We start from the raw sequence: 109850 nt of genomic DNA, 5'->3' as shown, positions 1-109850 counted from the left end.
CGATACGGTGATCTGTCACCCGCACCGGACCTGCGGCATCTGCCTGTCGTGCCGGTACGGCGACGACATGCACTGCGAACACAGCCTCTTTCCCGGCCTGGGCCTGGACGGTGGCTTTGCCGAATACTTTCTGACCTCGGAACGCAGCCTGATCAAGCTGAACCCCAACGTGACGCCGCTGGACGTGGCCCCGATGGCCGATGCGGGCATCACCGCCTACCGCGCGGCGAAGAAGGCGGCGAAAAGCCTGCGGCCAGGCGCCTATTGCGTGATCGTCGGCGTGGGCGGCCTTGGCCATATCGCGCTGCAGTGTCTGCACGAAATCTCGGGCTGCCGGATCATCGCGGTCGACCGCGAACCGGCCGCGCGCCAGCTCTGCAAGGAACTTGGTGCCGATTTCGTGCTGGATGGCGGGCCGAACATCGTCGAGGAGATCAAAGAGATCACCGGCGGCGGCGCGCAGGTGGTGATGGATTTCGTCGGCGAGCTTGGCGTGGAAAACCTGTGCTGGAAGATGGTCCGGCCGGGCGGAGAGCTGATCATGATCGGCTATGGCGGCAAGATCGAGGTGCCGACCGCGCATCTGGTGATCAACGAGATCAACATCGGCGGCAGCCTGGTCGGCAACTACACCGAACTGGTCGAGCTGATGGAGCTGAACGCCGACGGCAAGGTCAAGATGCACTACGCCCAGTACAGTCTGGACGACATCAACGTGGCGCTGGACGACTTCAAGAACCGCCGCTTCGCCGGGCGCGGGGTCATCGTGCCCTGAGCGTCGCGCGCCACGGGGGAGACATCATCGCGCATGGGGGAGTGAGACATGGGCACCGAGACCAAGACTGCCGAGCCGGCGGCCACCACCGGCCCCTGCTACCGCCTGATCTACCGCAGCCACAGCCTTTTGCCTGCAAAGGACGATGCCGCGCTGGCCGAGATCCTGAAGATCGCGCGGCTGAAGAATGCAGGCCTCGGGATCACCGGGGCGCTCATGCTTTACGATGACTGGTTCGCCCAGGTGCTGGAAGGGCCGCAAGCGGCCGTCGAGACGCTGTATGCCCGGATCAAGGCCGATCCCCGGCATGACGCGATCCGCCTGACCGAGGCGGGGCCGGTCCCGAAGCGCCAGTTTGAAAAATGGGCGATGGCAGTGGTGGCCGAGCATCATGAGCCCGACATTCCGATGGTCGCCACCACCGGCGGGTTGGCTCAGGGTGCGCCCTGGCGCGTCTCCTTGGAGCAGGAAGCCATCCTGACCCGCCTGCGCGACCTGACGCGGGGCTATGGGCGAAGCTCGTAGCCGCTGAGAGCGCACGTCTCGCTATTGGACGGGCCAGTTGTATCCCGTCCCAAATTCGGGGTGTGGGTACCGCGATCGGCCGGCCCGGTTGTCCGGGCCGGCCGCAGGCGTTGGTGATTGCAGAAGATCCCGGCGGGGTCAGCCGTCGAAGTCGACCGTCTCCATGATCTTCACCGCGGCGGGACGCTGGGCCGCGATTTCGGCCAGGGTCTTGGCGTCCGGGGTGAACTCGCCCCAGGAGGCGACAAGGGCCGAACGTTCGACGCCGGTTTTGACCGGGTATTCGTGGTTCGTCTCGGCATAGATCTTCTGGGCGGCATCGCCGGACAGCCATTCCATGAACTTCAGCGCGTTTTCACGGTTGGGCGCGGCTTTGGTCATCGCCACGCCCGAGATGTTCAGGTGCGTTCCACCGGCCTCGAAGGTCGGGAAGACGATGTTCACCGATTCCGCGGCCGGAACCTGCTCGGGGTCCGCCAGCATCTGGCCCATGTAGTAGGTGTTGCCGATGGCGATGTCGCATTCGCCGGCCGCGATCGCCTTGACCTGGTCGCGGTCGCCGCCGTCGGGCTTGCGGGCAAGGTTGGCCTTCACGCCCTCGGCCCAGGTGGTGGCATAGGCCTCGTCGTGGTGGGCGATGATCGCGCCCAGAAGGGCGACGTTGTAGTCGTGCAGTCCCGAGCGCGAGCAGATGCGGCCCTTCCACTTGTCCGAGGCGAGGTCCTCGTAGGTGGTGACTTCGCTCGCTGCGACGCGGTCCTTGGAGGCATAGATGATGCGGGCGCGGGCGGTCAGGCCGAACCACTTGTCCTCGGGATCGCGAAGCTCGGCGGGGATGTTGGCTTCCAGCACATCGGACTGCACAGGCTGGACCACGTCGGCCTCGACGATCTGCATAAGGCGGGCGATGTCCACGGTCAGAACCAGGTCGGCGGGCGAGCGGTCGCCCTCGGCCACCAGACGCTCGGCCATGCCCTTGTCGACGAAGGCCACGTTGACGGCGATCCCGGTCTCGGCGGTGAAGGCGTCGACGAGGGGCTGGATCAGTTCCGGCTGACGGTGCGAGTAGACGTTGATTTCCTGGGCCAGTGCGGGAACCGAGCAGGCGAGAAGGGCGAGGGTCGAGAGGCGCAGCATTGCTGACTCCTTAATCGGGTTTACCCTGGTGCTTAAATCCGACTATTTTACTTTGGTCAAGAGGTTGAGTGAAACACTCGGACATTTTTGTCGCCAGCGCCTTGCCCCCGGTGGCTGTGACGGAGCCTCCGGCGGGGATATTTGGGCAAAGATGAAAGGCTAGAGTTGCGCCTTGTCTTCGGCCTTGGCGCGGTTCCACAGGGCGTCCATCTCGGCAAGGTCGCTGTCGGCGGGAGTGCGGCCGGTTTCGGCCAGCCAGTCCTCGATCCGGGCGAAGCGGCGGGTGAATTTCTGGTTGGCGGCGCGGAGCGCGGCTTCGGGATCGACCTTAAGGTGGCGGGCGAGGTTGGCGATGACGAAGAGGAGGTCACCGATTTCCTCGGTGACTTCGGTCTGGGTGAGGGTGTCGCGCGCCTCGACCACCTCGCGGGCTTCCTCGACCAGCTTGTCCAGCACCTCACCGGTCGAGGGCCAGTCGAACCCGACGCGGGCGGCGCGGTTCTGCAGTTTCAACGCGCGGGTGAGGGCGGGGAGGGACTGGGCGATGCCGTCGAGGGTTCTGGCGGGACCGCGTTCGGCGGCCTTCTGCGCCTCCCAGTCGCGGGTCTGCTGTTCGGGCGTCTTGTCGCGGGATTGGTCTCCGAAGACGTGCGGGTGGCGGGCGATCATCTTGTCGGAGATGGTTTCGACGACATCGGAGAAGGAGAAGTGTCCGGCCTCGGACGCCATCTGGGCGTGGTATACGGTCTGGAAGAGAAGGTCGCCGAGTTCGCTTTTCAGGTCGGGCCAGGCCTTGCGGTCGATGGCATCGGCGACCTCGAAGGCCTCCTCCAGCGTGTAGGGGGCGATGGTGGCGAAGGTCTGCTCGATGTCCCAGGGGCAGCCCGTGTCAGGGTCGCGCAGCGCGGCCATGATGGCGAGAAGGCGGTCGATGCCGAAGGGGGGGAGGTCGGAAACGGACGTCATGGGGCCTCGCGCATGGATGCGCGGCCAGAGTAGGGCGGGCGCGGCGGCGATGGTAGCCCCCGCGGGCCGGGATGCATGACGTGAAACATGGACGGGGCGGCTGGCAAGTCAGGCGGTCGTGATCCGCCACGACCGCTTCCCCAATTGCGGCGGCCTTGGTTTTCGGATTTGATCAAAGACATCTCAACCCGCCCGCGAGGATCGCCGACATGCCCGTTCTGAACCGTATCGCCTCATACTCCGAGGAAATGAAGGGCTGGCGGCGGTATCTGCACCAGCATCCGGAGCTGGCCTTCGAATGCCACCAGACCGCCGCCTGGATCGTGGAGCGGCTGCGCGAGATGGGGGTGGACGAGATCCATGAGGGGATCGCGAAGACCGGGATCGTGGCACTGATCAAGGGGCGGGCCGAGGGGCCGGTGATCGGGTTGCGCGCGGACATGGACGCGCTGCCGATCGAGGAGCTGACCGGCGCGCCTTACGCCAGCACGGTGCCGGGCAAGATGCATGCCTGCGGGCATGACGGGCATGTGACCATGCTTCTGGGCGCGGCGAAATATCTGGCCGAGACGCGGAACTTCGCGGGCAGCGTGGCGCTGATCTTTCAGCCGGCCGAGGAGGATGGCGGCGGCGGGCAGGTCATGGTGCAGGAAGGCATCATGGACCGCTTCGGGATCGGGCAGGTCTACGGCATCCACAACGCTCCGAACGTGCCTTTCGGGCATTTCCACACGACGCCCGGGCCGCTGATGGCCTCGGTCGATACTGCGGTCGTGAAGGTCACCGGCAAGGGCGGGCATGGGGCCACGCCGCATGAATGCGTCGATCCGGTGGTGGCGATCGTCGGCATGGTGCAGGCGGTGCAGACCATCATCCCGCGCAACATCTATGCGCTGGACGAAGCGGTGATCTCGGTCACCATGATCCACACCGGCACCGCGTCGAACATCATCCCCGAAGAGGGGTTCTTTGCGGCCACCATCCGCTGCTTCAAGCCGGATGTGCGGGCGCTGTTGAAGAAGCGGTTCCACGAGATCGTCGAGGGGCACGCGACGGCTTACGGGGTCAAGGCGGACATCAACTACGACTGGGGCTATCCCGCCACGATTAACCACGAGGAAGAGGCGGATTTCGCGGCCGAGGTTGCCCGGGAAGTGTCGGGTGACGAGGCGGTGGATGCGCGGGCGGCCCGTGAGATGGGGTCTGAGGATTTCAGCTACATGCTGGAGGCGCGGCCGGGGGCCTATCTGTTCCTGGGGACCGGGCCGGGGGCGGGGCTGCATCATGCGGCTTTCGACTTCAACGACGAGGCGGCCCCGGTGGGTGCCAGCTTCTTTGCGCGGCTGGTCGAGCGGGCTCAGCCTCTGGCCTGACGGACAAGCGGGATCAGGGCAAAGCCGATCTGGCCGGCAAGACCAAGCGCCCCGGCGGGCGTGGTCATGGCGGTCAGGAACTGCGCGGGCGTCTGGCCAAAGGCGAGGGCGGTGGCAAGCTCCAGGGCCATCAGAAGCGCGAAGGCCAGAAGTGCCAGGGCAGGACGCTTGTCCCGCAGCGGCCAGCGCGCAAGGACCAGGCCTGCCACGACCCAGGACAGCGCGAGGACCAGCGGCACCTCCAGCGCCACGGCGGCGAGGGGACCAAGCGCCGGGGCCACGAAGGTGACCCTTAGGGCGCCCAGCACGAAGGCCACGGCGAAGACCGGGATGACGTAGGCAAGACCAGCCTTGACGAGTGCGGACATCTGCGCGCCTTCTGGAGCCGGTTTCGGGGTCACCGGGGTGCCCTTTTCGCAGGAAAGGAGTTCGTTTTGAAGCTGCCTGTCGTTCTTGCGGCCATGCTTCTGGCTGGCCCCGCCTTTGCCGACGACTACCTCGGCTTCCAGTCGCCCACCGGCAACATCCATTGCGCGATGTACATCTTCGACGGCACCGCCGAGGCGCGTTGCGATCTGCGGGAGTATGTGCCGACCTACACCCGGCCTCCGGCGGGATGCGATCTGGATTGGGGCATGGCCTTTGCGGTCGGTGCGGCGGGCAAGGGGGTGCTGGCTTGCGTCGGCGATACGGTGCAGGACCCCGGCAATGCCGTCCTGCCCTATGGTGAGGCGGTATCGCTGGGCGGGATCTCTTGCGTGTCGGCAAAGACCGGCATGACCTGCACCAATCCGGATGGGCATGGGTTCAGCGTGGCGAAGGCCAGGCAGAAGCTTTTTTGACAGGTTTGCGCATGGGCCCGGCGGCGGACGCTCCGCGGGGGATATTTCCGCAAAGATGAATGCGAATCGGCAGCGGCGTCGGGGGGCGGCTGTCCCGGTCCTGATGGGGCCCGGATCAACCTTTGGACACCATATCTGGGGGACCCCCAACCATTGGAACCAGGCGGGGGGTGGCCGGGTTTTGATCAAACTGCTAGTCTGGCGTTGTTATCCATTTGTGTCATTCAACGACGGAGACCCGACATGACCGCCCCCCTGGCCCTGGCACGGCCCACCCCGAATTCCCTTTGGGAGATGGACCGGAGCCACGCTCTGCACCCCTGGACGAACTTTGGCCCCTTCGAGCGAGAAGGGTCGCTGGTGATCAGTCGGGGGGAGGGCTGTTACCTTTGGGATGCCGAGGGGCGGCAGTATCTGGATGCCGTGGGGGGCATGTGGTGCACCAACGTCGGGTTGGGCCGCAAGGAGATGGCGCAGGCGATTGCCGAACAGGTGGAGCGGCTGGCGTTTTCGAACAGTTTTGTCGATGTGACGAACGAACCCTCGGCACGGCTGTCGGCCAAGCTGGCGGAACTGGCCCCCGGCGATCTGAACCGGGTGCATCTGACGACCGGCGGCTCCACGGCGGTGGACACCGCGGTGCGCATGGTCTGGTACTGGCAGACCTGCATGGGGCGGCCCGAGAAGACCGATATCGTGGCGCGGGACCATTCCTATCACGGCTCCACCTACCTGTCGCAATCGGTCGGCAAGCGCCCCGGCGACCGGGTGGAGGAGTTTCGTTACAAGCACGACGGCATCCACCACCTGACCGCGCCGAACCCGTACCGGCGGCCCGAGGGGATGACCGAGGACCAGTTCTGCGACGCGCTGGTGGCGGAATACGAGGCGCTGATCGACCGCGTGGGCGCGGATAGGATCGGCGGGTTCATCGCCGAACCGATCCAGGCGAGCGGCGGGGTGATCGTGCCGCCCCCCGGCTATCTGCGCCGGATGTGGGAAGTGTGCCAGCGCCACGACATCCTGTTCATCGCCGACGAGGTGGTGACGGCCTTCGGGCGGCTGGGGCATTGGTTCGCAAGTGAGGCCGAGTTTGGCGTGGTGCCGGACATGATCACCTGCGCCAAGGGGCTGACCTCGGGCTATCTGCCCCTGGGGGCGCTGATCTTCAGTGACCGGATCTGGGAGGGGATGGCGGCGAAAGGTGAGCGTTGGTTCACGTCCGGCTTCACCTATTCCGGCCATCCGGTGTCCTGTGCGGCGGCTCTGAAATCGATCGAGATCATCGAGCGCGAGGGGCTTTTGGAGAACGCGGCGGTCGTGGGGGATTATTTCGTCGAGCGGTTGCAGGGGCTGGAGGCGCTGCCGCTGGTCGGTCAGGTCCGGGGGCGGCGGCTGATGGTCTGCGTGGAAAACGTCGCCTCGAAACTGACCAAGGAGCCGCTGCCGGACGGGGTGAACGAGAGCAAACGGATCTCGGACGCGGCCGAGGCGATGGGGCTGATGGTGCGGCCCATCGGGCATCTGAACGTGATGTCGCCGCCGCTGACCATCACCGAAGGCCAGGTCGATTTCGTGGCGGAAACTCTGGAAAAGGCGATCCGGCAGGTCACGGACGAGCTGGTGCGGGAAGGGCACAAGATCGGCTGATTTGATCAAACGCTTGACTTGGAAGGGCCGTGCAGGTTTGGTGGCGACACCGGATCCGCGCGTCTCCGCTGAACGACTGCGCCGACTGACCCGAGACCACTCATGGCACTTGAAGACGCGAAGACGCAGGTCGACACTGCGTTCACCCGGAATTCGCACCGGGGCTACTCCTTTGAAAACGCCTTCGGCGGCGCGACCAGCTTTCTGCGGCGGACCTACACCAGGGATCTGACCGGCGTCGATCTGGCGATCACCGGCGTGCCTTTCGACCAGGCGGTCAGCCACCGCGCGGGCACCCGTTTCGGCCCCCGCGCGATCCGCGAGGCGTCGGCACTGATGCCCTATGACCCGCCGCCCGGCTGGGGCACCGACCCGTTGGAGGACCTGTCGGTCATCGACTACGGCGACGTGGCCTTCGACTATGCCAACGTGCCGGAGTTCCCCGAGACGCTGACCAACCACATCCGCACCATCCTGAAAGCCAGGGCAGGGACGGTCACCCTGGGCGGCGACCACTACATCACCTGGCCGATCCTGAAGGCCTATGCCGAGAAATTCGGCCCCTTGGGCGTCATCCACTTTGACGCGCATTCCGACCTTTGGCCCGACGACAATCCGGCACGGATCGATCATGGGACGATGCTTTACAAGGCGGTGAAGGCCGGGGCCGTGGACCCCAAGCGCAGCGTCCAGATCGGCATCCGCACCACGACCGAGGATTACCTCGGCGTCAACGTCATCACCGCCCGCGAGGCGCATGAATGGGGCGTGGACCGGGTGGTCGAGACGGTGAAGGGCATCGTGGGCGACAAACCGACCTACCTGACCTTCGACATCGACGCGCTGGACCCGGCCTTTGCACCGGGGACGGGCACCCCGGTCTGGGGTGGGCTGGCAAGCTGGCAGGTGGCGGCGATGCTGCGCGACCTCGCGGGGATCAACCTTGTCGGTGGGGATGTGGTCGAAGTCTCGCCCCCCTACGACACCACGGGTGCGACGGCGATTGCCGGGGCACATGTGGCTTACGAACTGATCTGCCTGTACCATTGGGCACGGACACAACGGTGAGGAGAGGGCGCATGGCGGTCTGGCTGCTTTGGGGACTGCTGGCGGTTGTCGCGGTCTTTGCGGGTTACGTTCGCCTTGCGCCCTCGGACCCCGGCCATTGGCATGTGGCGCCTGTGGCCGAAGGGCCAGCCGGCGAGGTGGTGGCGGGCGAAGGCTGGGCCAGCCTGCGGCTGGAGACCGGGGCCGCGCGCGATCTTCTGGCGCGGCTGGACGCCATCGCCCTGGCCACGCCCCGGACGACCCGACTTGCGGGCAGCCCGGACGAGGGGCGGATCACCTGGGTCACCCGCAGTGCGCTGTGGGGCTTTCCCGACTTTACCACCGCCGAGGCGCGGGCGGACGGGCTTCACGTCCAGGCCCGCCTGCGCTTCGGGCGGGGGGACATGGGGGTGAATGCGGCGCGACTGCGCGTCTGGCAGGCGGCGCTGGCGCAGGGCTGACCCCAGCCCGCGGCGAAAACCTTGCGCGGGACAGGGCTGCATGCGAAGAGGCGGCACTCAGGTTGGACAAGGTGTCGTTCCTTCATGCTTGGCTCCGATCCGTCCTGGCAATGCGTGCTGATCGCCTGGGGTGACCGCTATCCGGTATGGGACATCAACCGCCTGGTGCGATCGATCCGGTCCGAGGCGCGCGGATTGCAGCGGGTGATCCTGCTGTCGGACCGCCCGCGCGAGGGGCTGGAAGCGGGGGTCGAGGTCAGGGACATTCCGGCCTGGTACATGGCGCCTGCGTTTCGCGGCGGTGGCTGCCACACCAAGCTGTGCCTGTTCGAGCCGGGTGTGGTGCCGGACGATCTGGTGGCGGTCTACGTCGATCTGGACACGCTGGTCTTCGGCGACCTGTCGTGCGTGCTGGACGTGATGCGGACGCCCGGGACGGTCGGACTTCTTCCCGCCTCGATCCTGCCCTTCGGTGCGGTGTCGCGGATGCTGAGGCGCCTGACCGGAGGCAGGACAGCGGCGCGCGGGAATTCCTCGGTCGTGGTGTTTCATCCGGGCCAAGCGGGTTTCATCGCGGCGCGGTTTCGCGAGTTGGTGGCGGCGGGGACGGATCTTCACAAAGGGCCGATGCGGGCCGATGACCGCTTCATCTCGTGGGTGGCGGAAGATCGGGTCCGCACGGTCTCGAACCGCCACGTCGTCAAGTTCCCGGCCGAGTTCATGCAGACCTGGCGTTGGCTGGTGCATCTGCGTGCGGCCCTGCCCTGGGTGCGTAAGCGGCGCGCGGGGCTGGTCGCGGTGACTTTCCCGGGCGTGCAGTTCAAGGGCGAGGAATTGGCGGCGCTGCCCGACGGGGCCGAGATCACCGATCGACGCGGGCGCCGGCTGTTCTGGACCGACCGGGCGGTGGGCGGGATGCGGGGGCTGATCGCCAAGCACTATGCCGACGCATCAGCGGCACCGGACACGCAGGTCGACCCTTGACCCTTGGGGGACTGCCTGCCAAACCCCCGGCATGGTTCCGTTGGACAAACTTGCGCAGATCACCGAACGCTTCGAGTTCCTTGAAGCGCAGCTGAATGCCGGGGCAGCTCCGGCCGAGATCGCCCGCATCAGCCGCGAATATACCGACCTCAAACCCGTGGTGGACGAGATCCGCGCCTATCGCCGGTCGCTGGACGATCTGGCCGAGGCAGAGGCGATGCTGGCCGACCCCGAGATGAAGGCGCTGGCCGAGGAGGAACTGCCCCGGCTGAAGTCGCGCATCCCCGAGATGGAGCAGGCCCTGCAGCTGGCGCTTTTGCCGAAGGACGCCGCCGATGCGCGGCCTGCGATCATCGAGATCCGGCCGGGGACGGGCGGTGACGAGGCGGCGCTTTTCGCGGGCGACCTGGCGCGGATGTATCAGCGCTATGCCGAACGGATGGGCTGGCGGTTCGAGATCATCAGCGAACAGGCGGGAGAGCTTGGCGGGCTGAAGGAATTCTCGGCCCTGATCGAGGGCGAGGGCGTTTACGCCCGGATGAAATACGAATCCGGCGTCCACCGCGTGCAGCGGGTGCCCGAGACCGAGGCGCAGGGGCGGATCCACACGTCGGCGGCGACGGTCGCGGTCTTGCCCGAGGCGGACGAGGTTGAAATCTCCATTCCCGCCAACGACATCCGGATCGACACCATGCGGTCCAGCGGGGCGGGCGGGCAGCACGTCAACACGACGGACTCGGCGGTGCGGATAACCCATATTCCCTCCGGAATCGTGGTGACGTCCTCGGAAAAGTCGCAGCACCGCAACAAGGAGATCGCGATGCAGGTCCTTCGCTCGCGGCTGTACGAGGCCGAGCGCGAGCGTATCCATTCGGCGCGGGCCGCGGACCGGAAGTCCCAGATCGGCTCCGGCGACAGGTCCGAACGGATCCGGACCTACAACTTCCCGCAGGGCCGGATGACCGACCACCGGATCAACCTGACACTTTACGCGTTGCAGCAGATCATGGCGGGCGACCTGACCGAAGTCATCGACGCGCTGGTGTCGCATGACCAGGCGGAACGTCTGGCGGAGATGGAGGGATGATCGCCCAGGATGCTCTGCGCCGTGCCGTTCCGCTGTTGCGGGAGGCCGGAATCGAGGATGCTGCCCGCGATGCGCGGGTGCTTCTGGCCCACGCGCTGGGGATCGGCCATGACCGGCTGACTCTGAAGCTGCAGGACGACATGACGCCGCCGCAGGAGGCTGACTACAACGCCGCCCTCCAATCCCGGATCGCCCGACAGCCGGTGGCGCAGATCACCGGGCGGCGCCTTTTCTGGGGGCTGTCGTTCCGCGTCACGCGCGACACCCTTGATCCGCGGCCGGAAACGGAAACCCTGGTGGCCGAGGCGCTGTCCGAGCCGTTTCTCAAGCTGCTCGACCTGGGGACCGGTACGGGCTGCATCCTTCTGTCCTGCCTGAAGGGCATGCCCTTGGCGCGGGGGCTGGGGACCGACATCTCGGACGCAGCACTTGAGGTCGCGATGGGCAACACCCGCGACCTGGGGCTGGAGGCGCGCGCGCGCTTCCGCAAGTCCGACTGGCTGACCAGCGTGACCGGGGCCTATGACCTGATCGTGTCGAACCCGCCCTATATCGCCGCCGACGAAATGCCGACCCTGGCCCCCGAGGTCCGCGACTGGGAGCCGCACCTCGCGTTAAGCCCCGGCGGCGACGGGCTGGATGCCTACCGCGCCATCACCCGCGGGGCAGGGGCGCGGTTGATGCCGGGGGGCCGCCTTCTGGTCGAGATCGGGCCGACGCAGGGGCCCGCGGTCAGCGCGCTTTTTGCCGAGGCGGGGCTGGAGCAGATCCGGGTCCTGCCCGACATGGACGGGCGCGACCGGGTTGTTGCAGGCGTAAAGCCCGCTGGTGATGCGTGCGGCGCGGCCTGAACCGTGCCGATTCCACCGCAAATCCACAATTATCCCTTGTCACATGGGAAAGCCTGTGGTTATTGACCTCTGTCAGCCGCGGGTTCCCACCTGACGATGACATACTGCCCCGGCCCTGCTGACCCTGATTTGCTGCCCATGAGGGGCGGCGGTCGCAGGCCAAAGCCATCATAAGGACCAGATGCGCTCCTCCAAGAAACGCTCGCGTTCCAGCCAGAACCGCCCGCGCACCCTCGGCAACATCATCAACCGCGTCTTCGACTCCTCGGGTCCCGAGGGCAAGGTCCGTGGTACGCCGCAGCAGATCATCGAGAAGTACCAGATGCTGGCGCGCGACGCCCAGTTGTCGAACGACCGCGTGGCGGCCGAGAACTTCCTGCAGCATGCCGAGCATTACACCCGGATGCTGGCCGAAGCGATGAAGGAAATGGCAGCCGAGCAGGAAGCCCGGCAGCAGCAGTTCCAGCAAAGCGGTGGCCAGCAGGGTGGCCAAGGTGGCCAGCAAGGTGGCCAGCAAGGTGGTCAGCAGGGCGGCCAGCAAGGCGGTCAGCACAATGGCCACCAGGGTGGTCAGCAGAACGGGAACGGCCAGAATGGTCAGCCCCGTGGCGACCGCCAGGATGGCCAGGACCGCCGCGACCGGGGCGAGCGCAACGACCGCGATCGCGGCGACCGCAACGACCGGGGCGAGCGTCGGCAGGACTTCAACCGCGACTTCCGCGAAGAGCGCAGTTTCCCGTCCGAGGAACCGGTGCTTGTGATCGAGCTGGACAGCGACGACAGCGGGCTGATCGAAACCCCGGAATCCTCGGGCAGCCGGACCGAGGTGGAAACACCGCAGGCCATCGCGCCAGATGCCGCTCAGAAAGAAGAACGCGCACGCCGGTCGCGCGGACCGCGCAAGCCAAAGAGCGAAAAGCCCGATGGCGAGCCGCCAAAGGAAGCGGCCGAGTAGACCCGGACCCAGGGCCGCCTTCGGGCGGCCTTTTCGTTTGTCCGGAATGAACAAAGGTCTCCGGGCTTGCGCCCGAAGACCTGCCGAGACCGAGGGTTGCAAGATGGGGACATGACTTGACCCCCGGACCCGGGCCGGACCGCAAGGATGAGTGACCATCCCTGCAGTCCGATGACAGGATCACATGGCCGGCAGCAGGACCGTGTCGATCACGTGGATGACGCCGTTCGACTGCTTGACGTCGGCGATGGTGACGTTGGCGACGTTGCCCTGACCGTCCTTGATCATGATCTTGTCGCCTTCGTACATCGCGGTGAACTCGCAGCCGCCCACGGTCTTGACCGGGTGTGCGCCCTTGTCGTCATCGACCATCTTCATGATCGCATCCGACATCGCGTCCGCCGCGACGACATGGCAGGTCAGGATCTTGGTCAGCTGATCCTTGTTTTCCGGCTTCAGCAGGGTCTCCACGGTGCCCGCGGGCAGCTTGGCAAAGGCTTCGTTGGTCGGCGCGAAGACGGTGAAGGGGCCTTCACCCGACAGCGTCTCGACCAGACCGGCAGCCTGGACGGCGGCGACAAGGGTGGTGTGGTCCTTGGAGTTGACCGCGTTTTCGACGATGTTCTTGTCTTCGTACATCGCAGCGCCGCCCACCATCGGGTTTTCGGCCAGTGCCATGCCGGTCGACAGGGCAAGGATCGCGGTCGCAAGTTTCAAGGCTTTCATCGGTAGCTCCCTTCGGGGTTCGGGCGGGGTCATTCCCGCCTCACATCCGAAGCAACGGAAGCTTTTTGACGAAGTTTCAGCCGGGGGTCCGGCTCGCGTTTTCGTGATCAGGTCTCGCCGATCTCGGCGGTCAGGATCACCGGCCCGGTCGGCGCGCCGGTGGGCGAGCCGCCCTCGGGTTCGATCGACACGGCAAGGACGAAGCCTGCGGGCGGCACCGGGTAGGCGACGACCAGCGGGCGGTCCTGCAAGAGACCCAGCGATACAGGGGCTGCGCCGGGGGCGATGACCCAAAGCTCGTGCACCTGACCCGGGACGGCAGGGACCCCGGCCACGCGGGTGACCTGCAGACTGCCGCCGAAATGCGTGACCGCATAGGCCAGGCGGTTGTCGGCGGTGGCAAGGGTCGCAACCCGGTCGGCCCGGGGCGGGGCCAGGATGGTCACGCTGACCAGGGCCAGCGAGGCGGCGATCAGCCCCCCGGCCAGCCAGCCGAACAGACCCGACCTGCGACGGGGTGCGGCCTTGGGGAAAAGCCGCGCCTCGATCTGCGGCAAAAGCCTTGGGGCAGGGACCTCGTCGAAACCGTCGTTCAGCCCCGCAAGTCGGTTTTCCCAGGCCGTGACCCGCGCAGCAAAGCCCGCGTCGCGCTTGAGCCGCGCCTCGACTTCGCTGCGCTCGGCAAGGTCCAGCACGCCCAGCACATATTCGGCGGCCAGCGCGTCTTCGGCTTCCTGCGGGGTAAGGGGAGTGTCGGTCATGTGTCCAGACACTCCTTCAGCTTCAGAAGACTGCGCCGCAGCCAGGTCCGCATCGTGTTCAAGGGCACCGCATGGCGCGCGGCAAGATCCAGGTAGGACAATCCGTTCAGATAGGCTCCCTTCACCGCCTCGGCCTTGTCGGGCTCGAGCGTGCCGAAGCAATCGGCCATACGGCGTGCCTCGCCCTGGGCCACAAGACGCGTCTCGGCGCGGGGGGCGTTGTCCTGCACGGTATCCAGCCCGTCGTCCGACGTGGCCTCGGGCCGCGCCCGCAGCCGGTCGATGGCAAGGTTGCGCGCGATGGCGATCAGCCAGGTCATGCCCCGGCCCTTCGCCGGATCATAGCGACCGGCGCGCAACCAGACCCGTGTATAGACTTCCTGCAAGGCATCCTCCGCCTCTCCGCGTTCCTTGAGGATACGCAAGAGAACACCCATGAGTTTCGCCGAGCTGTCGCGATAAAGCTGGCGGAACGCATTCCGGTCCGCAGCAGCGCATCTTGCGATCAGGTCGGCGACGGGATCATCCATGCGGCGACGTTAAGGATTTCGGCCGCAGGTGCAAGGGCTTCGCCCGACGACCTAGCCCCTGCGCCGCCTGCGACCGCCGTCGTCTCCGCTGGTCTTTGCGTTGAAGTTGACATCGGGCAGCGTCACCACCGAAAGCAGATGCGGGAAGGGTTCGACCGCGTTCGGGATCGCCGAGGCATTGACGAAATGCTCCTGAAAGCGCGGTTCAATGGCGGTCTCGATCTTGTGGATGTCGCGCACCGTGGCTTCGATCTCGGCCCGCGCGGCCCGGTTCAGAAGCGCGATCCGCGCGCCGGTCCCGGCGGCGTTCCCGGCTGATGAGACCTTGTCCAGGGGCACGTCGGGGATCATCCCCAGCACCATCGCGTGCTTGGGACTGATGTGTGCGCCAAAGGCTCCGGCCAGGATGATCCGGTCCACGGTGTCGACCTCGAACTTGTCCATCAGGAGGCGCGCGCCCGAGTAAAGCGCGGCCTTGGCCATCTGGATTTCCCGGATGTCGCGGTTGGTGACGGTGATCTTCGGGCCACCCTCGGCGCTGCCGTCATGGACGAGGTAGGAGTAGGTCCGCCCGTCCAGAAACAGCCGCTCCGACCCGGTCTGTTCCGGCGATCCGATCAAGCCTTGCGCATCGACGATCCCCGCAATCCGCATCTCGGCCACCATCTCGATGATGCCGGACCCGCAGATGCCGGTGATGCCGGTCGTGGCCGTCGCCGCCGCAAAGGCCGGATCGTCGGACCAGAGGTCGCTGCCGATCACCTTGAAGCGCGGCTCCTTGGTGAGGGGATCGATTTCCACCCGCTCGATGGCGCCCGGTGCCGCGCGCTGGCCACTGGAAATCTGCGCACCCTCGAAGGCCGGGCCGGTGGGCGAGGAACAGGCGAGAACCTTGGTCGTGTTGCCCAGCAGGATTTCCGCATTGGTGCCCACGTCGACCACCAGCATCAGGTCCTCGGACTTGTCCGGCGCTTCCGACAGCGCCACGGCGGCTGCGTCAGCGCCGACATGGCCCGCGATGCAGGGCAGCAGATAGACCCGCGCCGCCGGATGCAGCTGAAGGTCAAGGTCCCGCGCGGTCAGGCGCAGCGCGTTCGAGGTTGCCAGCGCGAAGGGCGCCTGGCCCAGCTCGTAAGGGTCGATCCCGAGAAACAGGTGGTGCATCACCGGGTTGCAGACGAAGACCGAATCCATGATCAACGCGCGCTCGACCTTGGCCTCGTCACAAAGCTGGCCGAAGAGCGTGTTCATCGCCTGCCGCACCGCCGAAGTCATCTCGGCCGCGCCCGAGGGGTTCATCATCGAATAGCTGACCCGGCTCATCAGGTCTTCGCCAAAACGGATCTGCGGGTTCATCAGCCCCGAGGATGCCACCACAGCCCCCGTGCGCAGATCGCACAGGTGCCCCGCGATGGTCGTGGACCCAAGGTCCACCGCCACCCCGTAGATCGAGCCCTCGTAAAGCCCCGGCCAGACCTGCATGATCCGCGGCGTGTCACTTGCGGCCACCTGGTGCAGCGCGACGGTAACCTTCCACTCGCCCTTGCGCAGGGTCGGTTGCAGCGTGGTCAGGATGGGCAGATCGATGGTAACCTCATGGAACCCCCACTGGTCGCGCAACGCGTCCGACAGGCGTTCCAGATCGCCCGAGGGGTCGTGCATGTCCGGCTCGGCCACCTCGACGAAATGCAGGTGGACGGAAGGGTCCATCCGGATCTCCCGCGCCTCGACGCGCTTTCTGACCACCTGCTTGTGGACCTGGCTTTCCGGCGGCACGTCGATGACCACATCGCCCATGACCTTCGCCTGACAGCCAAGACGGCGTCCGTCGATCAGCCCGCGGATGCGCTTGTAGCGATCCTCGACCGCGTTCCATTCCGACAGGGCGTCAGCCTCGACCGTGACCCCGTGCTTGGAGAACTCGCCATATCCCGGCGTGATCTGGCACTTGGAACAGATCCCGCGCCCGCCGCAGACCGAATCAAGGTCCACCCCCAGTTGCCTAGCCGCCGTCAGCACCGGAGTGCCAAGCGCAAAGCGCCCCCGCTTGCCCGAGGGGGTGAAGATCACAAGTGCGTCCTGATCGGATACGGCAGTCATTCAGGCCTCTGCCCCGCAGCGGGGTCTTCATGGGTGAAGTGGTAGGTGATCTGGTCGAAACGGTCGCGGGCGAAGGTGTAGAACCAGCGAAGCGGCCCGGTGGCCTCGGGTACGCCATGCTCGGCCATCGAGGGGATGTAAAGTGCCACGCCGGGCGCCAGCCGATAGGGGACCCCGTCGATCATGACGATGCCCTCGCCCTCAAGCCCGAAGTAGACCTCGGGCTCGGCATGGCGGTGCAGCGCAAAGGTCTCGCCCGGAAGCATTTCCGCCACGCCGCAGACCAGGCCGGCGGTGGGCGTCACATCGGCCGAAATCAGCATCCGCCACGCTAAGCTGCCACGCGCCGGATCATCCCAGCGGGCGGGGGCGCAGTCCTGCGCGTCGATGCGGATGGCAGCCGTGCTGGTCATTCTGCATCGGTTCTAATCCGGGTTCAGCGGGCAGCAATGGTTGAATGCGGCAACTGACAGCGCCATTCCGTCATCGGGCGGTCGGGTCCAGACTGCGGACGGGCATGGACGCCGCCTAACCGCCCGCAGGTCCGCCGCAAAATGCCTTGCACATCCGCGGACAGATTCCCAACGGGGCTGGTTTGCCACCATCAGGCAACCAAGTTGCGGCCCGGGCGCGGCCGCGTTCTTTCCGCGACTGCGTGAGACCCAGATTGCTGCTCACACAGGATTAACCTGCCAGACCCTCCAGTGCCGCCCTGGCCGCGTCGTCGCCGGGAAACATCAGTTCGATCTTGATGTCCGACAGCGCCACCTCCTCGGCCGCGCCGAACTGGGCGTAGGTGGAAAACAGAGCCAACCGCCGTTCGCCCATCCGGTAGACCGTGGGCAGGACCGCCCGGCCCGTCGAGCGGGGCTGGTGTGCGGCGATGTCGGGGTTTGCCAGCAGGGCCGCGACGGCCCGGTCCAGCGCCGCGATCCCGCCCGCGCGTGTGCTTTCCGCCCTCAGCCGCAAGGCGGTGTGGTGGCCGACCTCGACCCAGTTTTCGATCAGCCCCGCAAAGACCGTCGGGTCGGAGAGGGCGTCAAGCAGGCTCGCACCCTCGGTAAACCCTGCCGGGCCGAACAGACGCTGCGCTGGCCCGTTCAGCGCCAGGATCCGCCAAAGCCGGTCCAGGATCAGTGCGGGGTAGGGCGCGTGGCGGTCGATCATCCAGCCCATCGCGGCACGGACCTGGGCCATCTCCTCGGCGCCCAAGGGCAGGACCGGGAATTGCGGGCTGAACCCTGCGGCCGCCAGAAGGCCGTTCTGGTCACCGCGCGGCAGGCCCATCACCTCCGCCAGCCGCAGGACCATCCCGCGTGAGGGGCGCGACCGCCCCGTTTCCAGAAAGGCCAGGTGGCGGGGCGAGACCTCGGCCTCGGAGGCAAGGTCCAACTGGCTGAGCCGCCGGACACGTCGCCACTGACGAAGCGCGGTTGGAAAGTCGTGCATGGGGCCTCCGCTGTTCGATGTCCCAGCTTAGCGCGGCCAAAGCAGCAAGACACTTACCTTGCAGGGAATTGGTTCGCTTCCCCGCACGCGCTTTGCTGGCGCCAGTCAAACCAAGGAGAGCGAAGATGACATCCGAACAGAAAGGCCTGCGCTTTGCCGCAGGTGTCACGATGATCACCGGGGCGGCGCTGGCGCTGGCGGCGCTTCCGGCGCTGAACCTGCCGATGCGGCTTCTGGCCGACATCCTGATCTGGCCGCTGGATCAGGCCCAGACCCTTGGCCTTCCCGAAACGCGGCTGGCCTTCGCCATCGGCGGTGGGGTCATGCTGGGCTGGGGGCTGATGATCTGGCAACTGGCCGGTGAACCGCTGGAGCGCGCGCCGGATGCCGTGCGGGGAATCATTCGCAGCTCCGTGCTGGCCTGGTTCGTAGTGGACAGCACGGGCTCCGTCGCGTCGGGGGCGGCGCTGAACGTGGTGCCGAACCTGGTGTTCCTGGCGCTGTTCCTGGTGCCGATGCGGCGCGGGCGGGCTGCTGTCGTGGCCTAACCCTGGTCCAACCAGGCCAGGATCGCCGCCCTGTCGCCGTCCAGTCGTGGCGCCGGGGGCAGGGCGGCGACCTCGGGCAGGGTGGACATCTTGATCGGGTTGCCGGTGGCGGTGAAGGTCGGACCTCCTGCGTGCGGCATCACCGGCAAGACCATGTTCCGGGCGCGTATCTGCGGGTCGGCCAGCACCTCGACCATGTCCTGCACCCGCGCGGTCGGGAGACCTGCCAGATCCAGCACTTCCAGCCAATGCGCGACGGGCTGGACCAGTGTCACCGTCTCGATCATCCGTTTCATCAAGGCATGGTTCTCGCAGCGCGCGGCGTTCGTGGCAAAACGCGGGTCATCGCCGATGCCCAGGCCCAGGACGTCGCACAGCTTGCCGAACATCGCGTCATTGCCCGCCGCGATCACCACGAAGCCGTCCGACGCGCGGTAGGTGGCGAAGGGGGTGATTGTCGGATGCCGCGCGCCTGTCGGCCCGGGCGCGACGCCGGTGGCGGAAGCAATGGCGACGGCGTGTTCCTGGATCGCAAGCTGGCTGTCCAGCATCGCGACGTCGATGAAAGCGCCCTCGCCGGTCTTTTCGCGCTGGTAAAGCGCCGCAAGCACCCCTTGCGCCAGATACATTCCGGCAACGATGTCGCCGATGCTGGCCCCGACCCGGACCGGAGGGCCACCCGACTCTCCGGTGATCGACATCACCCCGCCGCGGGCCTGCACCACCATGTCATAGGCCGGCTTCATCGCATCGGGCCCGGTCTGCCCGAAACCCGAGACCGAGGCATAGACCAGCCGCGGATGGCGCGCGTGCAGCACCTCCCACCCGTAGCCCAGTCGCGCCATCACGCCGGGGCGGTAGTTCTCCACCAGCACATCGGCGCGCGCCGCCAGCCGCTCGAAGATTGCCCGGTCGGTGTCAGCCTTCAGGTCCAGCGCAATGGACTGCTTGCCGGCGTTCAGCGTGGCGAAGTAGGCGCTTTCCCCGTCGACGAAGGGCGGGAAGGCGCGGGTGTCATCGCCTGTCCCCGGTCGCTCGACCTTGATCACCCGCGCGCCCAGGTCCTGCAGGGTCTGGGTGCAGAAGGGCCCCGCCAGCACATGCGTCAGGTCCAGGATCAGGATGCCGTCGAGGGGTGCCATGCGTCTCTCCATTCAAGCAACTGTGCAACGGGGATCATGACCAGACGTTGACGCCGATCAAATCCCCCTCTACCTCGCGGCCATGGCACGCGCACCCCTTCTTCAGCTTTCCGGCATCTCGCTGACCTTCGGCGGCAACCCGGTCTTCGACGACCTGTCCCTGACCGTCCAGCCCGGTGACCGCATAGCACTTGTCGGCCGCAACGGGTCGGGCAAGTCGACGCTGATGAAGGTGATGGCCGGTTTGGTGGAGCCGGATCGTGGCAACCGCACCATCCCTCCGGGCGTCACCGTGGGCTACATGGAGCAGGAGCCGGACCTGTCCCGGTTTGCGACCCTGGGCGATTTCGCGGCGTCGAACCTGCCCGACGGAATGGATTACCGCCTTGCCGTCGTGGCCGAGGGGTTGAAGTTCAACCCCGAAACCCCCGTCGCAACCGCCAGCGGCGGGGAACGCCGCCGCGCCGCACTCGCCAAGCTGCTGGCCGAGGCGCCCGAACTGATGCTCCTGGACGAGCCGACCAACCACCTCGACATCCACGCGATCGAGTGGCTGGAGGCCGAGCTTTCCACCACCCGCACCGCCTTTGTCCTGATCTCCCACGACCGCGCCTTCCTGCGCGCGCTGTCGAAGGCCACGCTCTGGATCGACCGGGGCGAAGTGCGCCGTCGTGAGGCCGGTTTTGAGGGCTTCGAGGACTGGCGCGAGACGGTCTGGGCCGAAGAGGATGACGCCCGCCACAAGCTGGACCGCAAGATCAAGCACGAGGCGAAATGGGCCGTCGAAGGCATCAGCGCCCGGCGCAAGCGCAACCAGGGCCGGGTGCGCGCCCTGCAAGCCCTGCGGGCCGAACGCGGCGCGCAGATCCGCAGGCAGGGGACAGCGGCCTTTGCGCTGGAGTCCGGTCCCACCTCGGGCAAGAAGGTGATCGAGGCCGAGGGGCTGACCAAGGCCTATGACGACAAGCTGATCGTCCAGGACTTCGCGATCCGCATCCTGCGCGGCGACCGGGTGGCTTTCGTTGGCCCGAACGGCGTTGGAAAAACCACGCTTCTCAAGCTGTTGACTGGCGAACTTCAACCGGACTCCGGACGCGTCAGCCTGGGCACCAACCTCGAGATCGCGGTCTTCGACCAGACCCGCACCCGCCTCGACCTTGACGCCAGCCTTTGGGACAACCTGACCGTCGATCCGCTGATGCGCGTCTCGGGTTCGTCGGATCAGGTCATGGTGCGCGGTCAGCCAAAGCACGTGGTCGCCTACCTCAAGGACTTCCTCTTCGCCGAGGCGCAGGCCCGCGCGCCGGTGCGCAGCCTTTCTGGGGGCGAGCGGGCGCGGCTGCTTCTGGCCAAGCTGATGGCGCAGCCCTCGAACCTTCTGATCCTGGACGAACCGACCAACGACCTTGACGTCGAGACGCTGGACCTTCTGCAGGATATCCTCAGCGACTATGACGGCACGGTGCTTCTGGTCAGCCACGACCGTGATTTCATCGACCGGATCGCCACTGCGACCGTGGCGATGGAGGGCGGGGGCAAGGCCACTGTCTATCCCGGAGGCTGGTCTGATTACGTAAGCCAAAGGCCTCAAGCCACGGACGTGGAAGCCAAATCCGCCACTCGGGGCAACGGTGCGCCCGCCGTCAAGATCGAAACCGCGCCGCGTGGCAGCGCGCTTTCCTTCACCGAACGCAAGCGCCTTGACGATCTGCCAGGCCTGATCGCCCGGCTGGAGGGCGAGATTGGCAAGCTTTCAGAACTGCTGGCCAACCCCGACCTTTTCACGCGCGAGCCGGTGAAATTCCGCAAGGCGACCGAGGCGCTGAACGAACGTCAGCAAGCCCTTGAAGCCGCCGAATCCGAGTGGCTGAATTTGGCAGATCGGGTCTAGGCGCAGGGAACCGGCGAAACTTGGCCAGAATGCCAAGGTTCCTCGGCTGTTTACTGCCGGGTGCCAACACAGCCCTTCAAGCTGCCGTGAGCGGGCATTGTGCTTTTGCAGCAACAGCTCCATTCCCTGTTCCGAGCCGACGGGAACTTGTTCGCACAGACGGATGTTGTTGTCGGCCAGAACAAGGAGACAGAAATGAAAACTATCGCAGCATTGTTTGCTACCGTTGCCCTGACCGCCCCGGCCTTCGCGGGTGGCCCCATTGCCGTTGCCGAAGAGCCGATGATCGCTCCGGTGGAAGAGGTCTATATGGCCCCTGGCCTGGACTGGACCGGTGGCTATGTCGGTGCGCAGCTTGGCTATGGCGACGTCGATTCGAGCGACGAAACGCTGGAAGGCTATGGCTGGCTGGGCGGCGTCCACGCCGGTTACCGCTGGGATCTGGGCAACTGGGTTGCTGGTGGTGAGCTGTCCTATGACACCGCTTCGATCGATCTGGGTGCCGATGCCGGGACGCTGGATGACGTGATCGCTCTCAAGGCGACCGCCGGCCGCGAGATCGGCAACAGCCTGGTCTACGGTGCACTCGGCATGGCCAAGGCCAGCGCGACGGTTGGCACTGCTGAGCTGAGCGACACCGGCCTCGTATACGGCGTTGGCTTCGACTACGCGCTGACCGAACGCTGGACTGTCGGTGGCGAAGTACTGCAGCACAACTTCGACGACTTCGACGCGTCGGGCGTGGACCTTGATGCCACCACCCTCAAGGCCAAAGTCGCACTGCGCTTCTAAGCCTAAGCTTCGCGGCGCGGTGAAACCCCGCGCCGCCGTTTACTGACAGGGCGACGGCTGCAACAGGAATGTGCGGTCGTCGCCCTTTTTATGTTCAAGGGTCACGAATCCCGCGTCGTTCTCGAAGGACATGCCCAGGCTGCTGACCGTCAGCAGGACCGCGCCCGATCTGGCAGGGGTGAGGGTGAAACCGCCCGCGTCGCCCTCCATTGCGCAGTAAAGCGTCGCCTCGCCTTCATTCTCGCAATACCCGTAGAACTCGAAAGCGCCGCCCGGCGTGCCGCGCAGCGTCACTTCGATATGCAGTGCAAGGAGCGGGGCCGCAATCTGGACATCCGGGCTGAGCCGCATTTCAGTCACCCGCTGCTTAGGATGCGCGGCCAAGTGTTCCGGCGCGTATATACGGGCATAGCAGTTGGCTTGGTCCGGAAACATCCGGTCCTGCGGGCTTTGAGCAAGGGCAGGGACGGCAATCATCAGGAACGCCGCACAAGCCCTTGCCAATATTACCATTTCCCGCTTGCCCCGCCCCCCGAAGACCGGCCGCCGCCAGAGCCGCTGCTGCCGCTGCCAGACGACCGGCTTCCGCCTGAACTGGAAAAATGGCGGCTCTGGCGGCCTTCGCGGCTGGACCAGGAAATCGGATAGGACTTGTGGTCGTTGAAGCCGCAGTTCGAACAGGTCAGGTGCTGCATTCCGACACCGGCCTCGCCAGAATTCGGCGGCGGCTGGATGACTTCCCGCGAACGGGTCAGCGTCATGGCACCACAGTTCGGGCAGGTCTTGCGCGACCGACGGTTGCGCCAGATCCCGAAGCCTGCCAGCCCGACAAATGCAGCGGCCCCAAGGATTCCCGTCAGCGCGCCAGATTCGGTATCGGGCGTCTCAAAGCCATCGGTGACCGTGACGGGTGTTCCGGCCAGGAACGGCGTGATCAGGCGTTCGCGGGCCGAAGCGACACCGGCCTCGATCCCCTCGGCAAAGTTGCCGCTGCGCAAGGGGGGCAGGACAGCCGTCGACAGAACCCGGGCCGCCCGTCCATCGTAGACCGGGTCGTAACCGGCCCCCAACGCAATCCGGGCCTCGCGGGCTTCGGTGTCCAGAAGCAGCATGATGCCATCGTTCCGTTCGGCCTCGCCAACGCCCCAGGCGTTGAAAAGCGCCTTGCCGTAATCCTCCATCCGCATACCCGAGCCACCCATGCCCGCGATGCCGGGCAAGGTCACCACCACCATCTGAACCCCTGTCGCTTCGCGCGTCTCGACCAGAAGCCGCGAGATGCGCCCCTCGGCCGTGGCGTCCAGCACATCGGCGAAGTCCGACACGGTGTCGCTTTGCGGATCGGGGAAAGACTGGGCAAAGGCGGGTGCGGCACACAACACCGCAAGGGCGAGAACTCTAAGAACCATCATGCAAGCATTTCTTGAACTGTCTTGGCGATGAGCATGACATCTTCTTCGCGGCAGTCAAATGATCCGACCTGCACCCGGATCGCAAAGCGCCCGTCGACGCGGGTCTGGGTCAGGTAGATCCGGCCGTCGTCGTTGATCCGCTGCAACAGCGCCTCGGTCGCGGCGTCTGTCTCCAGAGCAAAGCTGAACAGCGACAGCCGCGGTTCGGTCACGATCTGGACCCCCGGCAGTGCCGCCAGCTGGTCCCGCGCCACACAGGCCCAGGCAATGTGGTCGCGAATGCGCGCGCGCAGGCCCTCCAGCCCGTAGGCGCGCAGCACGAACCACAGCTTCAGCGCCCGGAAACGGCGGCCCAGCGGCACGGTCCATTCGTTGAAGTTGACGATCTCCTCGCGCCCCGCCGTTTCCAGATAGGTCGGCCGCAGCCCCAGGGTGCGGACTTGCGCTCCGGGGTCGCGCAAAAGCTGGACCGAGCAGTCGAACTGCGCCCCCAGCCATTTGTGCGGATTGAAGACCACCGAATCGGCGCCCTCGACCCCCGCCCAAAGGTCCCGGAATTCCGGACAGATCATCGCCGATCCCGCCCATGCCGCATCGACGTGCACCGGCAGGTCCTCGGACTTGGCCGCGGCGATGCAATCGGCGATTCGGTCGAAGGCCCCGATGCTGGTTCCCCCTGCGCAAAGGATCACCCCCGCCGGCACCAGCCCCGCCGCCCGGTCCGCCACAATCGCCGCACGAAGCGCCGGCCCCGTCATCGCCCGGTCGGCATCGGTCGCCACCTTCACCAGGTTGCGCTGCCCGATCCCCGCCACCCGGATCGCCTTGTCGACCGAGGAATGCGTCTCTGCACTGGCATAGAAGCGCAGGACCGGCCCGCCCGACAGCCCGTCTTCCAGCCCCCGCCATCCCAGCGCCTGTTCGCGCATCGTCAGCACCGCCGAGAGCGTCGCATTGGTCGCCGAATCGTGGATCGTCCCCACAAAGTCGTCGGGCAGTCCGACCGCCTGACGCAGCCAGTCGACCATCACCTGCTCGACTTCCGTCGCGGCCGGGGATGTCTGCCAGATCAAGGCGTTGCAGGCCATCGCGTTGACCAGCTGCTCGGCCAGCATCGAGGCGGGCGCGGCATTGGCCGGGAAATAGGCGAAGAAGCGCGGGTGCTGCCAATGGGTCATCCCGTCCGGCACGATCCGCTCGAAATCGCTCCAGATCGCTTCCACCGGCTCGGCCGCCTCGGGCGGCGAGGGGGGCAACTGCCGGCTGATCGCGCCGGGCACCAGCGGCGCCCGCACCGGACGGTCGCGCAAGGTGGCGTGGTAATCGGCCGCCCAGTCCGCCGCCCGCTTCGACCAGTGCCGCAAGCTCTCGTGATCCATGCAAATCCCCTTCCGGTCCAGCGCGGCAGAAAGCATGTCGCCGGAAAATCGGCAAGGTTCCACCCCGGGGCCGACATGCCAGTTCCTTTTTCCGGCCATCACCATTGGTTAAGGTCATTCGCGTAGGCCTTTCCAAGGCCAGAACTCCGTGAGGTTTAATGTCCCTGTCCCGCCGCGTTGCCCTTCTGGGCCTTTCCAGTCTTCTGCTTTCGGCCTGCGTCGGTCCGGGGGCCAGCTTCAAGACCGAGTACACCCAGGTCCCGCCCGCGCTGGCCGCAAGCTGGCGCCTTGCCGATGTCCAGGTCAGCGTGCCCCGCACGCTGAAGGTGTCCGAAGCCAAGACCTATCTTCCGGTCGCCGACATCGTCTGGCGCGAAGACCCGATGGGCGACCGCTATGACCAGGTTGCCCGGATCATCGAGGCCGGGGTCCGGCGCGGCGCCCAGGACCTGCGCGGCGCGCGCCCGGTGATCATCTCGGTCACCGTCACCCGCTTCCACGCCTTGACGTTCGAGGCCGAGCAGCGTTTTGAAAACGCCGGGGTCCACAACATCCGGCTTGTCGCCCAGGTCGTCGACGCCCGCACCGGTGAGGTGCTGGTCCCCGCAACCCCGATCCGGGCCGAGCTTCCGGCCCCTTCGGGCAAGGCGATGAAGGCCGCGCGCCGCAAGGGGCAAAGCCAGAAATCGATGATCACCGCCCATGTCGCAAAGACGGTGGCCGGTTGGCTGGGCCTTGGCCCGGACGTCCGGGGGGACTTCAACCGCCAGGGCAACTGAACGGAAGGCAGGCCGCTACCCCAGCGCGGCCTGCACCTTCTTCGGCAGGCCGGCCCGGATCAGGGCATAGGACGTGGCGATCCGTTCGCACAGTTCATCGTCCGGCACCCGCCGGAACGGGATGCGCGCCCATGAGGCGTGCAGATAGGGTGCCCGGACCGCGCGCCCCGTCTCGATCAGCAGCCGCGCGGTCTCGACGTGGTCGGTCTTGACCGACACACCGTCGCCCATCTGCCCGATGATCGCGAACATCTTGCTGCCGACCTTCCAGCAGTCGTGGTCGGGGCCGAAGGGCTGGCTGACCTCGGCCCCGGCGAAACCCGCACAGCAGGCGTTGACGAAGGCGCGGTCCTGCATGGCGGAATTTCCTTGGCGGGGCGGCGGGCTGTGATGTATGTCTCCCACCCATGACGACATTGCGCAACATCCGCATCTGCTGCATTACCCGCTGACTTCGGTCGCGCGGGCGCTTCGTCATTCCCACAGGATGAAAAGCCACTCCCGCGCGGGACGCGCCTGTGCTCAAGGGACTGACATGGTTACGATCCGCCTGACCAATTCGAAGACCCGGAAGAAGGAAGACTTCCGGCCGATCGACCCGTCGAATGTGCGGATGTATGTCTGCGGCCCCACCGTCTATGACCGCGCGCACCTTGGCAACGCCCGGCCCGTGGTGGTGTTCGACACCCTGTACCGCCTGCTGCGGCACCTCTACGGGGCCGACCATGTCACCTATGTCCGCAACTTCACCGACGTCGACGACAAGATCAACGCCGAGGCTTTGCGGCGTCAGAAGGCCGGGTCGCCGGGAACGCTGGAGGATCTGATCCACGAGCGGACCGAGGAGACCATCGCCTGGTACCACGCCGACATGGACGCGCTTGGGGCCATGCGCCCGAACCACGAACCCCGCGCCACAGAGTTCATCGCCCAGATGATCGCGATGACCGAAGGGCTGATCGCCTCGGGCAACGCCTATGCAGTGGAAGGCCATGTCCTCTTCCGCGTCCGGTCCTACAAGGATTACGGCAAGCTTTCGGGCCGGTCCGTCGACGACATGATCGCCGGCGCCCGGGTCGAGGTGGCACCCTTCAAGGAAGACCCGATGGACTTCGTCCTCTGGAAGCCGTCCAGCGGCGAGGAACCGGGTTGGGATAGCCCCTGGGGCAAGGGGCGGCCGGGCTGGCACATCGAATGCAGTGCGATGGCGCATGAGTTGCTGGGGGAAAGCTTCGACATCCACGGCGGCGGGCTGGACCTGCAATTCCCGCACCACGAAAACGAGATCGCCCAAAGCGCCTGCGCCCACCCGCACGGCGACTTCGCGCATTACTGGCTGCACAACGAGATGCTGCAGGTCGAGGGCAAGAAGATGTCCAAGAGCCTGGGCAACTTCTTCACGGTGCGCGACCTGCTGGAGCAGGGAGTGCCGGGCGAGGTGATCCGGTTTGTCCTGCTGATGACGCATTACCGCAGTCCGATGGACTGGACGGCGGAGAAGGCGCGGCAAGCGGAGGCGACGCTGAGGAAGTGGCGCGCCGCAACGGCGTCGATTAAGGCATCTTTACCGCTACCGGGCGTGGTCGAGGCACTTGCCGACGATCTGAACACCGCTGGTGCGCTTTCCGCCCTACACGCTGCGGCGGGCGAGGGAGACTGGCCAGGGGTCAAGGCTTCGGCGGCCCTCATGGGCCTTCTTGGTGTCGAAACGGCCAACTGGAGTTGGAAGAAGGTCGAGGCTTCCTTCGGTGCGGTCTTCGTCGCTGGTGAAGGAGATCAGGATCGGCATTTTGCTCTGGTCAAAGCCTTTGCTGAAGTTTGGCAGGCTCGCCGCGCAGCCAAGGAATTTGCTGTAGCAGATCAGATCAAAGAAATTGCTGCGAGGGCGGGTCTGGACCTCAAGGCAATTCCGCAAGGTGTAATGGCTGAGATGCGCCCCAACTTCGACCCGGCCAAACTGGAGGCTCTCCAGTGACCCTCCGCGCCAAATTTCTTCAAAGAAATTTGCTAAAATCCTTCGAAGGATTTCATGCCCCCACCGCAACCGTGGTGAACGCCACCTTAACGCGCCTTTGTAACCCCTTGAAAACGCGCGAATCGAAAAAGCGCCACGCGCGGGCGGTCCCATGACCCGCGACCGCCTCTTCCTCTTCGACACCACCCTGCGGGACGGCCAGCAGACCCAGGGCGTCCAGTTCTCCACGGCCGAAAAACAGCAGATCGCCCAGGCCCTCGACACCCTCGGGGTCGACTATATCGAGGGCGGCTGGCCCGGCGCGAACCCGACGGATTCCGATTTCTTCGCGGCACCCCCAGCGACCAAGGCCACCCTCACCGCCTTCGGCATGACCCGCCGCGTGGGCCGCTCGGCCGAGAACGACGACGTCCTCGCCGCCGTCCTGAACGCGAACACCCCCGCCGTCTGCCTGGTCGGCAAGACCCACGATTTCCACGTCACGACGGCCCTCGGAGTCACCCTGGACGAGAACCGCGAGGCCATCGCCGCCTCGATCCGCCACCTCGTCGCGAAGGGCCGCGAAGCCCTGTTCGATGCCGAGCACTTCTTCGACGGCTATCGCGCGAACCCAAACTACGCCGTCTCCTGTCTGCAAGCGGCTTTTGCGGCCGGGGCGCGCTGGATCGTCCTGTGCGACACCAACGGCGGCACGCTCCCCGCCGACGTGGGCCGGATCACCGCCGAGGTCATCGCGTCCGGCATCCCCGGCGGCCGGCTGGGCATCCATTGCCACGACGACACCGGGAACGCCGTCGCCAACTCGCTGGCCGCGGTTGACGCGGGCGCGCGGCAGATCCAGGGGACGCTGAACGGCTTGGGCGAGCGCTGCGGGAATGCGAACCTTACGACCCTGATCCCGACGCTCCTGCTCAAGGAACCCTACGCCAGCCGTCTGGAGACCGGGATCACCCGCGCCGCCCTCCAAGGCCTGCTGAAGACCTCCCGCATGCTGGACGACATCCTGAACCGCGTCCCTCTGCGGTCGGCCCCCTACATCGGCGCGTCCGCCTTCGCCCACAAGGCGGGACTGCATGCCAGCGCCATCCTGAAGGACCCGACGACCTACGAACATATCGACCCCGCATTAGTCGGCAACGAACGCGTCATCCCGATGTCGAACCAGGCCGGGCAGTCGAACCTGCGCGCGCGGCTGGAGGCGGCGGGGATCACCGTCGATCCCAAGGACCCAAGGCTGGGCCGGATCATCGAGGTGGTGAAGGATCGCGAGGACCAAGGCTATGCCTATGACGGCGCGCAGGCCTCGTTCGAGCTGGTCGCCCGGCGCGAGCTGGGTCTGTGCCCGGAGTTCTTCGAGGTCAAGCGCTACCGGGTCACGGTGGAGCGGCGGAAGAACAAGTACGACCGGATGATCTCGCTGTCGGAAGCCGTGGTGGTGGTCAAGATCGGCGACGCCAAGATGATGTCGGTCAGTGACAGCATGGACGAGGCCGGATCGGACCGCGGGCCGGTGAACGCGCTGGCGAAGGCGTTGGGCAAGGATCTGGGCCCCTATCAGGCCTGCATCGACGACATGAAGCTGGTCGACTTCAAGGTCCGCATCACCAACGGCGGGACCGAGGCCGTGACGCGGGTCATCATCGACAGCGAGGACGGGCAGGGCCGTCGCTGGTCCACCGTGGGGGTCAGTGCGAACATCGTCGATGCGTCGTTCGAGGCCTTGCTGGATGCGATCCAGTGGAAGCTGATCCGCGATTTCGGGACGCCCCGGAAAGCCCTGCCGTGAGTGTCGCGGCCTGCGCCGAGCTGGTCCAGCGCGGTGATCCCGATCGCTTCCGCGCGGTGATGGCGGCCCCGGTCGAGGTTCGCGCGCAGCTGTTCCCGCTGTATGCCTTCAACCTGGAGGTCGCGCGCGCGCCCTGGGTCACGCAGGAGCCACTGATCGCCGAGATGCGGCTGCAATGGTGGCGCGACGTGGTGGAAAACGCCGCCTCGGGTGCGGCGCGGGCGCATGAGGTGGCGGGGCCGCTGCATGATCTGATCCGGGATTTCGGTCTGCCGGTCGAGGTGATGGACCGTCTGATTGCCGCCCGCCGCTGGGATATCCACCGCGATCCGCATGAGGGGGCCGAGGGGCTGGCGGAATATCTGGAGGATACCGGTGCAGGTCTGATGTGGCTTGCGGCGCGGGCCTTGGGGGCGCCGGACGGGGCGGAGGCTCCGGTCCGGGCCTATGGCTGGGCCTCGGCTGCGGCGATGTATCTGCGGGCAGTGCCGGAACTGGATGCACGCGGTCGGCAGCCATTGCCAGAGGGCTTCGAGATCAAGGATTTGGCCCGTCGGGGTCTGGAGCGGTTGGCCGAAGCGCGGGCCGCCCGGAAGGCTTTGCCGAAAGCTGTCGCACCGGCCCTTCTGGCCGGGTGGCAGACGGAAAGCGTTCTGCGTCAGGTGCTTTCGGGGGGGTCTTCACCTGAACTTGCCGAGGCGACGAAGCGTTGGCAGCTTCTGTGGCAGGCTTTCACGGGGCGCTGGTAGCAGTCAGGCCCGCCGGGTCTCTTGCGGACGGAGCCAAAGCCAGATCAGCGCGCCGCCGGCGAGGATGAGGAAGGGCAGCATGGCAAGGTTGACCATCTGCCACCCGGCCTGGACCGAACCGCCCGAGCAGTTCATCAATCCGCCCGACGAGAAGCTTGCCATCGTCACACCGCCGAAGACCACGAGGTCGTTCAGACCCTGCAGGCGGCCGCGCTCTTCGGGGCGTTGGGCGGACGTCAGCATCGTGGTTGCACCGATGAAACCGAAATTCCAGCCGAGGCCCAGCAGGATCATGGCCAGGAAGAAGTTCTCGAGCTGCACACCAGCCATCGCGACGGCCCCTGCTCCGGCGAGGATGGTGAGGCCGAGGGCGATAATCCTCTCGGTCCCGAAACGGGCGATGAGGTGGCCGGTGAAGAAGCTGGGGGCGTACATGGCCAGAACGTGGGCGGTGACGACATCGGCGGCGTTGCCCTTGTCGAAGCCGCAGCCGACGACGGCCAAAGGCGAGGACGTCATCACCAGGTTCATCAGCGCGTAGGAGACGGTTGCGCAGATCATCGCGACAAGGATCGTCGGATTGCGGATCAGCTCGGCCCGGCTGCGACCCAGGGGGCTGCCCTCGGCCGGCGGCTTGGGTTTGGGGATGTCGAGCGCGAGGAAGAGGACGGAGCCGACGAGGTTCAGGACGATGACGGCGAGGTAGGAGCCGAGGAAGGGGACGGCCATTTCGTCCGCGGTGACTTTCACCAGTTGCGGGCCGACGACGGCAGAAAGGAGGCCCCCGGCCATGACCCAGCTGATCGCCTTGGGCCGGAACGCCTCGGACGCGGTGTCGACGGCGGCAAAGCGGTAAAAGCCGTTGGCGGACATGTAGATGCCAGAGATGAGTGCGCCAATGCAGAAGGTGGTGAAGCTGCTGGTCGAGAGGCCGTAGGCGCCGATGGCGGCCCCGGCAGCCCCCCCGGCGGCGCCAAAGAAGAACCCGGCGCGGCGGCCGAAGCGCTGCATCAGCATGGAAAGCGGTGTGGCCGTCAGCATGGAGCCGATGACCATCATGGTGATGGGCAATGTGGCCCAGCAGACGTTCGGTGCCAGGCTTGACCCGGCGAGGCCCGCGATGGTGAAGATCATCGGCAACTGCGCGCCGAGCACGGCCTGGGCAGCGACAAGGACAAGAACATTCCGGCGGGCGGTGGAGTCGTTGGTCATGCGGTATCGGTAGGAGGCTTGCGGCGGAACGGCAAGGGGAGATGTCGGTTGCTTCGGGCGGGGATATTTGTAGACAGAAAACATGGTGGGACGGATCATTCATTCCCTGGACTGCGTGGCGGAAGGTGCGGCCTGGCTTGGCCAGCGCGAGCCGGCCTTTGCGCGGGCCTTGCCTTTGGTGGGTGCGCTGCCCTTGCGGCGGGAAGAGGACGGGTTTCCGGCGCTGTTGCGCGCGATCGTGGGGCAGCAGGTATCGGTCGCCTCGGCGCGGGCGATCTGGGCGCGGCTGGAGGGGATGGGATTGACCGAAGCGGCTGCGATGGCGGCGGCGTCCGACGAGGATCTTCGCGCGGCGGGCCTGTCGCGGCAGAAGGCGCGTTATGGGCGCGCTTTGGCCGGGGCTGGTATCGATTTCAACGGGTTGCGGGCCGTTCCTGATGTCGAGGTCGTGAAAACCCTGGTTGCGGTGCCGGGGATCGGCATCTGGACGGCCGAGATCTATGCGATGTTCGCGCTGGGGCGGGCGGATGTGTTTGCGCCCGGCGATCTGGCCTTGCAGGAGGCCGCGCGGATGCTCTTCGGGCTGGAGGCGCGGCCATCCGAGAAGGCATTGCGCCAAATGGCTGAAGACTGGTCGCCCTGGCGGTCGGTTGCGGCGCGGATTCTTTGGGCCTACTACCGGGTGGCGAAAGATCGGGAAGGGATTTGACATGCGGGAGTTGCGGTTCGGACGGGCAGGCGTGGAGAAGGGTCAAGCCGTTGGCATGATTGTGTTTCTGCATGGCTATGGTGCGGATGGAAACGACCTTCTGGGACTTGCCGACCCGATGCAGCAACATTTGCCGGGGGTGGCATTTGCGGCACCTGACGCGCCGGAGCGTTGTGCGGGCGGCGGCTTCGGCGCGCAGTGGTTCCCGATTCCCTGGCTCGACGGATCGGCGCAGGCTGCGGCCGAGGCGGGGCTGGATGCCGCGGCAGATGACCTGAACGGATTTCTGGACCGGCTGCTGCAGGACGAGGCGCTGCGCCCGGACCAGATGGTGCTGGTCGGGTTCAGCCAGGGCGCGATGATGGCGATGCATGTGGCGCCGCGTCGTGCCGCGGCCGTCGCGGGCGTGGTTGCGATCTCGGGACGCCTGCTGCGGCCGGAGCTGCTGGCGACGCAAGCAACCGTGAAACCTCCGATCCTGCTGATCCACGGGGATCAGGACCCGGTTGTGCCGTTCTCCGACATGTCAAAGGCCGGCAATGCGCTGACAGCGGCGGAGTTCCCGACCTATGGGCACATCATGAAAGCCACCGGCCACGGGATTTCGCCCGACGGCCTTGGAGCGGCCTTGCAGTTCATCCGCGAGAGGTTGGGCATTGACGGATGACGCGTATGTACAAGGCAATGCGATGCGAAAGTCTGCTTGAACAACGCCAGCTACTTGATTGTTAATCCGGCACAATCCGGTTCAGACAACGGTCTCCAAGTAGACAGCGCAGCCGGTGAGGGCGGCGTAATCGTCTTCCACCACGGTGACCGAGAAGTCCTTTTGCAAAAGGTCCACCCGGCGCGCTTCGCGGAACGAGCGTTCAAGTCCGAATCGGGCGAAATGCGGGGTCATGGCCCGGGACATGCCGCCGATCAGGTAGATCCCGCCGTAGGGCAGGTGGATCAGCGCGAGATCGGCCAACATCTGGCCCAGGATGTGAACGTAAAGTCTGGCTGCATGGGCGGCGGTGGCGTCCTCGGCTTCCAGCGCCGCAAGAACTTCGGCCGAGGACAGGCTGGAGGGGTGCCCGGCGGCATAGGCGGCGAAGGCGTGCAGGTTGGCAAGACCGCGACCGGCCAGGACTTCCTCGACCCCGGCATGGGGGACGTCGCCTTCCGCCTTCAGCTTCTGTTCGATGAAGCGGATAAGCTGGAAGTCCTCTTCCGTCCGGACCGGCATGTTCACGTGGCCGCATTCCGAAGGCGGCACGACGCGGCCCTTGGGTGCAGGGTGGACGGGTGCTGCGTTGACGCCGGTCCCGAGGCCCACAACCAGCATCGAGCCATTGGTCTGGGGTCCGTCGATCACACGGCGCAGGTTCCCCGGTGCGATGTGACCCAGCGCCTGACCCTGGGCCTGAAGGTCGTTCAGGATCGCCACGCGGCTCGCTCCGGTCGCCCCGGTCAGCTTGGCGCCGTCGATCACCCAGGAAAGGTTCGTCATCTCGGCCACGCCGTCCTGCACCGGGCCGGCGGCAGCGACGCAGGCGCCCGATACGGAGGCGCCCGTCTGGTCCAGGTAGTCGCGCAGCACATGGGCGATGTCCTGCCCGCGGGCCTGGTATTCGGCATTCGGGAAGCGACGGATCGAGTCGATCCTGACCGAGGTGCCTTCCGCCAGTGCGACGCGGGTGTTGGTGCCGCCGATGTCGGCAAGGATCGCTAGGGTCATGGGGCCGGTCCGTGGGTCATGAGGCAGGAAGCGCGTCTTGGTGGGCGTGATACGGGGAAACTGCGGGCCGCGCCAGTGATTTGAAAGCGCTTCGGATCAGGGATTTGGGGCGGGGCCGGTGGACATGCCCTCGACCAGTTCGGCTTCAAGAAGCTGCTCGGCGGGCGGTTGGCCGGGGTTGGCAATCCGGTCCAGAAGAAGCTCGGCCACCAGCTTGCCAGCCTCGCGCACCGAAGAGCGCATCGCGGTGAAGATCGGCTTGTCCTCACCGTTCTTCATGTAGCTGAGGTCGTCGTCGAAGACGATCAGCGAGACGTCCCGGCCAAGGACCAGCCCCGCACTTTCAATGGCGCGACGCACGCCCATGCCTGAAATCATCGAGGACGCCAGGAACGCGGTGGGCGGGTTCGGGTTTTTCAGCATCCGTTCTGCGGCACGGAAACCGGCGACTTCGCTCATCTCGTCCGAAGACATGAGGGCTGGGTTGACCTGCAGGCCGCGCGCCTCCAGCGCCTCGACATAGCCGCGGCGGCGGCGGATGGCGAAATCCATGTACTCCAAGCCATTGACCAGCGCGATGCGGCTGTGTCCGAGGTCAAGGAGGTATTCGGTCGCCCGAAGGAAGGCGCGGCGGTTGTTCACGTCCAGCCAGGAATAGGGCACGGTGGTGCCGGTGGCGCGCCCGTGCACGACAAAGGGAAGCCCGATGTCGCGCAGAAGCGGGATCCGGGGGTCATCTTCGCGTGGGGAATGGACGATCACTCCGTCCACGTTCCCCTTCACCTTCATGGCGCGGTAGGTCTGCTCTTCCTGGTCATCGGGCACGACCGAGAGAAGCATGTCGTAGTCGTTGCGGCTGTAGGTCTCGCCCGCACCGGCGATGAAGTCGGCGAACACGGGGTTCACAATCTCGTGCCGGGTGGCGATGGGGATGACGTGACCGACGGCCATCGCGCGGCCGGTGGCCAGGCGGATCGCCCGGGTGTTCGGATGATAGTTGTGTTCCTTGGCGGCGGCCATCACCCGGGTGCGGGTGGCCTCATTCACCTCGGGGTAGCCGTTCAGGGCACGCGAGACCGTCGTCGGCGAGAGGCAGAGCTTGTGGGCGAGTTCCTTGAGGTTCATCGCGGGGCGGCTACTCGATACGGTCAGGACCGGGGGGACCATAGACGTCGGGGCCGGGGGCGTCAAAGATTAACGCAAGGTCAAAGCCGTATGAGGGCGAGGAGACCAAGCCAGAAAAGCGACAGGCCAAGCGCGATGGACGCCGGCACCCAAAGGGTGAACCGCGGCGTGGGCGCGATGGCCTTGCGAAGCGAGACGCGTTTCATGGGTTTGATTAAGGGCATGGAAAGGTTTTGCCGTCGTTAATGTCGGCATGTTCGATTTCGGTGAAACCGCAGGCTTCCTGCCCTTCCAGCAAAGCGCCGTCTATGCGGCGGCGGTCGAGGCTTGTGGTGCCCGGGCGCGCTGGCTTGACGGGGTTCTGGCGGTGGAGCGGGGGAGGCTGCGCCTGATCTCTCGCGCAGTGGGGCTGGACCGGGCCGGGCTGCGCCGGCTGGCGCGCTGGCCGGGGGTGACCGTGGCGACGCCCGAGGCGGCGCTGGCGGGTTTCGGTCTGGTGCCGCTGGTCACTCCGATGCACCACGCGGTCTGGTCGCTGGACGGGGACCTGCGGGCGGGACTGGTGGCCAAGTGGCGCAACCGGCTGGCCGCGGCAGAGCGGGGCCTCGTGGGGGTCCGGCCTGGTGGGCGACGGGCGCTGGATGCGTTGTCGGCCGCAGAAGGGCTGCAGCAGCGAACGCGGGGCTATCGTGCGTTGCCCGAGGGGTTTTCGCGCGCGCTGCCCGAGGGGGCCCTCCGGCTGTGGGAATGGCGGCAGGCGGGTGGGTTCGGGGCGGGGATGTGCTTCGTCGTGCACGGCGCATCGGCGAGCTATCATCTGGGCTGGGCATCGGAGGCCGCGAAGGCGTGCGGCGTGCACGGGGTCATGCTGATGCGGGCGACTGAGGCCTTGCAGGCCGAGGGGGTGCGCTGGCTGGACCTTGGATCGGTGGATACCGAGGCGGCTCCCGGACTGGCGCGGTTCAAGCTGGGGACAGGGGCGGCGTTGCGGCCGCTGGGAGCGACCTGCCTGGTCTTGCCCTGACCGCACCGCCGGGGCAGGGTGGCTGCAAACGGGGGGGATGCCGCATGGTCACGGTGACGGACGAGATGGTCGAGGCCTACCAGCGCGATGGGGTCGTGCTGGTCAAAGGGCTCTGGGCCGACTGGGTCGAGATGCTGCGGGCCGGCGTCGCGCGGAACATGGCGGCGCCGACGCATCAGATGGCGACGCTCAAGCCGGGCGAGCCGGGGTACTTTTTCGACGACTACTGCAACTGGCAGAAGGTGCCCGAATTCGGCGCGGTGATCCGGCAGTCGCCAGCGGCAGAGGTTGCCGCCCGTCTGATGGGGTCCGAGCGGGTCCAGGTCTTCCACGATCATGTGCTGGTGAAGGAGCCGGGGACGACGAAGCCGACGCCTTGGCACACGGACGGGCCCTACTACTTTGTCGAGGGCAGGCAGACGGTCAGCTTCTGGTCCCCGCTGGACCCGGTGAAGGAGGCGGCGCTGCGCTGCGTGGCGGGGTCGCATCTGTGGAAGAAGGATGTGCTGCCGACGCGGTGGATGTCGGAGACGAACTTCTATCCCGGCGAGGACGATTATATGGCCGTCCCGGACCTGGAGGCCGAGGGGATGGACATCCGGGAGTGGGAGATGGAACCGGGCGATGCCGTGGCCTTCAACTTCCGCACCCTGCATGGGGCGCGGGGGAATAAGACGACGCGGCGGCGGCGGGCGTTCTCGCTGCGGCTGGTGGGCGACGATGCCCGGTATGTCGAGCGGCCCGGGCCGACGTCGCCGCCGTTTCCGGGGCATGGGATGGTGGCTGGACAAAGGCTGCGCGAGGACTGGTTTCCGCTGCTGCGGGGCTGATGCCCGCGCGTGGCGGGGCTGGCGGGTTGAGGAAGATCAAGGACTTGGGCGTGGGCGTTCAGTATGGCTTAACCATGACTTTGTCCGCCAGGAGGCCCGCATGACCCTTGAGCCGCGCCCGAAGCGCTATCCGCCGCCGGAGTTTCCGCCGCGGCGGGCGAAGCTGTTCGCGAAGACGCCTCCGGCGGTGTTTCCGTCGATCCTGGGGCTTCTGGGCCTGGTCGCCGCCTTGCGGCTGGGACTGGGGCGGATGGGTTGGGACATGGGGCCGGCGGACCTTGCGGCTGGGCTGGTGGTGGCGCTTTGGGCTTTTGCCGCAGTGGCTTACGCCGGGAAGATCGCGCGGCGGCCCGGGGTGGTGATGGAGGATCTGCGGGTCCTGCCGGGGCGATCCGGGCTGGCGGCGCTGACCATGGGCGGGATGGCGGGGGCGGGGCTGATGACAAGCTACAGCCCGTCGGTGGCCTCGGTTCTGCTTGTGCTTTCGCTGGCGTGCCACGCGGTACTGGCGCTTGCTTTGGTGCGGCTTCTGCGCAGCCTGCCACCGGAAAGCCGGGCGGTGAACCCGACGCTGCATCTGAGTCTCGTCGGTTTCATCGTCGCGGCGGGACCGGCCCTCGCGCTGGGGTGGCCGTTGCTGGCCGAGGCGCTGTTCTGGGCGGTCATTCCGGTCGCGGTGGCGATCTGGGGACTGAGCCTGAAACAGTTCGCGGGAGCAGTGCCGCCTGCGCCGCTGCGGCCCCTGCTGGCGATCCATCTGGCCCCGGCGGCACTGCTGGCGCTGGTGGCGGGACTGCTGGGCAAGCCGGTGCTAGCGGCGCTGTTTCTGGGGCTGGGGACGGTTTACGGGCTCCTCCTGCTGACGGGGGGACGCTGGGTGACGCAATCCGGTCTGACGCCGCTTTGGGGGGCCTTCACCTTTCCGCTGGCGGCCCTGGCAAGTGCCATGCTGGTGGCAGGCGGCGGCTGGCTTTGGCCGGGGCTGGCACTCACGGCGGCCGGACTGGTGGTGATCCCGGCGATTGCCTGGTGGGTGCTGAAACGCTGGCCGGGTGGCAGGCTGGCCGCGGTCACCAACGCCGCGGAAGCCTGAGACGCGCGACGCCGCACCCGGAGCAGGCGGTTTCGAAATGGAGCGCTGACGCGCAAGGCTTTTGTCTCGCCTTCCGCGCGCGAAGGGCGCGCAGAAGGCTCGGACGTGCCTCCGGCGGGGATATTTGGACAAAGATGAAGGGCGGGATCAGAGGATGAGGCTGACCCAGGCGCGGGCGAGGACAAGGCCGTGGCTGTCGGCTTCGGCGCCGCGGGTGGTGGCGATGCCGGGGTGCGCGGTGGTCCAGCCGGGCTGCATCCGTTCGGTGAGGTCGGGGAAGGTCCGGGTCCAGTCCCGGACCACGCTGCGGCTGGCTTCGAAATGGAACTGGGTGCCATAGGTCGCGCGGCCGATGCGGAAGGCCTGGTGATGGGCCGTAGCACTGTGGGCCAGATGGACCGACCCTTCCGGCAGCGTGAAGGTATCGGAGTGCCACTGGAAGATCGGGAAGGTGTCAGGCACCTGCGACAGGACGGGATCGGCGCGGCCCGCCTCGGTGAGGGTGACGTCGACCCAGCCGAACTCGGGCGCGGTGCCGAGGTGGTTTTCGGCACCGAAGGCGCGGGCGAGAAGCTGGGAGCCGAGGCAGATGCCAAGGACGGGTTTGCCGGCCTGGGTATAGGCGGCCATCAGGTCGGCCAGGGCGGGCAGGTAGGGATGGGTGTGGTCGTCGGTCGCGGATTGCTCGCCGCCGAAGACGACCAGCGCGTCGCTTTCGTCGGTCGTGGGCAGCGCATTGTCGGACCAGGGTTTCCACAGGTCGATCAGCGCGGCCTCTTCGTGCAGCGCGACGCCGACCTGGCCGTGGTGGGTGATCCGGGTATTCTCGACGATGGCGACGCGCATGGGGTCCTCGGGCTTTGGTGCCAATCTGCATGGGGCGGCGGCGGGCGCAAGGGTGGAGCGATGGGCCCGCATTGGAAGGGTGCGGGACGCCCCCGGTTGCCGCAGTTGGCAGGGGCCCGGCGGGTCTTTTTTCCCTTGCGTCCCAAGGCGGGCCGTGAAAAGGGGAACCGCCAAACGAGGCTTGCTCCCGGAGGGAAAACCCATGGAGATTCGTGAGGCTCTCACCTTTGATGACGTGCTTTTGGTGCCCGCAGCATCGAGCGTCCTGCCGTCGGATGCCGATACCGCGACCTTCGTGACCAAGGCGATCCGGATGAACATCCCGCTCTTGTCGAGCGCGATGGATACGGTGACCGAAGGCCGGATGGCGATCGCGATGGCGCAGGCGGGCGGGATCGGGGTGATCCACCGCAACCTCGACCCTGAAACCCAGGCGCGCGAAGTGCGGCGGGTGAAGCGGTTCGAGTCGGGTGTGGTCTATCAGCCGATCACGCTGACGCCCGACCAGACGATGGCCGACGCGAAGGCGCTGATGGAACGCTATTCGATCACCGGCTTTCCGGTGGTGGACGAGGCGGGCCGGGTCTTGGGGATCGTGACCAACCGGGACATGCGCTTTGCCTCGGACGACAAGACCCCGGTGCGGGTGATGATGTCCTCCGAGAACCTGGCCATGCTGCGCGAACCCATCGACCGGGCCGAGGCGATCAGCCTGATGAAGGCGCGGCGGATCGAGAAGCTTCTGGTGACGGATGGGTCGGGCAAGCTGACGGGACTGCTGACCTTGAAGGACACCGAGAAGTCGGTCCTGAACCCGCAGGCCTGCAAGGACGAGTTGGGGCGGCTGCGGGTCGCGGCGGCGTCCACGGTCGGCGATGCGGGCTTCGAGCGGTCGCAGGCCCTGATCGACGCTGGCGTGGACCTGGTGGTGATCGATACCGCGCACGGGCATTCCGAGGGCGTGGCCCGGGCGGTCGAGCGGATCAAGCGGCTGTCGAACACTGTGCAGGTGGTGGCGGGCAACGTTGCCACGGGCGAGGCGACACGGGCGCTGATCGGCGCGGGCGCGGATGCGGTGAAGGTCGGCATCGGGCCTGGCAGCATCTGCACGACGCGGATCGTGGCAGGGGTCGGGGTGCCTCAGTTGACCGCGATCATGGATTCGGCGCGGGCTGCGGGGGATATCCCGGTGATCGCGGACGGCGGGATCAAGTATTCCGGCGATTTCGCCAAGGCGATTGCCGCCGGGGCGTCCTGTGCGATGGTCGGCTCGGCGATTGCGGGGACGGACGAATCTCCGGGCGAGGTGATCTTGTGGAATGGGCGGTCGTTCAAGGCCTACCGCGGCATGGGCAGCCTTGGCGCGATGGCGCGCGGCTCGGCGGACCGGTATTTCCAGAAGGATGCGGCGTCCGACAAGCTGGTGCCCGAGGGGATCGAGGGTCAGGTGCCCTACAAGGGATCCGCGGCGGCGGTCATTCATCAGATGGTTGGCGGCCTGCGCGCGGCGATGGGCTACACCGGCTGTGCAACCGTGGCCGAAATGCGGTCACAGTGCCAGTTCGTGCGGATCACCGGTGCGGGGCTGAAGGAGAGCCACGTGCATGACGTGCAGATCACGCGGGAAAGCCCGAACTACCGGGTCGGCTGACCGGCAACCTGGGCGACAAGCTGCAGGAGGCGGGCGGACCGGGGTGCAAGTGCGGGCTGGTCCCTGACCTCGGGGCTGCACCGGACGGCGGCCAGATCGCGGTCCAGGCGGGCGATCCATGCTGCGGCCGCGGCTTTGTCGTCGCCGGGGGCATTCAGGTCGAAACGGCTGGCCGGATCGGCGACCAGGGCGCGCAGGTGGGCGTCGAAGGCCTGGAGGTCTTCGGCCGGCCAGGCGGGATGACCTGCGGCTTCGAGGCGGGGATGAAGCGTCTTCCAGATTGACGTGAGGGCGGCGAGGGCGGCTTCGGTCCGGGGGCGGGCGCGTTCGACCATCAGGGATTCGAAGGCGAAGGGGGTTTCCGCCCAGTTCCGCTGCTCGGGCGGGCCTGCGACATGGTTTTCGAAGCAAATCTCGCCAGCGCGGTCCACGATGGCGACGCGGTCGAAGGTCAGGTCCTGTTCGATGCGGTCCAGCACGGCGGGCCAGCGCAGGGCGGTTTCGCGAACCATGGGCCAGCCGATCCGCATCGCGTTTGTCTCACCCGCGTCAAGGGCTGCCAAGCTTCGGCCCAGGGCGCCAAGCCAGCTTTCCTCGACCGGGGTGGCAAGCACCAGACATTCGACCCCGTAGCCCAGTTGGCGGAGCGCAATCGCGAGACGCTCGATATTGCCGGGAATGGCGCGTTCCCACAGGATGTGCGCGCGCTGCGCTACGGCGTGGTCGGCAAGGAGCTGGCAGTGGGTGGCGCAATGGGTTCGGCCGTAGGCCTCGCGTACTGACGTCGCGACTGGGTTGGCTACATCGAGCCAGTCAAGGCTTGCGACAAGGGCGTCGGGTTCGATCCGTTGCGTGCGCTCGGGACCGAGTTCAGCCAGAAGCCGGTGGAGCGTGGTGGTCTTGCCGGCGCCCTGGTGGCCGGTGACGAAGATGCACCGGGGGACAGCATTTCCGCCACCCGCGACCGCGAAAGCGGGATGGATGCGGTCAAGATAGACCGCATCCCAATCCGGTTCCTCAGCCAATTGGCTCGATACGCAGACGACGGCCGTCGGCGTCGCGACGGCCTTCTGTTACGGGATGCCCCAAGGCACTTAGCAGCTAGTGCAGGTCGGCTGCACAGGCTCGTCATCATCGCCGGACGAAATCAGCAGCCCGATGGCAACCACCGCGAGAAGCGGGATGAGGATGTTGGAGGCCGGGCGTTCCGCCACGACCTCGGTGTCTTCAAGCAGCACCGGACCTCCGGCGAAGGCGGGGGCGGCGAGTGCGGCGACAAGTGTCGCGGTCAGGGTCTTGTTCACCAGAAAACTCCATATCCGAACATATGCATGGAGAATGATGTTATGAGCCTTTGTCTGTCAACGGCGCGACGCCGATCCTTGCTGCGGCGTGGCACAAATGCCGGACCCGCAGGTCTTTCCGGCTTGCCGGGGCGTGCAAAACGAAGGATCACGCAGTCTTGGCGGCATGGTGGTGACCAGATGACTCCCTCGGCAAGACTGGCGGCGGCAATCGGCGTCCTCGACCGCGTTCTGACGGGCGAGCCTGCGGAAAAGGCGCTGACCAATTGGGGGCGGGCCAGCCGCTTTGCGGGGTCCGGCGACCGGGCCGCGGTGCGCGACCTTGTATATGATGCGCTGCGGCAGCGGGTTTCGGCGGCGGCGCTGGGGGGTGGGCTTACCGGACGCGGCCTTGTGCTGGGCCTGATGCGGGTGGCAGGGCAGGAGGTGCTGTTCACCGGCGAGGGCCATGCCCCGGCGATCCCGACGGCCGAGGATGCCGGGCGTGAGCCCACCGCAGAAGAGCGGCTTGATGTGCCGGACTGGCTTTTGCCGGAGCTGCGGGAAAGCCTTGGTCCGCGTTTCGAGGCGGTGGCCGAGGCGATGCGGTCGCGCGCGCCGGTGTTCCTGCGGGTGAACCTCCGGCGAACCGACGTAGCCGGCGCCCTGGCGGCTTTGGCGGCGGAGGGAATTGCGGCGCAACCCCATCCACTGGCCGCGACGGCTTTGGAGGTCACCGAGAACGCCCGCAAGATCCACGCGTCGGAGGCCTATCGCACGGGGCTGGTCGAATTGCAGGATGCCTCGTCGCAGGCGGTGGTCGCGGCGCTGCCGCTGATCGACGGAATGAAGGTGCTGGACCATTGCGCGGGCGGCGGCGGCAAGACCCTGGCAATGGCGGCACAGGCACGGCTGAAACTTCTGGCGCATGACGTGAACCCCGGTCGCATGGCCGATCTGCCGGTGCGGGCCGAGCGGGCCGGCGTGAAGGTTGCGGTGATCGGCAGCCCCGAGACGCAGGCCCCCTATGACCTGGTGCTGGTCGATGCGCCGTGCTCTGGCTCGGGCAGCTGGCGGCGCGATCCCGAGGGCAAGTGGCGGCTGACCGGGCAGACGCTGGACCGATTGCAGGCGACACAGGCGGCGATCCTGGATCAGGTCGCGCCGATGCTGCGCGGCAAAGGCTGGCTGGCCTATGCCACCTGCTCGCTTCTGCACCGGGAGAATCGGGGGCAGGTTGATGCGTTCCTTGCGCGCCATGAGGGCTGGCGGTTGCAGCGCGACCACGCTTTCACACCGTTGGAGGGCGGCGACGGCTTCTACCTTGCACTTCTACAGAGAAGTTGACATCCCGAATGCAACCTGAGCTTGCTGCCCGCTCAAGTTAACAGTGGATTAACCTTGTCCGGCGATGGTTTCACCTGGCTGGCAATCAGGTCGGTATCTGTCGGGGGTTGGTTTGACGAGTGGGGTGCAAGGAGAGCGCGTCGGGCGGACTGTGCTGCTGACGGTGGCAGGGTCGGGATTGGTCCTGATCCTTGTCTGGGCGCTGGCCCTGCGCGACACCGGCCCGATCGGTCTTTTGCCGGGACTGGTGCTGCTGGCGCTGGCGCTTGGGCTGGCCGCGAGGGACCGTTTGCGACAGCGGCGGGTCGAGGATCAGAACCTGCTGGCCTTTCAGTTGATGGCCGATGATCCGGCCCCCTGCTTTCTGACTGACGCCCAAGGCCGGATGATCCTGCGCAACGCTGCCGCCGAAACCCGGTTCGGGGCGGAGGTGACCGACCTTCACCGGGCGCTTGAGCGGCACGTCCTCAGCCCCGGAGAGCTGCTTTTGCGCCTGCAGGCTGCGGCCGATGCAACCGGCTCGGCGCGCGAGGATCTGCCCGGACATGGCCAGGTCCTGCGCCTGACCGTGCACCGCGCCAGCGCCGATCGCTTCTTCTGGCGCGCGGACGAAGTGGATCTGGCGGGGGATGGGCAGCTGCCCGACCGGGGCGAGCGCGCGCCGGCGGTCGCGGTTGGCGGCGATCTTGAGGAAGTGCCGGTCGCGATCATGACCTTCGGCCCCGACGGGGTAATGCGGATCGCCAACCATGCCGCGCGCGAGCTGATGTGGAAGGGCGATATCCGGGCGGCGATGTTCCACGACCTGTTCGAGGGGTTGGGGCGGCCGGTGTCCGAATGGCTGGCCGATGTGGCGGCAGGGCAGCATCCGGGCGGCTCGGAAGTGCTGCGGGTTCGTGGCGAGGAAGAGCGGTTCCTGCAGATCACCCTGCGCCGCTACGTTGATGGCGGGCGGCCAGGGGGACTGGCGATCCTGAACGATGCGACGCGGCTGAAGACTATGGAAGCGCAGTTCGCGCAAAGCCAGAAGATGCAGGCGATCGGCCAGCTGGCGGGGGGCATCGCGCATGATTTCAACAACCTTCTGACTGCGATTTCTGGTCATTGCGACCTTTTGCTCTTGCGCCACGGTCGGGAGGACAGTGATTTCGCGGACCTGGAACAGATCCGGCAGAACGCCAACCGGGCAGCGTCGCTGGTGGGGCAGTTGCTGGCGTTTTCCCGCAAGCAGACGCTGAACCCCGAAGTGCTTGACCTTGAGGATGTGCTGGCGGACCTGACGCATCTTCTGAACCGGCTGATGGTTGACAAGGTGGAACTGTCGCTGGGCCATCCGGGCCGCGAGGTTGGCAAGGTGCTGGGCAAGATCCGCGCGGACAAGCGGCAGATCGAGCAGGTGCTGATCAATCTGGTGGTCAATGCGCGCGATGCGATGCCGAACGGTGGCAGCATCCGGATCGAGACCGAGCCCGTCACACTGACTGAGGACATGCAGCGCGACCGGGCCACCGTTCCGGCGGGTGACTACACGGTGATCCGGGTGATCGACCGCGGGATCGGCATTCCTGAACACCAGTTGCGGCAGATCTTCGAGCCGTTTTTCACCACCAAACGCGTCGGTGAGGGAACCGGGCTGGGCCTGTCGATGGCCTACGGCATCGTCAAGCAGTCGGGCGGGTTCATCTTCGTCGATTCGGTGGTGGGCGAAGGCACTGCATTCTCGCTGCTGTTCCCGGTCTACGAGGGCGAGGAACAGGCTCCGGCGACCGAGATGAAGCGGCTGGTGGCCAAGCAGGGAGAGGGCGTGATCCTCTTGGTCGAGGACGAGGCCTCGGTCCGCGCCTTCGCCAGCCGGGCGCTGACCCTGCGCGGCTACACGGTGCTGGAGGCCGCAAATGCCGAGGAGGCGCTGGCGAAGCTGGACGACAAGACGCTTCACGTCGATCTCTTCGTAACCGACGTGGTGATGCCGGGAATGGACGGCCCGGCCTGGGTCCGGCGCGCGCATCTGGATCGGCCGGGCGTGAAGGTGGTCTTCATGTCCGGTTACGCCGAGGACGGGTTGGCCGAGGACCAGGCCCGGGTGCCGAATTCGGTTTTCCTGCCGAAGCCGTTTTCGCTGAACGACCTGACGAACACGGTGCAGGGGCTGTTGAGCTGAGTGCCTCCGAGACCACCGGGACCAAATTTCTTGCGGAAGAAATTTGACAAATTCCTTGCTTAAGGAATTTGGGTCCCGGCGGAACCGACCGGCCCTAGCCGCGCAGAAGCCTTGCCACGGCGGGGGCGAAATAGGTCAGGATGCCGTCGCAGCCCGCGCGCTTGAAGGCCATCAGACTTTCGACCATCGCCTTCTCGCCGTCAATCCAGCCGTTCTGCGCCGCCGCCTGGATCATCGCGTATTCGCCCGAGACCTGGTAGGCGAAGGTGGGGGCCCCGAAGGTCTCCTTCACGCGCAGGCAGATGTCGAGATAGGGCATCCCCGGCTTGACCATCACCATGTCCGCGCCTTCGGCCAGATCGCGGGCGACCAGTCGGATCGCCTCGTCGGAATTGGCGGGGTTCATCTGGTAGGTCTTCTTGTCGCCCTTCAGCGCCCCCGACGCCCCCACGGCATCGCGGAACGGGCCGTAGAAGGCGCTGGCGTATTTCGCGGCATAGGAGAGGATCGACGTGTCCTTGTGACCCGCCGCCTCCAGTGCGGCCCGCATCGCGCCGATCCGGCCGTCCATCATGTCCGACGGCCCCAGGATGTCGGCCCCCGCATCGGCCTGGGCCAGTGCCATCCGGACCAGCGCCTCGACCGTCTCGTCGTTCAGGATGATCCCGTCGACCACCAGCCCGTCATGACCATGCGCATTGTAGGGGTCCAGCGCCACGTCGGTCATCACGGCGATGTCGGGCACCTGCGCCTTGATGGCGCGAATTGCCCGGTTCGTAAGGTTCTCGGGGTTCCAGGCCTCTTCGCAGGTCGCCGTCTTCAGCGAGGGGTCGGTGTAGGGAAAAAGGCAGATCGCCGGGATGCCCAGATCGCAGGCTTCGGCTGCGGCTTCGACCACAAGGTCGAGCGAACGCCGCTCGACCCCGGGCATCGAGGCCACCGGCTGGCGCTGGTTCACCCCGTCGCACAGGAACACCGGCCAGATCAGGTCACCTGCCGTCAGCGTGTTTTCCTGCACCAGCGACCGAAGGGCGGGGCTCCGCCGCAGGCGCCGGAACCGGCCCAGAGGGTAGGGCGCTTGGGTGGGTTGCATGGCTGGCTCCTTCCTGCCCGATCAAGGGGCTTGCGGCTTTCCCTTCTGCCTGACATGGAAAGAGAGCCGCCTCAAGTTATCTATGCGTGGCACGGTGATAGACGAAGGAGACCGGACGGTTGGATGTCCTGGATACGGCGCTGGAAGTCATCGACCTGAGGTCGTTTTCCAATTTGTGGTACTGGATCGCCCTAGCGGCCCTGTGGTCTTCGGTCAGCCACTGGGTGCTGGGCGTGCCGCACGACTTGATCCAGCGCGCCCGGCGCGAGGGTGGACAGGCGCAGGCCGATGTCGAGGACCTGGTGCGGATCAACATCAATCGGCTGCTGAACATCGTCGACAGCGGCGCGATGCTGATGGTGGCGCTTTCGGCGTTCTGGCTGACGGCTTTGATCGTCCTTGGCTTCTGGTACGACATCGAGTTTGCGCAAGCCGTCGTTCTTCTGTTCGCGCCGCTGCTGCTGGTCGTCTTCTTCAGCGTACGCGCGAGCAGGCGGATCGTCGCCGAGGCGGCAACGGGCGAGGCACTTTTTCGCAGGCTTACCATTCATCGTCGGGTGGTCCAGGTGATCGGGATGCTGGCAATCACCGTCACCGCCTTCTATGGCACCTGGCAGAACATCAGCGTGTCGATCCTCAACTGAGCGGGCCGCAACTGCCCCTGACACTTCGGAACCGATGACAGCCGAACGCATCTTGATGGGCGGTGCGCCCGAGGGCTTCGATGCCCGGATATTGGTCCGCGAATTGTCGCGAGGCCAGCCCGTGGTGCATGTCGCGCGCGATGACAAGCGGGCCGAGGCGATGCGCGCCGCGCTGGCGGTGATGGCTCCCGAGGTTGCGGTGCTGGACTTTCCCGCCTGGGATTGCCTGCCCTACGACCGGGTCAGCCCCAATCCCGAGATCTCGGCCCGGCGCATGGCGACCCTGGCCCTTCTGGCCGACGGATTGCGCGGGCCATTCGTCCTTTTGACGACGCTGAACGCGGCCACCCAGAAGGTCCCGACGCGCGAGGTGGTGCGAGCGGCATCCTTCCGCGCGGATGTCGGTAGCCGGGTGGACGAGCAACGGCTGAAGGGCTTCCTGGCGCGGATGGGGTTCACGCCGGTTTCCACCGTGGCCGAGCCTGGCGATTACGCGTTGCGGGGCGGAATCATCGACATCTTCCCGCCGGGCCCGCGGGGGCCGATCCGGCTGGACTTCTTCGGCGACGTTCTGGACGGAGCTCGGCGGTTTGATCCCGAGACCCAGCGGACAACGGAAAAACTGAAAAGGGTCGAATTTTCCGCCGTTTCCGAGGTGATTCTCGACGAGGCTGCGATCGCGCGGTTCCGGCAGAACTATCGGATCAGCTTTGGAGCGGCGGGGACCGACGACCCGCTCTATGAAGCCGTCAGCGCCGGCCGGAAGCACCAGGGGATGGAGCATTGGCTCCCCTTCTTCCATGAGCGGCTGGAGACGCTGTTCGATTACCTGCCGGGTGCGTACGTCCTTCTGGACGACCAGGTGACGGCTGCCCGGCTGTCGCGGTGGGACGGCATCGCGGACAGCTACGATTCGCGGCACGAGGCGATGGGGGCGAAGGGGCGGATCGATTCCGTCTACAAGCCGGTGCCGGCCGAGGAGTTGTATCTGGACGACGCGGGCTGGGAGGCGGCGCTGGTCGCATCGCGCCTGGTGCAGTTGTCGCCCTTGCAGCAAAGCCCGGGTCCGGGCGTTCTGGACGCGGGCGCGCGGGCCGGACGGAACTTCGCACCCGAACGCCAGCAAGAGAAGATCAATCTTTTCGGTGCTTTGGCCGATCATGTTCAGGCACTTACGAAGACCGGGCAGGTGATCATCGCGTCCTGGTCGGACGGTGCGCGGGAGCGGTTGAAGGGTCTTCTGGTCGACAACGGCGTGACCGGGGCGAAGGAAATCACCGATTTCCGCGACATCCCCGAGGGCAAGGGCGGGTTGTTCCTGGTGGTCTGGCCGCTGGAGGCGGGGTTCGTGGCCCCCGGCCTTGCGGTGATCTCGGAACAGGACGTGCTGGGCGAACGGTTGGTCGGCAAGCCGCGCCGGAAGCGGAAGGCCGACAACTTCCTGCGCGAGGTCGACACGCTGAGCGTAGGCGACCTGGTGGTACATGTCGAACATGGCGTGGGGCGTTATCTGGGGATCGAGACGATCACGGCGTTGGGTGCCCCTCATGCCTGTGTAATGCTGGAATATGCCGAAAATTCCAAGCTTTACCTGCCCGTCGAGAACATCGAGCTTCTTAGCCGCTACGGGCATGAGGAAGGCTTGCTGGACCGGCTGGGCGGCGGGGCGTGGCAGGCGAAGAAGGCCAAGCTCAAGGAGCGCATCAAGGAGATTGCCGACCGGCTGATGCGGGTCGCGGCGGAACGCGCCTTGCGCCACGCGCCGGTTCTGGAGGCTCCACATTCGATCTGGGAGGCCTTTGCGGCGCGGTTCCCCTATCAGGAGACCGACGATCAGCTGACGGCGATTGCCGACGTGGTGGCGGACCTGGAAAAGGGTTCGCCGATGGACCGGCTGGTGGTGGGCGATGTGGGCTTCGGCAAGACCGAGGTCGCGATGCGGGCGGCTTTCGTGGCGGCGCTGTCGGGGATGCAGGTGGCGGTAATCTGTCCGACGACGCTGCTCGCCCGCCAGCACTACCGCAGCTTTGCCGAGCGGTTTCGTGGATTTCCAATTTCAGTCAAGCCCTTGTCTCGGTTTGTTTCGACGAAGGAGGCCAATGCGACGCGGGCGGCGATGGCGGATGGGTCGGTGGACATCGTCGTCGGAACGCACGCGCTGCTGGCGAAGGGGATCACCTTCAAGAAGCTGGGCCTTTTGGTCATCGACGAAGAGCAGCACTTTGGCGTGACGCACAAGGAGCGGCTGAAGGAGATGCGGTCGGAGGTGCATGTGCTGACGCTGACCGCGACGCCGATCCCGCGCACCCTGCAGCTGTCGTTGACCGGGGTGCGTGACCTGTCGATCATTGCGACGCCCCCGGTCGACCGGCTGGCGATCCGGACCTACGTTTCCGAATTCGATACAATCACCATCCGCGAGGCAATCCTGCGGGAGAGGTTCCGGGGTGGGCAGACGTTCTATGTCGTGCCGCGGATTTCCGATCTGCCGGAGATCGAGGACTTCCTGAAGACCCAGGTTCCGGAAGCCTCCTATGTCATCGCCCACGGGCAGCTGGCGGCCGGTGATCTGGATGACCGGATGAACCAGTTCTACGACGGCAAGTATGACGTGCTGGTCGCCACGTCGATTGTTGAAAGCGGGCTGGATATTCCCACCGCGAACACGATGATTGTCCACCGTGCGGATATGTTCGGGCTGTCTCAACTGTATCAGATCAGGGGACGGGTGGGCCGGTCGAAGACGCGGGCCTATTGTTACCTGACGACGAAGCCCCGTGCGCCGTTGACGCCGCAAGCCACGAAGCGGCTGCGGTTGCTGGGGAGCCTCGACAGTCTTGGGGCGGGGTTCAACCTTGCCTCCCACGACCTGGACCTGCGCGGGGCGGGGAACCTGCTGGGCGAGGAGCAGTCGGGGCACATCAAGGAAGTCGGCTACGAACTTTACCAGCACATGCTGGAGGAAACGATCGCCAGAATCAAATCGGGCGAGTTGCAGGGACTTTCCAGCATTGACGACGACTGGTCGCCGCAGCTGAACCTTGGTGTTCCGGTCATGATCCCCGAGACGTACATCCCCGATCTCGACATCCGGCTGGGGCTTTACCGGCGGCTGTCCAGCTTGACGACGAAGGTCGAGCTTGAAGGGTTTGCGGCCGAGCTGATCGACCGGTTCGGACCGCTGCCGAAGGAGGTCAACACGCTGATGCTGATCGTCCGGATAAAGGCGATGTGCAAGCGGGCGGGGATATCGAAGCTGGACGCGGGGCCGAAGGGGGCGACGATCCAGTTCCACAACGACAAGTTCGCCAATCCGGCGGGGCTGGTGGATTTCCTGAAGGCCCAGGGGCCTGCCGCGCGGGTCAACGGCAACAAGATAGTGCTGAACGGCGAGATGAAGACCGAAGCCGACCGGATCAAGGGCGCGTTCAACATCGCGCGTGATCTGGCGGAAGTGGTTAAGGCGGGCCGGAAGGGCTAGGCCCGCGGCTCGCCCAGGGTCTTCAGCGACAGGATCAGGCAGAGCGCCACAAGGACGGTGACGCAGAGCAGAAGCGGCGTCGAGGTGCCGTCGAAAGCAAGGCCCACGGGGATGGCGAGGATCACAGAACCCACGGTGGCGGCCGAAGCAATCACCGAGGCGGCAAGGCCGGCAATGCGGCCAGCCGGCTCCATCGCAAGGGCGTTCAGGTTGCCCATCGTGAGGCCCATCATCGAGAAAATGCCAATGCACCAAAGCATTTGCATCGCAAAGCTGAGGTTGCCCTGCAGAAGTACGCTGCCAAGGGTCGCCAGCGCGATCAGCGACAGGATCAGCACGCCCGCATAGGTGCGGGTGACGACGCGCCGCATGCCCAGCGACATCACGATGCGGCTGTTCAGCAGGCTTCCGGACATCGAGGCGACGGCAATGAGGGCGAACCAGAGGGGAAAACTCTCGGCCCGGTCGAACTGGCGTTCGAAGATGCCTTGCAGCGAGGAAAGCGTGGCGAACAGGGCGGCGAGGGTCAGGGTCTGCAACAGGGTGGAAACCAGAACGATGCGGAGGGTGAAAAGCTCTTTGGTGCCCGCCCAGAGGTCGCCAAGGTGAAGCGGGCGGCGCTTGTCCAAGGGCAGGGTTTCGGGCTGGCGAAGACCGAGCCAAAGCATGCAGAGACCGGAAAAGAGGATGTAGGCAAGGAAGATCGAGTGCCAGCCGCCCAAGGCGATGATCCCCTGGCCCATCAGGGGGGCCAAGGCTGGGACGATGGTGAAGATCATCATGACAAAGGACATGATCTTGGCCATCTCGCGGCCCGAATAAAGGTCGCGCACCATCGCGATCGCCACAGTGCGCGGGGCGGCGGCGGCAAGGCCCTGAAGGAGACGGGCGGCGAGAAGGATTTCAAGGCTGGGCGCGAAATAGCAGGCAAGGGCCGCCAGGGCGTAAAGGCCGGAACCGACGAGGATCACGCGCTTGCGGCCGAAGGCGTCCGAGAGGGGACCGGTGAACAGCGTCCCGATGCCCATGCCGAGGACGAAGCTGGTCACGACGAGTTGGGCCGCGTTCGGAGCGTCGGGCGAGAGGGTGGCTGCAATCTCGGGCAGGGCGGGCAGCATCGCGTCGATCGAGATCGCGATGGTGGCGAAAAGCATGGCGACAAGCGCCACGAACTCGGTCTGCGAGGGGCGGGTCTGGGTCACTTAGGCCTGGCCGGTCAGTTCGGCGATGACCTTGTCCCAGGTCTCGACCGGCTGCGCGCCGGAGACGACGTATTGCTGGGCAATAAGGAAGGTCGGGACGGCGGTCACACCCTTCTGGCGCGCATCCTGGTCGCGGGCGAGGATGTCGTCTGCGTCCGCCTGGGATTGCAGGAGACGCAAGGTGGCCCCGCGGTCCATCCCGTTTTCGGCGGCGATGTCGGCGAGGATGGCGTGGTCTCCGATGTCGCGGCCCTCGACCCAGTAGGCGCGCATCAGGGCGGTGACGACTGCGGAGTGCACGGCCTCGATCCCGGCCCAGTGGATCAGGCGGTGGGCATCCAGCGTGTTCGGCATCCGCTGCGGCTTGTCCGGGTCCATCTCGACGCCTGCCGCGCGGGCAGACTCGCGCAGCCGTTCGTGGACGGCGTCGACGCGCGCCTTGCCGCCGAATTTCTGTTCCAGGTAGGCGCGTTTGGCGACACCTTCGGCCGGCATGTCGGGGTTGAGCTGGAACGGATGCCACTGGATCGCGAAGGGATGGTCAGGGTGCTGTGCAAGCGCGCGATCAAGGTTGGCCTTGCCGACATAGCACCAGGGGCAGACCGGATCGGAGAAGATGTCCAGGCGGATCGGTGCGGGGATCATTCGGGTCTCCTGTAGTGGGCGGCCAGCGCCTTGCGGATCAGCTTGCCGGTGCCGGTTCGGGGCAGGGCGTCAAGGCGCTGGTAGTGCCTTGGCTGTTTCCAGCGGGCAAGGGTCTTTTCGGCGCATTCCTGCAGGGTCGGGACGGCGATTTCGCAGGGGGCTTCGTAGAAGAGCGCCAGGATCGTCGTTCCCGGAGCGGGTTCCACCTGGGTCGCGGCGCAACCGGTGAGGGGCAGGTCGTGAAAGGCGGCCTCGATCTCGGCGGGCGAAACGCGAAAGCCGCCGGCGTTCAGAAGATCATCCTTGCGGCCAAGGTGGGTAACGGCGCCGTCGTCCGCCATCACGGCTGCATCGCCGGTGCGGAACCATTGGCCCTGCGGCGGCGGGTGGCCGAGATAGTGGCGCATGAGGCCGGGGTCGGCGGTGGCGACGGCAAGCTCTCCTGCCGCGCCACGCGGGACAGGGTTCCCCGCGTCATCAAGGACCGCGATGTGGCGGCCGGGTTGCGGGTAGCCCGACGTGCCCAAAGGCGCGGGCCGGCTGGGGGAACCGGAGAGGTAGGTCGAAACTTCAGACATCCCGAGGGCCTCGTGGAGGTCGGTTTCCGAGCACTCGCGCCACTGGGTGCGGAGGGATCGGGGAAGCGCCTCACCGGCGGAGAGGCCGTGGCGGAGGTGGGGCATGGGCGGCATTTCGGTCCGCAGCAGCTGGCGGTAGATGCCGGGGGCGGCGGCAAGGATGGTGGCCTGGCTGCGCGCCATCAGGGCGGGCAACTGGCTGGCCGGGGTACCACTTGCCGGGATCAGCGCCGTGGCGCCGAGGGTCCAGGGGTCCAGAAGACCGGTGCCCAGGGTGTAGGTCCAGTTGAGCGCTCCCGCATGGAGCAAGCGGTCGGTCTCGGTCAGGCCTTCCCAGTGCTGGTGCATGGTCTGGCGGGCAAGGATGGCGCGGTGGGCGTGGCTGACGGCCATCGGGCTGCCCGAAGTGCCTGAGGTGAAGATGACATAGGCCTCGCGGTTCGGGTCGCCGAGGTGGAGGGAGGCCGGGGCGAGGGTGGACCAGCGGGCGAGGTCGGGGGTGAGGAGCGGAGCCGGGTGGTCGGGGAGGCGGATGCCCGGCTCGGCGGCGACGAGGCTGGGCTGGACGAGCGCGGCAAGTTTGGTGATCTCGGCCACCGTCAGGGCGGCGGAGGTCGGGACGGGAACGAGGCCGGCCCAGATAGCCCCCAGATAGAGGACGGGAAAGGCGAGGGTGTTGCCGAAACGGAGGAGGATGCGGTCTCCGGGGCCAAGGCCCAGGGCAAGGAGCGCGGTGGCGCAGCCTTGGGTCAGGCGGAGGAGGTCGGCGTAGGTGAGCGTTTCGTCACTTTCGGCGTGAAGAATGGTCAGGGCGGGTTTCTGCAGGCGGTTGGCGCGGGCCAGGACATGACCGGCGAGGTTGAAGGCCGGGGGCGCGGTGGGAAAGGGGCGGGTGTCGATTTCGGAGAGCATCCGCAAGGGGTAGGAGGCCCGCGCGGCAGTTGCAAGCGCAGGGCGGCTGCACTATCCGGGGATCATGGCCCTGACCGACCCGAAAAGCATGATCCGCGTTGCGCGCGAGGCCAAGAACGGCCCGGGCGGCGAGGTCTCTGTCGAGCCACTGAACCTGGGTGAGCGGGTGCGGGAACTGCGCCGATCGCTGGGCTGGACGCTGGAGGAGGCGGCCAACCGGGCGGGACTGGCGCGGTCCACCCTGTCCAAGATCGAGAACGGGCAGATGAGCCCGACCTATGATGCGCTGAAAAAGCTGGCCGGTGGGCTGGCGATTTCCGTGCCGCAGCTTTTCACGCCGCCGTCGAAGCAGCAGGTCATGGGACGGATGGCGGTCACCAAGGCCGGCGAGGGGCAGTCCCAGGCGACTGTCACCTACGAGCACGAGCTTCTGGCAGAGCATCTGACCAAGAAGCAGATGCTGCCCTACCGTGCGGTGGTCCGGGCGCGGTCGCTGGAAGAGTTCGACGGCTGGGTCCGGCACGACGGCGAGGAGTTCCTGTATGTGCTGACCGGCGTGATCCGGCTTTACACCGAGTTCTACGAGCCGGTGGAGCTGCGCCGCGGCGACAGCGCCTATTACGACGCGGCGATGGGGCACAACGTGATCAGCCTGTCGGAAGAGGATGCGTCGCTTCTGTGGGTCACGTCTCTGGTCTGATCGGCGCGGGTGCCTATGCGACCTCGAACCAGGTCGACCATATCATGATGGGCGCACGCGGCCATTCGTCGACGCGGCGCTACCTGGGGTCCGTCTCGGCCCAGGTGGTGGCCGAGGCGCATTGCTCGGTCACGGTGATCAGGTTGCCGGAACGCGGGGCGAGCGAAACCGGGCCGGCTTTGGCAGGAGAAGCGGCCCCCGGTTAAGGGGCCGCGCCGTCAGAACGCGTCCTGCACCGTGCGTGCGCCGGCCGAGACATCCTCGCCCACGCCCGCGATGGTGTTGCAGCCAGCCAAGGCCGCCAGGACGGCCAGAAGTGCCAGTTTCTTCATTGCTCTTTGCCTCTTCACTTTGCCTGCGCCCACCAGGTGTCGGGCAGAAAGCCCGTCCAGTCCCCGTAAAGCGGTATCTTTTCGGGATACTTCAGGTCGGAGGAGTAAGCCAAGCGGGAAAGGTCGGAGTACCAGATCGGGATCACGTAGCGGCCCGAGGTCAGCACGCGGTCCAGCGCCTTGGTCGCAGAGGTGAATTCGTCCGCGTTCGGGGCTTTCAGCATGGCGGCGATCATCGCCTCGACGGCGGGGGAGTTCACGCCCATCCAGTTGCGGGTGCCGGGTTCGGTGACGCCGGGGGCGCCCCAGTAGAGCAGCTGTTCGTTGCCGGGCGACAAGGACAGCGACCGGATGTAGTGGGTCATGTCGAAGTCGTAGTTCGTGGTGCGATCCTTGTACTGCGCGTCGTCGACCTTGGTCAGCGTCGCCTGGATGCCTAGCGCCTTCAGCGCCTCGATATAGACCTCGGCGGCCGAGCCCATCTCGTCCTGACCTGTAACGAGGAGGATCTCAAAGGCGAAGGGCTCGCCCTTGGCGTTCTTCAGCATGCCGTCATCGCCCACGGTCCAGCCAGCCTCCTCCAAGAGTTTCGTGGCAGCGCGGATGTTCTTGCGGTTGGTCTGGTCCCCCTCGGCGACGGGGAGCGCATAGCCTTCGATCGCACCGGGGGGGAGTTCGGCGGCGAAGGGTTGCAATAGTTCAAGCTCGCGCCCCTCGGCCGGATTGCCGGGGTCCATCGCGAGGAACGAGTTGCCGAAGTAGGACGGGATGCGGGGCAGGACGCCCGCGTTCAGGGTCTGGTTGATGAATTCGAAGTTGAAGGCCAGGATCAGCGCCTCGCGCACGCGCCAATCGGCAAAGATCGGCTTTCGGGTGTTCATCACGAATCCCTCGATCCCCGAGGGACGGCCGTGCGGGATTTCGGCCTTGATCACGTCGCCGGAGGCAACCGCGGGGAAGTCGTAGGAGGACTGCCACTTGGCCACGTTCGCCTCGCGGTAGGCAGAAACCTGGCCCGCCTTGAACGCTTCGAAGATCGCCTGCGGGTTGGCGTAATAGTCGTATCGGATCTCGTCAAAATTCCACTGGCCGCGGTTGAAGGGCAGGTCCTTGCCCCACCAGTCGGGGTTGCGCTTGTAGGTGACCTGGACGCCAAGTTCGGAGGTGTCCAGCACGTAAGGCCCCGAACCGATGGGGACCTCCATCGTCGCCTCGGCGAAGTCCTTGCCCTCCCACTGGGCCTTTTTCAGGATCGGGCGCAGGCCAAGGATCAGCGGCAGTTCGCGGTCCTCGACGTTGAAGGTAAAGCGGATGGAGCGGTCGCCGGTCTTTTCCATCGAAGCGATCTTCTTCCACGCGGCGGCGTAGCGCGGGTTGCCTTGGGTGCCCAGGGCTTCCATCGACCACATCACGTCGTCGACCGTCACGGGGGAGCCGTCAGAGAATCGGGCCTCGGGTCGCAGGGTGAATTCGACGTAGGTCCGGCCCTCGTCGGTATCTATCGATTCGGCCAGAAGCCCGTACAGCGAGAAGGCCTCGTCATAGTTCCGGCCCATCAGCGTCTCGACGGTAAGGGTCGAAATGCCAATCGCGGGGCGGCCCTTGGTGACATAGGGGTTGAAGCTGTCATAGCTGCCCGCCTCGCCCCAGCGGTAGGTGCCGCCCTTGGGTGCGTCGGGGTTCACCTGCGGCAGGGACACAAAATCCGGGGGGAGAGCAGGCTCGCCATACATAGCTATGCCGTGCATCGGTTCCGCCTGAGCGCCTGCGGCAAAAAGGGCCAGTGCGGCCGTCAGCCCGAACCTGCGCAAACCGGCGCTCGTTTCCCGTCCCATCCCGTGATGCTCCCCTATCCAGCGGTTGTGTGGCCGCAGACTAGGACGGAGATTGAATCAATTCAAACTTTTAGCTTGGCCATCGGCGGAGAGGGGACTATAAAGACTGTACTGCTCGATAGGTTTCTTGCCTGTATGAAACCTGCCTCAAAGACTTAACGCCGGCTTCGCGCCGGCGTTTTTTTATGCCTTCAGACTGGAATCCGGAACCGAAGGGGTCGTATGATCCTTTTGCAGGTGCAGCATTTGGAGGACGGCATGACGCTGGGTGGCAAGCGGGCGATCATCACCGGGTCGAATTCGGGAATCGGTTTGGGTGTCGCGGAGGCACTGGCGGCGGCCGGCGCCGAGGTGATTCTGAACAGCTTCACCGACCGGCCCGAGGATCATGAGCTGGCGGCCGAGCTGGGCGCGCGGCACGGGGTGGCGGCGCGCTACCTTCCGGCGGACATGTCCAAGGGGGCGGAGTGCCGGGGCCTGATCGAGAAGGCAGGCGGCTGCGACATCCTGGTGAACAATGCGGGCATCCAGTTCGTCAGTCCGATTGACGAGTTCCCGGTTGAAAAGTGGGATGCGATCCTTGCGATTAACCTGTCGTCGGCCTTCCACACCACGGCTGCGGCCTTGCCTGGGATGCGGGCCAAAGGCTGGGGGCGGATCGTCAACGTAGCCAGCGCGCACGGGCTGACGGCAAGCCCGTTCAAGTCGGCCTATATCGCAGCCAAGCACGGCGTCGTGGGTCTGTCGAAGACCGTGGCGCTGGAGACGGCGGGGCAGGGGATCACCTGCAACGCGATCTGCCCGGGTTACGTGCTGACCCCCTTGGTCGAGGCGCAGATCCCCGAGCAGATGAAGGTGCACGGGATGGACCGCGAGACAGTGATCCGCGAGGTGATGCTGCTCCGCCAGCCCTCGCGCCAGTTTGCGACGGTGGAACAGATCGGTGGGACGACCGTGTATTTGTGTTCCTCTGCGGCGGATCAGGTGACGGGCACGACGATCAGCGTCGATGGTGGATGGACGGCGCTGTGAGGCGGGTCAGCCTGGCCCTGCAGGGCGGTGGCGCCCATGGGGCATTCACCTGGGGGGTGCTCGACCGGCTGCTGGAGGAGGAGGACCTGGAGATTGCCGGGATTTCCGGCGCCTCGGCCGGGGCGCTGAACGGGGCCGCGCTGAAGGCCGGGATGCTGGCGGGCGGGCGTGCCGGAGCGAAGGCCCGGCTGGACCGGCTTTGGCAACAGGTGGGCGAGATCGGGGATTTCCGGATGCTGCCCTGGATCGCGCCATTCCTGCCCGCGATCCGTTTCTGGCAGACCGCCGGTGCCGCCGTCCTGCCATTCTCGCCGCACGGGGTCGCAGCGCAGCTTTATTCGCCCTACCTTTTCGGCAAACGCTGGACCAATCCTCTGGAGCCGGTGGTCCGTGACCTGGACTTCACCCATGTCTGCGCAGAGGCGGGCCCAAGGCTGTTCGTGAGTGCCACCAACGTTCGAACCGGCAAGATCAAGGTCTTTCACGGCAGCCAGATCTCGCCGGAGGCACTGTTGGCCTCGGCCTGCCTGCCGACGGTGTTCCAGACGGTCGAAATCGACGGCGAGGCTTACTGGGACGGCGGGTTCTCCGGCAATCCGGCGCTGTTTCCGCTGTACGAGCCCGATCTGCCGGATGATGTGGTGGTGGTGTCGATCAACCCGATGCGGACCGAAAGCATCCCCGACACGCCGCTGGAAATTCAAAGCCGCATCAACGAGATCAGCTTCAATGCCGGTCTTCTGGGCGAGCTGCGCGCCATCAACTTCGTCCGGCGCCTGATCGCCGAGGGCCGGATGGAGCGCGGGCAGATGAAGGAAGTGAACATCCACATGATCGCGGACGACGGGCTGATGAACGAGCTGTCTGCGGATTCCAAGCTGTCGCCAACGCCGACGCTGCTGAACCGACTGAAGACTGCGGGACGGGCGGCGGCCGAGCGGTTTTTGGCAGAAGGCGGCGCGAAGATCGGGCAGGAGCCAAGCGCGGACCTGCGGACGCTTCTGGGCTAGATCAGCGGCTCTTTCGGCACCGGATAGACCAGCCCGCCCGAGACGATCAGCTTGGCCGCGTCATCGACGCCCATGTCCATTACGATCAGGTCCTTGGTCGGCACGAACAGGAGCATCCCGCTGGTAAAGGGCGTCAAGCCGACGAAGACTGCGGACATGTCGGGGCCAAGGGCTGCAAGACGTTCGGCAAGCTCGCCCCTCGGCCGGGTCGACATGAAGCCAAGCGCCCAGGACCCGGCGCGGGGGAATTCCACCAGAACGACCTTGTCGAAGCTTTTGTCCTTCTTGTTGAAGAAGGTCTCGGCCACCTGCTTGATCCCGGAATAGACCGAGCGGACGACGGGCATCCGTTCCACCAGGTTCTCGCCCGAGCGGATGACGGAACGACCGATCAGGCCCTTGGCAAGCCAGCCGATGATGATGGTGACGATCAGGAAGACCAGAACGCCGACACCGCGGACCGGAAATTCGTATTCCGGACCGAACCAGCGGCCGATCAAGGCGTCGGGTTGATAGGTGGCGGGGATCAGCGGAAGGATCCAGCCGTCCAGCCAGCCGATGAAGGCCCAGACGATGTAGATCGTCAGGCCGATCGGCAGCACGACGACAAGGCCCGTCAGGAAGCTGGCGCGCAAGCTGGCCAGAAAGCCGCGACGGTGGGGCGAATGCGGTTCGGTCACGTGAGATTGTCCCCTTCGCCACCTATCTAGGTGGTCCGCCCGGCGCAGTGCAATGGCAAGCGCGGGCAAACACAGGAATTTCAGGTGGCTGCGGCCAGTTCGCGGGCAATCGCCGCGCCAAGGCGGGCGTTGTTCAGCACCAGACCGATGTTTGCGGTCAGCGATCGGCCCTCGGTCAGCTCGAAGATGCGCTGCAGCAGGAAGGGCGTGACGGCCTTGGCGGCGATGCCCCTCGCGGCTGCCTCTGCCAGGGCTGCTTCGATATGCGGTGTAATCTCGGCCTTGGGAATCTCTGCCTCTGCCGGGATCGGGTTGGCTACAAGTTGGCCGCCAGGCAGGCCAAGGCGGGCGCGCATCCGGTGGGCGGCGGCGATGTCGGCGGCAGTGTCCATCCGGAGCGGGGCCTTCAGACCCGAGGTCCGCGACCAGAAAGCGGGAAAGTCGTCCTGACCGTAGGCGATGACGGGGACGCCGAGCGTTTCAAGATACTCCAGCGTCTTCGGCAGATCGAGGATCGCCTTGGCCCCGGCAGCGATGACGGTGACCGGGGTTTCAGCCAGTTCGCGCAGGTCGGCGGAGATGTCGAAACTGGTTTCGGCCCCCCGGTGGACCCCCCCGATCCCGCCGGTGGCAAAGACATGGATCCCGGCGAGGTGGGCGCAGATCATCGTGGCGGCCACGGTGGTGGCTCCGATGCCGCCGGTCGCAAGGCAGGCGGCAAGGTCCGCACGGGAAAGCTTGGCGACGGACTTGGCCTGCCCGAGGGCGTCAAGTTGCACGTCGGTGAGGCCCACATGGATGCGACGGTCCATGATCGCGATGGTGGCGGGGACGGCGCCTTGCGCGCGGATCTCGGCCTCGACCCGGCGGGCTGTTTCCACATTCTGCGGGAATGGCATGCCGTGGGTGATGATCGTGCTTTCAAGCGCAACAATGGGCGCACCATTGGCGCGAGCCTCGGCCACTTCGGGCGAGAGGGTGAGGGGCAGATCAATCATGAAGCGTCCGATCTATGGCAGGGCCGCAGGTGTAGTCGTGAAAGCTGGCCGTGAAGCCCGCGCGTTCCGGCGAGCAGGCCATGACGCCGACCAGGGCCGGGCCAGCCTCAAGGTAGCCAAGCCGAGTCATCTGCCAGCTGCCGTCCGGGCGCTGGACCTGAACGCGGATCGCGTCGTCGTGGCGCGTCAGGCGCAAACGCAGGCGGTCGGAGGCGAAGGGCAGGGCGACGATGGACCAGTCCGACCGGTCGTTGGTGATGACGGTGGAAAAGAACGGCTGGCCGTCGGTGTATTCGATCCCCGCCTTGACCCAGCGGGTTTCGTCCAGACGCAGCATCAGTCCCGCCTGGTCGTACAGCGCCTCATATCGCGCGGCGATGGTGACTTCGGCGGTGAAGTCGCCGGTGACGGGATGATGCAGGAAGTGGCCGGTGTCGCGGATGAAGCCGTAATGGGTCTTTCGCCAGTAGTCGGTGCGGTCGCCAGTGGTGAGGGTCAGCGCCTCGCCGTCGATCCGGGACGCAGGCGGCGGGTTCGTCCAGGTCATGTCGGCAAAGCTCATGACCCGATGTCCCCCGAGACATAGGTGGCAGCCGCGCGCAGCGCTTCGTCCAATGCCTCTTGCCGGGTGGCGCCCCGGCGTTCGGCCACGAGATGCGCCGCCATGAACGTGTCGCCCGCCCCGGTGACGCGGGTCACCAGGACCTTGGGGGGCTGACCCATGATCACACCCTCATCGCGGCGGCCCTCGGCGGCAAGCTCGCCGCCATTGGTCACGAGGACCCGGCCCGCTCCCCGGGTCAGCAGCGCCTGAGCCGCCTCGGGGGCGGTGGCGGTCTCGCTGCGGCTCAGGATGTTGGCTTCTTCGAGGTTCACGTAAAGCGTCGCCGATGGATGGTCGAGGAGCGGCAGGAGCCGCCCCGCCTTGCCGGGAGAGGCGGGTGCGACGCGAAGGTCGGCAGCGGCGAACAGCGGCGAGGCGGCGATCTCGGCTAGAAGCGCCTCGGTCAGGTTGCCGTCCAGCGCGATGGGACCGGTCCAGGGGGCGGCTTCGGTGCCCAGGCGCCCGTCGGCGAGGGGGCGCAGGATCTTGTCGCCGGCCGCCTCCAGCGAATGGGCGTCGGCGATGGCGGCGATCAGGCCGTTGGCACCCTCGATCGCCATGTAGCGGTCGGTCGGCAGGTCGTCAGACCGGTAGACCGTTCCCGTCACCAGCCCAAGCCGATCGCAGGCGGCGATGATCTCGTCCCCCTCGGCGTCGCGGCCGATGGCGGTCAGAAGCGCAGGGGTCATTCCGAACCGCCGCAGCGTCATCGCGATGTTCATTGCGACCCCGCCCGGCAGGCGGGTGATCCGGCCCGGCACGTCCGAGCCAAGCCGCATCGAAGTGGGAGAGCGGCCGATGATGTCCCATAGGACCGAGCCGATGCAGAGGATATCCGGTGTCATGGCCCCTTGTGGCGCGCGGCCTGCAAGATCGCAAGAGGCGCGTCAGCCCCGGTAGAGTGACTTGATCAACTGGCGGGCCAGCAGCACCTGGCGGGTCAGGAGTGGCGGGTCGCCCATTCCGCGGGCCAGGATGATCGCGCCTTCGATGACGCTGTTGACGAGGTCGGCCATCTCGGCCGGGTCCACCGGCTCACGCGGGGGATGCAGCGCGGCGATGCGTTCGAAAAGGCCCTGGAACCGTTCCCGGAAAGCCAGAAGCGCGCGGCGGTTCGCGGCCTTCACCTCGGCGTCGAATAGCCGGTCCTGGTAGGTCGCCGAGGCCAGGATGCAGCCCTGATAGCCGCCCGGAACCTCGGCGTAGCCTTCGCCCATCAGGCGCAGGGTGATCAGAAGTTGCTGCAACGGGTCATCCGACAACTCGGCCGCGCGGGCCAGAAAGCCGTTGATCATGCGGCCTTCTTCTTCGATCTGCCGCTCGATCAGCGCCCGGGCAAGGGCGTTCTTGTCGGGGAAATGGTAGAAGAACCCGGCGCGCGTGATCTCGACCGCGGCGGCGATCTCGTCGATCGAGGTGGCATCGAAGCCCTTGGCAACCACGGCGGCATGCGCGACTTCAAGGATGCGGTCGCGTTTGCCGCGGGTCGGGCGTTCGGCGATGTCCTGCGTCATTTGGTTGACTCTTGGTATAGTTGCGACGGGTTGCACAACGCAATTTCGTCACGCCACCCCCGATAAGATAATGATACGCAAACATATTAATCCTTGCGTGCACTTTACCACAGGTAGGCTGTCGGACAAAGCCCACTCTCTGCGATCAAGATGGTGTCGTGAGACGAAGAGGAGCGTGCCATGCAGCGCATTGACCTACTGATGACCACAAGGAACCCCCGGCCCGCCGACGCCGGTCTGGAGACCGCGATGATCTTTCACGAAGGGTTCGATCTGCCCGAGTTCGCCTCGTTCGTGCTTCTGAACGATGCGGCCGGCCGCACGGCTTTGGATCGCTGGTTCAAGGGCTTCCTGGACATGGCGCGGGCGGGCGGGACCGGCTTTGTCCTGGATACCGCGACCTGGCGGGCCAACATGGGCTGGGCAGGAGCGTTGGGACTGGACGAGGCGGGTATCCGGCGGGTGAATACGGACGCGGTGGCCTTCGCGCGGGCCTTTCGCGATCGGCATGAAACCACAGCGCTGCCGATCTTGGTCAATGGTGTCATCGGACCTTCAGGCGACGGCTACCGGGTGGACGTGACGCGGGCGGCGGATGAGGCCGCGCGCATCCACCGGCCCCAGATCGAAGCCTTGGCCGCGGCGGGCGCGGACCTGGTGACGGCTCTCACGATGACCCACGTGGAAGAGGCGGTCGGCATCGCCCGTACCGCCCAGGCGGCGGGGCTGCCGCACATCCTGTCCTTCACGGTCGAGCCGGACGGCGACCTGCCATCGGGGCAGGGGTTGCAGGAGGCGCTGGCAGAGGTCGAGGCCGCGACGGGGGGCAGCGCGCTTTTCTACATGGTCAACTGCGCGCATCCGACGCATTTCGCGCACCGGCTGGAGGGGCCGATGCGGGACCGGATCGGCGGGCTTCGCGCCAATGCCTCGCGCCTCAGCCATGCGCAACTGGACGCGGCGACCGAGCTGGACGATGGCAACCCGGTTGAATTCGGGGCGGATTACGCGGCACTTGCCGGGCTTTTGCCGAACCTGCGGCTGATCGGGGGCTGCTGCAGGTCGGACCACCGGCACGTGGCGGCGGCCTGCAGTCATCTGCATAGCGAGGCAGCCTAGCGTTTGCGAAAGCCGCTGCCGTAACCGCCGTCGCGGCCGCTGGGGAAGGGGCCTTCGGCAAGATAGCGGTCATGGCAGCGTTGCAACGCCTTGCGGTCCAGAATGACGCCAAGGCCGGGGCCGGTGGGCACCTTGGTCACGCCATTTTCCAGAGCGAAGGGACCGCCCTCGATCACGTCGTCGGCGTACCAGTGAAACAGCGTCTGGCTGGCGCCCCGCACATGCTCCAGCGCGGCGGTAAGGTGGAGATAGGCGGCGGACGCGATGCCCGTCTCGCCAGAGTGGAAGCGGAAGCCGACGCCCATCGCTTCGCAGGCACGGATGAAGTCCCGGGTGCGGGCGATGCCGCCGTGTTCGTTGACGTTGGTCACGATGGCGTCAGGACAGCGCAGGGCGTGCGCTTTCTGCAGGTCGATGGCATGGGCGGAAAAGGCGATGGGGGAATGGCGGCGGAGGTCCGCCATTTCCTCATAGGTCTCAACAGGTTCTTCGAACCAGCTGATGTCGAAGGGCGCGAACCGGGCCAGCGCCTCGCGCGCCGTTGGCACCGTCCAGCCACCGTTCGCATCCAGTTGCAGGGTTCGGTCGCCGATGGCGGCCCGGACCTCGCGGACCATCTGCACCTCTTCCGACAGCGGCACGGTGCCGACCTTGCCTTCAAAGACCGTGGAGCCGTGGCGTTCGACCATGGTGGCGCAGTAGCGGGCGACGTCGGTGGGGGTCGCCTCGCCGGGGTCGGTGCCAGGGAAGCGGTAGGAGAAATACTCCGTCAGGGGTATCTCGGTCCTGACCGCACCGCCGAGAAGGGTGTGAAGCGGCACCCCTTCCGTCTTGCCGCGCGCGTCCCAGATCGCCATCTCGATCCCGCCGAAGACGCGGCGGGCGGCGGTGACATTGCCCCAGGGCGTATAGCGCATCGCGGGGACGATCTTCGCCTCGGCCGTGGTGACCTCGCGCACATCATGGCCGATCAGCTTGGCACCAGCGGCCACCACATCGGCTGCACGGTCGCCATCGGCGCATTCGCCAAGGCCCAGGACGCCATCCTCGGTCTCAAGCTCGATCACGGTCTTGGTGAGAGACGCAATCGCGCCGTAGCTGAACCGGTAGGGCGCGCGGAAGGGGATGTTGACGGGCGTGGCGCGGATCGAACGGATCTTCATCGGGCATTCCGGGGTGACGGCGATTGCCCGGGATGCTAGCCATTCCACGGTGCCCCGGCCCGACCGAAGCCGACGAATTCCTGCCGGTTTCGCGGGTTTTGTGCCGATTTTCCGGGCTCTGCCCCTTGCAACGCGGCAAAGGGCAGAGTATGGCGCGCCTACTTCACAGGTGTGGCTGGGTCCGATGCGGGGAGAAATCCCGTGCGGTCCACCGGTTGCCCCGCAAGGGGTGAAGACGGCCGCACCGAGGATCAAACCGGAAAAGGATAAGGCATGGCTCTTCCCGAGTTCACCATGCGTCAGCTCTTGGAAGCTGGCGTTCACTACGGCCACCAGACCGCTCGCTGGAACCCCAAGATGGGCGAGTACATCTACGGTGACCGCAACGGCATCCACATTCTCGACCTCACCCAGACCGTCCCGCTGTTGGACCAGGCGCTGAAGATCGTCCGCGACACTGTCGCCAAGGGCGGCCGCATCCTGTTCGTCGGCACCAAGCGTCAGGCCCAGAAGCCGATCGCCGACGCCGCCGAAAAGTGCGCGCAGTTCTACATGAACCACCGCTGGCTGGGCGGCACGCTGACCAACTGGAAGACCGTTTCGCAGTCGATCCAGCGCCTGAAGCAGCTGGACGAAGTTCTGGGCGCGGGCGGCGAAGGCCTCACCAAGAAAGAGCGCCTGGGCATGGAACGCGACCAGGCCAAGCTGCAGGCTTCGCTGGGCGGCATCCGTGAAATGGGCGGCACCCCGGACCTGATCTTCATCATCGACGTTGGCAAGGAAGACCTCGCCATCCTGGAAGCGCAGAAGCTGGGCATTCCGGTCGTCGGCATCGTCGACACCAACTGCTCGCCCAAGGGCGTGACCCACGTGATCCCGGGCAACGACGACGCAGCCCGCGCGATCCAGCTGTACTGCGACCTGATCAGCCGTGCGGCTCTGGACGGCATGTCGGCCCAGATGGGTGCGGCTGGCGTCGACCTCGGTGCGCTGGAAGCGGCTCCGGAAGAAGAAGCTGTCGCCGAGGCTGTTACCGAAGCTGCCGTCGAGGCCTGATCGGGCCTTCGGGTCACAACACTGTCACCCGGCGGGCTTAAGCCCCGCCGGGACCAGCATTTCCAAGGAGTGGAAAACATGACGATCACCGCCCAAATGGTGAAGGAACTGCGCGAATCCACCGGCGCAGGCATGATGGATGCGAAGAAAGCCCTGACCGAGGTCAACGGCGACATGGAAGCCGCGGTCGACTGGCTGCGCACCAAGGGCCTGGCCAAGGCCGCCAAGAAAGCTGACCGCGTCGCGGCCGAGGGTCTGATCGGCGTGGCCGTCAGCGATGGCCGTGGTGTCGCGATCGAGATCAACTCGGAGACCGACTTTGTCGCCAAGAACGCCGACTTCCAGACGCTGGTCCGGGAAGTCGCCAATGTCGCGCTGACCACCGGCGACGACATCGAGGTCGTGAAAGCCGCGCAGCTGAACGGCAAGACCGTGGAAACCGTCCTGCAGGAAGCCATTTCCCGCATTGGCGAGAACATGACCTTCCGCCGCATGCACGTTCTGGAGGGCGACACCGTCGTCTCCTACGTCCACAACGCCGCGACCGCGGGCATGGGCAAGATCGGCGTGCTGGTCGCGCTGAAGGGCGACAAGGCCAAGGCCGAAGAGCTCGGCAAGCAGTTCGCGATGCACATTGCCGCGACGAACCCGCTGTCGCTGTCGGAAGCCACGCTGGAGCGTTCTGTGGTCGAGCGTGAGCTGGCCGTCCAGACCGCCAAGGCTCTGGAAGAGAACGCCACCTCGGCCAAGCCGAAGCCCGAGCAGGTGATCCACAACAACATCATCCCGGGCCGGATGAAGAAGTTTCTCGCCGAGAACACACTTCTGGGCCAGGCCTTCGTGATCAACCCCGACCTGACCGTGGAAGCTGCGGCCAAGGAAGCCGGCGTCGAGATCACCGGCTATGCCCGTGTCGCAGTCGGCGAAGGCATCGAGAAGAAGACCGAGGATTTCGCCGCCGAAGTCGCCAAGGCGCTTCAGGGCTGAATTCCCAGGAATGGGGCAGGGGGCCGGTGCAGCGATGCGCCGGCCCCTTTCTTTTGTTCGGTTTGCTTTGCGGAAAATGGAACGGCGCGGTCCCGGGGAGAACCGCGCCGCAAGTCCTGCCCCGACCCCTCGGGGAAAAAGGTGCGGGATGGCAAGACGTGAAGTCGGCCGTCTGAATATGCGGCCATGATCCGGTATCAAGCAGTGCCAGCCAAACTTCGCTGGTCCGCGTGACCTTCGGTTTCCCTTAGGTCACGCAGGTCTTTTGCCACGACGACCGGGTTCGGGCGAGTGCGGAATACCCTACCTCGCGGCGTGGGCGATCTCGGGCTGGCGCTGAAAGATCATGTTCAGAAGCGCGCCCTTGGCCACAGCCTGGGCCGTGGTCTCGACCGCCAACGCCTCACGCGCAAGGCGCAGGTGCTTTTCGACCATCGCCGGTGAGACACCCATCAACAGCGCCACGTCCTGAGTGGTCTTGCCGTCCGCCACCCACTCCAGCGCCTCACGCTGACGCGGCGAGAGCGCACGGTGCCGCGACAACTGCGGCAGGTGCACGATGGTCAGGTGCATCATGTTCGCCACCGCCAGGATCTCTTCCTTGCGGGCCGCAAATATCTCGTCCACCCGGACCGGGGTCAAGCCGGGATCGGCAATCAACCCAAGCGCGCCTTTCGAGCGGGAGGAGACCTCGGGGAAGCTGACCGACATGCCCGCCACGATCCCCTGCGCCGCGTTCTGGCGCACCGCCTCCGCTTCCTCGCTGGACAGCCGCCCGGCCTCGAAAGCCTCCTTCACCCAAGACCAGGTACAGGCGCCCGAATTGTGCTCGGCCCAGCGGAAGACCGGGGTCTTGGCGTAAAAGCCGCCCTGGAAGTAGCGCTTGACGTAGTCTGCGTCGCAGGTGGTCAGAAAAAGTGCGTCCTCTGGGTCGCCGATGGTCTTGAGGTGCTTGAAGCGGGTAAAGCCGTAATTGGCGCGTTTGAAACCGAGGCTGGCGAAATGGGCCGTGCTGCGGTCCCAAGCCTCGTCGATCGAAGACGCGGCCGCGATCCGGTTCAACACGCCAAGAATCGTGTCACTCATCTTTGTCTTCCCTGTTGCTCTTAAAATGTCGGCGTCAGGGGCTGACCTGCCGACATTCCGAACTTGGACGAGAGATAAGGCCGGTTTCGCGGGCTTGTCTACTTTTAGCGCAGGGCAAAGGCATCAAACCGCGTGTATGACGGAAGTTGTCATGCGTTTTGCCGTGGTCGCGCTAAAGAAGAGGCGCAATTTCGGTGATCAACTGGGGCAGGGCGGCGAAATCGTCAAAGATCACGCGCGCCTTAAGCGATTCCGGTGCGGCCTTGCGGTAACCCCGGCTGAACAGCGCCAACGGCACGTCTGCGGCTTCAGCGGTCGCTGCATCCACTTCGCTGTCGCCGACAAAAAGCGCCTTGCCGGGGCCAAGACCCGCCAAAGCCGCCCTTAGCGGAGCCGGATCGGGCTTGCGCTGTGGCAGCGTGTCGCCGCCGATGATGACGGAAAACAGTTCGGCGAGTCCAAAGTGCCGCAGGATCGCACGGGTCGGGCCTTCGGGCTTGTTCGTGCAGATCGCAAGCCGGTGGCCCGCCTCGGACAGCGCAAGAAGCGTTGTAGATACGTTCGGATAAAGCGTCGTCCGATCAAAGGCTTCTTCATAGATGTTGATGAAGTCATCGATCAGTGCCGCCTGCAGGATATCGTCCCTTTGCAGCCCCTGATGCGCCATCAGCCGTTCAACCAGAACACCGACGCCATTGCCGATGAAGCCGCGCACTGTCGCTTGCGAAAAGGGCGGCAAGCCTCTTTGCAGGAACACTTTATTGGCTGCGTCATGGATCTGTGGCGCGCTGTCGATCAGCGTTCCATCCAGATCGAAAACCAGATTCAGGCGGTCAGCCAAGTGCCGCCTCGGCGGCAGCACGGATCAACCGGATATTTGTCCCATAGGGCTCTGGCCAGTCGGCCGAGCCGCCCTTGAACACCGCAGATCCCGCCACCAGCACATCCGCGCCAACCTTCGCCACCAAGGGCGCTGTCGCAACCGTGATGCCGCCGTCAATTTCGATGTGGACGGGCCGGTCGCCGATCATCTCGCGCAGCCGGGCGATCTTTGCAAGCTGGCTTTCAAGGAAACTCTGCCCACCGAAACCGGGATTGACCGTCATGACGCAGACGAGGTCGACCATGTCCATCAGTTCGGCCACCGCCTCGACCGGCGTGCCGGGATTAAGCGCCACGCCAGCTTTTTTCCCAAACCCGCGAATGGCTTGCAGCGTGCGGTGAATGTGCGGCCCAGCCTCAACGTGCGCTGTGATGATGTCAGCTCCGGCCTTGGCGTAAGCCTCCAGATAGACGTCCACTGGCGAGATCATCAGATGAACGTCCATCACACCCTTGATGTGCGGCCGAAGCGCCGCGCACATCGCCGGGCCGAACGTCAGGTTCGGAACGAAGTGGCCGTCCATCACGTCGACATGCACCCAGTCGGCACCTTGCGCCTCGATCGCGCGACATTCGGCGCCGAAGTTCGCGAAGTCGGCAGCCAGGATGGAGGGCGCGATCTTGATGGAACGGTCGAACATGGGGCAGGCTCCAAAAGCTTGCGCGCTGCATATCCCGGCGCATAGCGCCTTTCCAGCAGGCATTACATTACATATTACTGATTACACGATAAGTGCACAGGCCGATCCAGCCACCTTCCCCAAACGAAAACGGCCCGGTCAGAAGACCGGGCCGCGCCGCAGGTCAGAACAGCAATCAGCCGACCAGTTCGAGGCCCGAGAAGAAGAACGCGATCTCGCGTGCAGCCGAAGCCTCCGAGTCCGAACCGTGGACCGAGTTCTCGCCCTTGGACAGCGCAAAGTCCTTGCGGATCGTGCCGTCGGCGGCAGCCGCCGGATCGGTCGCGCCCATCACTTCGCGGTTCTTGGCAATGGCGCCTTCGCCTTCCAGAACCTGCACCACGACCGGCTCGGACGCCATGAACGCGCAAAGCTCGCCATAGAAGCCGCGCTCCTTGTGCTCGGCGTAGAACGCGCCAGCTTGGGCCGCGGTCAGATGGATTCGCTTCGAGGCGACGACGCGCAGTCCGGCATCCTCGAACTTGGCAACGATCTTGCCGGTCAGGTTGCGCTTGGTCGCATCGGGCTTAATGATCGACAGGGTACGTTCAACGGCCATGTGGCTCTCCATCGGGTTTGGGGCCAGCTTGGCCCTCTTCGGATGGCCGGGCTGCTATCACGCGCGGGCGGCTTTGAAAAGGTGCCCGCGCCATTGACGTCCTGCGCCCGATCAGGCACTTGGCGCCCATGCTGAAGATCGAGGACATCACTTATAACGTCGAAGGCCGACCCCTGTTCGAAGGGGCGTCGGCAACCATTCCGACCGGCCACAAGGTTGGCCTCGTGGGCCGCAATGGTGCGGGCAAGACGACGCTCTTCCGCCTGATCCGCGGCGAGCTGGCGCTGGAGGGGGGCACGATCACCCTACCCCAGCGCGCCCGCATCGGCGGCGTCGCGCAGGAAGTGCCGTCGTCGGAAACCTCGCTGATCGATACGGTGCTGGCCGCTGATACCGAGCGCGCCAGCCTGATGGCCGAGGCCGAGACCGCGCATGACGCGCACCGCATTGCCGAGATCCAGGCCCGCCTGGCCGATATCGACGCCTGGTCGGCCGAGGGTCGCGCGGCCAGCATTCTCAAGGGTTTGGGCTTTGATGCGGACCAGCAGCAGATGCCCTGTTCGGCCTTCTCAGGCGGCTGGCGCATGCGCGTGGCGCTGGCGGGCGTGTTGTTCGCCCAGCCCGACTACCTTCTTCTGGACGAACCGACCAACTACCTTGATCTTGAAGGCGCGCTCTGGCTGGAGAGCTATCTTCAGAAGTATCCGCACACCGTCCTGATCATCAGCCACGACCGTGAGCTCTTGAATCGCGCCGTCCAGGGCATCCTGCATCTGGACAACCGCAAGCTTACCTATTGGCAAGGCGGTTACGACCAGTTCGCCCGTCAGATGGCTGAACGCCGCGCCGTCTTGCAGGCCGAAGCGAAGAAGATCGACGCCCGCCGCGCCCACCTGCAAAGCTTCGTCGACCGCTTCAAGGCCAAGGCATCGAAAGCAGTGCAGGCCCAGTCCCGCGTGAAGATGTTGGAAAAGCTGACCCCGATCACCGCGCCGGAAGACGCCAAGAAAGTCGTCTTCACCTTCCCTGCCCCCGAGGAACTTGCACCGCCAATCATCAATCTCGATGGCGCAGCGGTGGGCTATGGCGGCCCGCTGATCCTCAAGAAGCTGAACCTCCGCATCGACCAGGATGACCGCATTGCCCTTCTGGGTCGCAATGGTGAGGGAAAATCCACGCTTTCCAAGCTTTTGGCGGGCAAACTTCAACCAGCGGAAGGCAAGTTCGCCCGCTCGTCCAAATTGCGGATCGGCTACTTCGCCCAGCACCAGGTGGACGAGCTGCACCTGGACGAGACGCCCCTGCAACATATCATGCGCCTGCGCCCCGCCGAAGGACAACCAAAGCTGCGCGCCAGGCTGGCAGGCTTCGGTTTGATGGCTGACCAGGCGGACACTGTCGTTGCCCGGTTGTCAGGGGGACAGAAGGCGCGATTGTCGCTGCTTTTGGCAACAATCGACGCGCCGCACCTTTTGATCCTGGACGAGCCGACCAACCACCTCGACATAGAAAGCCGCGAGGCCTTGGTTGATGCCCTGACCGAATATCCCGGTGCCGTGATCCTGGTCAGCCACGACATGCACCTTCTGGGTCTGGTGGCGGACCGGCTTTGGCTGGTCAAGGACGGCGCGGTGACGCCCTACACCGAGGATCTGGAAGCTTACCGCCGACAACTCCTGGCCGGGGACGACGACGTGAAGGTCGTGTCGCAGCCTGTTGTAAAGAAACCCAAAGCTACCCGGGACGAAATGCTTGCGCTGAAAGCAGAGGTCCGCAAGTGCGAGGACCGTCTGCAAAAGCTGAACGACATGCGTGACAAGCTGGCGAAAAAGCTGGCAGACACCGAGCTTTACGAGGATGGCCGCAAGGGCGAGCTGGAGACCTGGAACAAGAAGTACGCCGAGGTGATGGAAGCTCTCGACAAGGCCGAGGCCTTGTGGCTTGCAGCGCAAGAGCGGCTTGAGGGCGCGTTGGTCTGAACCTACAGGGGTGTATATACAGGTCAGTTGTATATACGAACAGTTTCTCAAGCTGAAACTTAAGCCCCGCCCCGACCTACCTTCTCACGCAGGTGGAAGACGGCGATCGACTGGACGCAGGTCCACTCGCCCAACGCGGTAGAGCGGGCGCAGCGTGGCCACCCTTCCCGCCTTCGCAGCCGGGTTCTCGGCCGCACGCGCATTCAGCCTCCCTTGTATTCAAGGCATCTTCCAAGGTTCCGCTTTCCAAAAGCCAGGGCGCCGCCTAGCTTTCGGGAAAGCGAGGGACCCATGCCCGAGACCGCCTTTCTGATCACCGCCTTCGCCACGCTTTTCGTGGTGATCGACCCGCCGGGACTGGTTCCGCTTTTCATCGCGCTGACCCGCGGGATGGCGCCGGACAAACGACGGGCGATGGCGCGGCGGGCCTGCATCATCGCGGCCGTGCTTCTGTTGATCTTCGGGCTGGCGGGCGAATCTATCCTGGGGTTCATCGGCATCTCGATGCCCGCCTTCCGCATCGCGGGGGGTATTCTTCTGTTTCTCACCGCCCTGGACATGCTGTTCGAACGCCGCACCCAACGGCGTGAGGGGCAGCAGGCGGAGCCGGACCACGATCCTTCCGTCTTTCCGCTGGCGACGCCGCTCATCGCTGGACCGGGGGCCATTGCCTCGGTGATCCTGCTGGTCGGGCAAGCCGGGCCGGGCTGGCCGGGGACCTTGGCAGTGCTGGGACTGATGCTGGGGATGATGGTCGTGACCTATGCGTTCCTCCTCGCCTCGCCGCCCCTGGAGCGGATGCTGGGCCGAACTGGGGTCATCGTCATCACGCGGCTTCTGGGGATGCTGCTGGCGGCGCTGTCGGTGCAGTTCGTGATCGACGGGGTCCGGTGGACCGGGCTGATCGGCTGACCTTTCCAAAGCGTCGCCCTGCCCCCATATCTGCCGAAACCGGAGGTTCGGATGGACGGAGAAACCCTGGCCCGTGTGGGCTACCTGGCGATCATCCTGGTCGCCCTTGGCGGCTGGGTGCTGGTGGAGTTCCGGCAACGGATGGGCCAGGCGCTGCGGATGGCGCTGGCCTGGGGGCTGATCTTCGTCGGCATGATGGCGGGATACGGGCTGTGGTCGGATATCCGGCGCGACGTGATGCCGATCCAGGAGGTGGCGACCGACGGGGCGGTCGAGGTGCCGCGGTCGGCGGACGGGCACTATTATCTGACCCTGATGATCGGCGGGACGGCCGTGCCGTTCATGGTCGACACCGGGGCGTCCGGCATGGTGCTGGCCGGGACGGATGCCGAGCGGCTGGGGATCGACGTGGCCAGCCTGGAATTCCGCGGCGAGGCGACCACGGCGAACGGGGTGGTCCGGACGGCGCGGGTCACGCTGGACGCGGTCGAGTTGGGACCGTTCCGGAACGAGGGCTTCCAGGCCTTCGTGACCGAGGGGGCGCTGGATCAGTCGCTTCTGGGGATGGACTACCTGGGCCAGTTCCGGATGGAGTTCGACGGCGGGAAGCTGGTGCTGCGCCAATAGCCCACGGTGGAGCGCCTTGGCATTCCGTTTGATATCAAGGAGTTGCTTTTTTCTGTTAAGGTGGCCTTAACGATTTGAGCGAGCCAGAACCCCGCGAAGAAAACCGTCCCGGAAGTCAGCGCGCGGCGCTTTCGGCCTTCTTCTCCCAGCGGCCCGATTCCTCGGACCAGTATTGCGCGGCGTGGCCGGCGGCGGTCATGGCTTTCCACTGGCCGCGGGCGGCTTGCAGGCGGGCGTCGTCGTTGCCGTCAAAAAGGACCCAGACCCGCTCCAACGCGGCGATTTCGGCGTCGGTCGCTTCGGCCCCGTCGACCAGCGCCAGGACCTTCGCGCCGTTGACAGGCGCGCCAAGCCCGAGAAGCACCGGCTGATCGGCGTCTTGCGGGCCGCCCTCCAGCCCATGCGGCAGGAAGCTGTCGTCGCCGCCTTTCAGCCAGAGCGCCTGATCAAGGAGGTCCAGCGCCGCGGGATCGGTGCCGCGGACCATGACCCGCCAGCCCTGCCCCAACGCGCGCGGTGCATTGATCGCAAGGGTGTCGGCCGGGGCCGACTGGATCAGGTGGAAGAACATCACCGTGCCCATGCTGGCCTTCCGAAATTGCGTGTCGAGCGTCTGCGACGGCTCCTCGCTTGCGCGCCGCCCGGCGAGGAGCGACGCGGAACGCGAGCGAGGAGCGTCACTTTTCGAACCGGTCGCGGATCAGGCGATCCAGCGCCATGACGCCCCAGCCGGTCGCCCCCTTCGGGGCCAGCGTGGTGTCGGCCTTCAGAAGCGCGGTCCCCGCGATGTCGAGGTGGCACCAGGGCGTCTCCGGCTTGACGAAACGCTGGAGGAACTGCGCTGCAGTGATGGCACCCCCGTCACGGCCGCCGACGTTCATCATGTCGGCGATGCGCGACTTCAGCTTGGCGTCGTAGGCGTCGCCCATCGGCATCCGCCAGGCGCCTTCGCCTTCGGACTTCGCAGCCGCAAGGAAGGCGTTGCAGAGGTCGTCGTTGTTGGAAAAGACCCCGGTGTTTTCGTGGCCCAAGGCGATGATGATCGCACCGGTCAGCGTCGCAAGGTCGATCATGCCGGTCGGCTTGAACCGTTCCTGCGCGTACCACATCACGTCGGCCAGGACCAAACGGCCCTCGGCGTCGGTGTTGATCACCTCGATCGTGTCGCCCTTCATCGACTTCACGACGTCACCGGGACGCTGCGCGCGCCCGTCCGGCATGTTCTCGACCAGACCGACGATGCCAACGACGTTGGCCTTGGACTTGCGCAAAGCCAGCGTCCGCATCACCCCGGCGACGACGCCCGCACCGCCCATGTCCATCGTCATCTCTTCCATGCCGGCCGCAGGCTTGATCGAGATGCCGCCGGTGTCGAAAACGACTCCCTTGCCGATCAGCGCAAAGGGCGCTTCGCCCTTCTTGCCGCCATGCCACTGCATCACCACGACCTTCGAGGGGCTTTCCGACCCCTGCCCCACGCCCAGAAGCGCCCCCATGCCAAGCTTGGTCAGTTCTTCCTCTTCCAGGATCTCGACGTCGAGGCCAAGCTCGTGCATGGCGGCCAGACGGGCGGCGAAATCATGCGTTGTCAGGACGTTGGCGGGTTCGTTGACCAGATCGCGGGTGAAGAAGACGCCTTCTGCAACGGCGGCCATCGGGGCAGCGGCCTTGGCGACGGATTCGGGATTGGCGGCCATCAGTGTCACGGGACCGGGAACAGTCTTTTCGCCGCTTTTGTGGGTGTCGAAGTCATAGGCGCGCATCGCAAGGCCAAAGGCGATGTCGGCGGCGCGGGCATGGCCTTCCGCCAGGATGAGCGAGCCCCCTGCCCCGTGCGACTTGCCCACGGCAGAGCCGGCCTTGCGGGCCTGGGTCTGGTCGGCCTTCTTCGGCAGGCGGATAAGTTGCACGGCGTCAGCGGCAAGTCCCGGAAGATAGGCCAGATCCATCGCCTCGCCCGGTTTCAGCTTGGCAAAGGCCTGGGACCCGGCAGCGCGGGTCAGTGCGCCCTTGGTCAGCCGGTCCAGACGCTTGAAGCCGGGGCTGGCCGGTTGATCCGCGTCCGCCAGCACGGCGATGCGGCCTGTCTGGGCGGCTAGGGCTTCAAGATCGGTGGCCTGGAACTGGATCGGCAGGGGTTGCGGCATGCGGGTGCTTTCTTTCGGTCGGGGTTGCGCCCCTCGGCGGTGGCTTGCCGGGACGCTACAACCCCGCCTGCCGGTTTGCCAGATAGCAGTTTTCGCCGCCGGGGAATTCCGTTAGGGTCGCGGCTAGATGTTGTGGGAGCCGGGCCGGGCGTGTCTAGATTCGACAGATACCTCTTGTCGCAGCTCTTGTCGCTGTTCGGCTTTTTCGCCCTGGTGCTGGTCGCTGTCTACTGGGTCAACCGGGCGGTCGGCCTGTTTGACCAGCTGATCGGCGACGGGCAGTCAGCGCTGGTGTTCCTGGAGTTCTCGATCCTGACTCTGCCCAACGCGATCCGGCTGGTGCTGCCGATCGCGGCCTTCGCGTCGGCGGTCTATGTGATCAACCGGCTGATGCAGGAATCCGAGCTGGTGGTGATGCAGGCGACCGGGTTTTCCGCTTTCCGGCTGGCGCGGCCGGTGCTGTATTTCGGGCTGGCGGTCTGGGGGATGCAGATGATGCTGACCAATGTGCTGGTCCCGGCCAGCCAGCGCATCCTGAGCGAAAGGTCGGCCGAGATATCGCAGAACGTGACCGCGCGCTTCCTGACGGCGGGGCAATTCATGCATCCGTCGCAGGGGATCACGCTTTACATCCGCGAGATCAGCCCGACCGGAGAGTTGCTGGATCTGTTCCTGGCGGATGAGCGGTCGGAAAGCGAGCGGGCGGTGCACACGGCGCGCAAGGCTTTTCTGGTGCGCGGCGAGCTGGCACCGAAGCTGGTGATGGTCGATGGCGCGACCCAGCGGCTGGCGCGCAAGGATGGCCGGATGGCGGTGACGCGGTTTTCGGACTTCACGCTGGATCTGGCGGGGCTGATCTCGGTCGCGGGCGCGGGGCGGGTGGCGATGAACGCGCTGCCGACGCGGGTTCTTCTGGACGCCTCGCCCGAGGCGGCGGCGGCCACCGGGGCCAGCGTGGCGCAGATGCAGGAGGAGGCGCATTCGCGGCTGGCAGGTCCGCTGCTGTCGGTGGCGGCACCGCTTCTGGGCTTTGCGGCGCTGATGCTGGGATCATTCTCGCGCTTCGGGCTTTGGCGGCAGATGGCGGTCGCGGTGGGTCTCTTAATCGCGGTGCAGCTGGTCTGGACCTGGGGCGGAAGCCGGGCGCTGGAGCAGGAAGGTGCCTGGCCCGCGGTCTACCTGGGGCCGGTCGCGGGGATTCTGGTGTCGGGCGTGCTCTTGTGGTGGGCGCAGCGGCCCCGGCGACGGCGGGTCTTCGCATGACGCTGAGCCTGTACATCGCACGGCGGTTCCTGGCCTCGGTGGGCCGGGTATTCCTGGCCTTCTTCGTCATCCTGATGCTGATCGACATGATCGAGCAGTTGCGGCGCTTTTCCGATGCGGGCGTGGGTCTGGCGGGGGCGGCGCGGTTGTCGCTCCTCAGCGTGCCCGAGACGCTGTACCGGATCCTGCCCTTGATCCTGATCCTGGGGGCGATTGCGAACTTTCTGGGGCTGGCGCGGTCGTCGGAGCTGGTCGTGGTGCGGGCGGCGGGGCGGTCCGGGCTGCGGTTCTTGTTGACGCCGCTTCTGGTTTCGGTGGCGCTGGGGTGCCTTGCGGTGGCGTTCTTCAACCCGCTCGTGGCGGCGACGTCCAAGGCCTATGACGACGTGCGATCAGAGTTGAGCCAGGGCGGGCGGTCGGTGCTGTCGGTGGCCGATACCGGCCTTTGGCTGCGGCAGGGCTCGGCCGAGGGACAGACGGTGATCCAGGCCGCGCGGTCGAACCTGGACGGGACCGAGCTTTTCGGGGTGACGTTCCTGGGCTTCGACCAAGAGGGACGACCGACCCGGCGGGTCGAGGCGGAGACGGCCAAGCTGGTCGAAGGGGCCTGGGCGCTGACCGGCACCAAGACCTGGGACCTGACGGCGGTCAATCCGGAACTGACGGCGGTCAAGGCGACGGGACCAGTGGCATTGCCCTCGGACCTGACGCCCGAGCGGATCCGCGACAGTTTCGGCACCCCCTCTGCCATCGGGTTCTGGGACCTGCCAGGCTATATCGCCGACCTCGAACGCGCGGGCTTTTCGGCCCAGGCCTACAAGCTTTGGTACCAGATGGAACTGGCGCTGCCGATGCTGATGGCGGCGATGGTGCTGGTCGCGGCGGGGTTCACCATGCGGCATGTACGCTTCGGCGGCACCGGGCGGATGGTGCTGTTCGCGCTGCTGGCGGGTTTCGGCTTCTACTTTTTGCGCAACTTCGCCCAAGCGCTGGGGGACAGCGGGCAGATCCCGATCCTTCTGGCCGCCTGGAGCCCCCCCGTCGCCGCAGTGATGCTGTCGCTGGGCCTGCTTCTGCATCTGGAGGAGGGCTGACATGCTGCGCCTCCTTACCCTTTTCGCGCTGCTTCTGAGCCTTGCCCTGCCCGCCCAGGCGCAGGACGGTGCCACGCTGGTGTCCGACAGCCTGGAGATCACGGGCGACACGCGCCTGATCGCCGACGGCAATGTCGAGATCTTCTTCAAGGGCCGCCGGCTTAAGGCCAGCCGGATCGTCTTTGACCAGGCCACCGACCGGCTGGATATCAGCGGGCCCATCGTCCTGACCGAACCGTCGGGCGAAACGCTGATCCTGGCCGATCAGGCCGAGCTGGCCGCCGATCTGTCCGAAGGCATCCTGACCAGCGCGCGGCTGGTGCTGAACCAGCAACTGCAACTGGCCGCCAACCGGATGATGCGCGTCTCGGGGCGCTATACCGCCTTGCAGACCGTCACGGCCTCGTCCTGCAAGGTCTGCCCGGGCGATCCGACGCCGCTGTGGGAAATCCGCGCCCGCCGCGTGGTGCATGACGAGGTCGCGCGGCAGATCTATTTCGACCGCGCTCAGTTCCGGCTGGCGGGGATTCCGGTCCTGTACATTCCGCGGCTGCGGATGCCGGACCCGACGCTGAAGCGCGCCACGGGGTTCCTGATGCCGTCGGTCCGAACCACCTCGGACCTCGGGACCGGAATCCGGGTGCCCTACTTCATCGTTCTTGGGAAATCGGCCGACCTGACGCTGACCCCCTACCTGACGGCGCGGCAAAGTCAGACCCTGGGCCTGCGCTACCGGCAGGCCTTTGCCACCGGGCTTATCACGCTGGACGGGTCGCTCAGCCGCGACGATCTGCTGCCCGGCAAGACCCGCGGCTACCTGCGGGCGCGGGGCGATTTCACCCTGCCCGAACGCTTTTTGCTCAGCTTCGACGGCCAGACCGTCACCGATCCGGCCTATATGCTGGACTACGGTCTGGGCAACACCGACCGCCTGGACAGCCGGGTCGAGATCAAGCGCACACGGCGCAACGAACATATTTCGGCGCGGATCATCAGCTTCCAGTCGCTGCGGGACGACGAGGACAACACCACGATCCCTACGGTCATTGCCGATCTGACCTTCCACCGTCGCTTCTCGCTGGGACCCCTTGGCGGCGAGGGTGGGCTGCGGTTGCAGACCCACAATCACAGACGCAGCTCGCTGAGCCCGGTTGACGGCAATGGAGACGGGATTGCCGACGGCCGCGATGTGGGTCGCGTCTCGGCGCGGATCGACTGGCGGCGCAGCCTGTTCCTGCCGATGGGGATCGAAGGCACGGTGCTGGGCGAGCTGACCGCCGATGCCTATACCATCGCCGATGACGCGGACTTTGCCGGCAACACCTCGCGCACGCATGGGACGGTCGGAGTGGAGCTGCGCTGGCCCTGGGTGAAGACGGAAGCCGGAGGCGCGACGCAGGTGATCGAGCCGGTTGTTCAGCTGCTTTATGCCTCGTCCGATGCCGAGAGCCTGCCGAACGAGGATTCGGTGCTGGTCGAGTTCGACGAGGGCAACCTTTTCGCGCTGGACCGCTTCCCGGGATCGGACGCGGTGGAACGCGGGCCGCGGGTGAATCTGGGCATCAGCTGGACTCGGTTCGACCCCAAGGGCTGGTCGATGGGCGTGACTTTGGGCCGGGTGTACCGCGAGGCGGACCTGGGCCAGTTCGGCGCAGGGTCCGGGCTGGCGGGTGCCACTTCGGACTGGCTGGCTTCCGCGACCTTTACATTGGCCGACAGCCTGGCGCTGTCGGGCCGGCTGGTGCTGGACGACGACTTTGGCGTCACCAAGGCCGAAGCACGCGTGACGGTGAGCACCCCGAAGACGGCGCTGAGTTCCTCGATGATCTGGGCTGTCGCCGATCCGCTGGAAAACCGGCCCGATCCGACGCAGGAGATCACCTTCGACGCGCGGCGCAAGATCACCCCGAACTGGACGGCCAAGGCCTCGGGTCGTTACGATTTCCACGGTGATCAAGGCACGCTTGCCGGACTGGGTCTGGAGTTCCTGAACGAATGCGTGCGGTTTGATGTTTCCCTCTCGCGTCGCTTCACGTCATCCACTAGTGTAACCCCGACAACGGATTTCGGCCTCTCGCTGGACCTTGTGGGCTTTGGTGGCGGTGTGACCGGGGGGCCGGCGCGCAGTTGTCGGCAATAGCCGCGGGCATTGCGGGCAGGGAAAAGCGGCGGGCCCAAGACCCGCGGGATTGAGGAAGAGCGGCGGAAACGATGCGATTTTCGGTTCTGAAACGACAGGCGGCGGCAACAGCGATCGGCCTTGCGCTGGTGGTCCCCATTACCACGGCTTCGGTGATGATGGCTCCGGCTTGGGCGCAGGACCTGTTCGCACCCCGGCTTTATGTGAACGATCGGGCGATCACCGAGTACGAGGTGGCGCAACGGGCCCTGTTCCTGCGGGTGCTGCGGGCCCCCGGCAACCCCGAGGAAGAGGCCTTGAAGGCCCTGATCGAGGACCGGCTCCGCCAGACCGAGGCGGAGCGGCTTGACATCACGGTGACCGAGAAGGACCTGACCGACGGGCTGGCCGAATTTGCAGGCCGCGCGAACCTGACGACCGAACAGTTCGTGGGCGAGTTGACCAAGGCCGGGATCGCGCCAGAAACCTTCCGGGACTTCGTCTCGGCCGGTCTGTTGTGGCGTCAGGTGGTCCGGGGCAAATTCCTGGGCCAGGTCCCGATCAGCGAGGCGGACGTCGACCGCGCACTGGAAGCGTCGGCCCGGCCGAAGGCGTTGCAGGTCCTGGCCAGCGAGCTGGTGATCCCGGCGCCGCAGGGCCAGGAAGAAGCGGCGATGGCCCAAGCGCAGGAACTGTCCGACAGCCTGTCGGGCGAAGCGGATTTTGCAGCGGCGGCACGGAAGTATTCCGCAGCCCCTACGGCAGGCGCGGGCGGGCGGCTGGACTGGCTGCCGCTGTCGAACCTGCCCCCGGCCATCGGCCAGAAGGTCCTGGCACTGGACACGGGCGAGGTGTCGGACCCGGTCGCGGTGCCGGGCGCGGTCGTGCTGTTCCTTTTGCGCGACGTGGCCGAGGATGCGTCGGCCGAACCAGTCCTGGTTTCGGTCGAATGGGTGGAATTGCTGGTGCCCGACGACGCGGCGGAAATCGCGCGCGTCCGGGTGGCGGCAGACGATTGCGACATGCTGCAGGCGGAGTCTGGCGGTCAGACCGACCGGGTGACGCTGACCAAGGCGGCAATGGGTGAGGTGCCGGGGGAGGTGGCGCTGGAACTGGCGAAGCTGGACCCGAACGAGACCTCGGTCGCGCTGACGCGCGGAGGACTGCGGCGGATGCTGATGCTGTGCGGGCGCGAGGCGGTGCAGGACCCTGCCCCGACGCGCGATCAGGTGCGCGACCAGGTGATCAACCAGAAGCTGGAAGGCCTGGCCGAGGGCTATCTGGAAGAACTCCGCTCGGCTGCGATCATCCGCGAGCCGTGAGCGCGCCGGTCCTTCTGACCTGCGGCGACCCGTCCGGAATCGGCCCCGAGATCGCGGTAAAGGCCTGGGCGGCGGGTGAACGCTTTGTCTGGATCGGCGATCCGCGGCATCTTCCGGCAGGAACAGAGTGGCGTGCGGTTCGCGATGGCGAGGCGTTTGGCGATGGCGCTATGGCGGTGCTGGTGCAGGAGTTTGCGGGGCTGGCGACACCCGGACAGCCGGACCCGGCCAATGCACCGGGCGTGGTCGCGGTGATCGAGCGGGCGGTCCGGCTGGTGCAGGCGGGTCTTGGGTCAGCGGTCTGCACGGCGCCGATCAACAAGAAGGCGCTGAAGGACGGCGCGGGCTTCGCCTTTCCGGGACATACCGAGTTTCTGGCCCATCTCGCCGGGGTCGGACGCGTGGTCATGATGCTGGCCTGTCCCGGTCTGCGGGTGGTGCCTGCGACGATCCACATTCCCCTGTCCGAGGTGCCGGCGGCTTTGACCGAGGGGCTTTTGGAGGACACTATCCGGATAACCCATGCCGGGCTGGTCCGGGATTTCGGGATTGCCTCCCCCAGGATCGCGGTTGCGGGGCTGAACCCCCACGCGGGCGAAGGCGGCGCGATGGGGTGGGAAGACGAACGGATGATCCGGCCCCTGCTTGCGCGGCTTGCGGCCGAGGGGCTGAAGGTGACCGGTCCGTGGCCTGCCGACACGATGTTCCACGCCGGGGCGCGGAAGGGCTATGACGCGGCAGTCTGCGCCTATCACGACCAGGCGCTGATTCCGATCAAGACGATCGACTTTGCGGGCGGCGTGAATGTGACGTTGGGGCTTCCCTTCGTGCGCACCTCGCCCGACCACGGGACGGCCTATGACATCGCCGGGCGCGGGGTTGCCGACCCGTCGAGCCTGATCGCGGCCTTGCGGATGGCGCGCGACATGGTTGCGGCGCGCGGAGTTTAGGCGTCGGATGCCTCCGGCGGGGATATTTCGGCAAAGATGAAAGGCTGAGTTTGGGCACGATCGATGGTCTGCCGCCGCTGCGCGAGGTGATCCGGGCGCATGAACTGGTGGCGAGAAAGCAGCTGGGGCAGAATTTTCTGCTGGACCTGAACCTGACCGCCAAGATCGCGCGGTCGGCGGGCGACCTGTCGGGCTGTGACGTGCTGGAGGTTGGGCCCGGTCCGGGGGGATTGACGCGCGGGCTTCTGGCCGAGGGTGCGCGGCGGGTGGTGGCGGTCGAAAAGGACGCGCGCGCCCTGCCCGCTCTGGCCGAGATTGCAGCGGCCTGTCCGGGACGGCTGGAAGTCCTGCTTGGCGACGCGCTGGAGCTGGACCTCGCCCAGCATCTGACGCCGCCCTTCAAGATCGTGGCCAATCTGCCGTACAACATCGGCACCGAGCTTCTGATCCGCTGGCTGACGCCGGAGATCTGGCCTCCGCTTTGGTCTTCGTTGACGCTTATGTTCCAGAAGGAAGTGGCCGAGCGGATTGTTGCGAAACCGAGGACAGAGCATTACGGGCGGCTGGCCCTTCTGGCACAGTACCGCTGCGAGGCGCGGATCGTCATGACCCTGCCGCCGGAAGCCTTTACCCCGGCGCCCAAGGTCCAATCCGCGGTGGTGCAGCTGACCGCCCTGCCCCAGCCGCGTTTCCCTTGTGATTTCAAGACACTGCAACGCGTGACCGCGATGGCGTTCAACCAGCGCAGGAAGATGCTGCGGTCCAGTCTGAAGGGCCTGCGGCCGGACATCGAGACGGTTCTGGAAGGCGTCGGCATTCCGCCTACCGCACGGGCCGAGGAGATCGGGCTGGAAGGGTTCTGCGCCCTGGCGCGCGCGGTCGGTTAGCGGGTGGCCGCAAGCGCCGTGCGGTAGGTCTCCAGATACGCGGCGGTATAGGTCCGGTAGTCGAAGTCGAGCTTCGAATGGCTTTCCTGGACCATCGACCACATCGCCTCGCGCAGGGCGGCGGCGGCCTTCATCGCGCGGTATCGCCGCCAGAGGTCGGCATCCGGGGCCACCCCGAAATAGGCTTCCAGAAGCCAGGCCTCCTGCTTTGCATCAAGCCCGATGTTCGCGGCAAGACCGCCAAGATCGAAAAGCGGCGAGCCCCAGCCGGCATAATCCCAGTCGATCAGCCACATCCGCTTGCCGTCGTGCAGGAAGTTGCCGGGCAGCAGGTCGTTGTGGCCGAAGACCATCTCGATGCGACCCACCGCACGCTCCAGCGCCTCCGCCTCGGAAAGGAGGTCGGGCAGGATCGGCCGGTGGCGGGACCTGCCCTCGTCCAGGGTCGCTGCATAGTCGCGGACCACGTGGAAGACCCAGAAGGTCAGTGCGGGTCCGCGCAGATGGCGGGGGATGTCGCGGTGGGCGTGCATGACCAGTGCCAGAGCCTGTTCCAGGAGATCCTGATCGAGCAGGTCTTCGGCCGTCATCGTGCGACCCTCGACGAAATCGATGACCAGCGCGCCGGGTTCGTGGTGCAGGACCGCGGGCGAAACCCCGGCGGCATGGGCGGCGCGGCTGGCGGCCAGTTCGTTGAAGCGCATGATCTGGTGGACCGGAATGTCGTCGCCGATCCGTACCACGGCGCGGCGGGTGGCATCGGTGACGAGGACGTTCAGGTTGGTGATCCCGCCACCCAGCGGCGTCGCCGTGGCATCGCCCTGCCAGAGCGGCAGCGCCAAAGCCCGCGTCAGGGGATCAAGACGGTCATGCATGTCACCTCCGCGCCGCAATGGGGTGAAATGGAACGGCTGATCCGGCAAGGGACCGCATCGCCGCCACCGTCACCAGACACCGGGCGCGCACCCTGCGCCCGCGGCGGGAAGAATGCGTTCAAGCGCCTGACCTGTCAAAGCAAATTCCGGGTGCGCTTCAGTCGCCCGCCGACTGATCGACACATTGCCAAAGCGCCTGGCCCAGCATCTCGATCCGGATCGGCTTGGCGACGACGGCTGCGAAGCCGTGCCCGAGGTATTCGTCAACCTGGTGGGTCATCACATTGGCGGTGACAGCAATCGCGCGTGGTGCGGCATTGCCCCTCTCGGCCGCCAGGGCATTCAGGGCGTTCAGCGTGTCCAGACCGTCCATGCCCGGCATGGCGATGTCGAGAAGCACCGCGTCGAAACCACCGCCGTGGAAGCGTTGCAGGGCCTGCGCGCCGTCGGCGACGATCACCGTCTCGACACCCAGCGACTGGAGCATGCTTTGCAGGATGATCCGGTTCGTCGCATTGTCCTCGGCCGCCAGCACCCGCATCGGCGGCAGGCGCCGCTGTTCGGCGGCCGGGTCATGCGCTGCGGCATCGGCAAGGAGGGGGATCTTCAATGAAACGCGCGCGGTCACCCCCTCGCCCTCGACCGAATGGAGCGAGACGTCCCCCTCCATCAGCCGGGCCAGGCGGCGCACGATGGGCAGGCCAAGGCCGGTCCCGACATGGCTGCGCCGCGAGCCGCCCATGGCTTGCGTGAACTCTTCGAAAGAGCGGGAGATGTCGTCTGCCGACATCCCGATGCCGGTGTCCTGGACCTCGATGGTGATGCTTTCGGGGTCGGAACAGTTGATCTCGACCCGCACGTGGCCCTGATCGGTGAACTTCAGCGCATTGCCCATCAGGTTGTGCAGGATCTGGATCAGACGCATCTCGTCGCCAAGGCGCAGCTCTCCGCTGCCGAGGCAGCGGATGATCAGCTTGACGCCCTTTTCGATGGCGGCGATCTGGTGCAGAGCCGCGACGCGGAACAGGATATCCGGCAGGCGGATCGGGCGCGCGTCAAGCACCAGCCGCCCGGCTTCGATCTTCGCGAGGTCGAGGATATCGTTGATCACGCCAAGGAGGTGCTCGCCGGAATCGCGGATCACCCGGACCATCGCCTGTTCCTGCGGGTCCGAAAGCCGGTGGCCCAGAACGGTCGCCATGCCGAGGACACCGTTGAGGGGGGTGCGGATCTCGTGGCTCATCGCGGCCAGGAAGTCGGACTTGGCGCGGTTGGCGGTTTCGGCGGCGGTCATCGCGGCGCGGAGCCGGTCCTGGTTCTGCACCTCGTCGGTGATGTCGGTGAAGGTGCAGACGACGGCGGTCTCGGCGCCGGCGGCCGAGAGGCGGGCCGAGGTGACGGCCACGACACGGCGTTCGCCCGAGGGCCAGTAGAGGTCGCGGCGGACGGCGTGCATCCCCGGCTCACCAGCCAGGGCGCGGGCGATGGGCAGGTGGTCGGGCGGGATGTGGTTGCCGTCGGGATCGGAGACGCCCTCGGTGCCGATCAGCGACAACAGCAGGCTGCCCGGGCTGACCTTGCGGCCGATGACCCGCTCGGCGGCGGCGTTGGCGAAGACCACCGCGCCGCATTCGTCGACCACCACGATGCCCGAGACCGACGCCTCCATGACCCGGGCCAGGGTGTCGCGTTCGCGGGCCAGCGCAAATTCAAGGGATTTGGAGGCCGAGATGTCGAGATTGATCCCGCTGGTCTTGACCGGGCGGCCGTCTTCGTCCCATTCGGCGACCTGGGCGCGGGTCAGGACCCAGACCCAGTGCCCGTCGCGGTGGCGCAGGCGGACCTCGTGTTCCACCTGCCATTGGCCGGCTTCGAAGGCGTCGCGCTCCTGGGCGATCAGGCTTTCGGCGTCGTCGGGGTGCAGCATGTCAAGCCAGGCCTGCAGCGAGATCGGGTTCAGTTCGACCGCGCGGAAGCCGAGGATTTCGGCCCAGCGGTCGCTAACCAGGGTGACACCCGAGCGCATGTCATGTTCCCAGGTGCCGACCTTGGTGCCGTCGATCACCTGGCCCAGCCGCACTTCGGCCTCGGACTGGACAGAGACGTCCAGCGTGATGCCCGAGATCCGGCGCGGACTGCCATCGGCCCACCGCGCGGCGACATGGCCGCGGGTCAGAAGCCAGACCCACTTGCCGCTTTGGTGGCGCATCCGGCAGCGCAGCGAGAACGTTTCGGAGCCGGACAGGAACAACTCGCGTTGCGCCTCAGCGACGGCAAGGCGGTCCTCGGGGTGGACCAGTTCGATCAGATCGGCCAGAGCCCGCGCCGAGCCAAGGCCGAGCATCGTCTCCCAGCAGTCGGTGATCGTGGTGAAGCCGCGGTCCGAGGCCCAGTCCCAGACCGCGATGCCGCCGCCGTCGACGATCTGCTCCAGTCGCCGGTCCGCAAGGCGGCGCGCGGTGACATCCTCGTAAAGGCCGACGGTCTCTTGCGAGGGCGTGGCGCGTTCGCGGACCCAGATCAGCCGGCCATCGGCCAGTTCGTCCTCGTTATCCCACACCTCGGTCAGCGGACGGTCCAGGCGTCGTTGCAGGTTCTTGTCGTCGCGTTCGCCTTCCGCACCGAAGACGCCACGGTCGATGGCCGCGCGCAGAAGGTCATCGTAAAGCGCACCCTCGCGGATCAGGTCGGCGATCTGGGAGAAGACCCGGACATAGGGCGTGTTCCACAGGACCAGTCGATCCTCGGCGTCGAAAATGGCAAAGCCGTCGTCCAGCGCCTCGATTGCGGCCAGGAAGCGGGCGCGGGTTGCCTCCAGCGTGTCGCGCCCGGACTGCAAGGCAGCTTCCTTGGCGCGGATCTCCATCACGTTCTCGATCAGGGACCAGACCAGGCGGCGGCCGTTGGGATCGATGCTCATGAAGCAGCGCACCATCGCGGGGAAGGAATGGCCATCCTTGCAGCGGAACGTGGCCTCGACCGGGCCATAGGTCTGCGCGGCCTTCAAAGCCGCCCGCGCGCCCTGGATCAGCCAGGTTCCGTCCACGGGCAGGATCTGCTGGACTTGCAGATTGATCCCGGCGGTCGGGTCGAGCCCGAAGACATCCTTGAACGCCCGGTTCACGTCGATGATCTCGCCCGTGTCGAAGTCGTTCACCAGGATCGGATGCGGGCACATCTCGAAAAAGGCGGTGAACTGGCCTTCGCGGAACGAGGTCATCTCGGTAGAGCGGTCCGAGGCGGCAATGTCTCGGATCACCACGATCAGGTTCGCCTTGTCGGCATCCGGCACCAGTGTCAACCGGGCCACGGAAACCTCGTAGCGGTGCGGTGCCACGAGGGTCGAGACACCGACGCGCCGCGTCATCGAGACCCGGTCGACCGGTGGTGTGGCCAGGATCTCCGTCATCGCGCGCGCCAGCGGCAAAGGCAGGATCTGGGCGACCGGGCAACCGATCCCGGCGCGGACCAGGCTGGAGAGCCAAGGCAGCTTGTCACTGTGGCAGGCAATGATCTCGCCGGTCGGGGCCAGTTCGATCACCAGGTCGGGTAGCGCATCCAGCGTGGCTTCCAGGTGGCTGCGCGCTGCGGCTTCGGCGCGGGCAGCGTTGGCGCGCAGAAGGACAGACGACACCGCCCTGCCGATCGAGGTCAGCAGGAACACGGCCTCGTCCTGCCAGTGCCGGTCCGGGCGGCAGCAGTCGAAGCCGATCACGCCGAACAGCCGGTCCCCGTCGCACAGCGGCACCATCAGGGTCGAATTCACGCCGATATCGGTGAGAAACTGCCGCTCGGGCGACCCGGCAGGCAGATCGTCGCGGTCCATGACGGCGATGGTACGGCCTTCGATAAAGGCCTGGTGCCAGATCGGCCGCATCGGTTCTGCGGCCGACTGCATCACCGGCTTCAATGGCGGCACGCCCGGCGCCACCCATTCGTTGGTGTTGCGGTATCCGCTTGCGGAATCGTAGTGGAACAGAAACGTCCGGGTAAAGCCGTAGCTTTCGCCCAGCGTTTCCAGCACGGCGTCGATTTCACTGTCGATGGTGTCCGGGGTCACGTCGAGGAGACGATTCATCAACTCGACCACGCGGAGCTCTACCCGCGCTGGTTGTGCAGTCCCGGTGTCAGGCTGGCCCGCGTGTCCCATCCATCCTCGATCCAAGGCCCGAAATTATCGGACAGATGTCGACGCACCGCAAGTCCGCTTGTGACCCGACATTCGTTGATGCGGATTATCCCCACAACCCCAGATGTACGGGGACAAGGTCCGGAAAGACCGACCCTGGATCGGCCAGCCCCATGTGGCCCGACAGAAGCTGGGCCAGAACGTCGCGGTAGTCGGTCAGGACTGCCAGGTCAGCCCCTTCTTCCAGCGCCTCGTTGGCCAGTCCCGGCCAGCCGCCGACCATCCTTCCGCCTCGCGCCTGGGGGCCCAGGACCATCATGACATTGCCACGACCATGATCCGTACCACCGCCGGTGTTCGCCCGCAGGCGGCGACCGAATTCGCTCATCACCACGACCGAGACGTCCTGCTGCAAAGGCCCGAGATCGCGCCAGAACGCCATCAGGGCCTGGCTTAGCCCGTCAAGCAGCGTTGCAAAGTCGCCGGACTGGTTGACATGCGTATCCCAGCCCGGGACATCGACCGTCGCGACCCGAAGGCCCAGGTTTTCCTTGATGGTCTGGGCGACGGTCATCAGCGGTGGGCAGACCGGATTGCCTTCCGGATAGTCAACGGACGGAAGATAAGGGCGCAGACCTTCATCGGCTGCCGACCAGAAACGGCCCTTGACCAGATCCGAGAGGCCCAGCAGGTCCTGCACCGGCCGGTCCAGCGGTCCATGCGCGCCGAATCCGGCCCGCAACCGGGCGCGCAAGAGATCCGAGAGCCAGTGGTCCGGCGCGATGACCAGATCGGCAAGGCTGTCGGCCACGGCGGCGTCGGCGCCCAGCAGGCTTGCGGGACGCATGGCCCCCACCGCCAGCGCGGGCATCGGTCCGCCGGGCCTTGCGGCCTGCAACCAGCGTCCGATCCAGCCCGAGGGGTCTCCGGGCGGTATGTTTGCACCGAAGAGCCCGCGCTCGATGCGCGCCTCGGCGTCGAAATGGCTGCGCGTTGCTTCCGGCAGGCCCGCCGCATGGATCAGCGACAGGTCGCCCGCGTCGTAGAGATCTGCCAGGGGCGCGGCGGCAGGGTGGAAGCGGAAGTCGACATCGGCGATGTCCTGACGGATGGAGCGTCCGGCGGCATCGCCCTGGCGCAAGACGCGGAGGGATTCCGGACGCGCGGCGATGAAGTCGGGATCGCTGGTCGGCGAAACAAGCGCCAGACCGTCGGCTCCGCCGCGCAGAAAGATCACCACCAGGATCGGATCACGGGACATGGGCGGCCTCAACGCAACAGGAATTCGGGGGTCAGCGCAGCAAAGGCCACCGCGGTCTGGGCCAGCGCCTGACGGTCTGCGGGCGGGTAGTCGCTGGCCGGCGTCATCGCATCAAAGCCGAGGGTCTGGCCAAGATCCGCGGCGACGGCGGCACCCTGCCCCGGTGCCAGCGCCTCGGCCTGGCGCGTTGCGAAGTCCTGGGCGGTCTCGCTGTCCTGGGCCAGTGGCGTCAGGTTGGCCTGCGCACCGTCGAACCAGTCATCAAGGCCCGAAAGCGCCAGATCGACGTAGCGGTTCAGCGTGCTGGCACCGGTCCAGGCCGGCATCCGGTCGGGATGGCCGGTGGGCGGCCCATACTCGTGTTGCCGCCAGCCGGCGCGGGTCAGCTGCCAGTGAAAACCGCTTTCGACGGATTGCACCTCGGCCCCGGTCGCCCGATAGATTGCGGCGAGGAATTCGAAGGGGCGGCGCAGTTTCTGCTGCGGTGCAGCAAACTCCGGGGCGCGTACCAGCACCCGCAGGACCTGGGCGATCTGGTCGGGGGCATCTTTCGCTGAGAGGAAGGCCTGCGCCATCGCATCGACCAATGCGGCGGGCGGATCGTCGGACAGAAGCCGCCGGGCGATCTTGCTGCAGACAAAGCGCGCTGTCCCCGGATGGCTGGCGAGGAGGTCGAGCACCTCCTCTCCGTCTTCCATCGGGCCGCGGTTCGGAGGAAATTCCCGGCCTAGGATGCGCTTCTGGTACGGATCATGCCAGCGCTGGACATAGTGGAAGCGTCCGGTCAACGGCGCAGTTTCTCCCTCGGAGATCCAGCGGCCGTCCCCCATGCTCCAGCCGGTGAAGGCGCGGGCCACCTCGTAGACATCAAGGTCAAGGTAGCCCTCGGCCAGCCCCTCCGTGGCCCCCGGAACGGCGCGCCAGTCCTGATGACGGTCGTTCAGGTAGTTGCCGGCACCCAGAGTATGCAGTTCCAGAAGTTCGCGGGCATAGTTCTCGTTCGCGGGACTGGCGATGCTGTCGACGTTGTTGAGATAGTAAAGCATCGCGGGCGAACGCGCCACCGCGCCCAGGAGCACGCGGAAGTTGCCCAGGGCGTGCTGGCGCAAAAGGGCATCGTGGCTGGCGAAGAACGCGGCGGTGTATTCGTCCTTCAGCGCATTGACGCTGAAGTGGTCATGCCAGAACTGGGTCATCACCTCGCGCAGTTGTGCCTCGGCATGGACGGCGCGGATCAGCGAGGCGGCGATGACCTCGGTTGCGGGGCGGATGCGTTCGGTGAAGTCCATCCCCTGCCCCGGCGTCCAGTCGATCAGGGGCAGCAACGTCTCGGGGTCGGCAGTCAATGCCGACAACGGGCGCAGCGCGTCCATTGCAGGCCAGCTTGACCCATGCTCGTCCAGGCCTGCAGGATAGACCATGCGCAACCGGGCGCGGGAAAGGCGGTCCTCCAGCCCGGGGTCGGAGACGGGCAGCGACAGCTGCCGGTCAAGCCAACCTTCGGCCCCCAGCGCAGAGAAGGCCGCGATCTCGGCGGCGGAGGTACCGAAGGTCAGCCGGTTCAGCCAAAGCCGCGCATCACCATCTGCGGCGGCTCTGGCCATATGCGGCGCGGGCAGACCTGCGACGGCCAGCGCAGCCATCAGACGGGTATGGAACATGCGCCGGGTGATCATAGCCTGCCCCTGTCGTTTGCAAAACAGTGCCATGCAAGCCTACGTCCACAAACAGGCCGCGCCGGCCCAAGCGGAACCCCGCCAAAGGGTCAGATGCCCGCCAGCACCGCAAACAGGGCAAGGACGGCAGGGGCAGCCTGCACGTAGACGATCCGACGTCCCACAGTTGCCGCGCCATAAAGCCCCGCCACGATCACGCAGGCCAGGATGAAATGCGCAAGCGGCTGTCCCGCGCCCGGCACACCCTGGATCAACGCCAGGATCAACCCGGCGGCGAGGAAACCGTTGTAAAGCCCCTGGTTGGCGGCCATCACCCGCGTCGCCGCAGCAAACTCAGGCGTGCTGCGAAAGATCGCCCGAACGCGCGGCGTCTCCCACAGGAACATCTCCATCAGCAGGATCGCGACGTGGATCGCGGCCACCACCGCAACCAGGACCGCCCCGATCATGCGGCAGGCATCCGGGTTTCGGCCATCTCGGCGTACCAGCTGGAGCCGAAGGGAATCGCGTTGTCGTCGAAGTTGTAGGCCGGGTGGTGGACCATCGCGGTGTCGCCATTGCCCAGGAAGATATAGGCGCCGGGGCGTTCGTTCAGCAGGAAGCTGAAATCCTCGGCCCCCATCAGGGGCGGGGTGTCGGTGTCGACATGGCCCGAGATCTTGCGCGCCACGTCGGCGGCGAAATCGGTGTTTTCCGGCGCATTGACCGTCACCGGATAGCCGCGCTGGTAATGGACCTCGGCCCGCGCGCCAAGTGCCAGCGCGGTGCCCTCGACGATCTGGCCGATACGGGCTTCCACGAAGTCCTGCACCCTGGCGTCCATCGTACGGACGGTGCCTTTCATCTTCACCACCTGCGGGATGACGTTATGGGCGGTGGAGTCGGTCTCCACGGTGCAAACCGAGACCACGACCTGCTTCAGCGGGTCGACGTTGCGGCTGGCGATGGTCTGGAGTGCCACAATGATATGTGCGCTGACCACCGTCGTGTCGACGCAGTCATGCGGCTTGGCAGCGTGGCCGCCCTTCCCCGTCACCACGATCTCGAACTGGTCGGCGGCGGCCATCATCGCGCCGGGGCGGATCGCGAAGTGACCCACGGGGATGCCGGGCATGTTGTGCATGCCGTAGACTTCTTGCACGTTCCAGCGCGACAGCATCCCGTCCTTGACCATTTCGCGGCCGCCGCCGCCCCCCTCTTCGGCAGGCTGGAAGATGCAGACGACCGAGCCGTCGAAATTCCGCGTCTCGGCCAGGTACTTTGCGGCACCCAGCAGCATCGCAGTGTGGCCGTCATGACCGCAGGCGTGCATCTTGCCCGGCACGGTCGAGGCATAAGGCACGCCGGTCTGTTCCTTGATCGGCAGGGCGTCCATGTCGGCGCGCAGGCCGATGACGCGGCCCTTGCTGTCGGTGCGACCCTTGATCACGGCGACGACCCCGGTGCGGCCGATGCCTTCGACGACCTCGTCGCAGCCAAAGGCGCGGCAGAGTTCGGCCACGCGGGCAGCGGTGCGGTGGACGTCGAACAGAAGCTCCGGGTGCTGGTGGAAGTCGCGGCGCCAGGCGGTGATTTCGGGCAGAAGCTCGGCGAAACGGTTCTTGGGCGGCATGGCAGTCTCCTTTGCCCGGACAGGGTGGACCCGTTGCCCGAAAACGGCAAGCCCCGAGGCCTTGGGTCAGGAAAACCGGAACGTGATCAAAGACCTGTTGCCGATGTCGCACGTTTTCGCCATATCGTCGCAAAATCGACATATCCCCGGCTTGTTGCGGCCAAGGACCCGAGCAATATGGGAAAAACGAGAGCCAAACGGAGCAGTAAGATGGCCACGAAACCAAGCCAGCCTCAGCAAGGCGGCACCAGCACCCCAAGCCAGCAGCAGCAAGGCCAGCAGGCCGGCGGATCCACCCAGCAGGCGGGCCAACCGATCTTCCGGGATTGGGCGTCGATCTGACCCTCTCCCAAGCTTGACAATACAAAGGCCAGCCGCGAGGCTGGCCTTGTTTTGTTCTCACTCCGGCCCCTGCCCCATGTCCAGCCCCGTCTCCTCGATTCCAAACCTGGGACCCGCGTCGGAAGAGGCCTTCGGGCGTGCCGGGATCACCACGGCCGAGGAGATCCGCGAAATGGGTGCCGACGAGGCGTACCGGCGGCTGCTGGAAAGCGGCTCGCGCCCGCACTTCATCGGCTACTACGTCCTGGTGATGGGTCTGCAGGGCCGCCCCTGGAACGACTGCAAGGGCGACGAGAAGAAATCCCTGCGCAAGCGATTCGACACGCTCTGCGCCGGGTTCAACCGCTCCGATGCCAAGCTGCGCGCCGACATGGAGCAGACGCTCAGTTTCCTGGGCGTCATTGAACGCGGGTAATTTGCGGGAATTGACCGGATCGCGAAACAAACCGACTGCGTCGGATTGTCTGCAAATCCGCCGGCGTTTAGCGGATCAGGCCCGTACGCGAACCCAGATACCGTCGACCCGAACAATTGCCGGAGTTTCGCAATGGAACCGGATATAGGTCAATCCCGCAGTTTGCGCCAAATCCGGATTGAACCGCCCGCGCAAATCACTGGACTTCACGAAATTCGATGCGACATGGACATCCGGAGATACCTCCTGTCCCGGCGAAACAAGCATGTCCTGACATGGCCGGCCCGGTCCGAATGCATTCGCCGGGATGCGAATGGGCAGCGCGCTTGGTTGCTTGCGCAAGAACTCCTCGTCAAGGTGGATGCGGTCGACCAGCTGCACCCGCGCGCTGGCGCCGGAATAGGTGCGAAGGTCGTCGCGCACGCGAAGGGCTTCCAGCGGCAGCTCGCCAAAGATGGTGCTGACCCGGGATTTTCCCGAAAACCCGGGGAGATACCAGTCAAGCCTGGGTTCCACCTTGTCGGCCATGTCCAGTCGAACGAGGCCGGCTACGGCATCCTTGATCCGGCGGAACCTGTCGAATTCGATAACCGAGCCAGATGAAGACATCATGGTTCATTCCTGCAATTAGGATTGCGCCGGAAACAATGGCGCGGATATGTACTTTCAAATGGAACAATTAGGCTCAGCGTCTCGGCGACCTGAGCCTTGATTCAATATATCAGCTGGGGTGCGCCAGGTTAACCTGTCCATTTAGACAGGTTTTGTGCCGAGATCCTGAGACAGTGGCCGGAAGCTGCCGCCATTATCGATGCCGGGCAGCATGCATGCAACTGTCAGTTGGTCTATGGAAAAATCAGATCGACGCGCCTGATTCTCCGGAATTGCCGTTTCAGTTCGACCGGAATCAACCAGTGATTGCAATTGACGCAAAGTAATACACGCCATCCCGAAACTGTCTTCCTTCGGCCCTTCTATTGCCGGAGTTGGACATCATTTCTGCACCATGCGAGGCGGTGAAGTCCCCTTACCCAACCGCGCACGTATGATCGCTTGCTGTTTGCATAGGCCCGCAAAGGGTCAACCTGTCACCCGGCACTTCCCCGAGTCCGCCGGGTGGCAGGCCAATCACTCAGGCCGACCACGATCAACAAGCCCGGGGCCATGCGGCAACCCGTCCGCGCTTGTGGTGGTGAAGGGTGTGGTGCCCCCAGAGAGACTCGAACTCCCGACCCTCTGATTACAAATCAGATGCTCTACCAGCTGAGCTATAGGGGCCACGCGCTTCAGATACCCTTGCCGCCGCGCCCGCGCAAGGGTTCAGTCCTGCCGGCGGGCCACGACGACGACGGCCAGAAGGCCAACCGCCATCACAAGCAGCGCTGCGGGCGCGGCTTCGGACAACCGCTCCAGGCTTGCCAGTTCGAAGACGCGCGTGGACAGCGTGTTGTAGTTGAACGGCCGCAGAAGCAGCGTCGCGGGCAGCTCTTTCACGCAGTCGACAAAGACGACCAGAAGCGCGGTCAGGACCGACCCGCGCATCAGCGGCAGGTAGACCGACCGCAGCGTTCCCGAGGCTGACCGCCCCAGCGACCGGGCAGCCATCGACAGCGAGGGCGAGACGCGGCCGAACGCGGCATCGACAGCCCCCTGTGCGATGCCGAAGAAGCGGACCAGATAGGCCAGCCCAAGCGCAAAGGCCGTGCCGGTGATCATCAAGCCGGGGTCCCAGCCGGTCAGCGCCAGCACGCCATCCGCCAGCCGGTGATCCAGCGCGGCGAGCGGCAACAGAAGCCCGAGCGCCAGCACAGCCCCGGGTGCGGCGTAGCCGACCAGCGTCATCGGCAACAACCACTGTGCCGCACGCGAGCCCTTCATCCGCAACGCATAGACCAGGAAGATGGCGGCCCCGACCGTCGCCAGCGCCGCAAGTCCCCCGACGACCAGAGTGTTCACCAGCGCCTCGATCAGGCCCGGAGCCAGCCAGCTTTCCGGCGCGGCGGCCGAGTGGACCAGCATGACGCCCAGCGGCAGCAGGAACCCCCCGGCAAAGGGAATGAGGCACAGAACCGTGGCATACCACCGCTTGCGACCGACGATCTCGGTCGGCTCGTGGGGTTGCGCACTGCGGCCCAGGCGGTGAAAGCGCGCACCGCCCCGCCCTGCCCGCTCCAGCCCGACCAGAAGCAGGATCAGGACCAGGATCACCCCGGAGATCTGCGCCGCTCCGCCCGCGTTGCCGCCGTTCAGCCAGGTGGAGAAGACCCCGGTGGTCAGCGTCTGCACGCCGAAGTGCAGGACCGTGCCGTAGTCCGCCACCGTCTCCATCAGCGCAAGCGCGACTCCCGCCGCGATGGCCGGGCGCGCCAGGGGCCAGCCGATCCGCAGGAACATGCCCCAGGGGCCGCAGCCAAGCGCGCGGGCCACTTCGTAGGCGCGGCCGGACTGTTCGCGGTAGGCCGAGCGGGCCAGGAGGTAGACGTAAGGGTAAAGTGAGAAGGACAGGACCAGGATCGCCATCGGCAAGGAGCGGGTTTCGGGGAACCAGTAGTCGCGCGCCGAGGTCCAGCCGAAGGCCGCGCGCAGCCCCGATTGCAGCGGCCCGGCATAGTCTAGCACATCGACCAGCGCATAGGCCCCGACGTAGGCCGGGATCGCCATCGGGAACAGCAGGGCATGCGACAGCCAGTTGCGCCCCGGAAACCGGTACTGGCTGACCAGCCAGGCCGCCCCGGTGCCCATCGCGGCGGTCAGGATCGCGACGCCACCCATCAGCATCAGCGTCGTGACCAGGTAGCGCGGCAGGACCGTCGCCATGAGATGCGGCCAGATGTTTTCGGTCGGGTTCACCGCGATCCAGGCGATGGACAGGATCGGAGCAAGGACCACGATCGCGATGCAGGCCGCGCCGATCGTCCAGAGATCGGGCAGCATCCGGCGTCGGCGCGCAAGTTGAGTGAAACGGTCGGACATCCTGTGGCCGGGTTACAGGAAACCGGTTTAACTGTCCAGAAAAGCCCGTATAGTCGCGCCGCCGGGTCTGGTTGCCCGCGCCGTAAAGTCAGGCCAGATGCGCATCGTCTTCCACCTGGGTGTTCATTGCACCGACGAGGACCGGCTGGTCCGCTGCCTTTTGAAGAACCGCTCGACCCTTTCCGATCAGGGCATCGCCGTGCCGTCGCCCACCCGCTACCGCAACCTGTTGCGCGACGCGGCCAAGCAGCTGCGTGGGGCGCGGGCCTCGGCCGAATCCGCGGCGATAATCCTGGACCAGATCACCGACGATCCCCAGGCCGAGCGGGTGATCCTGTCCTGGACCAGCTTCCTGAGCTTTCCGGCCTATGCCGTTGGCGACGGGCTCTATGGCCAAGCCGGGGACCGGCTGCACGGATTTACCCAGGTTTTTTCGGAAATGGACGCCGAGTTTCACATGGCGATCCGGAACCCGGCCTCGTTCCTGCCCGACCTTCGGGAGCGGGTGATGAGCAAGGGCTTCGACGACATCCTGCGCGACATCGACGCGACGCAACTGCGCTGGTCCGATACGATCCGGGCGATCAAGGATGCCAATCCGGGGGTGCCGATGACCGTCTGGTGCGATGAGGATACGCCGCTGATCTGGCCGGAGGTGCTGCAGGCGATCTCGGGTCACGCGCCGGACACCGCGCTGGAGGACGACGAGGAACTGCTGGCCGACCTGTTGACCGAGGAAGGGTTGGTCCGGTACCGGGCCTATTGCCGCGAGCATCCGCCGCAGGCCGTGTCGCAGCGGCGGCGCATCGTGACGGCCTTTCTGGAAAAGTTCGGCCGCCCCGAGAAGATGTCGACCCCGGCGACTGCCCCCGGCTGGTCCGAGGCGCTTGTCGACCGGCTGACCCAGAATTACTGGCGGGATCTGGACCGCATCGCCCGGACGCCGGGCGTCCGGATCATCGAGCCCTGATCAGCTCATCCCGAGGGCGGTCTTGTACAGCTCCAGCACCGCTTCTTCCTCGGCCAGCTCGTCGGGCTTGCGCTTGCGCATCGCGATGACCTTGCGCATGACGCGGGTGTCGTAGCCCCGGCCCTTGGCTTCGGCCATCAGCTCTTTCTGCTGCTCGGCGACGTCCTTCTTTTCCGAGTCGAGTTGCTCGAAGCGTTCGATGAACTGGCGAAGCTCGTCGGCGGTGACGGCATAGGGATCGGTCGCGTCGGGCATGGCGGTCCTCCGGTCTGGCGGGTGGTCCGCGGTTCCTACCTCGCCCGGGCCTGCGGGTTCAAGGCAGGATCGGTCGGATTGCGGCGGATTGCTTGCACGGGGGCTGCGGACCGGCTAGCTGGAGCCGAAAGGCAGTGGGAGACAGTGATGCAGGCATTGATCTGGGCAGGGGCGGCGTTGACCGTCACAGGACTGGCGGGTCTGGGTTACTGCATCCTGCGCGCAACCCGCGCCAAGCGGTCCGGGTTGGACGACGCCGCGATGCGGGCCGAACTGCAGCGCGTGGTCGCGATCAATCTTGCGGCGGTCGGTCTGTCGGCGCTGGGACTGGCCGGCGTCGTGGCAGGTATCCTGCTGGGCTGACGGGCCGCTCCGCCCTCATCACACCGGCATGTTGTCGAACCCGGCCTCAACCTCGGCTTCGGTCGGCAGGTCGGCTTCCTCTCCGGGCATCATCGCGGCCAGGGCATGCATCTCGGCCAGAAGAAGTTCCAGCCCCTGCTGCTGCAGGGTGATGCCGACGGCCAGAAGATCGGCCTCGTCATGGATCAGGTCGGCGGGCTTGCGGGCATTCATTGTGCACAACTCCTGCAAAGCGGGGTCCAGGGAATGAGATCCAGCCGCGCCTCGGTGATAGGCTCACCGCAGCGGGCGCAGGTTCCGTAGCTGCCATCGGCGATCCGGCCAAGCGCGGCACGGATCTGGATGATCTCTGCCTTGCCGGCATTGCCGGTCGCTTCCAGGACCTCGTCGCCCTCGCGCTCGGTCGCCAGTTCCTCCCAGTCGCGGTTCTGGTGCGAATCAAGCTCGTCCTCGATGGCTTCCAGCCGCACACCAAGTTCGATCAGACGCTGTTCCAGCGCGGTCTTGCGGGTGGCAACGGGTGTGGTCAGATTGGCCTGCATCGGATCCCTCCTCTTTCACGGTCGAGTCTAGGCGGGTGCGGACCTGGGCGCTTTGACCCAAGTCAACGGGCTTTGCGCTTTGCGCCCAAGCTGGCTATGGTCGGTCCGATTTCGTCCTGCGCCCGGCGCTGAAGTGGAGAGACAGATGGATATCCGCGCGATCACCCCCGACTATGCCGTATCGCCCCAGATCGAGCCGGGCGACCTGCCCGCGATCAAGGCGGCGGGCTATGTGACCGTGATCGACAATCGCCCCGATGGCGAAATTCCGCCACATCTGCACGCCGACGCCATGCGGACCGCAGCCGAGGCGCTGGGACTGACCTTCGTTCTGAATCCGGTTGTCGGTGGCGCGCTGACGATGGCGAACGTGACCGCCCAAGGTGCGGCCGTTGCGGCCTCCACCGGTCCGGTCTTTGCCTATTGTGCCAGCGGAAACCGGTCGTCGATCGTCTGGGCGCTGGCCAATGCCGGCAAGCTTTCACCGGACGAACTGATCGGTCTTCCGGCGCGGTTCGGCTATCAGCTGGAACATCTACGACCGCAGATCGAGGCGTTGGCCCGCGGCTAGCCTGCCGCGCGCAGCGCGGGGGGCGGCGCTTCGGCCGCAGCGACAGGCAGGGCTGGTCGCAGAGTGGACGATGCTGCAGACGGAGTGGTGACCGCCTCGTTCAGTTTCAATGCGCGCATCCCGCGGTGCTGGCCGAGCCGGGCCCCTGCGACGCGCTGCCCGTCGATCGTCTCGACCGAGATCGCGTCCAGTGCCGCCGTGGTCAGGACCAGAGTTTCACCCACCTGAAGCGACATGATCTGCCGCAGCGGAAGCGTCAGGCGACCGATGACCGCGTCCAGCCGGCAATCGGCGTGCATCACCTGCGCCGAAAGGGCGGCGGTGAAATGCGGCGCCTCGACGTCTGCATCGGTCTCGGGAATGGCGGGGGCTTCACCCCGACCGATTGCAGGCAGCACCAGCAGCACCCGCCCGGCGCGCCCGTCGGTTCCCAGCGCCACCTCGGCGGACAGCACGCGGTAGGCGTCTTCTTCCAGCAGGAGGCCGAGAGGACGCGCATCTTCAAGGTAGCTGGCGTAGCGGAAGCCCCCGGCCCAGCTGAAGTCCGCCTCTTCCGCCAGGGTTTCATCGAGCCCGACCAGCGCGCGGTCGATCACCCCGGCGACCATCGCGGCGTCGATCCGGCTGGCCTTCCGTGGGGGCGGCACCTGCGACCCAAGCCGACCAAGCGTCTGCTTTTCGATGAAGGCTGCCGTGACTGCCGGTGCCAGCATGATGACCCCAAGCCCACCGCGCGGCCCGTCCAGAAGGGCAAGCAACGCCAGGTCCGGCGCCAGGTCCAGGATTTCCGCCAGCGTCAGCCGGGCAATGGTCAGACTGCGAAATTCAAGGTCCAGCCCCATCGCGTCCCGCGCCGCCCGCGCAAGCGCCAGCCGCCAGCCCCGGTCCGCGCCGGGAGCCCCTTCCGCCTGGGTCGGGCGGGCACGGTCGATCTTGCGGCGGATCACGTCAGTCATGGCGGCCCTGTCCCTCGCCCGCCACCGTAGCGCAGTCTTCCCTTACAAAGGGTTAAACGATGCCGGAGTCACGCTGCCATCCGTTCCAGCCGCAGGGGCACCGTCACCCGGAACGCAGCCCCCTTCTGGCCCGGCAGATAGGCGACCGAGCCGCCGAGGTTGGTCATGATCTCGCGGCAGATCGCCAGGCCCAGCCCCGCGCCACCCGCGCGGTTGGCATCGGTCAGGCGCGCGAACTTCTCGAAGATCAGTGTCTGGCTTTCCTTCGGAATGCCCTTGCCGTTGTCGATGAAGTCGACCGTGACCCGCCCCGACCGCTGCCGGACCACGATCCGCAGCTCGGGCCGGGTCGCGTCGCAGTATTTCCGCGCGTTCGAGATCAGGTTGATGAAGACCTGGGTCAACCGGTCGGCATCGGTCTTGAGGTACATCGCCTCGGACGGCAGGTCGCGCACCACCAGAAACTCGCGGTCCGGCCGGGTCTGGCGCGCCGCGATCAGAGCGGTGTCGATCATGCCCTGCAGGCTGGCGAGGCCCAGATTCAGCTGTACCGAGCCGTTTTCCAGCACCGACAGGTCCAGAAGGTCGTCCAGAAGCCGCGTCAGACGCTTGGCTTCATCGTGGATGATCTTGCCATAGCGTATGACCAGTTCCGGAGCCAAGTCGCCTTCGGTCAGGATCTCGGAGAAAGCGCGGATCGAGGTCATCGGCGTGCGCAGCTCGTGACTGATCTGGCTGAGGAAGGCGTCCTTCTGCAGCGAAAGCTGGGTCAGCTTTTCGTTCGCCTCGCGCAGCGCCCCGGCAGTGCGGGTCAGTTCCGCCTCGCGCGCCTCAAGCTGGGCGGAATACTCCAGGATCTGCGCCGATTCCGAGGCCACCGCCATCAGGTCCTCGACCGTCACCGTGGCGCGGCCCACCAGCTGGCTGATCATCGCGTGCGCCGTCGCCGCCCCGACCGAGCCCGAAAGGCGGGTTTCCAGCTGATCAAGGAAGTTCGGTGTCGGATCCGGCAGGAAACCGTCCTTGCCTTGCGCGCGCGCGGCGCTTTGGAACAGGCTCAGTGCCGACTCTTCGCCCAGGATGCGCTGCGCCATGCCCAGAAGCGCCTCGGGATCGACCTGGCCACGGGCCCAGCGTTGCGGCCCGACGGCACCTTCGAAGACATTGACGAAGGCCGCGCCTTGCAGGCGTTCCACCGGGCCGGGAAAGGTGAAAAGGGAACCCAGGCAGAAAGCCAGCACGTTCAGCGCCATCGACCAGAACAGCGCATGGGTGATCGGGTCCATCGCCTGAGTGCCAAAAAGAGCATGGGGTCGCAGCCAATCAAGGCCGAAAAGCCCCTCGGTGAAGATGGCTTGCGGCAGCACGGCTCCGGGACCGAAGGACGGCAGGTACGAGGTATAGGCCCAGACAGTCAGACCGGTCAGCAGGCCCAGGACCGCCCCGGTCCGGGTCGCGCCGCGCCAGAAGATACCACCCAGCAAGGCCGGCAGCACCTGCGCGACGCCCAGGAAGGCGATCAGCCCTATCGTGGCCAGCGCAGCCGAGCCGCCCGAGACATGATAGTAGGCGTAGCCCATCGCCAGCACTGCCGCGATGGCTAGGCGCCGGGCGTTCAGCACGACCGACCGCAGGTCATCCTCGGCCGCAGCACCCGGGCGCAGCCGCAACCAAAGCGGGATGACCACGTGGTTCGAGATCATGGTGGCAAGCGCTATCGCTTCGACGATCACCATCGAGGTGGCCGAGGAAAAGCCGCCCAGGAAGGCCAGCATCGCTAACCCCGCCTGACCTTCGGCCAGAGGCAGGGTGAGGACGAACATGTCCGGGTTCGAGCCCTCGGGCAGGCGGTCCAGCCCGACCACGGCGATGGGCACGATGAAGAGGCTCATCGCCATCAGGTACAGCGGGAAGGCCCAGCTTGCCCGCGCGAGGTGGCCCTCGTCCTCGTTCTCGACCACCAGGACCTGGAACATCCGCGGCAGGCAGATCACCGCGGCGGCCGACAGGAAGATAAGCCCGGTCCAGCGCCCCGGCTGCACCTGCCAGGCCGAGAGGTCCGCGGCATCGATGCGCGCGATGACATCGCCCACGCCCCCGGCAATTCCCCAGACCACGAAGGACCCCACCGCCAGAAGCGCCACCAGCTTGACCACCGCCTCGACCGCGATGGCGGTGACGATACCGTGGTGCTGTTCTCGGGCATCCAGATTGCGTGTGCCAAACAGGATGGTGAAGAACGCAAGCCCGACCGCGACCCAGACTGCGATCTGGTCGGGGTCCAGCGGGCGCGAGCCGTCGGGTTCGGCACTGGCGAAGACGCCAAAGGACAGCACCATCGACTGCAGCTGGAGCGCGATATAGGGCGTGGCTGCCACGACCGCGATCACCGTCACGATAACGCCCAGCATGTTCGATTTGCCGTAGCGCGACGAGATCAGGTCGGCCAGCGAGGTGACGTGGTACCGCCGTCCGATCCGCACCAGCTTGCGCAAAAGCCACCACCAGCCGATGAAGACCAGTGTCGGACCGAAGTAGATCGTCAGAAACTCCAACCCGGACCGTGCGGCGTAGCCGACCGCGCCGTAGAAGGTCCAGGCCGTGCAATAGATCGACAGCGACAGCGTGTAGACGACAGGTGAGCGCAGCCAGCCCAGTCGTCCACGGGCAGCCCGGCGTTCGACCACGAAGGCCACGGCGAAAAGGAAAGCGGCATAAAGCACGCAAGACAGGACCAGAAGGTTGAACGGCACCTCAGTCCTCCTCGTCGTCCGCGCCGTCCCCACCGTCCCCGCCGCGCAGACCGGGGGCCAGGGCGGCGGCCAGGCCGATCAGCCCCAGCCAGACGAGAAAGAAGTAGATCACGTCGGCCGAGGTCAGCGATAGGCGCGCTTCCCGGGCCCAGAGCAGCGGCAGAAGCAGCAGGAACGCCCCGACGATCGGCAAGAGCCGCGCCGCATCGCGCAAGCGCCGCCTGCGATAGGGTGCGCGCGCCAGGAAGAGGGGGCGCCTTGGCTGCTTCATCCTGGGGCCGAGCCTCGTCCCAGCATGGCCCGCACCTCGGCCAGGATTTCAGCGTTGGAAAAGGGCTTCGTCATGAACCGGTCAGCGCCGGCCTGCTCGGCCATCTCGCGGTCGCGGCCGCGCGCGGTCAGCATCATCACCGGAAGATTGCAGTTGCTCGGATCAGCGCGCAGGGCCGTCAGTATCTCCAACCCCGACATGCCCGGCAGCATGTGGTCCAGGATCACCAGGTCGGGCGGGTCCTGCCGCAGCATGGACAGCGCCGAAGCGCCCTCGGCGGCGTGACTGACCCGAAGGCCATCGCGGGTCAGAAGGAACCGGATCGCCTCGGCGATGTTCGGTTCGTCCTCGATCAGCAGGACATGCTGTGCCAATGGTTCCCCCCGGGCGGTCTGCAGCCGCCCTGCCCCACTATCGGCAGAAGGAGCCCGCCTGTCAAAGCCTTGCGGGCACTGGTTCTGTATCCTTAGGGAGCTGAACCGGGGCCAGTGAGCTTAGCGGCGGTCAGCCGACCCCTTCGGCGGCCAGGATCGACGGCTCGCGTCGCGCCGGACAGTCGCCACGTGCGCAGACCCGGCAGCTTGATCCGACGGTGAGAACCGGCCCCAACCCATCATCCGGCAGGATCAGCATGGCCGCCTCGCGCAGTTCGGGCCCGCGCAAGCCCTGCGGATGACGGCTTTCCGACCAGGCGATCGCCCGGTGGCGGCGGTCGCTTTGGCCGGCCATCTGGACCCTTGCCTCGAAGGGTTGCATCGGTCGGCCAAGTGCCGCGTAAAGCGGCCAGAGCGGGCAGGCCGCCCCGAACCGCGGCAGCGGAAAGCCGGTTGCGGGTTTGCGGAAGGTCAGCGTGCCCGAGCCATCGCAACTGACGAGCCCCGCCGCAAGTCCGGGCACCTCCGCCAGTCGCCGCATGACCACCAGCGGCGAACAGGCGAAGCGGTCGGCCAGCAGGAACGGGTCCGGCCCCAGTTCCTCCAGTGCCGCAAGGCAGGCGGCTTCGGGAAGACGTGCTGCATCCGTCCGGACCTGCGCGAGATGAGCCCGCGCAAGGCTGCGCGCCGCGGTCGAGGCGAGAGCCGCAATCTCCGCCTCCAACCCGGTCTCCAGATCAGCGTCCGAGATCCGCCAGGACCGGCCGCGCAGCCAATCCTCCACCTCTTCCTGCGGGGCGGCGATGCCCTGCTCGTCGATCCCCTGTCCGGCGTCCAGAAAACCGACCAGAGCTTCGGCCCCGGCCGCCAGCCGCTCGCTGTCCTGGTGCAGGTTGCGGTGGAAACGGGCGGCCCAGTCGGGTTCCAGGTCCGGCGTCTCGGCCAGGATCGCCGCCGTGGCCCGGACCGCGGACAGCGAGGACAAGAGTTCGTGCAGCGACTGCGACAGATGGGGGTCGTGCGTCATGCGGTCATTCATCGCCTCGACCGCCCGTTCCAGCGCCCTGCCCCGCGTGTCCAGCGATGCGATCAGTGCCGCCCAACCCGGGAACCGGTCGACGAAATCCTCGACCCGCTCAACCTCGGCCCCGCCTTCGCCCACGGCACCGCCCCGCGCGGCGGCGGCGCGCAGATCCTCGACCAGCGCTACCTCGCGCCCTTCGGCCAGCGCGGCGCGGTCGATCTGCAAGGCGTCGGCCAGCCGCTCCATCACCTCGGGCGTGACCTTGCGGCGATTGTGTTCGATCAGATTGAGATAGGAGGCCGAGATTCCCGCCCGGAGGGCCACGTCCGATTGCCGCAGACCCGCCGCCAGACGACGATCCCGCAGCTTGGTCCCGGTAAGCGCAGATATCGGCATGGCGACACGGCCTGGAAAAGGAATTGACTGGATGTGGTCCGATTTACAGGAGCTTGTCAATCGGCTGCCGGATCAGTCGAAGCCGTCGAAGCGGTGGCCGTAGAATTTGATCGCCCGCATCGCGCAGTCCTGCACGGCCACATGCAGATAAGCGCCTTCGTTCACGCCGGGGGCGGCACTGTCTCGGGCCAAAGCCGCCCGACCCAAGCCGGGCTGATGACCGGCGCGCAGGCGCCAGAGATCGATCTGCTCATCCAGGTGCCGTTCCAGCCGGGGATCGCCCTGGCCCCTGGTGATCTCGGAAATCCGTTCGGCCACCGCAAGGCAATAGGCCGCCTCTCCAGCCGCCGAGGTCGCGCCGTGCAGAAGCCCGGAGGGCGCGGCCGAACCCTGCCACCACACCGTCGCCATCAGCGCCGCAGCGACAGCGACAAGCCCCGTAACCAGCCAACCCATCACCGTTCCCCTTCCGGGACCCACGATGGACGGACATCGTAAAGAAAAGGCGGGCGCGACCCGTGGCCGCGCCCGCCCAATTCAGACAAGTCTAGCGAATTACTGCGCCAGCGCCTTGTCGGTGATCGCGGAGGTCCAGGCGCCTTCCGGTGCCTTGGTGATCACCGGGTCCGACCCGCCTGACATCAGCGAAGCCACGGTCCGCTCGGCGGCGGCCACGTCCAGCGCACCGTTCGAGCCCGCGGTCAGCTTGGCGATCTCGCCCATCATGCGCTTCTGGTGGTTCTCGGTCTGCGCGCCGGTCTGGTCGTTCTCCAGCACGATCATCGCCGCTTCGTCCGAGTTCGCCTCGGCGTACTTCCAGCCCTTCATCGACGCGCGGACGAACTTGACCATCGTCTCCTGGAAGGCCGGGTCGGCCAGCTTGTCCTCCAGCACGTAAAGCCCGTCTTCCAGCGTCGCGACGCCCTGATCTTCATACTTGAAGGTCACCAGCTGGTCCTCGGTGATCCCGGCGTCGATGACCTGCCAGTATTCGTTGTAGGTCATGGTCGAGATGCAGGCCGCCTGCTTCTGCAGGAGGGGATCGACGTTGAAGCCCTGCTTCAGCACCGTGACGCCACCGGCCGAGCCGTCGGTCGCAAGACCAAGCTGAGACATCCAGGACAGGAACGGGTATTCGTTGCCGAAGAACCAGACGCCGAGCGTCTTGTCTGCGAAATCGGTCGGCGAGGTGATCCCGCTTTCCTTCAGGCAGGTCAGCATCATGCCCGAGGAGGCAAACGGCTGGGCGATGTTCACCAGGGGCAGGCCCTTTTCGCGCGCGGCAAGGGCAGCCGGCATCCATTCCACGATCACGTCGGCGCCGCCGCCCGCGATCACCTGGGTCGGGGCGATGTCCGGGCCGCCCGGCAGGATGGTGACGTTCAGGCCCTCTTCTTCGTAAAAGCCCTTGGCCTGGGCGACGTAGTAGCCCGCGAACTGCGCCTGGGTGACCCATTTCAGCTGCAGCTTCACATCTTCGGCGCTGGCTTGCGACGCCACCGCCGCAAGGAAGGCCGCCGTGATCAGTTTCTTCATCTTCATACTCCCGTGTTGAGCCCGTTTTGGGCCTCTGTTAATGCCGTTGCGACGGGTGCCAGAACGTCACCCCCCGTTCGATCAGCGTGATCAGCCCGTAGAAGGCCGACCCCGCCAGAGCCGCGACCGCAATCGTGGCCCAAACCATGTCCAGGCCAAGCCGCCCCACCTCGGTCGAGATGCGGAAGCCCATGCCGTAGACCGGACTGCCGAAAAACTCGGCAACGATGGCCCCGATCAGGGCCAGTGTCGATGCAATCTTCAGCCCGTTGAAAAGGAATGGCATCGCGGCGGGAAGCCGCAGCTTGAAGAGGCCCTGCCAATAGGACGCGCCCCAGGTTGCCATCAGGTCGCGCTGCATCCTTTCGCTGGCCTGCAATCCCGCGACCATGTTCACCAGGATCGGGAAGAACACCATGACCACGACGACGGCAGCCTTGGACTGCCAGTCGAATCCGAACCACATCACCAGAATGGGGGCGAGGCCGACGATGGGCAGCGCCGCCACGAAGTTGCCGACGGGCAGAAGCCCGCGTTGCAGGAAGGGCGAGCGGTCTATGGCGATCGCGGTCAGGAACGCCGCGCCCGCCCCGATGAGGAAGCCGGGGATGGCTCCCTTCAGGATGGTCTGGGCGAAGTCTTGCCAAAGCGTCGGCAGTTCCACCGCGATCTTTGCCGCAATGACGCTGGGCGCAGGCAGGATCACCGGGGCAACGCCAAGGCCGCGCACCAGCCCCTCCCACAGCACCAGCACCGTCGCGCCGAAAAGGAGCGGCACCAGCGCACGGCCGGGTCCGGTCCGGGACAAACGGCTTCCCGCCAGCCAGACATTCACCGCCCATGCCGCCAGCCAGAACCCGATCGCCAGCCAAAGCGCGGTCATGACGGCACCCCCATCCGCTTGCGGGCCGCCCGTTCGACGAAGCCCACGACCAGGATCAGAAGCCCCGCCAGGATCGCCGCCGCAAACAGGGCCGCCCACATGATCAGAGGCTCTCCGAACTGCGAGCCGATCAGCATCCGTGCGCCCAGACCCTCGATTGCTCCGGTGGGAAGCTCGCCCACGATGGTCCCGACCAGGCTGGCTGCCACGGCAACCTTCAGCGAGGCGAAGAAATAGGGCATCGAGGCTGGAAGCCGCAGTTTCAGGAAGGTCGCCATCTCGCCCGCGCCGTAGGTCCGCAAAAGGTCAAGCTGCATCTGGTCGGGGCTGCGCAACCCCTTCACCATGCTGACCAGTACCGGGAAGAAACTGAGATACGCCGCGATGATCGCTTTCGACAGGTCGCGTCCCTCCAGCCCCAGCTGGCTGGACAGCGTGATGATCATCGGCGCCAGGGCGACGATGGGCACGGTCTGGCTGATGATCGCCCAGGGCATCACACTCATGTCCATAACCCGGAACCGGACGATGGCCATTGCCAGAAGCACGCCCGAGATGATCCCCAGCCCGAAGCCCATCATCGTGCCCTTGAAGGTCACATAGGCGTGGTAGACGAGGCTGCGCTTCGAGGTGATCGCCTGCCCGAAGAGTCCTTTCCACAGCTCTGCCCCAACCTGATGCGGCGGCGGCAGAAGCGGGCGGTCCTGCGTCATCGTCTGCGGGATCACTTCCCCCCAGGTCACGGTGGTCCCTGCCCGCTCGGCCTGGTCAAAGACCCAGGTGGCGTTCATCCAGACTGCGGCGGCGTACCAGATCGCTACGATCCCGGCGAGGACGGTCAGGACAGGAAGCGCGCGGCTCATGCCTTGCCCCCTGTCGGCCAGGCGATCATCGCCACCGCGACGCAACCCAGAACCATTCCAGCCATCTGCAGGCCCGTCGGCCGTTCGCCAAAGACGAAGATCGCCATCACCGAGATCGCGACCAGTTGGAAGATTGCCGACAATGCGATCGCAAGACCCAACCCGTTGGCCTTCATCACCTGGACCATCAGCCAGTTCCCAACGCAGAACATTGCCAGCGCCCCGATCAGGATCGGCAATTGCCCTTTGGTCGCGTAAACTTTCAGAACGGCGTTGGCGGCCACGAAGACCGCCGTGGCAGCAGACAGCCAGACAAAGGTCATGGCATTCATGCCGCGCCTCCGTCTACGCGTACATACGCCGTATGCATGGGATGCATACGCGATGAATACGCGCTGTGCATGTCCCGCCTAGTCCTCATGATGCCCGGCGCGCAGCCCCTCCCGCACGCGGTGAGCGATCTCGATGAACTCGCGGCTGTCGCGGATATCCAGCGGGCGGTCCTTCGGCAGGGGTGAGTCGATCACATCGGTGATCCGCCCCGGACGCGGGGACATCACGACGATCTTGGTCGACAGATAGACGGCCTCGGGGATCGAGTGGGTCACGAAACCGATGGTTTTCCCGGTGCGCGCCCAAAGCTTCAGCACCTCTTCGTTCAGCCGGTCGCGCACGATCTCATCCAGCGCGCCGAAAGGTTCGTCCATCAGAAGGATATCGGCATCGAAGGCCAGGGCGCGGGCGATGCTGGCCCGTTGCTGCATCCCCCCCGACAGCTGCCAAGGGAACTTCTTGCCAAAGCCCTTCAACTCGACCAGATCAAGCACCCGTTCGGTCCGCTCGTCCTGCTCGGCCTTGGAAAATCCCATGATTTCCAGGGGAAGCCTGATATTCCCGGCAATCGTCCGCCACGGGTAAAGCCCTGCTGCCTGGAAGACGTAGCCATAGGCCCGCTTCCGGCGCGCTTCGTCCGGGGACATTCCATTGACCGTCAACGTGCCGCCCGTCGGATGTTCCAACGCGGCGATGGCGCGCAGGAATGTCG

The 109850-nt window shown here is 66.1% G+C and carries 110 protein-coding genes and 1 tRNA gene (2 of these 111 only partly in view); 48 read left to right on the top strand and 63 right to left on the bottom strand.

Annotation, left to right across the window (positions count from 1 at the left end):
- Both Q0C42_RS17970 and Q0C42_RS17965 read left to right on the top strand, forming a co-directional pair.
- Positions 1-775 carry the 3' portion of an NAD(P)-dependent alcohol dehydrogenase gene (locus Q0C42_RS17970; protein WP_295079174.1) on the top strand. The gene continues 269 nt to the left of window position 1, outside the view, so 775 of the gene's 1044 nt are visible here — the last part of the coding sequence; its start codon lies beyond the left edge, outside the window; it ends in the stop codon at positions 773-775.
- A 48-nt stretch (positions 776-823) separates the two neighbouring features.
- Positions 824-1300, top strand: coding sequence for a BLUF domain-containing protein (locus Q0C42_RS17965; RefSeq protein ID WP_295079171.1), 477 nt, complete (start codon positions 824-826; stop codon positions 1298-1300).
- A 138-nt stretch (positions 1301-1438) separates the two neighbouring features.
- Here Q0C42_RS17965 and Q0C42_RS17960 read toward each other — a convergent pair whose 3' ends face one another.
- On the bottom strand, positions 1439-2437 hold the full coding sequence (locus Q0C42_RS17960; RefSeq protein WP_295079168.1) for a Fe(3+) ABC transporter substrate-binding protein: 999 nt from the start codon (positions 2435-2437) through the stop codon (positions 1439-1441).
- A 159-nt stretch (positions 2438-2596) separates the two neighbouring features.
- Positions 2597-3403: a nucleoside triphosphate pyrophosphohydrolase gene (mazG, locus tag Q0C42_RS17955; protein WP_295079165.1), complete on the bottom strand. Its 807-nt coding sequence runs from the start codon at positions 3401-3403 to the stop codon at positions 2597-2599.
- Positions 3404-3612: 209 nt separating this feature from the next.
- Between mazG and Q0C42_RS17950 the strand changes: the two genes are divergently transcribed.
- A complete protein-coding gene (locus Q0C42_RS17950; protein ID WP_295079162.1) occupies positions 3613-4776 on the top strand; it encodes a M20 aminoacylase family protein in 1164 nt (387 codons plus the stop codon).
- Here Q0C42_RS17950 and Q0C42_RS17945 read toward each other — a convergent pair.
- Positions 4761-5144, bottom strand: coding sequence for a hypothetical protein (locus Q0C42_RS17945; protein ID WP_295079159.1), 384 nt, complete (start codon positions 5142-5144; stop codon positions 4761-4763). The genes Q0C42_RS17950 and Q0C42_RS17945 overlap by 16 nt on opposite strands.
- Positions 5145-5210: 66 nt before the next feature.
- Between Q0C42_RS17945 and Q0C42_RS17940 the strand changes: the two genes are divergently transcribed.
- The 8 genes from Q0C42_RS17940 to Q0C42_RS17905 all read left to right on the top strand — a co-directional run bounded on the left by Q0C42_RS17940 (position 5211) and on the right by Q0C42_RS17905 (position 12653).
- The gene (locus Q0C42_RS17940; protein ID WP_295079156.1) at positions 5211-5618 is read left to right on the top strand and encodes a DUF6636 domain-containing protein; all 408 of its coding nucleotides are present in this window, start codon (positions 5211-5213) and stop codon (positions 5616-5618) included.
- A gap of 243 nt (positions 5619-5861) precedes the next feature.
- Positions 5862-7268 carry an aminotransferase gene (locus tag Q0C42_RS17935; protein ID WP_295079153.1) on the top strand — a complete coding sequence of 469 codons (1407 nt, stop codon included), beginning with the start codon at positions 5862-5864 and terminating at the stop codon, positions 7266-7268.
- 102 nt (positions 7269-7370) lie between these two features.
- A complete protein-coding gene (gene speB, locus Q0C42_RS17930) occupies positions 7371-8336 on the top strand; it encodes an agmatinase (RefSeq protein ID WP_295079150.1) in 966 nt (321 codons plus the stop codon).
- Between the two features lie 11 nt (positions 8337-8347).
- On the top strand, positions 8348-8776 hold the full coding sequence (locus tag Q0C42_RS17925) for a DUF1499 domain-containing protein (protein WP_295079147.1): 429 nt from the start codon (positions 8348-8350) through the stop codon (positions 8774-8776).
- 84 nt (positions 8777-8860) lie between these two features.
- Positions 8861-9760, top strand: coding sequence for a hypothetical protein (locus Q0C42_RS17920; protein WP_295079144.1), 900 nt, complete (start codon positions 8861-8863; stop codon positions 9758-9760).
- Between the two features lie 31 nt (positions 9761-9791).
- Positions 9792-10847 carry a peptide chain release factor 1 gene (gene prfA, locus Q0C42_RS17915; RefSeq protein ID WP_295079141.1) on the top strand — a complete coding sequence of 352 codons (1056 nt, stop codon included), beginning with the start codon at positions 9792-9794 and terminating at the stop codon, positions 10845-10847.
- Positions 10844-11698, top strand: a complete 855-nt coding sequence (prmC, locus tag Q0C42_RS17910; protein ID WP_295079138.1) for a peptide chain release factor N(5)-glutamine methyltransferase — start codon at positions 10844-10846, stop codon at positions 11696-11698. Before prfA ends, prmC begins: the two co-directional genes overlap by 4 nt.
- A gap of 181 nt (positions 11699-11879) precedes the next feature.
- Positions 11880-12653 (top strand): DUF4167 domain-containing protein, encoded by a 774-nt coding sequence (locus Q0C42_RS17905; protein ID WP_295079135.1) that lies wholly within the window; start codon positions 11880-11882, stop codon positions 12651-12653.
- 180 nt (positions 12654-12833) lie between these two features.
- On the opposite strand, the gene Q0C42_RS17900 is transcribed toward Q0C42_RS17905, so the two are convergent.
- The 6 genes from Q0C42_RS17900 to Q0C42_RS17875 form a co-directional block, all read right to left on the bottom strand.
- Positions 12834-13379, bottom strand: a complete 546-nt coding sequence (locus tag Q0C42_RS17900) for a fasciclin domain-containing protein (RefSeq protein WP_295079132.1) — start codon at positions 13377-13379, stop codon at positions 12834-12836.
- A 107-nt stretch (positions 13380-13486) separates the two neighbouring features.
- Positions 13487-14140 (bottom strand): anti-sigma factor, encoded by a 654-nt coding sequence (locus Q0C42_RS17895; protein WP_295079129.1) that lies wholly within the window; start codon positions 14138-14140, stop codon positions 13487-13489.
- On the bottom strand, positions 14137-14670 hold the full coding sequence (locus Q0C42_RS17890; RefSeq protein ID WP_295079126.1) for a sigma-70 family RNA polymerase sigma factor: 534 nt from the start codon (positions 14668-14670) through the stop codon (positions 14137-14139). Before Q0C42_RS17890 ends, Q0C42_RS17895 begins: the two co-directional genes overlap by 4 nt.
- A gap of 51 nt (positions 14671-14721) precedes the next feature.
- A complete protein-coding gene (locus tag Q0C42_RS17885) occupies positions 14722-16770 on the bottom strand; it encodes an ASKHA domain-containing protein (RefSeq protein WP_295079123.1) in 2049 nt (682 codons plus the stop codon).
- Complete coding sequence (locus Q0C42_RS17880; protein WP_295079120.1) at positions 16767-17183, bottom strand: cupin domain-containing protein; 417 nt, start codon at positions 17181-17183, stop codon at positions 16767-16769. Before Q0C42_RS17880 ends, Q0C42_RS17885 begins: the two co-directional genes overlap by 4 nt.
- A gap of 271 nt (positions 17184-17454) precedes the next feature.
- On the bottom strand, positions 17455-18219 hold the full coding sequence (locus Q0C42_RS17875) for a helix-turn-helix transcriptional regulator (RefSeq protein WP_295079118.1): 765 nt from the start codon (positions 18217-18219) through the stop codon (positions 17455-17457).
- A gap of 125 nt (positions 18220-18344) precedes the next feature.
- On the opposite strand from Q0C42_RS17875, the gene Q0C42_RS17870 reads away from it, so the two are divergent.
- Complete coding sequence (locus Q0C42_RS17870; protein WP_295079115.1) at positions 18345-18767, top strand: hypothetical protein; 423 nt, start codon at positions 18345-18347, stop codon at positions 18765-18767.
- On the opposite strand, the gene Q0C42_RS17865 is transcribed toward Q0C42_RS17870, so the two are convergent.
- Positions 18764-19909, bottom strand: a complete 1146-nt coding sequence (locus Q0C42_RS17865) for a CoA transferase (RefSeq protein ID WP_295079113.1) — start codon at positions 19907-19909, stop codon at positions 18764-18766. The genes Q0C42_RS17870 and Q0C42_RS17865 overlap by 4 nt on opposite strands.
- Positions 19910-19991: 82 nt before the next feature.
- Between Q0C42_RS17865 and Q0C42_RS17860 the strand changes: the two genes are divergently transcribed.
- Both Q0C42_RS17860 and Q0C42_RS17855 read left to right on the top strand, forming a co-directional pair.
- Positions 19992-21800 carry an ABC-F family ATP-binding cassette domain-containing protein gene (locus Q0C42_RS17860; protein ID WP_295079110.1) on the top strand — a complete coding sequence of 603 codons (1809 nt, stop codon included), beginning with the start codon at positions 19992-19994 and terminating at the stop codon, positions 21798-21800.
- A 195-nt stretch (positions 21801-21995) separates the two neighbouring features.
- A complete protein-coding gene (locus Q0C42_RS17855; protein ID WP_295079108.1) occupies positions 21996-22592 on the top strand; it encodes a porin family protein in 597 nt (198 codons plus the stop codon).
- Between the two features lie 39 nt (positions 22593-22631).
- Here the strand turns inward: Q0C42_RS17855 and Q0C42_RS17850 are convergent, their stop codons facing one another.
- Genes Q0C42_RS17850 through Q0C42_RS17840 form a run of 3 tightly spaced genes read right to left on the bottom strand, consistent with a single transcriptional unit; the run spans position 22632 to position 25383 of the window.
- Positions 22632-23069 carry a hypothetical protein gene (locus tag Q0C42_RS17850; RefSeq protein ID WP_295079105.1) on the bottom strand — a complete coding sequence of 146 codons (438 nt, stop codon included), beginning with the start codon at positions 23067-23069 and terminating at the stop codon, positions 22632-22634.
- 29 nt (positions 23070-23098) lie between these two features.
- Positions 23099-24004: a TPM domain-containing protein gene (locus Q0C42_RS17845; RefSeq protein ID WP_295079103.1), complete on the bottom strand. Its 906-nt coding sequence runs from the start codon at positions 24002-24004 to the stop codon at positions 23099-23101.
- On the bottom strand, positions 24001-25383 hold the full coding sequence (locus Q0C42_RS17840) for a pyridoxal-dependent decarboxylase (protein ID WP_295079101.1): 1383 nt from the start codon (positions 25381-25383) through the stop codon (positions 24001-24003). Before Q0C42_RS17840 ends, Q0C42_RS17845 begins: the two co-directional genes overlap by 4 nt.
- A 158-nt stretch (positions 25384-25541) precedes the next feature.
- On the opposite strand from Q0C42_RS17840, the gene Q0C42_RS17835 reads away from it, so the two are divergent.
- Positions 25542-26162 (top strand): DUF6778 family protein, encoded by a 621-nt coding sequence (locus Q0C42_RS17835; protein WP_295079098.1) that lies wholly within the window; start codon positions 25542-25544, stop codon positions 26160-26162.
- 15 nt (positions 26163-26177) lie between these two features.
- Here Q0C42_RS17835 and Q0C42_RS17830 read toward each other — a convergent pair whose 3' ends face one another.
- Positions 26178-26519, bottom strand: a complete 342-nt coding sequence (locus Q0C42_RS17830; RefSeq protein ID WP_295079096.1) for an MmcQ/YjbR family DNA-binding protein — start codon at positions 26517-26519, stop codon at positions 26178-26180.
- A gap of 178 nt (positions 26520-26697) precedes the next feature.
- Here Q0C42_RS17830 and cysS point away from each other — a divergent pair, with 178 nt between their 5' ends.
- The 3 genes from cysS to Q0C42_RS17815 all read left to right on the top strand — a co-directional run bounded on the left by cysS (position 26698) and on the right by Q0C42_RS17815 (position 30672).
- Positions 26698-28137 carry a cysteine--tRNA ligase gene (gene cysS, locus Q0C42_RS17825; protein WP_295079094.1) on the top strand — a complete coding sequence of 480 codons (1440 nt, stop codon included), beginning with the start codon at positions 26698-26700 and terminating at the stop codon, positions 28135-28137.
- A gap of 151 nt (positions 28138-28288) precedes the next feature.
- Positions 28289-29923 (top strand): citramalate synthase, encoded by a 1635-nt coding sequence (gene cimA / locus Q0C42_RS17820; protein WP_295079091.1) that lies wholly within the window; start codon positions 28289-28291, stop codon positions 29921-29923.
- Positions 29920-30672, top strand: a complete 753-nt coding sequence (locus Q0C42_RS17815; RefSeq protein WP_295079089.1) for a squalene/phytoene synthase family protein — start codon at positions 29920-29922, stop codon at positions 30670-30672. Before cimA ends, Q0C42_RS17815 begins: the two co-directional genes overlap by 4 nt.
- A 3-nt stretch (positions 30673-30675) precedes the next feature.
- Here the strand turns inward: Q0C42_RS17815 and Q0C42_RS17810 are convergent, their stop codons facing one another.
- Positions 30676-31884: an MFS transporter gene (locus Q0C42_RS17810; protein ID WP_295079086.1), complete on the bottom strand. Its 1209-nt coding sequence runs from the start codon at positions 31882-31884 to the stop codon at positions 30676-30678.
- A gap of 82 nt (positions 31885-31966) precedes the next feature.
- Between Q0C42_RS17810 and Q0C42_RS17805 the strand changes: the two genes are divergently transcribed.
- Both Q0C42_RS17805 and Q0C42_RS17800 read left to right on the top strand, forming a co-directional pair.
- On the top strand, positions 31967-32593 hold the full coding sequence (locus tag Q0C42_RS17805; protein ID WP_295079083.1) for a DNA-3-methyladenine glycosylase 2 family protein: 627 nt from the start codon (positions 31967-31969) through the stop codon (positions 32591-32593).
- Positions 32594-32648: 55 nt separating this feature from the next.
- Positions 32649-33260 carry an alpha/beta fold hydrolase gene (locus Q0C42_RS17800; RefSeq protein WP_295079081.1) on the top strand — a complete coding sequence of 204 codons (612 nt, stop codon included), beginning with the start codon at positions 32649-32651 and terminating at the stop codon, positions 33258-33260.
- An 81-nt stretch (positions 33261-33341) separates the two neighbouring features.
- Here Q0C42_RS17800 and Q0C42_RS17795 read toward each other — a convergent pair whose 3' ends face one another.
- The 3 genes from Q0C42_RS17795 to Q0C42_RS17785 all read right to left on the bottom strand — a co-directional run bounded on the left by Q0C42_RS17795 (position 33342) and on the right by Q0C42_RS17785 (position 35644).
- Positions 33342-34313, bottom strand: coding sequence for an ROK family protein (locus tag Q0C42_RS17795; RefSeq protein WP_295079079.1), 972 nt, complete (start codon positions 34311-34313; stop codon positions 33342-33344).
- A gap of 96 nt (positions 34314-34409) precedes the next feature.
- Entirely contained in the window at positions 34410-35438 is a 1029-nt protein-coding gene (locus tag Q0C42_RS17790; RefSeq protein WP_295079217.1) for a LacI family DNA-binding transcriptional regulator, read from the bottom strand.
- A gap of 80 nt (positions 35439-35518) precedes the next feature.
- Complete coding sequence (locus Q0C42_RS17785; RefSeq protein WP_295079076.1) at positions 35519-35644, bottom strand: hypothetical protein; 126 nt, start codon at positions 35642-35644, stop codon at positions 35519-35521.
- Positions 35645-35691: 47 nt separating this feature from the next.
- Between Q0C42_RS17785 and Q0C42_RS17780 the strand changes: the two genes are divergently transcribed.
- From Q0C42_RS17780 to Q0C42_RS17770, 3 genes are all read left to right on the top strand, one after another.
- Positions 35692-36462, top strand: a complete 771-nt coding sequence (locus tag Q0C42_RS17780) for a GNAT family N-acetyltransferase (RefSeq protein ID WP_295079073.1) — start codon at positions 35692-35694, stop codon at positions 36460-36462.
- A gap of 44 nt (positions 36463-36506) precedes the next feature.
- The gene (locus tag Q0C42_RS17775) at positions 36507-37292 is read left to right on the top strand and encodes a phytanoyl-CoA dioxygenase family protein (protein WP_295079070.1); all 786 of its coding nucleotides are present in this window, start codon (positions 36507-36509) and stop codon (positions 37290-37292) included.
- A gap of 100 nt (positions 37293-37392) precedes the next feature.
- Positions 37393-38385, top strand: coding sequence for a tellurium resistance protein (locus tag Q0C42_RS17770; protein ID WP_295079067.1), 993 nt, complete (start codon positions 37393-37395; stop codon positions 38383-38385).
- A 147-nt stretch (positions 38386-38532) separates the two neighbouring features.
- Here Q0C42_RS17770 and Q0C42_RS17765 read toward each other — a convergent pair whose 3' ends face one another.
- Positions 38533-39231, bottom strand: a complete 699-nt coding sequence (locus tag Q0C42_RS17765) for a type 1 glutamine amidotransferase (protein WP_295079064.1) — start codon at positions 39229-39231, stop codon at positions 38533-38535.
- A gap of 202 nt (positions 39232-39433) precedes the next feature.
- On the opposite strand from Q0C42_RS17765, the gene guaB reads away from it, so the two are divergent.
- On the top strand, positions 39434-40882 hold the full coding sequence (gene guaB, locus Q0C42_RS17760) for an IMP dehydrogenase (protein WP_295079061.1): 1449 nt from the start codon (positions 39434-39436) through the stop codon (positions 40880-40882).
- Here guaB and Q0C42_RS17755 read toward each other — a convergent pair.
- Positions 40867-41907, bottom strand: coding sequence for a zeta toxin family protein (locus tag Q0C42_RS17755; RefSeq protein WP_295079058.1), 1041 nt, complete (start codon positions 41905-41907; stop codon positions 40867-40869). The genes guaB and Q0C42_RS17755 overlap by 16 nt on opposite strands.
- A gap of 69 nt (positions 41908-41976) precedes the next feature.
- On the bottom strand, positions 41977-42186 hold the full coding sequence (locus Q0C42_RS17750; protein WP_295079055.1) for a hypothetical protein: 210 nt from the start codon (positions 42184-42186) through the stop codon (positions 41977-41979).
- A 180-nt stretch (positions 42187-42366) separates the two neighbouring features.
- Here Q0C42_RS17750 and Q0C42_RS17745 point away from each other — a divergent pair, with 180 nt between their 5' ends.
- Positions 42367-43512 (top strand): RsmB/NOP family class I SAM-dependent RNA methyltransferase, encoded by a 1146-nt coding sequence (locus Q0C42_RS17745; protein ID WP_295079052.1) that lies wholly within the window; start codon positions 42367-42369, stop codon positions 43510-43512.
- Positions 43513-43576: 64 nt separating this feature from the next.
- Positions 43577-45673 carry an ATP-binding protein gene (locus Q0C42_RS17740; RefSeq protein ID WP_295079049.1) on the top strand — a complete coding sequence of 699 codons (2097 nt, stop codon included), beginning with the start codon at positions 43577-43579 and terminating at the stop codon, positions 45671-45673.
- 94 nt (positions 45674-45767) lie between these two features.
- On the opposite strand, the gene hemB is transcribed toward Q0C42_RS17740, so the two are convergent.
- Positions 45768-46766 carry a porphobilinogen synthase gene (gene hemB, locus Q0C42_RS17735; RefSeq protein WP_295079046.1) on the bottom strand — a complete coding sequence of 333 codons (999 nt, stop codon included), beginning with the start codon at positions 46764-46766 and terminating at the stop codon, positions 45768-45770.
- 119 nt (positions 46767-46885) lie between these two features.
- Here hemB and Q0C42_RS17730 point away from each other — a divergent pair, with 119 nt between their 5' ends.
- Together Q0C42_RS17730 and mfd are read left to right on the top strand one after the other, a co-directional pair.
- The gene (locus Q0C42_RS17730) at positions 46886-47410 is read left to right on the top strand and encodes a component of SufBCD complex (RefSeq protein ID WP_295079043.1); all 525 of its coding nucleotides are present in this window, start codon (positions 46886-46888) and stop codon (positions 47408-47410) included.
- A gap of 34 nt (positions 47411-47444) precedes the next feature.
- Positions 47445-50891 (top strand): transcription-repair coupling factor, encoded by a 3447-nt coding sequence (gene mfd / locus Q0C42_RS17725; RefSeq protein ID WP_295079040.1) that lies wholly within the window; start codon positions 47445-47447, stop codon positions 50889-50891.
- Here mfd and Q0C42_RS17720 read toward each other — a convergent pair.
- From Q0C42_RS17720 to Q0C42_RS17710, 3 genes are read right to left on the bottom strand one after another with little or no spacing between them, the layout of a single operon-like run.
- Positions 50888-52093 (bottom strand): multidrug effflux MFS transporter, encoded by a 1206-nt coding sequence (locus Q0C42_RS17720; protein WP_367115747.1) that lies wholly within the window; start codon positions 52091-52093, stop codon positions 50888-50890. The genes mfd and Q0C42_RS17720 overlap by 4 nt on opposite strands.
- Positions 52094-52738 (bottom strand): DsbA family oxidoreductase, encoded by a 645-nt coding sequence (locus tag Q0C42_RS17715; RefSeq protein WP_295079037.1) that lies wholly within the window; start codon positions 52736-52738, stop codon positions 52094-52096.
- The gene (locus tag Q0C42_RS17710; RefSeq protein WP_295079034.1) at positions 52735-54228 is read right to left on the bottom strand and encodes a class I adenylate-forming enzyme family protein; all 1494 of its coding nucleotides are present in this window, start codon (positions 54226-54228) and stop codon (positions 52735-52737) included. Before Q0C42_RS17710 ends, Q0C42_RS17715 begins: the two co-directional genes overlap by 4 nt.
- Before the next feature lie 64 nt (positions 54229-54292).
- Between Q0C42_RS17710 and Q0C42_RS17705 the strand changes: the two genes are divergently transcribed.
- On the top strand, positions 54293-54928 hold the full coding sequence (locus tag Q0C42_RS17705; protein ID WP_295079031.1) for an XRE family transcriptional regulator: 636 nt from the start codon (positions 54293-54295) through the stop codon (positions 54926-54928).
- Positions 54907-55134 (top strand): universal stress protein, encoded by a 228-nt coding sequence (locus tag Q0C42_RS17700; protein WP_295079029.1) that lies wholly within the window; start codon positions 54907-54909, stop codon positions 55132-55134. The genes Q0C42_RS17705 and Q0C42_RS17700 overlap by 22 nt, the downstream gene beginning before the upstream one ends.
- Before the next feature lie 12 nt (positions 55135-55146).
- Here Q0C42_RS17700 and Q0C42_RS17695 read toward each other — a convergent pair whose 3' ends face one another.
- Together Q0C42_RS17695 and Q0C42_RS17690 are read right to left on the bottom strand one after the other, a co-directional pair.
- Positions 55147-55260, bottom strand: coding sequence for an entericidin EcnA/B family protein (locus Q0C42_RS17695; RefSeq protein ID WP_295079026.1), 114 nt, complete (start codon positions 55258-55260; stop codon positions 55147-55149).
- Positions 55261-55274: 14 nt separating this feature from the next.
- Positions 55275-56993 carry an extracellular solute-binding protein gene (locus Q0C42_RS17690; protein ID WP_295079213.1) on the bottom strand — a complete coding sequence of 573 codons (1719 nt, stop codon included), beginning with the start codon at positions 56991-56993 and terminating at the stop codon, positions 55275-55277.
- 360 nt (positions 56994-57353) lie between these two features.
- On the opposite strand from Q0C42_RS17690, the gene Q0C42_RS17685 reads away from it, so the two are divergent.
- Entirely contained in the window at positions 57354-58127 is a 774-nt protein-coding gene (locus tag Q0C42_RS17685; RefSeq protein WP_295079211.1) for a 3-hydroxybutyrate dehydrogenase, read from the top strand.
- Complete coding sequence (locus Q0C42_RS17680) at positions 58124-59137, top strand: patatin-like phospholipase family protein (RefSeq protein WP_295079023.1); 1014 nt, start codon at positions 58124-58126, stop codon at positions 59135-59137. Before Q0C42_RS17685 ends, Q0C42_RS17680 begins: the two co-directional genes overlap by 4 nt.
- On the opposite strand, the gene Q0C42_RS17675 is transcribed toward Q0C42_RS17680, so the two are convergent.
- The 5 genes from Q0C42_RS17675 to Q0C42_RS17655 all read right to left on the bottom strand — a co-directional run bounded on the left by Q0C42_RS17675 (position 59134) and on the right by Q0C42_RS17655 (position 62933).
- Positions 59134-59817 (bottom strand): DUF502 domain-containing protein, encoded by a 684-nt coding sequence (locus Q0C42_RS17675; protein WP_295079020.1) that lies wholly within the window; start codon positions 59815-59817, stop codon positions 59134-59136. The two genes, Q0C42_RS17680 and Q0C42_RS17675, sit on opposite strands and share 4 nt — an antisense overlap.
- Before the next feature lie 80 nt (positions 59818-59897).
- Entirely contained in the window at positions 59898-60815 is a 918-nt protein-coding gene (locus Q0C42_RS17670; RefSeq protein ID WP_295079017.1) for a pseudouridine-5'-phosphate glycosidase, read from the bottom strand.
- Entirely contained in the window at positions 60808-61377 is a 570-nt protein-coding gene (locus tag Q0C42_RS17665) for a DUF1349 domain-containing protein (protein ID WP_295079014.1), read from the bottom strand. Before Q0C42_RS17665 ends, Q0C42_RS17670 begins: the two co-directional genes overlap by 8 nt.
- A complete protein-coding gene (locus Q0C42_RS17660) occupies positions 61374-62264 on the bottom strand; it encodes a PfkB family carbohydrate kinase (RefSeq protein WP_295079012.1) in 891 nt (296 codons plus the stop codon). The genes Q0C42_RS17665 and Q0C42_RS17660 overlap by 4 nt, the downstream gene beginning before the upstream one ends.
- Before the next feature lie 42 nt (positions 62265-62306).
- Positions 62307-62933 carry a TetR/AcrR family transcriptional regulator gene (locus Q0C42_RS17655; protein WP_295079009.1) on the bottom strand — a complete coding sequence of 209 codons (627 nt, stop codon included), beginning with the start codon at positions 62931-62933 and terminating at the stop codon, positions 62307-62309.
- 180 nt (positions 62934-63113) lie between these two features.
- Between Q0C42_RS17655 and Q0C42_RS17650 the strand changes: the two genes are divergently transcribed.
- Positions 63114-64052 carry a homocysteine S-methyltransferase family protein gene (locus Q0C42_RS17650; RefSeq protein WP_295079006.1) on the top strand — a complete coding sequence of 313 codons (939 nt, stop codon included), beginning with the start codon at positions 63114-63116 and terminating at the stop codon, positions 64050-64052.
- Here the strand turns inward: Q0C42_RS17650 and Q0C42_RS17645 are convergent.
- Positions 64049-65215 (bottom strand): mandelate racemase/muconate lactonizing enzyme family protein, encoded by a 1167-nt coding sequence (locus tag Q0C42_RS17645; RefSeq protein WP_295079002.1) that lies wholly within the window; start codon positions 65213-65215, stop codon positions 64049-64051. The genes Q0C42_RS17650 and Q0C42_RS17645 overlap by 4 nt on opposite strands.
- A 273-nt stretch (positions 65216-65488) precedes the next feature.
- On the opposite strand from Q0C42_RS17645, the gene rpsB reads away from it, so the two are divergent.
- Positions 65489-66271, top strand: coding sequence for a 30S ribosomal protein S2 (rpsB, locus tag Q0C42_RS17640; RefSeq protein WP_295078999.1), 783 nt, complete (start codon positions 65489-65491; stop codon positions 66269-66271).
- A 78-nt stretch (positions 66272-66349) separates the two neighbouring features.
- The gene (tsf, locus tag Q0C42_RS17635) at positions 66350-67258 is read left to right on the top strand and encodes a translation elongation factor Ts (RefSeq protein WP_295078997.1); all 909 of its coding nucleotides are present in this window, start codon (positions 66350-66352) and stop codon (positions 67256-67258) included.
- A gap of 303 nt (positions 67259-67561) precedes the next feature.
- On the opposite strand, the gene Q0C42_RS17630 is transcribed toward tsf, so the two are convergent.
- The 4 genes from Q0C42_RS17630 to ndk form a co-directional block, all read right to left on the bottom strand.
- Positions 67562-68344: a LuxR family transcriptional regulator gene (locus tag Q0C42_RS17630; protein WP_295078994.1), complete on the bottom strand. Its 783-nt coding sequence runs from the start codon at positions 68342-68344 to the stop codon at positions 67562-67564.
- A 172-nt stretch (positions 68345-68516) separates the two neighbouring features.
- Positions 68517-69185 carry a phosphoglycolate phosphatase gene (gene gph, locus Q0C42_RS17625; RefSeq protein WP_295078991.1) on the bottom strand — a complete coding sequence of 223 codons (669 nt, stop codon included), beginning with the start codon at positions 69183-69185 and terminating at the stop codon, positions 68517-68519.
- Positions 69178-69867 carry a ribulose-phosphate 3-epimerase gene (gene rpe, locus Q0C42_RS17620; RefSeq protein ID WP_295078988.1) on the bottom strand — a complete coding sequence of 230 codons (690 nt, stop codon included), beginning with the start codon at positions 69865-69867 and terminating at the stop codon, positions 69178-69180. The genes gph and rpe overlap by 8 nt, the downstream gene beginning before the upstream one ends.
- Before the next feature lie 175 nt (positions 69868-70042).
- Positions 70043-70465, bottom strand: a complete 423-nt coding sequence (gene ndk / locus Q0C42_RS17615; protein WP_295078985.1) for a nucleoside-diphosphate kinase — start codon at positions 70463-70465, stop codon at positions 70043-70045.
- 128 nt (positions 70466-70593) lie between these two features.
- Between ndk and Q0C42_RS17610 the strand changes: the two genes are divergently transcribed.
- From Q0C42_RS17610 to Q0C42_RS17600, 3 genes are all read left to right on the top strand, one after another.
- The gene (locus Q0C42_RS17610; protein ID WP_295078982.1) at positions 70594-72444 is read left to right on the top strand and encodes an ABC-F family ATP-binding cassette domain-containing protein; all 1851 of its coding nucleotides are present in this window, start codon (positions 70594-70596) and stop codon (positions 72442-72444) included.
- Between the two features lie 291 nt (positions 72445-72735).
- Positions 72736-73356 (top strand): MarC family protein, encoded by a 621-nt coding sequence (locus Q0C42_RS17605; RefSeq protein ID WP_295078979.1) that lies wholly within the window; start codon positions 72736-72738, stop codon positions 73354-73356.
- 51 nt (positions 73357-73407) lie between these two features.
- Entirely contained in the window at positions 73408-73983 is a 576-nt protein-coding gene (locus tag Q0C42_RS17600) for a TIGR02281 family clan AA aspartic protease (RefSeq protein WP_295078976.1), read from the top strand.
- 115 nt (positions 73984-74098) lie between these two features.
- On the opposite strand, the gene Q0C42_RS17595 is transcribed toward Q0C42_RS17600, so the two are convergent.
- Together Q0C42_RS17595 and Q0C42_RS17590 are read right to left on the bottom strand one after the other, a co-directional pair.
- A complete protein-coding gene (locus Q0C42_RS17595) occupies positions 74099-74566 on the bottom strand; it encodes a DNA polymerase III subunit chi (protein WP_295078974.1) in 468 nt (155 codons plus the stop codon).
- A 94-nt stretch (positions 74567-74660) separates the two neighbouring features.
- Entirely contained in the window at positions 74661-76130 is a 1470-nt protein-coding gene (locus tag Q0C42_RS17590; protein WP_295078972.1) for a leucyl aminopeptidase, read from the bottom strand.
- A gap of 150 nt (positions 76131-76280) precedes the next feature.
- Here Q0C42_RS17590 and lptF point away from each other — a divergent pair, with 150 nt between their 5' ends.
- The 6 genes from lptF (at position 76281) to rsmA (ending at position 83765) form a co-directional block, all read left to right on the top strand.
- A complete protein-coding gene (lptF, locus tag Q0C42_RS17585) occupies positions 76281-77393 on the top strand; it encodes an LPS export ABC transporter permease LptF (RefSeq protein WP_295078969.1) in 1113 nt (370 codons plus the stop codon).
- Positions 77390-78487, top strand: a complete 1098-nt coding sequence (gene lptG, locus Q0C42_RS17580) for an LPS export ABC transporter permease LptG (RefSeq protein WP_295078966.1) — start codon at positions 77390-77392, stop codon at positions 78485-78487. Before lptF ends, lptG begins: the two co-directional genes overlap by 4 nt.
- 1 nt (position 78488) lies before the next feature.
- Entirely contained in the window at positions 78489-80627 is a 2139-nt protein-coding gene (locus tag Q0C42_RS17575) for an LPS assembly protein LptD (RefSeq protein ID WP_295078963.1), read from the top strand.
- Positions 80628-80698: 71 nt separating this feature from the next.
- The gene (locus tag Q0C42_RS17570) at positions 80699-81928 is read left to right on the top strand and encodes a peptidylprolyl isomerase (RefSeq protein ID WP_295078960.1); all 1230 of its coding nucleotides are present in this window, start codon (positions 80699-80701) and stop codon (positions 81926-81928) included.
- Positions 81925-82878 carry a 4-hydroxythreonine-4-phosphate dehydrogenase PdxA gene (pdxA, locus tag Q0C42_RS17565; RefSeq protein ID WP_295078956.1) on the top strand — a complete coding sequence of 318 codons (954 nt, stop codon included), beginning with the start codon at positions 81925-81927 and terminating at the stop codon, positions 82876-82878. The genes Q0C42_RS17570 and pdxA overlap by 4 nt, the downstream gene beginning before the upstream one ends.
- A gap of 50 nt (positions 82879-82928) precedes the next feature.
- On the top strand, positions 82929-83765 hold the full coding sequence (rsmA, locus tag Q0C42_RS17560; protein ID WP_295078953.1) for a 16S rRNA (adenine(1518)-N(6)/adenine(1519)-N(6))-dimethyltransferase RsmA: 837 nt from the start codon (positions 82929-82931) through the stop codon (positions 83763-83765).
- Here rsmA and Q0C42_RS17555 read toward each other — a convergent pair.
- From Q0C42_RS17555 to Q0C42_RS17525, 7 genes are all read right to left on the bottom strand, one after another.
- Positions 83762-84640, bottom strand: coding sequence for a choline/ethanolamine kinase family protein (locus Q0C42_RS17555; protein ID WP_295078950.1), 879 nt, complete (start codon positions 84638-84640; stop codon positions 83762-83764). The two genes, rsmA and Q0C42_RS17555, sit on opposite strands and share 4 nt — an antisense overlap.
- Before the next feature lie 157 nt (positions 84641-84797).
- Entirely contained in the window at positions 84798-88790 is a 3993-nt protein-coding gene (locus Q0C42_RS17550) for a PAS domain-containing protein (RefSeq protein ID WP_295078947.1), read from the bottom strand.
- A gap of 85 nt (positions 88791-88875) precedes the next feature.
- Complete coding sequence (locus tag Q0C42_RS17545; RefSeq protein WP_295078944.1) at positions 88876-90030, bottom strand: DUF1501 domain-containing protein; 1155 nt, start codon at positions 90028-90030, stop codon at positions 88876-88878.
- 8 nt (positions 90031-90038) lie between these two features.
- On the bottom strand, positions 90039-91691 hold the full coding sequence (locus Q0C42_RS17540; protein ID WP_295078941.1) for a DUF1800 domain-containing protein: 1653 nt from the start codon (positions 91689-91691) through the stop codon (positions 90039-90041).
- 104 nt (positions 91692-91795) lie between these two features.
- A complete protein-coding gene (locus Q0C42_RS17535) occupies positions 91796-92155 on the bottom strand; it encodes a DUF1304 domain-containing protein (RefSeq protein WP_295078939.1) in 360 nt (119 codons plus the stop codon).
- On the bottom strand, positions 92152-93318 hold the full coding sequence (locus tag Q0C42_RS17530; RefSeq protein ID WP_295078936.1) for a M20 aminoacylase family protein: 1167 nt from the start codon (positions 93316-93318) through the stop codon (positions 92152-92154). The genes Q0C42_RS17535 and Q0C42_RS17530 overlap by 4 nt, the downstream gene beginning before the upstream one ends.
- A gap of 66 nt (positions 93319-93384) precedes the next feature.
- Entirely contained in the window at positions 93385-93630 is a 246-nt protein-coding gene (locus tag Q0C42_RS17525) for a hypothetical protein (RefSeq protein WP_295078933.1), read from the bottom strand.
- Positions 93631-93736: 106 nt separating this feature from the next.
- Here Q0C42_RS17525 and Q0C42_RS17520 point away from each other — a divergent pair, with 106 nt between their 5' ends.
- A complete protein-coding gene (locus Q0C42_RS17520; RefSeq protein WP_295078930.1) occupies positions 93737-94075 on the top strand; it encodes a TfoX/Sxy family protein in 339 nt (112 codons plus the stop codon).
- A gap of 75 nt (positions 94076-94150) precedes the next feature.
- Here the strand turns inward: Q0C42_RS17520 and Q0C42_RS17515 are convergent, their stop codons facing one another.
- The 3 genes from Q0C42_RS17515 to Q0C42_RS17505 form a co-directional block, all read right to left on the bottom strand.
- On the bottom strand, positions 94151-94603 hold the full coding sequence (locus Q0C42_RS17515; RefSeq protein ID WP_295078927.1) for a Hint domain-containing protein: 453 nt from the start codon (positions 94601-94603) through the stop codon (positions 94151-94153).
- A gap of 674 nt (positions 94604-95277) precedes the next feature.
- A tRNA-Thr gene (locus Q0C42_RS17510) sits at positions 95278-95353 on the bottom strand.
- A gap of 42 nt (positions 95354-95395) precedes the next feature.
- Positions 95396-97048 carry an iron ABC transporter permease gene (locus tag Q0C42_RS17505; protein WP_295078924.1) on the bottom strand — a complete coding sequence of 551 codons (1653 nt, stop codon included), beginning with the start codon at positions 97046-97048 and terminating at the stop codon, positions 95396-95398.
- A 97-nt stretch (positions 97049-97145) separates the two neighbouring features.
- On the opposite strand from Q0C42_RS17505, the gene Q0C42_RS17500 reads away from it, so the two are divergent.
- A complete protein-coding gene (locus Q0C42_RS17500; RefSeq protein WP_295078921.1) occupies positions 97146-98018 on the top strand; it encodes a hypothetical protein in 873 nt (290 codons plus the stop codon).
- Here the strand turns inward: Q0C42_RS17500 and Q0C42_RS17495 are convergent, their stop codons facing one another.
- Positions 98019-98273: a DUF2312 domain-containing protein gene (locus Q0C42_RS17495; protein WP_295078918.1), complete on the bottom strand. Its 255-nt coding sequence runs from the start codon at positions 98271-98273 to the stop codon at positions 98019-98021. It abuts the gene before it with no gap.
- Between the two features lie 147 nt (positions 98274-98420).
- Between Q0C42_RS17495 and Q0C42_RS17490 the strand changes: the two genes are divergently transcribed.
- Positions 98421-98636 carry a hypothetical protein gene (locus Q0C42_RS17490; RefSeq protein ID WP_295078915.1) on the top strand — a complete coding sequence of 72 codons (216 nt, stop codon included), beginning with the start codon at positions 98421-98423 and terminating at the stop codon, positions 98634-98636.
- Between the two features lie 18 nt (positions 98637-98654).
- Here the strand turns inward: Q0C42_RS17490 and Q0C42_RS17485 are convergent, their stop codons facing one another.
- Positions 98655-98849: a hypothetical protein gene (locus Q0C42_RS17485; protein WP_295078912.1), complete on the bottom strand. Its 195-nt coding sequence runs from the start codon at positions 98847-98849 to the stop codon at positions 98655-98657.
- Positions 98846-99178 (bottom strand): TraR/DksA family transcriptional regulator, encoded by a 333-nt coding sequence (locus Q0C42_RS17480; protein ID WP_295078909.1) that lies wholly within the window; start codon positions 99176-99178, stop codon positions 98846-98848. The genes Q0C42_RS17485 and Q0C42_RS17480 overlap by 4 nt, the downstream gene beginning before the upstream one ends.
- Positions 99179-99323: 145 nt before the next feature.
- On the opposite strand from Q0C42_RS17480, the gene Q0C42_RS17475 reads away from it, so the two are divergent.
- Positions 99324-99749 carry a TIGR01244 family sulfur transferase gene (locus Q0C42_RS17475; protein WP_295078906.1) on the top strand — a complete coding sequence of 142 codons (426 nt, stop codon included), beginning with the start codon at positions 99324-99326 and terminating at the stop codon, positions 99747-99749.
- On the opposite strand, the gene Q0C42_RS17470 is transcribed toward Q0C42_RS17475, so the two are convergent.
- The 11 genes from Q0C42_RS17470 to Q0C42_RS17420 form a co-directional block, all read right to left on the bottom strand.
- Positions 99746-100705, bottom strand: coding sequence for a FliM/FliN family flagellar motor C-terminal domain-containing protein (locus Q0C42_RS17470; protein ID WP_295078903.1), 960 nt, complete (start codon positions 100703-100705; stop codon positions 99746-99748). The two genes, Q0C42_RS17475 and Q0C42_RS17470, sit on opposite strands and share 4 nt — an antisense overlap.
- A gap of 68 nt (positions 100706-100773) precedes the next feature.
- Positions 100774-103458 carry an ATP-binding protein gene (locus Q0C42_RS17465; RefSeq protein WP_295078900.1) on the bottom strand — a complete coding sequence of 895 codons (2685 nt, stop codon included), beginning with the start codon at positions 103456-103458 and terminating at the stop codon, positions 100774-100776.
- Between the two features lies 1 nt (position 103459).
- The gene (locus tag Q0C42_RS17460; protein ID WP_295078898.1) at positions 103460-103729 is read right to left on the bottom strand and encodes a hypothetical protein; all 270 of its coding nucleotides are present in this window, start codon (positions 103727-103729) and stop codon (positions 103460-103462) included.
- Positions 103726-104103: a response regulator gene (locus Q0C42_RS17455; protein WP_295078895.1), complete on the bottom strand. Its 378-nt coding sequence runs from the start codon at positions 104101-104103 to the stop codon at positions 103726-103728. Before Q0C42_RS17455 ends, Q0C42_RS17460 begins: the two co-directional genes overlap by 4 nt.
- Positions 104104-104233: 130 nt before the next feature.
- Positions 104234-105523 carry a helix-turn-helix transcriptional regulator gene (locus Q0C42_RS17450; protein WP_295078892.1) on the bottom strand — a complete coding sequence of 430 codons (1290 nt, stop codon included), beginning with the start codon at positions 105521-105523 and terminating at the stop codon, positions 104234-104236.
- Positions 105524-105595: 72 nt separating this feature from the next.
- Entirely contained in the window at positions 105596-105979 is a 384-nt protein-coding gene (locus Q0C42_RS17445; protein ID WP_295078889.1) for a hypothetical protein, read from the bottom strand.
- 99 nt (positions 105980-106078) lie between these two features.
- Positions 106079-107059 (bottom strand): ABC transporter substrate-binding protein, encoded by a 981-nt coding sequence (locus Q0C42_RS17440; protein ID WP_295078886.1) that lies wholly within the window; start codon positions 107057-107059, stop codon positions 106079-106081.
- Between the two features lie 37 nt (positions 107060-107096).
- Positions 107097-107942, bottom strand: coding sequence for an ABC transporter permease (locus tag Q0C42_RS17435; RefSeq protein WP_295078883.1), 846 nt, complete (start codon positions 107940-107942; stop codon positions 107097-107099).
- A complete protein-coding gene (locus tag Q0C42_RS17430) occupies positions 107939-108805 on the bottom strand; it encodes an ABC transporter permease (RefSeq protein WP_295078880.1) in 867 nt (288 codons plus the stop codon). Before Q0C42_RS17430 ends, Q0C42_RS17435 begins: the two co-directional genes overlap by 4 nt.
- A complete protein-coding gene (locus Q0C42_RS17425) occupies positions 108802-109137 on the bottom strand; it encodes a hypothetical protein (protein ID WP_295078877.1) in 336 nt (111 codons plus the stop codon). Before Q0C42_RS17425 ends, Q0C42_RS17430 begins: the two co-directional genes overlap by 4 nt.
- A 78-nt stretch (positions 109138-109215) precedes the next feature.
- Positions 109216-109850, bottom strand: the 3' portion of a protein-coding gene (locus tag Q0C42_RS17420) for an ABC transporter ATP-binding protein (protein ID WP_295078874.1). It continues 157 nt past the right edge of the window; 635 of the gene's 792 nt are visible here — the last part of the coding sequence; the start codon falls outside the window, past its right edge; it ends in the stop codon at positions 109216-109218.

Origin of the sequence: Tabrizicola sp. (assembly GCF_022842145.1) — a bacterium.
Taxonomy (GTDB): Bacteria; Pseudomonadota; Alphaproteobacteria; order Rhodobacterales; family Rhodobacteraceae; genus Tabrizicola.
The sequence above is the reverse complement of the archived record's forward strand: the minus strand, read 5'-3'. Positions and strand labels throughout refer to the sequence as shown.

What these genes read in the sequence shown, in the direction of transcription:
- guaB (WP_295079061.1), top strand. Translation starts at nt 39,434, where the DNA reads ATGGAGATTCGTGAGGCTCTCACCTTTGATGACGTGCTTTTGGTGCCC.
- Q0C42_RS17870 (WP_295079115.1), top strand. Translation starts at nt 18,345, where the DNA reads ATGACATCCGAACAGAAAGGCCTGCGCTTTGCCGCAGGTGTCACGATG.
- Q0C42_RS17780 (WP_295079073.1), top strand. Translation starts at nt 35,692, where the DNA reads ATGTTCGATTTCGGTGAAACCGCAGGCTTCCTGCCCTTCCAGCAAAGC.
- Q0C42_RS17855 (WP_295079108.1), top strand. Translation starts at nt 21,996, where the DNA reads ATGAAAACTATCGCAGCATTGTTTGCTACCGTTGCCCTGACCGCCCCG.
- Q0C42_RS17835 (WP_295079098.1), top strand. Translation starts at nt 25,542, where the DNA reads ATGTCCCTGTCCCGCCGCGTTGCCCTTCTGGGCCTTTCCAGTCTTCTG.
- Q0C42_RS17860 (WP_295079110.1), top strand. Translation starts at nt 19,992, where the DNA reads ATGGCACGCGCACCCCTTCTTCAGCTTTCCGGCATCTCGCTGACCTTC.
- Q0C42_RS17790 (WP_295079217.1), bottom strand. Translation starts at nt 35,438, where the DNA reads ATGAACCTCAAGGAACTCGCCCACAAGCTCTGCCTCTCGCCGACGACG.
- mazG (WP_295079165.1), bottom strand. Translation starts at nt 3,403, where the DNA reads ATGACGTCCGTTTCCGACCTCCCCCCCTTCGGCATCGACCGCCTTCTC.
- ndk (WP_295078985.1), bottom strand. Translation starts at nt 70,465, where the DNA reads ATGGCCGTTGAACGTACCCTGTCGATCATTAAGCCCGATGCGACCAAG.
- Q0C42_RS17440 (WP_295078886.1), bottom strand. Translation starts at nt 107,059, where the DNA reads ATGAAGAAACTGATCACGGCGGCCTTCCTTGCGGCGGTGGCGTCGCAA.
- Q0C42_RS17475 (WP_295078906.1), top strand. Translation starts at nt 99,324, where the DNA reads ATGGATATCCGCGCGATCACCCCCGACTATGCCGTATCGCCCCAGATC.
- Q0C42_RS17770 (WP_295079067.1), top strand. Translation starts at nt 37,393, where the DNA reads ATGACCCTTGAGCCGCGCCCGAAGCGCTATCCGCCGCCGGAGTTTCCG.
- rpe (WP_295078988.1), bottom strand. Translation starts at nt 69,867, where the DNA reads ATGTTCGACCGTTCCATCAAGATCGCGCCCTCCATCCTGGCTGCCGAC.
- Q0C42_RS17960 (WP_295079168.1), bottom strand. Translation starts at nt 2,437, where the DNA reads ATGCTGCGCCTCTCGACCCTCGCCCTTCTCGCCTGCTCGGTTCCCGCA.
- Q0C42_RS17715 (WP_295079037.1), bottom strand. Translation starts at nt 52,738, where the DNA reads ATGATCCCCGCACCGATCCGCCTGGACATCTTCTCCGATCCGGTCTGC.
- Q0C42_RS17885 (WP_295079123.1), bottom strand. Translation starts at nt 16,770, where the DNA reads ATGACTGCCGTATCCGATCAGGACGCACTTGTGATCTTCACCCCCTCG.
- Q0C42_RS17690 (WP_295079213.1), bottom strand. Translation starts at nt 56,993, where the DNA reads ATGTATGGCGAGCCTGCTCTCCCCCCGGATTTTGTGTCCCTGCCGCAG.
- Q0C42_RS17575 (WP_295078963.1), top strand. Translation starts at nt 78,489, where the DNA reads ATGCTGCGCCTCCTTACCCTTTTCGCGCTGCTTCTGAGCCTTGCCCTG.
- Q0C42_RS17490 (WP_295078915.1), top strand. Translation starts at nt 98,421, where the DNA reads ATGCAGGCATTGATCTGGGCAGGGGCGGCGTTGACCGTCACAGGACTG.
- Q0C42_RS17645 (WP_295079002.1), bottom strand. Translation starts at nt 65,215, where the DNA reads ATGAAGATCCGTTCGATCCGCGCCACGCCCGTCAACATCCCCTTCCGC.
- Q0C42_RS17515 (WP_295078927.1), bottom strand. Translation starts at nt 94,603, where the DNA reads ATGGCCGACAAGGTGGAACCCAGGCTTGACTGGTATCTCCCCGGGTTT.
- Q0C42_RS17550 (WP_295078947.1), bottom strand. Translation starts at nt 88,790, where the DNA reads ATGGGACACGCGGGCCAGCCTGACACCGGGACTGCACAACCAGCGCGG.
- Q0C42_RS17810 (WP_295079086.1), bottom strand. Translation starts at nt 31,884, where the DNA reads ATGACCAACGACTCCACCGCCCGCCGGAATGTTCTTGTCCTTGTCGCT.
- Q0C42_RS17530 (WP_295078936.1), bottom strand. Translation starts at nt 93,318, where the DNA reads ATGCCGCCCAAGAACCGTTTCGCCGAGCTTCTGCCCGAAATCACCGCC.
- lptG (WP_295078966.1), top strand. Translation starts at nt 77,390, where the DNA reads ATGACGCTGAGCCTGTACATCGCACGGCGGTTCCTGGCCTCGGTGGGC.
- Q0C42_RS17655 (WP_295079009.1), bottom strand. Translation starts at nt 62,933, where the DNA reads ATGACGCAGGACATCGCCGAACGCCCGACCCGCGGCAAACGCGACCGC.
- Q0C42_RS17650 (WP_295079006.1), top strand. Translation starts at nt 63,114, where the DNA reads ATGCAGCGCATTGACCTACTGATGACCACAAGGAACCCCCGGCCCGCC.
- Q0C42_RS17840 (WP_295079101.1), bottom strand. Translation starts at nt 25,383, where the DNA reads ATGGATCACGAGAGCTTGCGGCACTGGTCGAAGCGGGCGGCGGACTGG.
- Q0C42_RS17660 (WP_295079012.1), bottom strand. Translation starts at nt 62,264, where the DNA reads ATGACACCGGATATCCTCTGCATCGGCTCGGTCCTATGGGACATCATC.
- Q0C42_RS17520 (WP_295078930.1), top strand. Translation starts at nt 93,737, where the DNA reads ATGTCCAGCCCCGTCTCCTCGATTCCAAACCTGGGACCCGCGTCGGAA.
- tsf (WP_295078997.1), top strand. Translation starts at nt 66,350, where the DNA reads ATGACGATCACCGCCCAAATGGTGAAGGAACTGCGCGAATCCACCGGC.
- Q0C42_RS17880 (WP_295079120.1), bottom strand. Translation starts at nt 17,183, where the DNA reads ATGACCAGCACGGCTGCCATCCGCATCGACGCGCAGGACTGCGCCCCC.
- Q0C42_RS17590 (WP_295078972.1), bottom strand. Translation starts at nt 76,130, where the DNA reads ATGCCGCAACCCCTGCCGATCCAGTTCCAGGCCACCGATCTTGAAGCC.
- cimA (WP_295079091.1), top strand. Translation starts at nt 28,289, where the DNA reads ATGACCCGCGACCGCCTCTTCCTCTTCGACACCACCCTGCGGGACGGC.
- Q0C42_RS17745 (WP_295079052.1), top strand. Translation starts at nt 42,367, where the DNA reads ATGACTCCCTCGGCAAGACTGGCGGCGGCAATCGGCGTCCTCGACCGC.
- Q0C42_RS17445 (WP_295078889.1), bottom strand. Translation starts at nt 105,979, where the DNA reads ATGGGTTGGCTGGTTACGGGGCTTGTCGCTGTCGCTGCGGCGCTGATG.
- Q0C42_RS17850 (WP_295079105.1), bottom strand. Translation starts at nt 23,069, where the DNA reads ATGATTGCCGTCCCTGCCCTTGCTCAAAGCCCGCAGGACCGGATGTTT.
- Q0C42_RS17500 (WP_295078921.1), top strand. Translation starts at nt 97,146, where the DNA reads ATGCGCATCGTCTTCCACCTGGGTGTTCATTGCACCGACGAGGACCGG.
- Q0C42_RS17460 (WP_295078898.1), bottom strand. Translation starts at nt 103,729, where the DNA reads ATGAAGCAGCCAAGGCGCCCCCTCTTCCTGGCGCGCGCACCCTATCGC.
- Q0C42_RS17945 (WP_295079159.1), bottom strand. Translation starts at nt 5,144, where the DNA reads ATGTCCGCACTCGTCAAGGCTGGTCTTGCCTACGTCATCCCGGTCTTC.
- Q0C42_RS17630 (WP_295078994.1), bottom strand. Translation starts at nt 68,344, where the DNA reads ATGAGTGACACGATTCTTGGCGTGTTGAACCGGATCGCGGCCGCGTCT.
- Q0C42_RS17785 (WP_295079076.1), bottom strand. Translation starts at nt 35,644, where the DNA reads ATGAAACGCGTCTCGCTTCGCAAGGCCATCGCGCCCACGCCGCGGTTC.
- Q0C42_RS17540 (WP_295078941.1), bottom strand. Translation starts at nt 91,691, where the DNA reads ATGTTCCATACCCGTCTGATGGCTGCGCTGGCCGTCGCAGGTCTGCCC.
- Q0C42_RS17570 (WP_295078960.1), top strand. Translation starts at nt 80,699, where the DNA reads ATGCGATTTTCGGTTCTGAAACGACAGGCGGCGGCAACAGCGATCGGC.
- Q0C42_RS17800 (WP_295079081.1), top strand. Translation starts at nt 32,649, where the DNA reads ATGATTGTGTTTCTGCATGGCTATGGTGCGGATGGAAACGACCTTCTG.
- prmC (WP_295079138.1), top strand. Translation starts at nt 10,844, where the DNA reads ATGATCGCCCAGGATGCTCTGCGCCGTGCCGTTCCGCTGTTGCGGGAG.
- Q0C42_RS17920 (WP_295079144.1), top strand. Translation starts at nt 8,861, where the DNA reads ATGCTTGGCTCCGATCCGTCCTGGCAATGCGTGCTGATCGCCTGGGGT.
- hemB (WP_295079046.1), bottom strand. Translation starts at nt 46,766, where the DNA reads ATGCAACCCACCCAAGCGCCCTACCCTCTGGGCCGGTTCCGGCGCCTG.
- Q0C42_RS17485 (WP_295078912.1), bottom strand. Translation starts at nt 98,849, where the DNA reads ATGAATGCCCGCAAGCCCGCCGACCTGATCCATGACGAGGCCGATCTT.
- Q0C42_RS17480 (WP_295078909.1), bottom strand. Translation starts at nt 99,178, where the DNA reads ATGCAGGCCAATCTGACCACACCCGTTGCCACCCGCAAGACCGCGCTG.
- Q0C42_RS17505 (WP_295078924.1), bottom strand. Translation starts at nt 97,048, where the DNA reads ATGTCCGACCGTTTCACTCAACTTGCGCGCCGACGCCGGATGCTGCCC.
- Q0C42_RS17830 (WP_295079096.1), bottom strand. Translation starts at nt 26,519, where the DNA reads ATGCAGGACCGCGCCTTCGTCAACGCCTGCTGTGCGGGTTTCGCCGGG.
- Q0C42_RS17845 (WP_295079103.1), bottom strand. Translation starts at nt 24,004, where the DNA reads ATGATGGTTCTTAGAGTTCTCGCCCTTGCGGTGTTGTGTGCCGCACCC.
- Q0C42_RS17610 (WP_295078982.1), top strand. Translation starts at nt 70,594, where the DNA reads ATGCTGAAGATCGAGGACATCACTTATAACGTCGAAGGCCGACCCCTG.
- Q0C42_RS17775 (WP_295079070.1), top strand. Translation starts at nt 36,507, where the DNA reads ATGGTCACGGTGACGGACGAGATGGTCGAGGCCTACCAGCGCGATGGG.
- Q0C42_RS17495 (WP_295078918.1), bottom strand. Translation starts at nt 98,273, where the DNA reads ATGCCCGACGCGACCGATCCCTATGCCGTCACCGCCGACGAGCTTCGC.
- Q0C42_RS17895 (WP_295079129.1), bottom strand. Translation starts at nt 14,140, where the DNA reads ATGACCGACACTCCCCTTACCCCGCAGGAAGCCGAAGACGCGCTGGCC.
- Q0C42_RS17890 (WP_295079126.1), bottom strand. Translation starts at nt 14,670, where the DNA reads ATGGATGATCCCGTCGCCGACCTGATCGCAAGATGCGCTGCTGCGGAC.
- cysS (WP_295079094.1), top strand. Translation starts at nt 26,698, where the DNA reads ATGGTTACGATCCGCCTGACCAATTCGAAGACCCGGAAGAAGGAAGAC.
- Q0C42_RS17600 (WP_295078976.1), top strand. Translation starts at nt 73,408, where the DNA reads ATGGACGGAGAAACCCTGGCCCGTGTGGGCTACCTGGCGATCATCCTG.
- Q0C42_RS17795 (WP_295079079.1), bottom strand. Translation starts at nt 34,313, where the DNA reads ATGACCCTAGCGATCCTTGCCGACATCGGCGGCACCAACACCCGCGTC.
- Q0C42_RS17685 (WP_295079211.1), top strand. Translation starts at nt 57,354, where the DNA reads ATGACGCTGGGTGGCAAGCGGGCGATCATCACCGGGTCGAATTCGGGA.
- Q0C42_RS17805 (WP_295079083.1), top strand. Translation starts at nt 31,967, where the DNA reads ATGGTGGGACGGATCATTCATTCCCTGGACTGCGTGGCGGAAGGTGCG.
- Q0C42_RS17430 (WP_295078880.1), bottom strand. Translation starts at nt 108,805, where the DNA reads ATGAGCCGCGCGCTTCCTGTCCTGACCGTCCTCGCCGGGATCGTAGCG.
- Q0C42_RS17695 (WP_295079026.1), bottom strand. Translation starts at nt 55,260, where the DNA reads ATGAAGAAACTGGCACTTCTGGCCGTCCTGGCGGCCTTGGCTGGCTGC.
- Q0C42_RS17535 (WP_295078939.1), bottom strand. Translation starts at nt 92,155, where the DNA reads ATGATCGGGGCGGTCCTGGTTGCGGTGGTGGCCGCGATCCACGTCGCG.
- Q0C42_RS17595 (WP_295078974.1), bottom strand. Translation starts at nt 74,566, where the DNA reads ATGGGCACGGTGATGTTCTTCCACCTGATCCAGTCGGCCCCGGCCGAC.
- Q0C42_RS17900 (WP_295079132.1), bottom strand. Translation starts at nt 13,379, where the DNA reads ATGAAAGCCTTGAAACTTGCGACCGCGATCCTTGCCCTGTCGACCGGC.
- Q0C42_RS17905 (WP_295079135.1), top strand. Translation starts at nt 11,880, where the DNA reads ATGCGCTCCTCCAAGAAACGCTCGCGTTCCAGCCAGAACCGCCCGCGC.
- Q0C42_RS17545 (WP_295078944.1), bottom strand. Translation starts at nt 90,030, where the DNA reads ATGTCCCGTGATCCGATCCTGGTGGTGATCTTTCTGCGCGGCGGAGCC.
- Q0C42_RS17710 (WP_295079034.1), bottom strand. Translation starts at nt 54,228, where the DNA reads ATGCTCTCCGAAATCGACACCCGCCCCTTTCCCACCGCGCCCCCGGCC.
- Q0C42_RS17450 (WP_295078892.1), bottom strand. Translation starts at nt 105,523, where the DNA reads ATGCCGATATCTGCGCTTACCGGGACCAAGCTGCGGGATCGTCGTCTG.
- Q0C42_RS17665 (WP_295079014.1), bottom strand. Translation starts at nt 61,377, where the DNA reads ATGAGCTTTGCCGACATGACCTGGACGAACCCGCCGCCTGCGTCCCGG.
- Q0C42_RS17935 (WP_295079153.1), top strand. Translation starts at nt 5,862, where the DNA reads ATGACCGCCCCCCTGGCCCTGGCACGGCCCACCCCGAATTCCCTTTGG.
- Q0C42_RS17605 (WP_295078979.1), top strand. Translation starts at nt 72,736, where the DNA reads ATGCCCGAGACCGCCTTTCTGATCACCGCCTTCGCCACGCTTTTCGTG.
- Q0C42_RS17425 (WP_295078877.1), bottom strand. Translation starts at nt 109,137, where the DNA reads ATGAATGCCATGACCTTTGTCTGGCTGTCTGCTGCCACGGCGGTCTTC.
- Q0C42_RS17435 (WP_295078883.1), bottom strand. Translation starts at nt 107,942, where the DNA reads ATGACCGCGCTTTGGCTGGCGATCGGGTTCTGGCTGGCGGCATGGGCG.
- Q0C42_RS17705 (WP_295079031.1), top strand. Translation starts at nt 54,293, where the DNA reads ATGGCCCTGACCGACCCGAAAAGCATGATCCGCGTTGCGCGCGAGGCC.
- Q0C42_RS17555 (WP_295078950.1), bottom strand. Translation starts at nt 84,640, where the DNA reads ATGCATGACCGTCTTGATCCCCTGACGCGGGCTTTGGCGCTGCCGCTC.
- Q0C42_RS17925 (WP_295079147.1), top strand. Translation starts at nt 8,348, where the DNA reads ATGGCGGTCTGGCTGCTTTGGGGACTGCTGGCGGTTGTCGCGGTCTTT.
- Q0C42_RS17875 (WP_295079118.1), bottom strand. Translation starts at nt 18,219, where the DNA reads ATGCACGACTTTCCAACCGCGCTTCGTCAGTGGCGACGTGTCCGGCGG.
- Q0C42_RS17470 (WP_295078903.1), bottom strand. Translation starts at nt 100,705, where the DNA reads ATGACTGACGTGATCCGCCGCAAGATCGACCGTGCCCGCCCGACCCAG.
- prfA (WP_295079141.1), top strand. Translation starts at nt 9,792, where the DNA reads ATGGTTCCGTTGGACAAACTTGCGCAGATCACCGAACGCTTCGAGTTC.
- speB (WP_295079150.1), top strand. Translation starts at nt 7,371, where the DNA reads ATGGCACTTGAAGACGCGAAGACGCAGGTCGACACTGCGTTCACCCGG.
- Q0C42_RS17965 (WP_295079171.1), top strand. Translation starts at nt 824, where the DNA reads ATGGGCACCGAGACCAAGACTGCCGAGCCGGCGGCCACCACCGGCCCC.
- mfd (WP_295079040.1), top strand. Translation starts at nt 47,445, where the DNA reads ATGACAGCCGAACGCATCTTGATGGGCGGTGCGCCCGAGGGCTTCGAT.
- Q0C42_RS17670 (WP_295079017.1), bottom strand. Translation starts at nt 60,815, where the DNA reads ATGATTGATCTGCCCCTCACCCTCTCGCCCGAAGTGGCCGAGGCTCGC.
- Q0C42_RS17865 (WP_295079113.1), bottom strand. Translation starts at nt 19,909, where the DNA reads ATGGCACCCCTCGACGGCATCCTGATCCTGGACCTGACGCATGTGCTG.
- rpsB (WP_295078999.1), top strand. Translation starts at nt 65,489, where the DNA reads ATGGCTCTTCCCGAGTTCACCATGCGTCAGCTCTTGGAAGCTGGCGTT.
- Q0C42_RS17765 (WP_295079064.1), bottom strand. Translation starts at nt 39,231, where the DNA reads ATGCGCGTCGCCATCGTCGAGAATACCCGGATCACCCACCACGGCCAG.
- Q0C42_RS17740 (WP_295079049.1), top strand. Translation starts at nt 43,577, where the DNA reads ATGGTTTCACCTGGCTGGCAATCAGGTCGGTATCTGTCGGGGGTTGGT.
- Q0C42_RS17950 (WP_295079162.1), top strand. Translation starts at nt 3,613, where the DNA reads ATGCCCGTTCTGAACCGTATCGCCTCATACTCCGAGGAAATGAAGGGC.